This is a genomic window from Actinosynnema sp. NPDC053489, assembly GCF_044544865.1.
Classification (GTDB): domain Bacteria; phylum Actinomycetota; class Actinomycetes; order Mycobacteriales; family Pseudonocardiaceae; genus Actinosynnema.
Genome location: NZ_JBITXT010000002.1, coordinates 576,435 through 691,070, shown reverse-complemented (window position 1 = coordinate 691,070; position 114,636 = coordinate 576,435). Strand labels below are relative to the sequence as shown.

Sequence of the window (114,636 nt, the reverse complement as noted above, 5' to 3'; positions counted from 1 at the left end):
ACCTCCCAGTCGAACGAGCACAGCGTCGAACCGAACACCCGGGGTAATGCTCCCACCACCCGACGTGTTTGCCACGTCAAGAGCCGGACATCACCGGGTTGTGCTATCGGTGACCGGTCCCGCCGGGGCGGCCCGGACGCGCCGCGTGACCCCGCGCTGCCGTTAGGGTGAACGCAAAAATGCGGTTTCCCTTGCGGCTCAATGATTTCCACGCGGCGTGGACAGCCCGGGTCAAGCGGCCGAACGCGTGGCGTTGATCAGCGGCCGGTTACGCAGAGGTGCTTTGCGTTGCTCCGCTTGGCCCAACTCCGCTAGCCCGTGATCAGCCACAGTGGACAGAACGGCTGACCATTGTGGACAGCGGGCGGTGAGCGTGGCACCGTTGGTGGTGTGTCGGACCTGAATGCGACGGCGGCGGCCCTGCTCGGGCTGCTGCACGACGGACCCAAGACCGGTGGCCAGCTCGTGGCGGAGGCCGGGGAGCGCTTCGGAGCGTTCTTCAGCGTCACCCGCAGCCAGGTCTACCGCGAGTTGCCCGCGCTGGCTGACGCCGGCCTGCTGCGCCTCGGCAAGCAGGGCCCCCGGTCGAGCCAGCAGTACGTGCTGACCGCCGCGGGCAAGAAGGCGTTCAAGAACTGGCTGCTCTCCGAGCCGGGGCCGGACCACCTGCGCAGCCCGCTGATCCTGCGGCTGGTGCACGCGGGCTCCCTGACCGCCAAGCAGCGGCAGGGGCTCGTGGACTCCGCCCGCGCGAGCTACGGCGCCGAGCAGGAGGCCGCCAAGACGGCGGTCAAGACCGCGGAGGACGCCTACGCCAAGGCGGTCGCCGAGTTCGGCCTGGCCCACGCCAAGGCCGTGCTCAAGCTGCTCGACGCCATCCCCCTCGGCTGACGCGCGCCCACCGGTCGCACTCGGCGGCCGGTGCCGGCGTAATCTTGGGCCGTGAATCCGGACGTCGAAGCAGACATCAAGGACCTCTCCGCCACGCTCGCGAGCATCGAGGCGGTCATGGACCTCGACGCGCTGCGCGCCCGGGTCGCCGAGCTGGAGCAGGCGGCGGCCCGGCCCGACCTCTGGGACGACCAGGAGAAGGCGCAGCAGGTCACCAGCCAGCTCTCCCACAAGCAGGGCGAGCTGCGCCGGGTCACGAACCTGCGCGACCGGCTGGACGACCTGTCGGTGCTCTACGAGCTGGCCGAGGACGAGGGCGACGCGGGCAGCCTCGCCGAGGCCGACGCCGAGCGCGCGAAGCTGCGCGAGGAGATCTCCTCGCTGGAGGTCCGCACCCTGCTCTCGGGCGAGTACGACGAGCGCAACGCCCTGGTCACGATCCGTGCCGAGGCGGGCGGCGTGGACGCGGCCGACTTCGCCGAGATGCTCCTGCGGATGTACTCGCGGTGGGCCGAGCGGCACGGCTACGGCGTCGACGTGTTCGACACCTCCTACGCGGAGGAGGCGGGCATCAAGTCGGCGACGTTCCGCGTCACCGCCCCCTACGCCTACGGCACGCTCAGCGTCGAGCAGGGCACGCACCGCCTCGTGCGCATCTCGCCGTTCGACAACCAGGGCCGCAGGCAGACGTCGTTCGCGGGCGTCGAGGTGGTGCCCGTGGTCGAGCAGTCCGACCACGTGGACATCGACGAGAAGGACCTGCGGGTCGACGTCTACCGCTCCTCCGGCCCCGGCGGCCAGGGCGTGAACACCACGGACTCGGCCGTGCGCATCACGCACCTCCCGACCGGCATCGTCGTCTCCTGCCAGAACGAGCGCTCGCAGCTGCAGAACAAGGCCACCGCGATGGCCGTGCTCCAGGCCAAGCTGCTCGAGCGGCAGCGGCAGGAGGAGCAGGCGAAGATGGACGCGCTGAAGGACTCCGGGTCGAGCTGGGGCAACCAGATGCGCTCCTACGTGCTGCACCCCTACCAGATGGTCAAGGACCTGCGCACCGAGCACGAGGTCGGCAACCCGTCCGCGGTGCTCGACGGCGAGATCGACGACTTCCTGGAAGCCGGCATCCGCTGGCGCAAGCAGCAGCAGTCCTGATCGGTCAAGCCCCCATCCGGCGGGCGACACGAGGGCTTCACCCCCGCCACGAGTAGACTCGCGCCTCGTGATTCGCCTCGAACACGTGTCCAAGGTCTACAAGAGCTCCGCCCGTCCCGCGCTCGACAACGTCTCCGTCGAGATGGACAAGGGCGAGTTCGTGTTCCTCATCGGGCCTTCCGGTTCCGGGAAGTCCACGTTCCTGCGGCTGCTGCTGCGGGAGGAAGTGCCCAGCAAGGGCCGCGTGTACGTGTCGAACTTCGACGTGGCCAAGATGTCGCGGCGCAGGGTCCCCCGCCTGCGCCAGTCCATCGGCTGCGTGTTCCAGGACTTCCGCCTGCTGACCAACAAGACCGTGGCCGAGAACGTCGCGTTCGCGTTGGAGGTGATCGGCAAGCCCCGCAACACCATCGTGAAGGTGGTGCCCGAGGTGCTCCAGCTGGTCGGCCTCGACGGCAAGGCCGACCGGATGCCGCACGAGCTGTCCGGTGGCGAGCAGCAGCGGGTGGCCATCGCCCGCGCGTTCGTCAACCGGCCCCTGGTGCTGCTCGCCGACGAGCCGACCGGCAACCTGGACCCCGACACGAGCCAGGACATCATGCTGCTGCTGGAGCGGATCAACCGCACCGGCACGACCGTGCTGATGGCCACCCACGACCACAACATCGTCGACTCCATGCGCCGTCGCGTGGTCGAGCTGGACCACGGCCGGATCATCCGCGACGACGCGCGGGGTGTTTACGGCGTGGGCCGCTGAGCCCCAGGCCGCCGGACCCCCTCAACCCCCGACCCCGAGGAACCCTCCCCCCGATGCGTACCAGCTTCGTGTTCAGCGAGGTCGTCACCGGCCTTCGCCGGAACGTCACGATGACCATCGCGATGGTCCTCACGACCGCGATCTCGCTCTTCCTGCTCGGTGTCGGCCTCCTGGTCGTCAACATGGTGGGCAAGATGCAGGACGACTACCTCGGCAAGCTCGAGGTGGCGGTCATGCTGACCAACGACATCAGCGTGAACGACAAGGACTGCACCCAGCAGCCGTGCTCGAGCCTGCGCAGCGCGCTGGAGACCACGTCCGGGGTCGAGACCGTCGTCTACGAGAACCGCGACAAGGGCTACGAGCGGTTCAAGAAGGTCTTCGAGTCGCAGCCCGAGTTGGCCAAGCTGGCCCGCCCCGAGGCCATCCCCGCCATGTTCCGGGTCAAGCTGGAGGACGCGGAGCGGTCCGACGTGATCGTCCAGGCGTTCACCGGCAAGGCGGGCGTGAAGAAGGTCGACGACCAGCGCGAGGACCTCGACCGGCTGTTCGGCTTCCTCAACGGCGTCCGCGACGCGGCCCTGGCGCTGGCCCTGCTCCAGGCGTTCGCGGCCCTGATGCTGATCTCCAACACGATCCAGGTGTCGGCGTTCACCCGGCGCACGGAGGTCGGCATCATGCGCCTGGTCGGCGCGACCCGCTGGTACACCCAGCTGCCGTTCCTCATCGAGGCGGTGGTCGCGGGCGTCATCGGCGCGGTCGCCTCGATCGGGTTGCTCGTGGTGACGAAGCTCTTCCTGCTCAACCGGGTGCTAGGCGAGCTGTTCTCGGCCAACATCATCCCCGAGGTGAGCATGGTGGAGATCCTCTTCCTGTCCCCGATCCTGGTCGGGGTGGCGGTGCTGATCTCCGCGCTGACCGGTTACGTCACGCTGCGGCTGTACGTGCGCCTGTAGGTTCCGCCCGCCGATAACGGCTGGCGCGCTCGCGTAAGGTTCCGGTCATGGTCAAGGAACGCGGTCAGAAGGTGATCGCGTCGAACCGCAAGGCTCGGCACGACTACACCATCCTCGACACCTACGAAGCCGGTGTCGTGCTCGTCGGCACCGAGGTGAAGAGCCTGCGCATGGGCAGGGCGTCCCTTGTGGACGCCTTCGCGCAGGTCGACGACGGCGAGATCTGGCTGCACGCGCTGCACATCCCCGAGTACGTCGCGGGCACCTGGACCAACCACGAGGTGCGCCGCAAGCGGAAGCTGCTGCTGCACCGCGGCGAGATCGAGCGGCTCATCGGCAAGACCAAGGAGAGCGGTCTGTCGCTGATCCCGCTGTCGATGTACTTCAAGGACGGCTACGTCAAGGTCGAGCTGGCGCTGGCGCGCGGCAAGAAGTCCTACGACAAGCGACAGGACCTGGCCAAGCGGGACGCGCAGCGGGAGATCCAGAAGGCGCACGGCCGCGCGTTGAAGGGCCGGTACTGACCCCTCGCCGGGGTGCCGGGCCTGGTCGACGTGCACGTGCACCCCATGCCGCGGCGGGTGCTCGACGAGGTGTGGGCGTACTTCGACCCCGCGCCCCGGCACCACGGCTTCGACCGGCCGATCCGGTACCGGCCGCCCGGGGCGGGCGGCCGGCCGAGCTGCACGACAGCGGGGCCAGGCCGCTCGGCATCAGCCCAGGTTGAGGTAGGCGAGCACGGCGCGCACGCGGCGGTGCTCGTTCGTGCTGGGCTCCAGGCCGAGCTTGGCGAAGATGTTGCCGACGTGCTTCTCCACCGCGCCGTCGGACACCACCAGCGAGGCGGCGATGGCCGCGTTCGACAGGCCCTGCGCCATCAGCCCGAGCACCTCGCGTTCACGCTGGGTGAGCGAGTCGACGGGGTTGCGCTTGGCCCGGACCATGAGCTGCGTGATGACCTCGTGGTCGATGCTCGTGCCGCCCTCGGCGACCCGGCGCACCGCGGCCACGAACTCCGACACGTCGGCCACGCGCTCCTTGAGCAGGTAGCCGACGCCGCTCGCGCCGCCGGCCAGCAGCTCCACGGCGTAGCGCTCCTCCACGTACTGCGAGAGGACCAGCACGGGCAGGTTCGGGACGCGCTTGCGCGCCTCGATGGCCGCCCGCAGGCCCTCGTCGGTGAACGTCGGCGGCATCCGCACGTCCACCAGGGCCAGGTCGGGGCGGTGCTCCTCGATCGCGGTCAGCAGCGCCTCGCCGTCGTCCACCGCCGCCACCGTCTCGATGCCCTCGTCGGCCAGCAGGCGTTGCACACCCACCCGCAGGAGGACCGAGTCCTCCGCGATCACCACGCGCACGGCAGCTCCGTCCGGATCACGGTCGGCCCGCCGATCGGGCTCACCACGACGACCACGCCGTCAATCGTCGCAGCCCGGTCCGCGAGCCCCGCGAGGCCACCACCCGGGCGCACCTCCGCGCCGCCGCGGCCGTTGTCGGTGACCTCCACGACCACGGCGTTCTCGGTGCGTGACACGGTCACCCGGGCGTGGGTCGCCCCGGAGTGCTTCGCGATGTTGGTCAGCGACTCGGCGACGGTGAAGTACGCGGTGCTCTCCACGGCCGTCGGCGGGCGCGGCTCGACGTCCACCTCGACGTCGACGGGGATCGGGGAGCGCGCGGCCAGCGACGACAGGGCCGCGTCGAGGCCGCGGTCGCCCAGCACCGACGGGTAGATGCCGCGGGCCAGGTCACGCAGCTCGGAGATGGCGAGCTTGGCGTCGGCGTGCGCCTCGGCGATCAGCTCCCGGGCTGCGTCCGGGTCGGTCTCCAGCTTGCTGCGCGCCCGGCCCAGGCCCATCGCCACGGCGACCAGGCGTTGCTGCGCGCCGTCGTGCAGGTCGCGCTCGATGCGCCGGCGCTCCGCCTCGGCCGCCTCCACGCCGCGGGCCCGGCTGGCCGACAACTGCTCCGCCTTGGCCGACAGCACGCCGTACCGGGACGGGCCCAGCAGCGACTTCGCCAGCAGCGCGTGCCCCCGACCCAGGGCCTTGAGCAGCCGGTGGCCGACCACGGCGAGCAGCAGGCCCAGCACCGTCACCGGCAGCGCCCTGGCGAAGGAGTTGATCAGCCACACCGTGCCGTCGGGCAGCGTGACCTCCCACGTCGCCGGCAGCCAGTGCAGGTAGAACGGCAGGAACACGGTGCCGAGCACCGCCGACCACACCGCCACCGTCAGGGCGAACTCGAAGACGCCCAGCGGCAGCATCAGCAGCCAGTAGGCCAGGTCGCGCCACGTCGCCGGGTCCTTGGCGATCGCCTTCGCGCGCGCGGTCGCGGTGTCGGGCAGCGGCCGGTAGGGGCGGGGGATGTCGACGCCCAGCACCACGCCCAGCCAGGCCCGCTCGGCGCTCGCCGCGCCGCGGGCCAGCACCATGGTCAGCACGCCCAGCGGCAGTCCCACCCAGATGACGGCGGTGCCGAGGCTCACCGCGCCCAGCGTCACCAGCAGGACGAACCAGAAGATCCCGGTCACCAGGTTCAGCAGGAAGTACCCGCTGATCCGGCCGATGCCCGGGTTGACCCGCGTCGCCATGTTCCCCACCTTCACGCCCGATGTACCCGACCAGCATCGCCCCGTCGGGTGACGTGGACCATCAGGTCCCCCGGTCGGCGAGGGGTGGGGACAGCCCTACCGACCCAATGGGAATGAACGACGGGCCGCGGGGCGTTATGCTGTGCGGAGCAGTCCCACGACACGGGGGTGAACGGTTTCGACTTTGTGCGTTGATTCAAGGGAAGCGTGCCGGTGCAGGCGAGAGACCACCGCAAGCGTCATCGCAAACCAATAAGCGCCGAGTCCAAGGACCAGCGCATGTTCGCCCTCGCCGCCTGAGGCTAGGAGCGACATTGTCGGCCCGGAGGAGCCTCCGATCCGGTCGCCGGCATCAGCTAGGAGGCTCACCGCCGTTCCCGGCCACGGGGAACGGTTGGGACACCCACAGTGGCTGGGCTCATCACGGTGACTTGTCCGCGTGATCATCGGGGCCGAGTAGAGGTGTAGCGGACTGCGCACGGAGAAGCCTTGATGAGGCGGCAGAGGACCCGGGTTCGATTCCCGGCACCTCCACTTCCACCGAGGGCGGGGTGACCGACGGAGAGCGTCGGTCACCCCGCCCTTCTTCGTGCTCAGCGGCGGGCCGGTGGGGCGGTCAGGGGGTCTTCCGGCCACCGGTGCTTCGGGTAGCGACCCCTCAGCTCGGCCCGCACCCGCGGGTAGCCCGTGCGCCAGAACGAGGCCAGGTCGGACGTCACGGCGGTCGGGCGGCCGGCGGGGGAGAGCAGGTGCAGGACGAGCGGCACGCGGCCGTCGGCCAGGCGGGGTGTCGCGGTCCAGCCGAAGACCTCCTGGACCTTGACCGGCAGGACCGGCTCCGGGCCCGAGTAGTCCACCCGGACGCGGGAACCCGAAGGCACCTCCAGGCGGTCCGGGGCCAGCTCGTCGAAGCGGGTCGCGGCGGGCCACGGCAGCAGTCGGCGCACGACGTGCTCGCCGCTGATGCGGGCCAGGTCGGCCCGGCGGCGCGCGGTGCCCAGGTCGACCACCGCGATCAGCGCCTCGTCGTCCACCGCGGGCCACGGGTCGCCGAGCACCCGGTGCAGGAAGGCCATCCGCTCACGCGTGCGCAGGCCGTCCGCGTCCCACCGCAGCAGCCCCACGCCCTCCGCGCGGAGGCCGGCCAGCAGCGCCCGGTGGATCGCCCCGCGGTCGTGCAGCGGCTTGCTCGACAACGTGATCGCACCCAGCTTGCGCAGCCGGTTCGCCACCACGTCCCCGTCCCACCGCACGTCGTCCTCGACCGCCAGCAGGGACGACGCGGCGGTCACGGCCAGCTCCTCGTCCGCCCGCGCGGCCAGCCGGACGCGACCGTGCGCGCGGCCGGCCTCGCGGTCGGCGACGGCCACGGCGAGCCACTCCGCGTCGGCCAACCCGCTGCCCGGCGGCAGCTCCACCGCCGTGCCGCCCGCCATCAGGTACACCGGCGAGCCCGCGGCACGCCTGCGCGCCAGCCGCTCCGGGTGCGCCAGGGCGACCACCAGCGCCGGATCGCCCCGCCCGTCGCCCCCACCGCCGCCCTCGACCAGCGCGGCCAGCCGGCGGACCTCGCGCGGGTCGGCGTCCCGGGTCGACAGCTCCACCCCCGGGTTCGCCCGGTCGTCGTCCAGCAGCGCCACCACCTCGGCGGCCGTGCGCGCGCCGACGGCCGCCGCGCCGTCCAGCAACGCCCGCGCCAGCCGGGGGTGCAGGCCCAGGTCGGCCATCCGGCGGCCCCGGTCCGTGGCACCCCGGTCGTCCAGCGCGCCCAGCGCCCGCAGCACCGAGCGACCGGCCTCCAGCGCGCCCGGCGGCGGCGCGTCCCACCAGCCCAGCCCTTCGCCGTCGGGCACGCCCCAGCAGGCCAGCTCCAACGCCAACCGGGTCAGGTCGGCGGTCCGGATCTCCGGCTCCGGGTAGCGCGGCAGGGTGCTGTGCTCGTGCGCCGGCCAGCACCGGTAGACCCGGCCCGCCGCCTCGCGGCCCGCCCGGCCCGCGCGCTGGTCGGCCACCGCGGCGCTGACCCGGACCGTGGCCAGGCCCGACAGCCCGCGCCGGTGGTCGACCCGCGGCACGCGCGCCAGGCCCGAGTCCACCACCGCCCGCACCCCCGGCACGGTCAGGCTCGACTCGGCGATCGCCGTGGCCAGCACGACCCGCCGCCGGGTGCCGGGCCGCAGGGCGTCGTCCTGGGCGGCGGCGGGCAGCCGGCCGTGCAGCGGGAGCACGTCCACGTCGCCGCCGACCAGCGCGGCGCACCGCCGGATCTCCGCCACGCCCGGCAGGAACGCCAGCACGTCGCCGTCCACTTCGGACAGGGCCTGCCGGATCGCGCGGGCGACGGCGGCCTCCACGCGCTCGCCGCGCGCCGGCGGGGTGTGGACGACCTCCACCGGGAACGTCCTCGCCTGCGCCCGGACCACCGGCGCGTCACCCAGCAGCCGCGCCAGCCGGTCGGCCGCCACCGTCGCGGACGTGGCCAGCAGCCGGAGGTCCGGGCGCAGGCCCGCGCGGGCGTCGAGCAGCAGCGCCAGCAGCAGGTCCGCGTCCAGGTGCCGCTCGTGGCACTCGTCCAGCAGCACCGTGCCGACGCCCGCCAGCTCCGGGTCGTGCTGCAACCGCCGCACCAGCAACCCCGAGGTCACCACCTCGATGCGGGTGTCCTTCGACGTCCTGCGGTCGCCGCGCACCGAGTAGCCCACGGTCCGGCCCACCGGTTCGCCGAGCAGGCTCGCCATCCGCGCGGCCGCGGCGCGGGCGGCCAGCCGGCGCGGTTCGGCCACGACCACGCGGCCCTCCAGCGCCAGCGGCACCAACGTCGTCTTGCCCGTGCCGGGTGGGGCGACCAGCACCGCCGAGCCGTGCGCGGTCAGCGTGGCCGCGATCGTGCCCAGCAGCGGGCGGATCGGCAGGTTCGGCAGCTCCACGGCGTCCAGTGTTGTGCCACTGTGGACCCATGGGGAAATGGGGTGTCCTCACCGCGTCCGTGGCCGTCGCCCGCGCGGTCGTGGCGATCAAGACCTGGCGGGAGGTCCGGGCGCTGCCCGCGGCGCGGGTCGACGCCGGTTCCGTGACCGCGGTCGTGCCCGCGCGCGACGAGGAGCGCACCATCGACCAGTGCCTCGCCGGGCTGCGCGCGCAGGACCACGCCGACCTGCGGATCGTCGTCGTGGACGACGCGTCCACCGACCGCACCGCCGAGGTCGTGCGGCGGCACGCGGCCGAGGATTCGCGGGTGCGGCTGGTGAGCAGTCCCGGGCCGCCGTCGGGCTGGGCCGGCAAGGTGCACGCGCTGCACGTGGGCACGGCCGACGCCGACACCGACTGGCTGCTGTTCGTGGACGCCGACACCGAAGCCGCGCCCGACCTCGTCGGCAGGCTGCTCGCCGGTGCCCGCGAGGGCGACCTCGACCTGGTGTCCACGTCCGGTCGCGGCACGAAGCCGAGCGCCGGCTGGTGGCTGCTGCTGCCGCCGGTCAACCAGCTGCTGTTCGAGACCACGACCGTGGACGGGCGGCGCGGCATGGCGCTGGCGGTCGGGCACTGCATCCTCGTCCGCCGGGCGGTGCTCGAACGGGCGGGCGGCTGGGCCGCGATCGCCGGGTCGCGCGCGGACGACGTCGACTTCGCCACCCTGATCCGCGACACCGGCGGCCGCACGCGGTACGTGGACGGCGCGGACTCGCTGACCACGTCCGGCCTCGACGCGTTCGGCGACACGTGGGCGTCGATGCGCAAGAGCATGGTCGCGGGCACGTCCCTGTACGCGAAGGGCCCGGCGAGCGCGTTCCTGTCGCTCGGGTCGACGGGCCTGGCGCACCTCGCGTACGGCGTCGTGCCCGCGGTGACGGCGGTGCGCGGGTCGCGGCTCGGCGCGCTGACCTGGCTCGCGCAGTCGGCCGCCGCGTGGGCGTTCCTGCGGCGGGCCCGGCAGCCGCGGTCGGCGGCCGTGCTGGCGCCGCTGTCCTACGCCGCGTTCGGCGCGCTGTCGCTGGAGGCCGCGTGGCACGCGCTGCGCGGCACCGCGAAGTGGAAGGACCGGGACGTGCGAGGCTGACGTCGTGGTTGACCCGCTGCGCGACCCCGACGACCCCGAACTGCTCGACCCGTACCGGGCCCGCGACCTGGCCGGGCTGGTGGAAGCCGCCCGGCTGGCCTCCGGCGCCGTCCGGTACGGCAAGGTCGGCCGCGTCGGCGTGGCGCAGGTCGTGGTGAACCGCGACAACCCGCTGCCCGGCGGCAACCACGCGTGCGCCGTGTACGGGTCGTCGGCCGAGGTCGCGGGCACGTTGATGCGGTTGGAGCGGACGTTCGCCGACGTGGGCCGGGCCGAGGCGGTGCTGTACGCGTCGCCGACCACCGTGGCCGAGATCGAGGGCATCGCCGACGACACGGGCTGGCACGCGGTGGAGGAGTCGCTGGCCGTCGTGCACCGCGGTGAGCCGACGCGCTCACCGCTCGTGCGGCCGGCGCGTGACGCGGACCTCCCCGGCATCGCCGAACTGCTGGCCGACGACCTCGGCGTGGACGGGCCCCGGCTGCTGCGGCACCTCGGGCAGCGGTTGGACGACCCCCGGTGCGTGTTCGTCGTCGTGGACGACGGGGACCGGGTCGGCGGGTTCGCGTCCGGGTTCGGGGAGCGCCGGGTGGGGCTGGTCGAGCACGCGGTCGTGCGGCCGGCACGTCGTCGTCGCGGCCTGGGCACGGCGTTGGTGCTCGGCGTCGTGGCGGCGTTGCGGGAGGCGGGTGCGCTGCTCGTGGCCTCGCACGTCGCCGAGGGAGGCGCGGGGGAGCGGTTCGTGGAGGCGTGCGGGTTTGACGTCTGCTACCCCGTCACCGCCTACGCGCGCAGGGTCGACGAACTGCTCGATTGAGTATTTGCTTGCCGCTCCGCATATCCTTAGCACAGCTAACGGAGATCGGAAGGGGCGCACAGTGCTGGGGAGCGGGTCCGACGTGAAGGCCGAGCCCCGGCTACCCGGCGAGGTGTGGGTGCTCGTCGTGGCGAGCTTCATCATCGCCCTCGGGTTCGGCATCGTGGCGCCCGTCCTGCCCGCCTACGCCAAGAGCTTCGACGTCGGCACGTTCGCCGTCTCGGCCGTGGTCAGCTCGTTCGCGCTGGTCAGGCTGCTGTTCGCGCCGGTGAGCGGCCGCCTGGTCAACCGGTTCGGCGAGACGTGGGTCTACATCGTCGGCATCCTCATCGTCGCGGCAGGCACGGGCGCGTGCGGCTTCGCCACCGCCTACTGGCAGCTCATCGTGTTCCGGTCGTTCGCCGGCGTCGGGTCGACCATGTTCACCGTCGCCGCGGTCGGCCTGCTGATCCGGATCACGCCGCCGCCGATGCGCGGCCGCGCGTCCGGCCTCTGGGCCACCGGGTTCCTGCTCGGCAACATCGGCGGGCCCATCGTTGGCGCGGCGCTCGTGGAGATCTCCATCCAGGTGCCGTTCGTCACCTACGCGGCGGCCCTCGTCCTGGCCGCCGCCGTCGTGTGGTGGTTCCTGCGCCGGTCCACGCTCGCCGCCGCGCTGGACAAGTCGACCGAGCAGGAGGCCATGCCGGTGCGCGCGGCCGTGCGGCTGTCGGCGTACCGGGCGGCGCTGGCGTCGGGCTTCGCCAACGGCTGGGCCGTGTTCGGCGTGCGGATCTCGCTGGTGCCGCTGTTCGTCGTGGAGGCGCTGCACAGCACGCCCGCCATCGCCGGCATCTCGCTGTCGGTGTTCGCCGCGGGCAACGCCGCCGTGCTGATGATCTCCGGCAAGCTGGCCGACAGCATCGGCCGCAAGCCGGTCGGCATCGCGGGCCTCGCGGTGTCCGCGATCGGCACGGTGTGGCTCGGGTTCAGCGTCGGCGTGCCGATGTTCATGGTGGCCTCGCTCGTCGCCGGCATCGGCGCGGGCCTGCTCAACCCGCCGCAGAACGCCGTCGTGGCCGACGTGATCGGGACGAAGGCCAAGGGCGGACCGGTGCTGGCGGCGTTCCAGATGGTCGCCGACTGCGGCGCCATCGTCGGGCCGTTGCTCGCGGGCGTCCTGGTCGACCACTTCTCCTACCAGGCCGCCTTCACCCTGACGGGTGCCATGGCCGCCGTGGCGCTGGTGTTCTGGCTGTTCGCGCCCGAGACCCTGCCGAAGGTCGAGGAGACGCACGTCGCGTCGGACGTGGCCGGCGAGTCGGGGCGGCTCGACGAGGGGCCCGAGGTGCCCGCCGGCGAGCGCGTGGCGGGGCGGCCACGTCAGCCGGACGCGTGAGCGCTCAGGTTTTGCTCAGCATCTCTCGGTAGCCTGCGGGCCGGGTTGTGACCGGGAGGGCAGTGCGGTGGGTGGCGCGGAGCGCAACGCTCGGAAGAAGAAGCAGCAGGAACGGGCGGGCAAGGCGGTCGTCGCCGCGCGCGGCGCGTCCAACGACCGGACCAAGGTCGTGATCGGCGTCGTGGTCGTCGTCGTGCTCGCGCTGGCCGTGATCGGCGGGGTCGTCTGGACGTCCAAGTCGGGTTCGGACAGCTCGCTGGCGAACCCGCCGGAGGTCACCGGCATCTCCGCGCCGATCTCCCGCGACGGCGGCGCCGTGACCGTCGGCAAGGACGACGCGAAGGTCACCCTGGACCTGTACGAGGACTTCCTGTGCCCCGCGTGCGGCGCGTTCAAGAAGGCGTACGGCGGCCAGATCAAGCAGGAGATCGAGGCGGGCACCCTCCGCGTCCGCTACCACGCCCTGCCGTTCCTCGTGCGGCTGTCCGACCCCGAGGGCTACTCGCGTGACGCGGCGAACGCGGCGCTGTGCGCGGCCGACGAGGACAAGTTCTGGGAGTACCACGAGACGTTGTTCGCGCGGCAGCCGAAGGAGGGCGGGCCGGGGCACACCAAGGAGGAGTTGGTGAAGCTCGGCACCGACCTCGGGATCACCGGTGACGCGTTCAAGCGGTGCGTGGACGGCGACGCGCACGTGGCGGACGCCCAGGCGCAGCTGGACGCCGTGAAGGCGACGGGCAAGTTCGAGGGCACCCCGACCGTCATGAAGGACGGCGAGGTGGTCGAGTGGAACGACCGCGACTGGCTGACCAACCTGCTGAAGTAGCCGGGTGGCACCCCCGCCGAACAGGCCGGATGCCGGAAGGTACCCCCCGATTTCGTGGGGGAGGGGGCGGTGTTGTACGGTATTGCCACACGAGAACGGCGGCCCCAACCGCCGGGGAACGTGCAGGCAAGGGGCTGTGGCGCAGCTGGTAGCGCATCACACTGGCAGTGTGAGGGTCAGGGGTTCGAGTCCCCTCAGCTCCACAAGTTAATAGCTTGACTGATTCGCCCGCCACCTGCGGTAATGCAGGTGGCGGGCGATCTTGCTTTTTAGTCCACTGTGGACTGGGCCTGCCGAGCTGGAGCAAATCTTGAGCAGGCGATCGCTCCGCACCAAATGTTGTCAGCTGTGTGCTCCAGCTCTCACTAACCTGGCCGGGTGGATCCGTCTGACGACTTTTCGGTGCCGCTTCGTCATTTCGAGGGTGGCGGTTGATGCCTGCTGCTACATTGCGGAACGGGATGGTTGCAGGGGGTGACGAAGTGGGGACTCCGGGTAAGAGCTATGCGCTGGACCCAGCTGAGTTTGAGCAGTTGAAGGCCAGTCTCAGAGCGGCTGGAGAGGCGTTGGGGTTACAGGACTTCCGCGCCAAGGCCAGTCTTGAGGGCAGCATGACGGTGCAGTCCGTGAGCCCGCACGAGAACATCGAGGAGACCGTTGACGAGGTGATCCTGGCGTTGACGAAGTTCGTCGACCAGGACTACGCCCGCACCAGCCAAGCCGTGCAGGACTTCATCAACCGGGTCCACACCACGATCGAGACGGCGATCGACGGCGTCCATCGGACGCAGCAGGAGTACGTGGGAGCCGAGAAGCTCATCGGTGAAGGCTTGCGCCAAGTCTACCCGGAATGACCAGGGGGAGGAGCACGTGGGCTTTCTTCAGACCGTGATCACGGACTCATTGCTGACGGATGCGGGGGAGATCGACGGGTTCGCCGCCCGGTACGCTCCCGGTCTGCCGTCCATCCAGGCCACCTTGAGGGTGATCAGGGACATCGACCCGGAGTCGTTCCGCCGGATCGGGCGAGACGTGTGGGGCACCGGGCAGTCCGACGGCGCGGATCAACTCGGCAAGGCGATCGACGGCTGCGTCAAGGGTTTGGAGACGGCGGCCAACCAGGCTTCGGCCTGGACCGGTGAGGCGAGCAACGCTTACACCGAGCGCATCAACCGGATGAAGCAGGCGCTGGGTGAGATGCGCAAGCCCGCCCACGACGTCGGTCAGGCACTGGTCGACATCGCCGACGGCTTCGAGTTCAAGGCGTCGGACATGTGGAACAACATCTGGAGTGCCATCGGGTTCGTGCTCGGGATCATCGGTGTCATCGCGGGCATCATCATCGGTCTGACCGGGATCGGTGCCGTCGTGGGACTGATCCTGGGCATCATCGGCGTTCTGGTGGGCTTGGCCGCGTGGTGGCACTCGCAGAAGTTCAAGGCCGACGAGCAGATCGCCAAGTGCGCCGAGGCGTCCGCTGATGCCGCCAAGGCGATGGAGTCACTGGGCAAGCTCCAGCCCTAGGAGGGGACGTGGACCCGCAGGAGATGGTCGCGCAGGCGCAGGAACGTTTCGCCAAGATCAGGCGCGAACCGGAGAAGGCGCTGTTCAGCCAGTACAAGGGTGTGTCGCCCAGCGGTGCGGTCACGGTGTGGGTGGACATGATGGGCAAGCTCGTCCGCGTGCACATCGCACCGAACACGCTCTACGAAGGCGGCGAGCCCTGGTTGGCCGAGGAGGTCATGGCGGCGCACGAGGCGGCCAAGCGGGCCGCCGAGGTGCTCGACTTCAGCATGGCCGACCTGGCGCGTGAACTCGACGACGCGCTGGCGTTGAAGCAGCACGTCACCGCTGCTCCCGAAACGCTGCCGGTTGACCGGCGCCCCACCGCACTTCGCCCTGACGACGACGAGTGGTTCGAGAACCGGAGTCACCTGCGCTGACATGACACGACCACTCATGAACGACCGCGGCCTCGCCGTATCGTGCGCACTGGTCTTCTCGATCCTCCTGGGGGTCGCGGCACTCGGCTTCGCGCAGATCGCGTCGACCTACCAGTGGTGCGGCCGCGATGCGGCGGGGCAACTGACGTCGGTTGAGGCGGTCGCCGAGCTGCGTCTCGACGCAACGCCGGCCGTTGTCTGTCGAAGCGGCGAGGTGACCGTGGAGTTGCCGATCGCGCCCGCTGTCGCCGGAGTGGTGTTAGCCGTGGTCGGCATGGCGCTCAGCCTCGTCACGGTCGTCATCACCGCGAAGCGTGTCCGTGCCGCCAAACGACGTTGACAGCAGGAACGGCCGACATCCACCACATGTTCCGCATGCATGGTGCGAGAAGCAGGCACGCTGGCCGATCTCCCGCGGGACGACGGAGTGATCTCGGCATCATGAGTGGCTGTCAATCCGCCCCAGGGAGTTCGCTGTGATCGTGTCCTCGGTGATGACCGACCATCTCTCATGGCTGTCGGCAGGCGAAACCGCCTATCGCGCCGTCCGTTCCGGAAGCTCCACCTGGGTGTTGACCTGTACACCCACGGGGACCGGTGCCAACCAGACGGAGGCACACCCGGTGCACGGCGAAGAGGGCGCTCCCGTGCTCGATGTCGTCGACCCGGACGGGCTGACCGGCACCGATGACGTGGCGGACGTGCTGCGCGCTGCCGGCACGGTGGGACGCTGGCGCAACCCGGACCTGTGGGACGCCCTGGCGACGTCGATCATCCGGCAGGTGATCCGAGCAGGTCAGGCGCGCAAGCTCTACCGGGCGTTCTGTGAGGCGCACGGCGAGGAAGTCCTCACGCCCTACGGGCCGGCGTGGTTGTTCCCAACACCGGGAGCCGTCCTCGAACTCCCGGACGACGAGTTCACCGCCTTGGGTATGGCCTTCAAGCGCCGTCCGCTGAAAGCCGCCGCCGAGGCGGTGCTGGAGTTCGGCGCGAAGTGGGCCGAACTCGACCCGGCCGTCCTGCGGGACGAGGTGCAGGGCGTGTCCCGCATCGGCCCGTGGACCGCGGGTGCGACCGTCGCCGACCTTACCAATGACTACGCGCTGTACCCGTACGCCGATCTGGCGGTGCGCACCTGGGCGAGGCGCCTTTCGACCAGGCGGACCTGGCGAAACCGAACCGGAGTTCGCCCGCCTCTGGGCACGGTTGGCGGGCAAGGACCTGTCAGCTTGGACGCTGCTCACACTCGCATGGGGAGTACATCATGCCAATACCTCAGGAGCCGTCGCCGTCTGACGCATCCGCAGCACTGATCACCGTCGGACTCCTGCCCAATGACCAGAAGTCGCTCGCCCGGTTCTACCCACAGGAACCGGATTTCACCGGCCTGGTGTTGCGGTCGATCCGGTTCGAGCGCCGCGGCCCGGGCTGCACGCTGCGCGTCGACCTGCCGGTCGTCTCGGACGTGCCCGGCTACAGCCGCGTGCAGGCGCACCTGGGGTTCCTTGCGATCGACGACGTCCGGCTTTCCGGCGGCGCGGTGCTCCCGGCCACCGTGTCGATCAAGTTCACGCAACGGCCGACGGCGAGGCTGGCCCTGTCCGTGACGGGCGAGTCGCTGCGCCTGACGCTGACGTGCGCCGAGCAGTTCCGCTTCGGCAAGATCAGCGCCCACAACTCGCCCCCGGACGCGGTGGACGACGGGTCGCACGAGTTCACGAGCAGGCTGGACCAGCGGCTGTACACGGCAGTCCCCGGACCGGAGATCGACACCTACCATGAGCACATCTGACCTGTCGGCGTTCGAGCTCTACGCCCTGCACTGGGACGAACGCGACCAGGCGATCACCCTGTCCTTCGAAGGACCGCTGGAGGAGGCCGCCCGTCGGACGTGGGAGGCGCCGCCCGAGCACGACTGGGTCCGGTTCCACCTCAGGTTCGCCGCGGTCGACGACGTGCAGGTGCGCGGCTGGAGCTACCGACTGCCGGGCAGGTTGGAGCAGGTGCCGGTGGGGGACCGGGTGTCGGTCACGGTGATGGGGGAGGGCACCGACGTCCGGTTCACCTCTGCTCCCGCCGTGCGAGCGGGGAGCCGAACGTCCAAGGCCGGGTCGCTCTGACCAGCACGTGCAACGGCACCAAGAGCCGACGCGCGTCGCTTCACAATCGTGAGCTCGGCGTGGAACTATGCCGGTCGTTGCCCTAGAAGATGTCGGTCTGCTGCCAGTCGACGCATGCTGGGCGTTTGCCGGTTCGCATGAACTCGTGCAGCAGTTCGCGGAGCAGGTTCAGCGGCAGAGTGGCTTCTTTGGGAAACGCGGTGCGCGTGTTCCTGTCGATGTAGAGCGTCACGTCTCTGGGGACCCGGGCGTCTGCCTGACGAGGCAGGGCGATCCATGCCGTGGTTTCGTCCGCACCACTAGCCACCTCGGCTGATAGGAAACTTCTCGGCCCGAACAAATGGACGGCGGCGACATGATGCTGGATGTCGAGGTCGAATTTGATTTGGTGGTCGGGCAATTCGGCCGAGCCGACCGTCGGTCGATTCCGGATGTACACCACGGTCGGGTGCGGCTGCGGGGTGGCCAGGATGTCGGTCAGGGCGTCGTCGAGGGCGGTTTCGGAATTGACGGTGACCGGCTCGTCGGCGCGGTTGTCGCCGCTGAAGTAGTAGATGAGAAGACCATGCATCGGGCTATGCCATCCTGCGCCAGGTGCTGTCACCGACGTCGATGACGGCCTTGTCCCAGCGGTCTTGGAGGGGGTCTGTCAAACGAGCGGCTCTGACCCGTAGTCGGTGGTGACGCTGGGTGTCTGTCAGGGTAGGAGGATGCGGTGGCGGAGGAGGTCGAATCCGGCGCGTCCGTGCATCTGTCTCATAATCCTTTTGGTGCGGGTGTTGACGCCTTCAGTGCGGCCGTTGTGGTAGGGCAAGGTCACGGCGGCGTCCACGGCGGACCGGTCGATCTTCAGACCGTTGGTGAAACTGCGTAGATGCGGCAGATTCGCGGCGCGGGCCGCTGTGATCCACTCGGTGAGTTTCGCGTCGTTGCCCGCGGCAGGTGTCAGCAGGGCGGCGAAGCCGCGTACCAGGCTTGCGAGTGCGGTCATCTCCGGGCAGGCCGCGATGATCTTCTCCGACAACTCCGTGTCCTTCGGGCGCAAGTTGTCGGGTCTGGTCAGCAGAAGGCTGCTTGCGTGGCGGGAGGTCGTGACGGGGTGCTCGCCCTCGACACGACCCTGGTTGAGGTAGCGGACCAACAGGTTGGCGCTGCCGGTATAGCCCAGCTCCCGGATCTCGGCAAGCAGGCGGGTGACCGGGACCGCGGGGTCGGCCGCGCGGCGCGCGCGGAGATGGTCGCGGTAGGGGTCGACCAGCGTCGGGCGGTAGGTGGGGGCGATACGCGTGGTGTGGGGTTCGGGCATGCGGGCGTAGCGTTTGACGGTGTTGAGGGCCACGCCGAGGCGACGGGAGCAGTCGAGCAGGCCGACACCTTGATCGAGCAGTTCGTGGACCTTGTTCCAGCGCACGCGGACGGTCTGCTCGTGCACCCCGCCGGGGCGTGACGGGTTGACCGTGGCCCAACATCCGGCATGCGCGCGGACTTCGAGCAGCACCTTGTCGCAGAGATTTCGCCACAAATGCCATCGATCGCTGACCTGCACCGCGTCGGGCAGGGCTCGGCGGACGGCCTCGGCGTAGGTGGCCGAGCCGTCCCGGCACACGACCTCGACACCGGGATTCTCGCGCAGCCACGATTCCATGGTGGACGCGTCGCGGCCGGGCAGCACCGCGACACGTCGGCCGGTTTCGGCGTCGATGATGACGGTGGCGTAGCGGTGGCGGCGGCGCAGGGCGAAGTCGTCCACGCCGATCACCCGCGGAACCGTCAACTCGGGCAGCGGCAGGCGCCATAGGTGGCGCACCGCCGTGCTGCGGGAGGCGGGCATGGTGAGAAGGTCGGTCAGGCGCGCGGCCGCCCTACCGCACAACTCCCGCGCCACCTGGGATATCTGCCGCACGAGCCGCACCGTGCGACGCTGGTGGCGCTCCACCAGGTCGGGAACCTGTTCCCGGAAGGTCTGCCGTCGACAGCCCGGGGCCGAGCAGACCAGCCGCCGGGCGCGCAGGTGCACGACGACCTGACGGCCGTCGACCGGCACGTCCTTGAGCGTCCGACGGTGGTAGCCGTGCACCTTCACCGTCGGGGTCCCGCACACCGGACACGGCACGGCCGCATCCCGGGTACGGGCCGTGACCACCACCATGCCGCCACCGTCCGCCACGTCCTGGATCACCAACGCCGACAGCCCGGAAAACACCGTCCCCACAAGGGAACCGACATCCATCACAAGATCACGATCGTGGATGGTTACTGCACGTCACCACCGACTACGGGTCAGAGCCGCTCGTTTTACAGGCCCATCGGTGGTGACACCCAGGTCCTCGACTACGACGCCGAGGGCCGCGTTTCGCGGGTGGCCAATGCCGATGGCACCAACGAGTCGACCTATCTCTACGACGCGGACGGCAACCGCCTGATCAGCCGTGAGCCGTCGGCCACGACGTTGTACGCGTTCGGTCAGGAGATCCGCCTGGAGAACGGAACCTCCACGCCGTCGTGGACCCGTTAGTACTCCCACGGCGGTCAGACGGTGGCGGTGCGCAACAGCGTCTCCGGCCTGAAGTGGCTGATCCCGGACCACCAGGGCACCAACCAGCTCTCCGTCGCCAACGACAACGCCCAAACCGTCACCCAACGCCGTCAAGCGCCCTTCGGCGCGACCCGCGGCACCGTCCCACCGGAATGGCCGGACCGGCTGGGCTTCGTCGGTGGCCGCAACGACGAGTCAGGGCTGACCCAGGTCGGCGCACGGCTGTACGACCAGTCGTCGGGCCGATTCCTGTCCGCGGACCCGGTCGTCGACAACAACGATCCGCAACAGCTCAACGGCTACGCCTACGCCAACAACAGCCCGGTGACGTTCAGCGACCCGACCGGTCTGCTGCGCGACTGCGGCCCCGACGGTGTCCTGTGCGGCTACAACTCCGCTCTTCATCAGAACAGGGAGAGCTACGAGCGGGAGCGGCAGGTCTTCTACGACCGCGAGCGCGCGTGGCAGCAGGCGAACAGTGGCAGCGGTGACGCGCTGAAGAAGAGCCTGGCCGCCGAGGGCGTCAGCTGGGAGGACTACCAGAACGCGCTGGCCCAGGCCCACAAGACCAAGTGGGACGTGATCAAGGAAGTCGCCTGGGAGGTCCTGAAGGACATCTCGGGGTGGAACGACATCGTCGACTGCTTCACCAAGGGAGACATCTGGGCCTGCGGTGGCCTCGTCGCCGGCCTGGTCCCCTGGGGCAAGGTCGGCAAGATCCTGGAAGCCGGCTACAACGCCGTCAAGGCCGTCAGCCGTCTGGCCTCGATCGTCGACAAGGCCAAGGGCGTGCTGCGCCGTGTCCAGTCCATCGCCGACGACGTCTCCCGCGCCGCCACCGAGCGGTTCCAGAAGTTGATGTCCGGTGGTGGCGGGAGCTGCGTCAAGCACAGCTTCGTCGCCGCGACCCTGGTCCTGATGGCCGACGGCTCCACCAAACCGATCGCCGAGGTCCAGATCGGTGACAAGGTGAAAGCCACCGACCCACCACCGGCGAAACCACCGACCGCTCCGTCGTTGCCACCCTCGTCCACACCGACGAAGACGACATGACCCGCCTCACCATCACCGCGGTCGACGGCACCACAGGCACCATCGACGCCACATCCTGGCACCCAGTCTGGGTGGAAGCCGAAGGCCGCTTCGTCAACATCGGCGACCTCAACCCCGGCCAACAACTCACGTCGATCGGCAGCACCTCTCCGCCGGTCACCGACGTCAAGCGGTACACCCGGTTTGAACCGGTCCACGACCTGACAGTCGAGAGTGTCCACACCTACTATGTGGTCGCATCAGCAGTACCCGTTCTTGTTCACAACTGTGAACGGGAGAAGAAGGTCGTCGACTTGACGTTGGAGCCGGGTCCGTATGCGGTGGAGGGTGTGTCGGTTGCTCGTGGTGACCGGATCGACCCGGTCACCGAACAGCCCATCATCAATGAAATTGGCGACGCGTATGGTTGTCATACCTGTCCGGCGAAAAATCCAGGAACTAAAACTGGCAATTGGGTCGGTGACCATTTGCCGGCGAACAAGTTGGCACCCGGAGGGTCATTCACCGCCTACCCTCAATGTAAGCAATGTGCCCGCACTCAAGGAGGCGTTGTGAACGGAATCAACCGGGAGTGGTATGACTTCTCCGTCGAGCAGTGAACGGCATGAGCGTGTTCTGGGATCGTTCACCATGAGTTTTTCTCACGGTCTTTTGATCATCCGGGATGGGGGTAGTGTTTCAACTCATGATCACTGGGATCCGTCGACATCGGGAATCGATGTGGAGCGCGACTCGATCTACCTTGCTGTACTCAACGCCGTCGATGGCGTCGTAGAAGTGAAATTCTCAGACGGTGGCGGACCGGATGAAGCGTTGAGCTGCATCTATCAAGGAATTCTCGAGGTTCCATCCGGCCGAGTAGTTGCTCATGACCCAAACGGGGACATAACCGCAGTTTTCTACGTGAGAACCGGGTCAAACCGGTTGAGTGTCGAAGTTGACGAAGATGGCGACGCGAGTGTAGTCAGCGTCCGGTTCAACCCGACGGTACAGCAATGAAGGAGTCATTGTGCACTGGGTGCTTCCTGTGACGACCTGGTTGTCCGGAGCACCACCACCAGGACAGTCGACGTCGTCGAGTCGATGTCCGGATCAGACGTCGGGTTGTCCACAACAGGGGAGTCGGTGGTGACGCTCCGGCCGTTCTCCTCAGGCTCGGCGATCTCCACCTAGTAGGACTTTGTTAGGTTGAGTGGTAGGGCGTGTCGGCGGTGTGATCTTCTTGTCGGGTGAGGCCGGAGGAGATGGATCGGGTTCGCCCGGTGATCGAGGGGTTCGCCGCGGACATGTTCGGCGGGTTCGCCCGTCGTGACCAGCGGACGAAGGGCGAACTGTATCTGCGTGGGCTGTTGTCGGACGGCAAACGCAAGTCGATGCAGCCCATGGCCGAACGCCTCGGAATCGATCACCAGCAGCTCCAGCAGTTCGTCACGACCTCGACCTGGGACCATGTGGAGGTGCGGCGTCGGTTGGCGGTGTGGGCCGGCGGGTTCGTGGATCCGGACGCGTGGGTGGTGGACGACACCGCGTTTCCCAAGGACGGGTCCTCCTCGCCGGGGGTGGCGCGGATGTACTGCGGCGCGTTGGGCAAGACCGCGAACTGCCAGGTCGGGGTCAGTGTGCACGCGGTGACCGACTGGGCGTCGGCGGCGGTGGACTGGCGGTTGTTCCTGCCCGAGTCCTGGGACGACCGGCTGGCCGACGACCCCGCCGAGGCTGCGGAAGTCCGGGCCCGCCGCGACCGGTGCGTGATCCCGGACGCGGTGCGGCATCGGGAGAAGTGGCGTCTGGCGCTGGACATGCTCGACGAACTCGCCGGCTGGGGCCTGCCTTCCCGACCGGTCGTCGCGGACGCGGGCTACGGCGACACGACCGCCTTCCGGCTGGCGCTGACCGAGCGCGGCCTGACCTATGTGCTGGCCGTGCACTCCAACACCACCGCCCGTCCGGCCTCGGCGGTGCCCGTGACGGCCGGCTACGGCGGCATCGGCCGCCGGCCGGTACCGCGCTACCCCGAGCCTGCGGCGGATTTGAAGACCCTTGCCATGTCCGCGGGCCGATCGGCGGGACGATTCGTGGTCTGGCGCCACGGTTCCCACAAGACGGCCGCCAACCCCACCGGACGGATGCGATCCCGCTTCCTCGCGCTGCGGGTGCGTCCCGCCAACCGCCACATCCCGAAGAATCCCGACGGCAGCCTCCCCGAGTGCTGGCTGCTCGCGGAATGGCCCACCGGTGCCACCGAGCCGACCGACTACTGGCTCTCAACCCTCCCCGTCGACATTCGCCTGCGCGACCTTGTCAAGCTGGCCAAGATCCGGTGGCGCATCGAGCACGACTACCGCGAACTCAAGGACGGCCTGGGACTGGACCACTTCGAGGGCCGGTCGTGGCTCGGCTGGCACCGCCACGTCACCCTGACCTCCATCGCCCAGGCCATCTGCACGAAGCTCCGCCGCACCCCAAAAGCCCCTGCGCAGGACTGACCCTCTACGCCGTCCTGCGCCACCTCCAACGATTACTCACCACCTGGACCGGGACCTGCCATACCTGCCGACAACCGGTCCAGGCCACAACACCACCCATAAAACCGCAGGTCAACACCACCTAACAAAGCCCTACTAGACGAGTAATGCGTAAGTCGGTCAGTGGTCGTAGGCGGTCAGGGATCGGGTGACGGGTTGGCCGGTGGTGCGGTTGTGCCAGATGGCGGCGGTGAGGGCGAGGAGTCGTTGGGCGATGCGGACTCCGACGCCGTCGATGGTGCGTCCGCCGTGCTGTTCGAGGTTCAGCTGGCCTTTGAGGGTGTCGTTGACCGACTCGATGAGCTGGCGGACGGACTTGAGCAGCGGCTCGCCGGGGTGCGGGGTGCGGTTGCGGTAGGAGGGCCGGATCAGCCGGACGCCGCGCTCGGCCAGGAAGCGGTCGAGTTCGGCGGAGACGTAGCCCTTGTCGGCGATGATCAGCAGGCCGGGCCGGTCGGCGAGCAGGTGGGGTTCGTGGTCGCAGATCGCCATGAGCACCTGCCGTTCGTCGATCTTCGGGTCGGCCAGCGCCCAGGTGATCGGCAGTCCGGCGGGGGTGCAGACCAGGTGCAGGCGCAGGCCCCAGAACCAACGGGAGTGCGAGCGGCAGTAGCCGTACTTGGCTCCACCCGGCCAGTTCCGAACGTTTGACGGTCGGTCGGGAGCGGCCGCATTCGATCGGGGTGGAGTCGACGATCCAGGTGGTGTCGGTCCACAGGTCGGTGTCGGCGGCCAGCCAGCGTGTGACCTGCTTGACCAGCGGTAACGCTGCCCGGAGGTGGCGGTTGTAGCCGGACTGGCCGGGCAGGTGCGGGAACGCGCCGGGCATCCGGGTGGGCAGGAACCGCAGCCAGCGGGCCTCGGAGGTGAACCCGAGCAGGGCCTGGGCCACGGCGAGGGTGACCAGCTCGGCGTCGGTGAGCTTCGGCGGTCTGCCCATCCGGCGCCTACCCGCGAGGTGGTCGTCGATCTTGACGTAGAGTGCGGTCAGAAGGGTGTTCAGGTCTGTCGTCACAAACGGATCTTGAACACCCTTCGCCCGTCTCCGGTCACCACCCCGGACTTACGCATTACTCGTCTAGTGGAACTGACGATCGACACTGACGGCGAGGCGGACGACGCCATCGTCAAGGTGACCGCGACCGCAGGACATCCGTCTGGGCACCAGAGAGCCGTGAGTGGGTCAAGGCGCAAGCCCTGCGTGGAGGCATGTACCTCGAGATAGCGACAGGGGGACTGGTCCGGGTCATATCAATCTCGAACTGGACCGAAAGCCGTCGCGTGCATAACCTTACGGTTGAAGGCTTGCACACCCTACTATGTCGTTGTAGGCGATCGGGAGGTCCTCAACCACAATTAGACCTGCCCGGTGGACAAGACGACCACGTTGCTACCAGGTGACCATGCGAGGGAGGGGATCGCTCTCGTCGACGGGAACATCGACGATGACTTCGTTCGAGACTATATCAATGAGTTCGGTGATACGCACGGGTGTCATACTTGTCTCGCGAAGACTTCCGGACGTCCTGGTGGAAACCGGATTCCGGACCATCAGCCCTCGGCCAAATTGCTTCCACCAGGTTCGTGCCAGACGGTGTACCCGCACTGCTGGAGTTGTGCGAGGAAGCAGGGTGGTCAGGTCAACGGTCTCAACCGACGTGCGGAGAAGGACTGATAATATTGGCTGAACTGATGCGCAGCTTCAGCGCTCCGATCGAACACGGGTGTCTCATCCTCAGAGATGGGAACGCATCGTCGGAACATGGAGACTGGGAGCCTGAGGATTCTTCATATCAAGCGAAACGGGACTCGATTATTTTTTCCACCATCCCTTCTGTCGAAGGGATGGTGGAGGTTGAGATTTGGAAGGGGGTTCCAGAGGGTAATGATGGCGAGCCTTATCTGGCGGTGGATCTTCACTCGGATCGAGGGCGGGTGATAATTCACGATCCGAACGAGGATGTTCTAATGGTGTTCCGTGTGAAAAAGGGGTTGAACTTCATAGTTGTCAAGGCTGATTCGGTCCAATTTCCTCGACACCTTCGAGTCTGGTACAGCTAGGTTCTTGGCTGATGTGTTCCGGACTAGGGGGTGGCGATTCGGCATCTGGCGGACCCGCGTTTACGTTGATCGAGAACATTGCTGCCGCCTGTGCGGGGTCGCTGCCGTTTCGATACGGCTCCGCAGTGGAATGCACCGGTGTAGTGAGCCTTTTTCATCGTGGTTGGCGGCGGGTCTCGATGTGGTGCAGGACGAGGATGGCCGTGATGACCGCGGTGGCTCGACGCGGACAGCGGCGCAGCTTCGCCAGGACTTTCCAACCCTTGAGCAGCGAGACGGCGCGTTCGCCGAGGGCGCGGATGCGGGCGTGGGCACGGTTGACCGCCTTCTGATCGCGTGACAGCCGCGGTCTGGCGGCGTGACGCTTGAACGGGGTGCGCACCGTGCCGCCCGCACCCTGGTAGGCCTTGTCGGCGAACGTGGTCACCTCATGATCGTCAGTACATCGATCAGGCCGTGGGTTCGGGCCGCGGTCAGGTCGTGCACGGCGCCGGGCGGGGCCGGCGAGGCCCGCACCAGTCGACCCGCCGGGTCGGCGAGAACCTGGACGTTGATGCCGTGGCGGTGGTGTTTGCCCGGGTGGTACGGCTTCTGGTCGGCGACGCGGTCGATCGGGACCAGGGTGCCGTCGAGGATCGCGTAGGCCAGGCGGGCGGCGCGTTCGCCGGCGGTGTGGAGGTCGTCGGCCAGGGCGGCGAGCAGGTCCACCGCTTCACGGACATAGCGCCAGGCGGTGGTGCAGGAGATGTCGAAACCGGCGGCGAGGTGGGTGTGGGTGTCACCGTTGCGCAGGTGCGCGGGCACCAGCAGCGCCTGACGACCGGGATCGAGTCGCCGCCACCGCGTTCGGAGCCGCGTCCGCTCGGCGCGGATGAGATCGGCCAAGCGGACGAGGGTGTGGTTGGACAGCGGGATCGCGGCAGGGTAAGACAGCACGGCGAGGCTCCCGGTCGGGGCATCGGATCTTGGTCGACTGCTGTCTTACCGGGAGCCTCGTCCACCTCGCTCCCAACACTCAGCCTGCGCTGTGACCTGCAACGTCACGATGAAAAAGGCTCACTGTGTCATGATCTTGGTTCGTGGTTGATCGGTTGTCGTTGCGGTTGGTGCCCGATGAGTTGTGGGCGTTGGCGGAGCCGTTGATCCCGAGGTTCAGGCAGCGTCCGCAGGGCGGTGGTACGGCGCCGGTGGACGACCGGGCCGTGTTCACCGCGATCGTCTACGTCTTGACCAGCGGGTGCGGGTGGCCGGAGTTGCTTACCGTGCCGACCGCGCACCGCCGGTTCACGCGGTGGACGAAGGCCGCGCTGTGGCGGCGGCTGCACCAGGCCGTGCTGGACGAGCTCGGTTCCCGAGGGGAGGTCGACTGGTCGCGGGCGATCCTGGACGCCGCGACGGTCCGGGCGAAAAAGGGGCGACCTGACCGGTCCGAACCCGGTCGACCGCGGCAAGCCCGGCTCGAAGATCCACATCGTGTCCGACAGGCGCGGACTTCCACTCGCGATCGGGGTGTCGGCCGCGAACCTGCACGACAGCCAGGCGCTCAAGCCCATGCTGATGGCCATCCCGCACATCCGCTCACGACGCTTCCGCCCCGCGAAGCTGCACGCCGACAGGGCCTACGACATCGACCACCTCCGCCGATGGTTACGCCACCGCGGCATCATCCCGCGCATCGCACGCAATGGCATTGATTCATCCGAACGCCTCGGCCGACACCGCTGGGTCGTGGAACGCACGATCTCGTGGCTGACCGGCTACCGGCGCCTGACCATCCGCTACGAACGCCACGCCGACAACTACTGCGGCCTCCTCACTCTCGCCGCAACGCTGACCTGCTTCAAACAGCTCACCAAATTAGCCACGTGAGACGTGGTCTATGTACGTGGACGATGACTGGACGGAGGACTGAAGGTGTTGCTGACGGAGCTTGAATCGCTCATGGAGAGGCTCGTTGCACTGGCTCGTCCGGTCGCCTCGTGGCTCGCGCCTGGAGTCGACGTTGGAGTGGTCGAGCGAGCGCTCGGTGAGGTGCCGCCTGGGGAAGTGATCACGTGGTTCGGTTGGTGCAACGGTGTCGAATTGCACCCAGGACAGCTTCAAGACGACATCAACATTATTCCCGGCTATGCTCCGCTGTCTTTGGAAGAGGCTGTCAAGTTCATTCAATTTCATTCTGGGGATCCCGTTTTAGGTGATCACTGGGTGCCTGTACTCGGTGGCGCGAGTGGAGACATTTACGCTGCGGTGTGGGAGCCGGGTAATAATGCTCGTGTGGCCGGAATACTTCTGGGTGAGCAGACGGAGATCGAGTTCAGCAGTCTTGAGCAAATGATCTCACTGTTCAATGAGTGTTATCGTCGCGGTGCCTACTTCGTCGACGGTCAAGGGCGCCTGGCGATGAACCCAGACCTGTACGACGAGGTGTACGGCGCGGCGGTCGATTAGGTATTTGGTCGCTTGCGTGGCGGCACAGCGGACGTGCAGGGCCCAGGCGTAGCTGCACGACGTTGTGCGGCCGGCGTTGGCAGCGGCGCAGTAATGGTCGGATCTCGAGCGCGAGGCGTGTGTTCGAGGTTGACGCGGCACCTATTGTCGCCGTTCACACTGCGGTGTGTGGAGCTAATCTGGGGTAGACGGAGGAGTCGAACGACGTGCGACGGCTTCGAACGGCGGTGAACGGAACCGGCTGACGTGCGGTTCTCTGTTTGCGCTGGTCAGATCTTCGGAAGGATCGCGCTGGCAGAGTGCGGTTCAAGTTCGTTGGCTGCACTTCGCCGCAGTTGGCATGCATTAGCGAGTGTTGGGCGCGGTTGTTGAGTTGGTGCGGTTCGCGCGGCTGTGGGCGCGCGAATTGCCTGGCTGGCGCTGATCTGGTGAATGGTTTGGACAAGTTCATCGCACGCGACAAGACCTGCACCGAAGCCCTTCGGCTCTTGAGGCGACGACTCTCCGATGATCAGGGACGGGCAACGAAACAACTGGTCTCGATCCGTGTGGTACCGGAGTGGGAGTGCTTCCCGTTCTGAGTCCGCACTGCGGAAGAGGCGATCGTCGACAAGTGCACTGCCGGCGGCTCGTGGTCGAGCTCGGTGCATCGTCCGACCTGGCGGCAGCGATCGATTCGTGGGACGAGGAGTTCCAGGCCATCTATGACCGGAGCGACTTGCCGAGTTCGAGCTTTCCCGGCGAGGCGACGACGGCGGCGTGGCGCGAGCGGGGCGAGCGATCGACCGGCAGGTTGGCGTCGACACTGCGGGTGCGGACCGAGTTCCGCACCCGCCCGTGGGGAACGCGTGTCGACGGTTGAACTCGGCCTCTGACGCCATTCACGCTGCGGTGTGTGGAGCAGATCTGGAGCAGGCGGCGGAGTCGAACGACGTGCGACGGCGGCGAACGGCACCGGCCGACGTGCTGATTCGCTGTTTGCGCTGGTCAGAGCAGTTGTGGAACAGCACTGGCAGAGTGAGGCTCAGGTCGGTTGGCTGCGCTTCGCCGTAGTTGACACGCATTGACGGTCGTTGGGCGTGGTTCGTTGATGCGGTGCGACCAGTGTGTCTCAAGTGTCACTGTGGTGTGCAGATCGTCTGGCAGGAGCAGGTTGACGACTTTCTGCAGGCGAGCGCTGATCGCGAGGTGGTGGTCAGGTAGTGGCTTCGGATTTGGGTGGTTCCGTGGAGCTGGTGTCGGCGCTTTCGCCCGCTTCGACGGCGATGTAGTGGCGGCGTCGAAGGTCGTCGCGTTCGGCGTCCGGGATGGTCATCGACTCGGCGAGCACGGCGGCGAGGGCGTTTACCCGGGTGTTGTCGACGTCGGGGTGGAAGAGCCACCGGATGTTCTCGTCGCGCGTGATGAGGTCGATCGCCGAGCGTGAGTCCTGGTCCTGGGTGGTGAGCACTCGGACGTAGCGCACCTGGTCGATCGGGATGTTCTGGCGGACCTCGGCTTGCTCGAGGAACGCGGTCGTCTTGGCTGTGACGATGCGGCGATCCGTGACGGCGACCAGTGTCGTGGCCCTGTCCCTCGTTGCCGTCAACATGTCCATCGCTCCGCCGACGATCGCGGAGAGGGGACCGGAGGTTTCGGGTTGGTCGGGGAAGCCGAGGACGCGGAGTTCCTCGCCGTCCTCGAAGTGCCACCGCAGGATGCGGAGGTACGGCTCCAGGTCCAGTGATTCGGGGGCACAGACGACGGCCGGAGCTTGGAGCGGCGGGATCGGCGGGTGGAGGGCGTCGGCAAGGGGTCCGATCGCCTCCAGGAGCCGGGCGGAGACTTCGCGGGCCGCCTTCACGTCCTTCCGCTTCCCCGGCAGGGGCCACGAGTCAGGGCTGCGGAGTTCGATGGTGATCCGCAGTTCCCGCGTCAGCGCGTCGATGAGGCTCGTCGCCTCGGCGAGGGTGGAGTCGAACTCCGCTTGGGTGTCGCGTGCGATGACTTCGGCGTAGTGCGCCTCGGCGGCGTCTTCGCGGCTGGCGGCCCTGGCCCTCGCGGCGCGAAGCGCGTGGTACCCGGTCCACGCCTTGAGGGAGGACAGGAGGGCGTGGACGTCGAAGGCGATGACCTCGGCGTTCGCCTGCAGGTACCCGCGGTGGCCGCGGGCGTCGGTCTGGCTGATCTGCCTGACGTGTTCGCCGACGTTCCCCTGGTAGAGCTCGAGCTGCTTCCGCAGCAGCGCTCCGCTGCCCGCGACGTCCTCCCACAGGGACGTCGGGACCGACTCGATCTCCTGCGCCTGGCCGACCGCGCGATCGATGGCGGTGACGAGCCCCGTCAGTTCGGCCCACTGGTCCTTGCGGAGGGTGGTGAGGACCTGGTTCGTCACGGCGAGGTTCTTCTTGACGAGGCCGGAGAGCTCGCTCAGCATCATCTGGAGGCCGACCATGGCCAGCGCCGGTCCGATCGAGGCCGCCATTCGTGCCACGCTCGGCGCGTGCACGGGGTAGAAGCGGGCCTGGTGGACGACGCGGCCGGATTTCATCACCGCGCCGAGGTTCCCGCCGTCTTTGACGGCGAGCGTCGCGCCGCTGTTCAGCAGGGCCCGTGTCGTGGCATCGACCCGGTAGAGGCCTTGCACGCCGGCGAACGCGTTCCCGAGGTTGTCGACCGCGGTGGCCGCGTTCCCGATCGAGGCGAGGATCGCCGAGATCTGCTTGCGGTCGGCGGCGGGCACGATCCCGAAGTCGATCAGGCGGGGCTTCAACTCCGGCGGGACCTCACCGGCGACGACGGCCACCCCCGGGAGCACCTCCACCAGGACCGTCGACGTCGCCGGATCGAGGCTCGAGTCGGACGTCGGACTGTCGACGACGGGTAACCCGGTGGTGTCGCTCCGGCCGTCCTGCTCAGGCTCGGTGATCTCCACCGAGTCCGAAGGGTCCTGCATGCGATCTCCTCCCGCAGGCGCGCAACGGCCGGGCCGCGTCGGCGTTGAGCGCCGAAGTCTACGGCCCAGTGCGTTGCGGGTGGAGTGATAGCGGAATGGGTCGACTGGTGTGTTTGGTCCATCCAGGTGAAGTGTTGGGTTGGCGGGCGGCTTTGGCACGGTCGGTGACTGGGCTTTCACTCTTTTGGCCTCAAAATCCGGCATTCGAGGATTGCTCTCATTACGTTCTGCTGCAACGTTCCCGATGTGCCCGGCGATGTGAGACCCGAGTGGCGGTCACCGCCGGGGTGATCACGTCGTGGAGGCGCTGATGGGGCAGGTCCTGGGGTCCGATCTCGATCAGCTCGACGGCTTGGGGCGAGCGTTCGCGGACGCGGCGGAGCGGCTTGAAGCGCTGCGCGCGGAGGTCGGGTGTGCCGTGGCGTTCGGGCCGTGGCAGGGCGTCGACGCGGACGACTCCCGGTCGCGGTGGGACGGTCACCTGGCGTCGGCGGCCTCGGCGTTGCGGGAGCGGGGCGGTTGGTTGCTCGTGCGGGCGCAGCAGCAGCGGACTGCCGGTGGGGCGGCGGCCTTCGACGTTCGCCCGTGGTCCGGCGGTGAGTGGCTCGCCGGTGGCGGCAGGGCGTTGTTGGGCCTGGTGGCGGCGGGCGAGTACCCGTTCGACGTCTTCGACGCCGTGCGGAGCGGCCACCTGGGCGACCGGTTGCACGACACCGCCAAGGCGGTCACCCGGTTCGCCGAAGAGGTGGTGACCACTGCGGTCGGGACCGGGGACTTCCCGCACGGCTTGGTGACCGACCCGGCCTCCCTCGAGACGTTCGACGACGGTGTGGGCGCGGCCCCCGCCATCGCGGGCACGACGCTCGGGGTGACCGGGCTCGTCGTGGCCGGGACGGCGGGGGCGCCGGTCGTCGTCGGTGCCGGGCTCGTGGTCGGTGGGGTCTGCCTGGTGTGGGAGCACCCCATCCCCCGGGAGTGGGAGCAGGACTCGCACGACGACCTCACGGCGGCGGTGGGCGGTCGCGTCACCCGGATGCTCGAGTGGGACGGTGGACGTCCGGTGCACGTCGTGACCGGTCTAACGCTCCACATAGGACTGTTGCCGGTCGGGTCGGGCCGGTTCCCGGTGAGCCCGTCGGACCGCGGCACGCCGCTCGGGGACCAGGCGGCGAGGTTCCTCGACCGGCACCTCGTGCGGGGGTTGGCCGTGCAGGTGCGCACGGCGACCGCGGACCGGACGGCCTCGCTCGCGGTGGCGGTGGACGGGGACGGCGCGTGGTTCCTGTCGGACTCGGTCACCGGGGAAGCCCGGGGCGAACCGTCGTCGCGGGACCTCGCGGTCGCGCGGCTCGTGGAACCGGTCGGCCGGTGACCGGGGTGCTCGACGCCGGGTGGGCCACGTCCACGGGCCTGGTGCGCGCCTCCAACGAGGACAGCGCCCTGGTCGGCACGCGGCTGTTCGCCGTCGCCGACGGCATGGGGGGCACGCGGCCGGTGAGGTCGCCAGCGCCATGGCGGTGGCGCACCTGCGCGAGCTCGACGGGCACGCGGACCTGGGGCCGGACGGCATCCGCCGCGCGCTGGCCGCCGCGAGCGCCGCCATCCGGACCACCGCCGCCGAACACCCCGAGCAGGAGGGCATGGGCACCACGGTCACGGGCCTGGCGCTGGTCGCGCTGGCCGGTTCGCCGCACTGGGTGGTGTTCAACATCGGCGACTCGCGCGTCTACCGGTTCGCGGCGGGCGCGTTGACCCTCCTGACCGAGGACCACTCCGAGACCGCCGAGCTGGTCGCGTCCGGGGTGCTCACGCCGGAGGAGGCGCGCACCTCGCCGCTGCGCCACGTGATCACGCGCACGCTGGGCTCGGCGTGGCCGCCGGAACCGGACCAGTGGGTGTTCCCGGCGGTCGGCGGCACGCGGTTCCTGCTGTGCTCCGACGGGCTCACCGGGGAGCTGGAGGACGGCGAGATCGCCGAGGTGCTGCGCGACGCGCCCGACGCGCAGCGGGCGGCCGACGAACTGGTGCGCACCGCGGTCGCGGCCGGTGGTCGGGACAACGTGACCGCGGTCGTCGTGGACCACCGCACCGACCCGGCCGCGTCCGAGGACACCGCGCCGCGGGGTGCCCGGTGATCACGTACCGGCCGGGCGGGGTGGTGGCGGTGGTCGGCGGGGGCACGTGGCTGCTGCTCGACGCGGACCCCGCCGCGGAGCTGGTCGGGCGGTGCTGGGAGCTGGTGTCGGCCGGCGCGGGGTTGGACGAGGTGCTGAGCGCGATCGTGCACGAGGGCTTCCGGGCGGTGGGGAACTTCGCGCTCGCGCGGTGGGCCGGGCAGGAGCGGCGGGTGGTCCTGCGCGGCGCCGCCCGGGTGGAGGTCGGTGGGCCGGACGGCGCGGTGCGCGAGCTGGTGGCCGAGGGCGTGGCGACCTGGCTGGACCGCGGTCTGGAGGCCGACCGCACGTGGCTGAGGCTGGCCTCCGGTGGTGGCGCGGGCCGGCCGGAGCTGCCCGTGGAACGCGGTGTCGTGCTGGCGGAGGAGGTGGTGGTGCGGCTGGCGGCGGATGCGACCGCGAGCACCACGACCGCCGACGCCCCGGTGGTCCCGGACCGGGAGGCCGCCCTGGGCGAACCCGCGCCGCAACCGGTTGCCCCGCGGTCGTCCGCCGAGCCGGTCGACCTCGCGGACTTCAAGCACGACCACGTCTTCAGCCCGTCCGGCGGCCAGCGGCCCGTCCAACCGCCGGAGGCCGCGCGCGTCGAACCCGAACCGGAACCCGAGCCCCGGCCGGAGGCCGAGCCGCCACCCGCGCCCGTCCCGGTGCGGCTCGACTCGGACGGCGTGATCGAGTCCTTCGGCTGGGTGCGTCCCCCGGTCGAGGAGACGATGCTCCGCCACCGCGGCACCCCGGACCAGACCCACCACGTCAGCACGCTCGGCGCGCCCAGGGTCCGCGCGGTCGCCTGCCCGAACCAGCACCTGAACTCCGAGTACGCCGTGTCGTGCCGGGTCTGCGCGCACGACATCGCACCGCAGGAGGCGTTCGTGGTGCCGCGCCCGCCGCTGGGCGTGCTGCGCCTGTCCACCGGCGGCCTGGTCACGCTCGACCGGGGCGTCGTGCTCGGTCGCGACCCGCAGGCCGGCCCGCGCGGGTCGCACGCGATCCGGTTGGCCGTGCGCGGCAACGACATCTCCCGCAACCACGTCGAGGTCCGCCTCGACGGCTGGGACGTGCACGTGGTCGACCTCGGCTCCAAGAACGGCACGTCGGTCATCACCCCCGGGTGGCCCGCGCAGGAGCTGGCCGCGCTCATCCCGCACCCCCTGCCGCCCGGCTCGCGGGTGGTGCTGGGGGAGAACACCTTCTTCACCTACGAGGTGACCGCATGACGCCCCCCGACATCCCCGGCTTCTCCCACCGCCGCGAGCTGGGCCGCGGCGGCTTCGCCACCGTGCACGCCTACTTCCAGCACAGCACCGAGCGCGAGGTCGCGGTCAAGGTGCTCAACGACGCCGGCCTGCCCGAGCAGGTCCGGGAGATGTTCATCGACGAGGCCAAGGCGATGGCCAAGGTCGGCAGCCACGACAACATCGTGACCGTCTACTTCGCCGGCCAGGCCGCGGACGGCCGGCTGTACCTCGTGATGGAGTACTACTCCGGCTCGGACCTCAAGGAGGCGTCGGCGCGGCAGCCGCTGACCGTGCCGCGCGTGCTGGACGTGGGCGTCAAGATCGCCGGCGCGGTGGAGACCGCGCACCGGGCGCGCATCCTGCACCGCGACATCAAGCCGGCCAACATCCTGGTCAACTCCTACCAGAAGCCCGCGCTGACGGACTTCGGCATCGCCGAGAAGCTGGTCGGACCGGTCAAGAGCGACCACGTGATGCTGTCGGTGCCGTGGTCGCCGCCGGAGGTGGTGCGGCCGACCGGGACGGAGCCGGGCGTGCCCGCCGAGGTGTACTCGCTCGGCGCGACGCTGTGGCACCTGCTGACCGGGCACGCGCCGTTCTCCGTCCCCGGCGGGGACGACTCGCTGGCGGCGGTGGAGGCCCGCATCCTGCGCGGCGGCCCGCCGCCGACCGGGAGGGCGCCGCGGTCGCTGGAGGCGCTGCTGCACCGGGCCATGTCGGTCGACCCCGCCGCCCGCCCCGGCAGCGCCGTCGAGCTGGCGCGGCAGCTCCAGGCCGTCCAGTCGGAACTCGGCCTGCCCGTCACGGAGCTGGCGTTGGAGTCCGAACCGGTGCGCCTGCTGGAGACGCCGCGCGAGGCACCGCCCGAGTCGCCCGTCGACCTCACCGCGACCCGGCACCGGGGCGTGCGCCACGACGGTGCCCCCCGCCGTGCCGGACCGATCTTCGAGGTGGTGCCGTACCGGCCGGTCGTCCACACCGGACCGGCCGTGCCCCGGCCCGCGCCACCGCCGGTCACCGTCCTCAGGGCGGGTCCTCCCGCACCGCCGCCCGCGCCGCGCGCCGCCAAGTGGCCCGTCGTCGCGGTGCTCGGCGGGGTGGTGGTGCTCGCGGTGGCCGGCGGGCTGGTGCTGACGACCTACGGCGACCGGGGCGCGGCGCCGACCCCCACCCGGGTCACCGACGTCGGAGGGGACGTCGACGCGGCCGGCGACAACACCCCGCCCGGCAAGCCGACCGTCACCGCGACCCGGGTCGACCCCGCGACGCTGAGGTTCGCCTGGACGTACTCGGCGGCGCAGGACAGCGACACCTACGCCTGGCGCACGCCCGACGGGGCGCTGTCGGGCACCGCCCGGGAACCGACCGCGGACGTGCCCTCGACCGGTCCGCTGTGCCTCCAGGTCAAGGTCGTGCGCGCGGACGGGAGCAATGCCGCGGTCGACTGGTCGCCACCCGGGTGCGGGCCCTGAGGAATATCGACGACAAATACACGGCAAAACCGTGCAACGAATTCCGGCGCACCTCCGATAGTTCGAATCGATAGCCGATCCCGCTCCCGAACCGGGGGATTCTCTTGGTATTCCTGCGTCGCCACCGCCTGGCCGTCGCATCCGGCGCCGTGCTTTCCCTGGCCGCCGGTCTGCTGGTCGCGTACGCGGTCACCTCGCCGGGCGCCCCGATCCGCCAGGTCGACCTGAACGACGGCGGTGTCTGGGTCACCAGCGACCGGGACGGCCTTTTCGGCAGGCTGAACAAACCGGTCGGCTCGCTCGACGCCGCCTTCGGCCCGCCCGGCGGCGCGCGGGACTCCTACCAGCTCGACATCGCCCAAGACGCCGGTGCGGTGGTCGCGTGGGACCGGGCGAACAGCGTGCTGCACCCGGTCGACACCGCCCGTGCGGTCACGCTCGGTGACCAGGGCGTGGCCGTCCCCGGCACGGCGCAGGTGCGGCTGGCGGGCGGCACGCTGGCCGTCCTCGACCCGGCCGCGGGCAAGGCGTGGGCGATCCGGGTCGACACCCGCGCCGGCGTCACGGCGCTCAACGGCCTGGACCCCTCGGCGCCGCCGGTGGCGGAGGTCGGTGGAGGGGCGGCCATGGCCGTCGGCGTCGACGGCGCGCTGCACGTGGTGGGCGCGGACGGGAAGACGGCCCTCGCGCGCCCGGACGGCCCGGGGTTCGCCCCGACCGAGTACGGGGACCTCCGGCGGCCCGTCCGCGCCCCGAAGGCCACCGCGGTCGGCGACCGGCTGGTGGTGCTGGACCCCGGGACCGGGACGCTGCTGCTGCCCGACGGCGCGACGGCCCAGGTCGGCCGGGACGCGGTGCCGCAGCAGGCCGGTCCCGAGGCCGGGACGGTCGTCGTCGCCACCGGCACCGCCCTCAAGGCCGTCGCCCTGGACGGCGGCGCGGTCACCGACCTGTACGAGACCGCGGGCGCGCCCGCCGAGCCCGTCCGGTCCGGGGACTGCGTCCACGCGGCCTGGTCCGGGGCCCGGGGCGGCTACGCCCGCTCGTGCGGCGGCGCGCCCGCGGCACCCGGCAACCTCAAGGACGCCAAGGCCCTGGTCGAGCCGGTGTTCCGGGTGAACCGGTCGGCGGTCGTGCTCAACGACCTGGCCACCGGCGCCCTGTGGGACCTCGGCACGCAGCGCAAGGTCGACGACTGGTCCTCGGTCAAGCCGCCACCCGAGCAGCGGCAGAGCGACAAGGACAAGAACGACAAGACCACCGACGCGGCCCGCGACAAGCCGCCCAAGGCCGTGGACGACACGCTGGGCGCGCGACCCGGCCGCACGACGGTGCTGCACGTGCTCGACAACGACTCGGACCCGGCGGGCAACGTCCTGTCGATCTCCGGGATCACCGCGCCCGACGTCGCCGGCGCCGCCCTCGCCATCGCGCCCGACGGCCAGACCGTCGAGGCCACCCTGCCCGAGCAGGGCGGGGACGTGCACTTCAGGTACACCGTGGACGACGGCAAGGGGCTCAACGCCACGGCCGCGGTCACCGTCGAGGCGCGTGCCGCCACCGAGAACCGGCCCCCCGCCGTGCGCGAGGGCGCCGAGCCGCGCGAGTGGACCGTCGCCTCCGGCGGCCGGATCTCGCTGCCGGTGCTGGCCGACTGGCGCGACTACGACGGCGACCCGACCGTGCTGGTGGCCGCGACCGCGCCGGCCGGCGCGGCGACGGCCGCGTCCACCGGGTTCGTCGAGTACGCCGCGCCCGTGGCGGGCGGCCCGGTGCAGGTCGACTACCGGGTCACCGACGGCGTCGGCGACCCGGTCGGGCGCTCGGAGCGGGTGGTGGTGCAGGACGCGGCGGAGGCCACCCCGGTCGCGCCGGTCGCCCAGCCGGACGTCGCCCGGGGCCAGGTCGGCAGCCCGGTGAGCATCCGCCCGCTCGACAACGACCTGCCCGGCTCGGACCCCACCGACCCCACCGCCGCGCTTCGGCTCGCCGCCGAACCGGCCGTCCCCGCGGGCACGACGGTCACGACCGACCTCAAGACCGGCACGGTCGTGCTCACCGGCACCAAGCCGGACACGCTCGTGCTGGAGTACACCGCCGCGTTCGGCAACGCGCCGTTCGCCAAGGCCGTCGTGCGGGTCGACCTGGTGGCCGCGCCGGGTTCCCCCGCGCCGCCGGTCGCCATGCCGGACACCGCCGTGCTGCACGGCCAGCAGCCGGTGCTGGTCGACGTGCTGGCCAACGACTTCAGCCCGGCCGGTGGCCTGCTCGCCGTGCAGCAGGCCACCGCGCCCGGCGACCAGCCGCAGGTCGAGGTGGCCGTGGTGAAGGGCCGCTGGCTCCGGCTCAACGCGCTGGACCCGCAGCTGCGACCCAACCCGCAGCTCGTCCGCTACACGGTGACCGACGGCGTGACCGGGCCGGTCACCGGCGAGGTGGCCGTCACCCAGCTGCCGCCGCCCGCCGACGACGCGCCGGTGCCGAAGGACGACCACGCCACCGTGCGCGCGGGCGACTCCGTCGCGATCCCCGTCCTGGACAACGACACCTCACCGGGCGGCGACGTGCTCACCCTCCAGGCCAACGTCCCGGGCGCGCCGGAGCGCGGCCGGCTCGCCGCGGTCACCCGTGACGGCCGCACCGACGTGGGCGCCGCGTACGTCGCCGGCGCGGTCGTGCGGTTCGTCGCGCCCCCGGCGGTGGAGACGCCGACGACGGTGACCGTGGACTACGTCGCGCAGAACCCGGCGGGTGACCAGGCCGTCGGCCGCGCGCACGTCACCGTCACCTCCGCGCCCACGCCGACCACCCCCGACCAGCCACCGGCGCCCCGCCCGGTGGAGGTGCGCGTCGTCGCGGGCGACACGGTCACCATCCCGGTGCCCACCAGCGGCGTCGACCCCGACGGCGACACCGTGGCGGTGACCGGCATCGGTTCGGCCACGTCCCTGGGCCGCGTGCTCGAACTGGGCGCGACCTCCCTGACCTACCAGGCGTTCCCGACCGCCGGCGGCACCGAGCGGTTCGACTACCTCGTCACCGACCCGTTCGGCAAGAGCGGCTCCTCGACCGTCCGGGTCGCGGTGGTGCCGCCGGGCGACCCCCAGCCCCCGGTCGCGGTGCCCGACGTGGTCACCGCGGCGCCCGGCGCGCGGCTGGTGGTCGACGTGCTGGCCAACGACGTGCACGACGACACCACCGAGGTCGAGCCCCTCGCCGACCGCAACCCCGGCGCCCGGCTCGCCGGCGAGGACGGGTTCGTCGAGCTGACCGCCCCCGCGGCCGACGGCAGGCCGACCGTGGTCGCCTACGGCATCACCAACGGCATCGGCCGCGCGTCCGTGGCGACGCTGACCGTGCGCGGGCAGGAGGACTACAACGCCCCGCCCAGCGCCGGGGACCTGTTCCCACGCCCCGAGCGCGACGCGAAGACCGTCGAGGTGGCGCCGCTGGAGGTCGCCGGCGACCAGGACGGCTCCGAGCTGAGGGTGACCAGGGTGTTCGGCGACGGGGCGTCGGTCTCCGGCGACCGGGTCACCGTGCCGGTGGGCGAGCACCCGCGGGCCTTCGCCTACGAGATCGCCGACGGCGGCGGCGCGACGGCGGTCGGGGTCGTGCACGTGCCCGCCCCGGGCTCCGGCGCCCCGTACGCCCAACCGGGCCGCACCGTCGACGTGCCCGTCGACGGGACCACAGCGGTGCGCATCGCGGACTACCTCGTCGTGCCGTCGGGCCGCCGCCCCCGGCTGACGCTCACCGACCGGGTGTGGGCCGCGCCCGCGGGTCTCCGGGTCGCCAACCGGGGTGATGAGGAGCTGGTGCTCACCGCCCGCGACGGCTACGCGGGACCGGCGGCCGTGACGTTCGAGGTCACCGACGGCGAGGGCCTCACCGACGGCCTGACCGCCGTGGTCACCGTGCCCGTGCAGGTCGGCCCGGACACGCCCGTGCTGCGCTGCCCGGACGGCGCGCTGCCGGTGGTCGAGGGCGGGCCGCCGGTCCGGGTGGACGTCACCTCGGTCTGCCACGTGTGGGTCGCCGACCGGGCCGCGGCGGGCGGGCTGGGGTACACCGCCTCCTGGCGCGAGCAACCCGCGAACGTCTCCGTGGACGGCTCGGGCGGGCGCACCCTGTCCATCACCGCGGCCGGCGGGGCCGCCCCGGGCTCGACCGGGTCGCTCGCCATCGGCGTGGCCGGCTTCGACGCGATCGAGGCGGTGCTCGCGGTCCGGGTGACCGCCGCGCCGCCGCCCGCCGTGGCACCGGTGGTGGTGGACGGCGTGAAGGCGGGCGACACCGCGACCGTCGACCTGCGGCCGCACGTGCGCTCGGCGCTGCGCGACCCCGAGGTCTCCGTGGTCGAGGTCCGGCAGGTCTCCGGCGGCCCGGCCGCGGTGGCGCCCGACGGCTCGTCGGTGCGGATCTCGCCCGACGCGGGCACCAACGGCGTGCTCGCCTTCGACGTGGTGGTCACCGACGTGGCCGACACCGGGCGAACCGACCGCCGGGCCACCGGGCGGATCACGCTGAACGTGCTGGGCGTGCCGGACGCGCCCGGCGTGCCGGCGCCCGGCCGCGCGGTGCTCAGCAAGGTCGTCGAGCTGTCGTGGAGCACCCCGGCCAACAACGGCGCGCCGGTGGACTCCTACGAGGTCGACTACGGCAGCGGCAAGCAGACGTGCGCCGCGTCCCCGTGCTCGATCACCGGGCTGACCAACGGCGAGCGGTACTCCTTCACCGTCCGCGCCCACAACCTCGTGGGCTGGGGCAAGCCGAGTGGCCGGTCCGAGTCCGCGCAGCCCAACACCGTGCCCGGCGCGGTGACCGGCCTGGCGACCTCCGACCCGCAGGACGGCACCCTGCGGCTGAGCTGGACGGCCGCGCAGAACGACGGGACGCCCGTGCTGCGGCACGAGATCTCCTGGGCGGGCGGCGGGCGGATGACCGCCACCGGCACCGGCGCCACGGTCTCCGGCCTGGACAACGACGCCAAGTACGCCTTCACCGTCATCGCGGTGAACTCCCAGGGCCCCGGCCCGGCGGCCACGGTGGAGGGCCAGTCGGCGGGCGCTCCCGCCGCACCGGCCGCGCCGACGTTCACCGCCGCGACCTCGGCCGACTCGTCCTCGCGCGCGGTGACCGTGTCGTGGGCGCCGGTGGGGGCCAACGGCCCGGCGCCGACGACCTACACGCTGACCCGCAGCGGGTCCGGCGACAAGGTGGTGTGCGCCGACGTGCAGGCCACCACGTGCGCCGACGACGGCCTGGCCAACGACGGCACGGTCTACAGCTACACCGTGACCGCCGCCAACGGCGCCGCCGCCGCGCAACCGGCCGGCCACACCTCGCCGCCGTCGGCGCCGGCGCGGATGGAGGCGACCGCGACCCCGGACCCGATCACCGGGTTCACCGCCACCCCGACCGGTGTCGACGGCCAGGTCGCCCTGTCGTTCGACGCGCCCGCCTCGCACGGCCGGAGCAACACCGTGACCTGCACGTGGAGCGGCGGGTCGTGCGGCACCTGGACCTACCCCACCGGTGGGCAGGCGGGCGCGACGCAGACGGTCAACGGCCTGCCCAACGGGCAGGACGTGGCGCTGACGCTCCAGGCGTGCAACGGCAGCGGGGGCGGCGCGTACGCGGGCAACCCGTGCGACAGCCCGGTGTCCGCCTCCGCGACCCCCTACGGGCCGATCCGGGGCCTGGACATCGCCACCTCGGCCAGCGGCGAGGTCGTGAACTTCACCGTGTCCGTGAACCCCAACGGCAAGCCCGCCACCGTGCAGGTGCGGACGAGCCGGCAGAGCCAGACGTTCACCACCGGCGTCGGCGCGTGGAGCTGGAGCGGCAGCGACCAGGTCGGCTACAACGCCTCGGACACCATCACCGTGACGGTCTCGGACGGCGTGCGCTCCCCGCTGAGCCAGTCCAAGACCCAGAACACCCCACCACCACCTCCGCCGCCACCCAGCGTGACGGTGTCCAAGGGCGCGCCCTGCCCGGCCGGCGGGTGCAACGGCACCGGGGTGTGCACGAGCAGCGCGTGCGCGTACATCGTCGTGCGGACGGCCAATTTCGGCGGGCCGGTCACGTGCACCTTCACCAGCGACCACGGTCCGGTCGGATTCGTCAACGAGAACTTCGGGCCGAACGAGCAGCGCCAGACCCGCAATTACTACGGATATCCACGCGAACGCGTTTACGTGACCTGCGGTGGCGTCCAGGGCTCGATGGTCTGGTAATGAAGCACGAGAGAAGAGGAATTCCCATGCCCGCCACGCCGGACCAGGTGCGCACCTTCGCGCACGCCTTCGACCAGATGACGCTGAACATCTCGCGCGCCATCGTCGGCAAGGAGGACGTGGTGCGCCTGGCGCTCACCTGCCTGCTGTCGGAGGGCCACCTGCTGCTGGAGGACTACCCCGGCACCGGCAAGACCTCCCTGGCGAAGGCGCTGGCGGGCACGGTGCGCGGCACCAACGCGCGCATCCAGTTCACGCCCGACCTGCTGCCCTCCGACGTGACCGGCGTGCAGGTGTACGACCAGCGCACCCAGCAGTTCGAGTTCCGGCCCGGGCCGATCTTCCACTCGATCGTGCTCGCCGACGAGATCAACCGGGCCTCGCCCAAGACCCAGTCGGCGCTGCTGGAGGTGATGGAGGAGGGCCAGGTCACGGTGGACGGCACGACGCGCCCCGTCGGCTCCCCGTTCATGGTCATCGCCACGCAGAACCCGGTCGAGCAGGCGGGCACCTACCGGCTGCCGGAGGCGCAGCTCGACCGGTTCCTGATGAAGACCAGCGTCGGCTACCCCGACCACAACGCCACCGTCGCCCTGCTGGCCGACGCGGCCACCCGCGACCGCGCCGCGGGGCTGCGCCCGGTGATCTCCGCCTCGGCCGTGTCGGAGATGGCCGCGGTCGCCGACCAGGTGCACGTCGACCCGGCGGTGCTCGGCTACATCAGCAGGCTGGCCGAGGCGTCGCGGACGCACCCGCACGTGCGGCTGGGCGTGTCCGTCCGGGGGTGCCTGGCCTACGTGCGCTGCGCCAAGACGTGGGCGATCGCGCAGGGCCGCGACTTCGTCGGCCCGGACGACGTCAAGCAGCTCGCGGTGCCGGTGCTCGGCCACCGCATCCTGCTGCGGTCCGAGGCGCAGTTCGACGGGATCACGGTCGAGCAGGTGATCGCCCAGCTCCTGGTGGACGTCGCCGCCCCGATGGAGCGCGTCGCATGAGGGCCGGTGGGGTGGCGGCGGTCGCGGGACGGGCGCTGGGCGCGGTCACCCCGCTCGGCCGGCTCGTCGTGGCCGCCTCGGTCGCCGCCTGGTGGGCGGGCGGCGGGCTGGGCTGGTCGGAGCTGGAGCTGCTGGGCGCGACCGGCGCGGTGGCGTTCGCCCTGGCGTGCCTGCTGACGATCGGCCGCGCGACCCTGCGGGTGCGGGTGGACCTGGACCGGCGGCGGGTGGTCGTCGGCGGGGTGGCGCGGTGCCGGGTCGACGTCGAGCCGGCCGCCGCCGGGCGCGTGCCGCCGTCGGCGCTGGAGCTGCCCGTCGGCGACCGGGTGGAGGTGTTCGACGTGCCCGGCGGGAGCGGGCGGCACACCGAGCACCTCGACATCCCCACCGACCGCCGGGGCGTGGTCGTGGTCGGCCCGGCCACCACCGTGCGCGGCGACCCCCTCGGCCTGCTGCGCCGCACGGTCGCCTGGACCGAGCCGGTGGAGCTGTTCGCGCACCCGGTGACCGTGCCGCTGGAGCCGTTGGCGGCCGGGCTGCTGCGGGACGTGGAGGGGCGCACCACGGCCGACCTGTCGACGAGCGACCTGGCCTTCCACGCGCTGCGCGAGTACGTGCCGGGCGACGACCAGCGGCACATCCACTGGCGGTCCTCGGCGAAGCTGGCCACGCCCGGCACGTTCCTGGTGCGGCAGTACCTGGACACGCGGCGCGCCCACTTGGCCGTCGTGCTCGACGGCGACGCCGCCGCCTACCCCGACGGGGACCACTTCGAGACCGCCGTGTCGGTCGGCGCGTCGATCGCGGTGCGGGCCCTCGCCGACGAGGTGGAGACGAGCGTGCTGGCCGCCGGGCAGGTGGCGCACCGGACGGCCGCGCGCCCCGCGCTGGACGCGTTCACCCGGGCCGCGCCCGGGTCCGCGCCGCTGGTGGAGACGGCCGCGCGGGCCGTGCGGGTGGTGCCCGACCTGACCACCGCGGTCCTCGTCACCGGCCCGGGTCCCTCGGCCGCGGCGCTGCGCGCGACGCTGGCCGCGTTCGCGCCGGAGGTGCGCACGGTCGTGCTGCGGGTGGACCACTCCGCGCGCACCGCGCCGTCCGGCGACGTGCTGACCCTGCGGGACCTGGCCGACCTGCCCGCCGTGCTCTCCGGCGGTGACCTGTGGTGAGGCGGGCGGGCTTCGTGGACGCGGCGTTCCTGCTCGTGCTGTTCACCCTGGCGCTGCTGGGGTTCCGCACCACCTTCACGGGGTGGGCGTTCCTCGGCGCTGGGGTGCTCGGGCTCGCGCTGGGCGCGGGGGCGGAACGCGCCGCGACCGCGCTGCGCCGGCCCGTGCTGGCCGCGCCGCTCGTCGTGGTGGCGTTCTTCCTGGCCGGTGGCGCGGTCGCGGCCCGGGACCAGGTGGTGGCGGGCGTCCTGCCCACGCCGGGCGGCGCGGTGGCGCTGGCGGCGTTGGCGGGCGACGCGTGGATGCGGCTGCTGACCACGCTCCCGCCGGTCGACGGTACGGGCCCGCTGCTGGTGATCCCGTTCGTCCTCGGCCTGCTGTGCGGTGCGGGCGGCACCGCCCTGGCCCGGCGCTCCGGTCGGGGCGCCGCCGCGGTGGCCGTCCCGCTCGCGGTGCTGGTCGCGGTGGCCCTGCTCGGCACCGGCCTGGAGTCCTCGGGCGTCCCCGGTGTCGCGTTCGCCGCGGTGGCGTTGGCCTGGACCGGGGTGCGCGGCCGGCGTCCCGGGCCGGGGAGCCGCCCGCGCCGCTCGTCCGGCGGGCTCCGGCGCGCGGTCGCCGCCTGCGCGCTGCTCGGGACCGCCGGCGGCGCCGTGGCGCTGGTCGGCGGTGCGCTGCCCGCTCCGGCGCACCCCGTCGTGCTGCGCGACCACGTGCGGCCACCGGTGGAGGTCGGCGTCCACGCCAGCCCGCTGGTCGGGTTCCGCCGCTACACCAAGGACGCCAACCAGCTCTGGGACCAGACGCTGTTCACCGTCGAGGGGCTGCCCGCCGGCCGACGGGTGCGCATCGCCGCGCTCGACGCCTACGACGGTTCCGTGTGGACGGCCACGAACGACCTGACCGGGACGAATGCGTTGCAGCGCAACGGCTTCCAGCGGGTCGGCGCGCGCATCCCGGTGACCGGCGGCGGTGAGGAGGTCGAGGTGTCGGTGACCGTGGGAGCGGCGTTCGCCTCCGCCGAGGAGGTCAGCGCGTGGCTGCCGACGGTGGGCAGGCCGACGCGGGTGTCCTTCGCCGGTGACCGCGCGGCGGCGCACACCGAGCACTTCCGCTACAACCTCGCCACGACGTCCGCCGTCGTCGGCGACCGGCTGCGCGGCGACGACCGCTACACCGTGCACGCGGTGCTGCCGTCCGAGGAGATGCCCGCGGACGTGCAGCCCTACGGCCGGCCCGCGGTCGACCCCGCCGCCCTGGCGTTCGTGCGGGGCAAGGTGGCGCAGTGGGTCGGCGGCGCGGCCACCACGGGAGACAAGCTGCGCGCCGTCGCGGCGCACCTGCGGGACAACGGGGCGTACACCGACGGCGGTCCGGGGGAGGGCGAGTACCTGCCCGGGCACGGCCTGGCCCGGTTGTCCGCGTTCTTCAACGCGGACAAGCCCGCGGGCGACGACGAGCAGTACGCGGCGGCGTACGCGCTGGCCGCCAACCAACTCGGCATGCCCGCCAGGGTCGTGCTCGGCGCCACGCCCGGCGCGGACGGCGTGGTGCGCGGCGAGCACGTGCACGCGTGGGTGGAGGTCCACGTGGCGGACGGCCGGTGGCTGCCGGTCACCGACTTCCTGCCGGACCGCTCCAAGCGGCCGGACCACCAACCGCCCCAGCAGGTGGAGAACACCGACGCCTCCGTCGTGCCGCCGCCGAACGCCGTGCGGATGCCCGACTCGCTGACCGACGCCGACCAGGTCGACGCCAACTCCGGCCGCCGCACCCCCGAGGGCGCCGGGTTCCGGCTCCCGGAGTGGCTGCTGGTGGCCGCGGCGTGGGGTGGTCCCCCGGTGCTGTCGGTGGCCGCGGTGGTCGGCCTGATCACGGGGCTCAAGGCGCGGCGGCGGACCCGCAGGCGCACCACCGGGTCGACGGCCCGGCGCCTCGCCCGGGGCTGGCGCGAGCTGGTCGACCACGCGCGGGACCTCGGCGCGCGGGTGCCGACCGGCGTCACCAGGCTGGAGGAGGCCGAGCACGTGGCGGCCGGCTGGACCGCGCACCCCGCCGCACCGCTCGGACAGCAGCTCCGCGACCTCGCCCGGGCCGCCGACGCGTTCGTGTTCGGCCCCGGCGACCCCGCCGAGGCCGCCGTCGCGGAGTACTGGGCGCGCGTGGACCAGGCGCGGCGGGGGATGGGCCGCGCCGTCGGCCGGTGGCGGCGCTGGCGCGGCGCGGTGAGCCCGCGGTCGTTGCGCGGCGGTCTCCGATGAAGATCGAGTCCACGCTGCGCGGGTCCGGGCACCCGGGCGTGGACCTGGTCGCCGCGGGTACCGGCTCGGGCGTGGTGCGGGCACCATCGTCGAATACCGCGCTGCCCTCCGCGCTCGCCTCGGCGATGCGGAAGCGGGTGGACGGTGCGGCCGTGCTCGATCGACCCGACCGTGTTCAGCTGCAGTCGGTTGACCTCTGTCGCCGTTGTCGCGTTGCCGGAAGCTGCCCCGGGACAAAGTCGCTCGGTCGTGGATCGCGCAATGGCCGGTCGATCGAATGCCGATCCATTTGCCCCGCACGATTGCGGTCTATGAACTTGTGACCGAATGCGCCACCACGCCTTACTCGACGCGTCTAATCTGTGCTCATGTCGATGCTTGCCGGAGAGCGGCTGCCTTAGAGTGCCGGCACGCGGCTTGTCCGCTCCTCATCGCGTGGCGAGCCGGTGAAGTCCGCATTTCGGAGTGTCGAGGTCCCACCGCCCACCCCATCGGGTGGGCAAACGTCGACTTCGGTGGTAACACTTTGTCTGGAAGTGGCATATGAGTGGATCTGCATCCGCGCCTCGGCGGTCGCACTTACGTGCTTTGACGGCACTCTTGGTGGTGTCCTTCGTTCCGCTGGTGTTCCTGGATTTGGAGGTCGCGAGCCAAGTGGCCAGCGCCCTCGCGCTGCCCCTGGCCGTGCTCTTGGCCATCTTGGCGGAAGTGTCACCCCCCGACCGGGCGAGCGCTCCGTTTCCGTGGCACAAGGTGTTGGTCGTTTCGGCGATCGTCACCGCATGTGCGGGTCTTCTTGCCATCGGCTACGCCGTGCGGGAGAACGTCAAGGACCTCGACACCGAACTCCGCGGCCACACCAGGACCGATGGTAAGCCGTGGACGCATGGTGGGACTGCGACGCTGGAACTGCCGGAGTCGTACCGGCCTCCACCGCGTGACAACCTGACCCTCGTGGTGACCCTCGACAACACCGAGGAGTCCGGCGACTGCGAGAAGACGGCGGCCCTCGAGTTCGTCCCGGTCCTCGACGGCAAGAAGGGCCGGTCCACCACGGTCGCACCGGGAACCGCGGTAACCATCCGGCTCGGTGAGGTGCGCAGTACCGCACATGTCGAAGTCACCATCCGGTACGAAGCGGCGAACATCGAGTGCAAGGTTCTCATGCAAATTGACAAGGCGGTTCTTCATGACTGACCGGCGATTCGCTTCCAGTGGCTACCTGGCCGCGGTTTCGATTCTTCTGCTCTCCGCTTGCACGTCCGCTGAAGAGGCGCCGTTCCCCGCTCGTGTCAACGTGGGCTCCGCGCCCAGCTCGCCCGGGTGGGGGTTCAGGGACCCAACCGGGGCGAGGAGCGGCTTCGACCACGACCTGACCGAGTGGTTGGGCAGCGAGCTCAAGTTCGACCCGATCGAGGTCGACGTGGTGACCGAGAACCGCGAGAGGGATCTGAAGAACAACACGGTGGGGTTGGTCATCGCCAACTACTCCATCTCCGACCACCGGCTCGAGCAGGTCGAGATCGTCGGACCGTACATGGTCGGCCAGCAGGGGTTCATGATGCTCAACGAGAACGCGAGCTTTTACGACTCCATCGGCAAGTTGGCCGGGAAGACGGTGTGCGCCACAAGCGGGTCGACCTCGGTGGACCAGTTGAAGCACAGCCTCGGGGTCCAGGTGACCATCGTGGAGAAGAAGGTGTACGAAGAATGTCGCCTGGCCCTGCACGCCGGTGACGTCGATGTTGTGTCAACGGACCAGCTCATACTGTACGGGATGGCGAAGGCGGACTTCGGCGTAACAATCCCCACCGGACTCGTCTTCGGCAAGCAGGAACGGTACGGGGTCGGGCTCCCCCTGGGGGACAAGGCGAAGTGCGAGCTGATCAAGGCCAAGCTGAAAGAATTCCTGGTCGGTGACTTGTGGGACAAGTTCTTCGCGAAGAACCTCGGAGAAGTCGTGAAGAGGTACGATGCGGACGCGCAATTCGAGGTCCACAAGCCGAGGCCGGACAGCTTGAGCGAGTGCCGCTCCGCGCCCTCGACGGGCAAGTAGGCCGGTTCCTCGACAGGCGAGGCTTCGCTCCGCTCTGGCTGTGCAGCGCGAAGGGCACCGCGGCCGGGTGGTCGCGGTGCCCTTCGGTCGCTAGCGGTCAGCCGGTGGGCATCATGACCTTGTCGATGACGAACACCGTGGCGTTGGCGGTCGGGACGTTGCCGCACAGGACCTTCGCGTCGTTGACCATGACGTTGTCGCCGGAGCCCGAGACCTTCAGCGTGCCGCCCTGGACGGTGGTCAGGGTGGCGGCCGAGAGGATGCCGTCCTTGTCCATGCGCTTCGGGACGACGTGGTAGGTCAGGATCGAGGTCAGCTTCGCCTTGTCGGCCAGCACGGCGTTGAGCGTGTCGGCGCCCAGGGCGTCGAAGGCCGGGTCGTAAGGCGCGAACACGGTGTAACCGGCGTCGGTCTTGTTCAGCGTGTCGACCAGGCCGGCGGCCTTCACGGCGGCGACCAGCTTGGTGAGCAGCGGGTTGTTGCTCGCGGCCGTGGCGACCGGGTCGTCCACCATGCCGTCCAGCGACCCCTCGTTGGTGGACTCGGCGGGCAGGCTCGCGCAGCCCGCGCCGAACACGTCGTCGGTCTTGGTGACGCCGTCGGACATCGCCTTGGTGGTGGTCGTCGTGGCGGCCGCGGAACTGGTGCTCATCGTCGTGCTGTCACCGGAACCGGTGGAGGACTGTCCGCTGCCGCCGCAGGCCGCCAGCGAGAGGGCCAGGGCGGCGAAGGCGCCGACGGCGGCCAGTCGCGGGGTCTTGCGCATGGGAATCACTCCTTTGTGGATGGCCCGGTGCGGTGCTCCCGGGTTCGTCATGAGTGGTTCGTGCCCGCGCCCGCCGCGGATTGCGGCCGGTTGGTCACGAACAGGTCACGACCTTGATCAGGGGCGGGCGGTGAAGACGATGGAGTGGTGGCCGGTGGCGCCGTCGGGCACGGGCTCGGCGCGCTCGGCGGTCTGCGCGTAGCCGGAGCGGTCGGTCGCGCGGCACTCGACGGTGTGGCTGCCGGCCGGGAGGTCCAGCTCCAGCCGCCACATCCGCCACGTGTCGACGTTGACCTCGGTGCTCAGCTCGGCCCGCTGCCACGGGCCCCCGTCGAGGCGGACCTCCACCTTGTCGACGCCGGTGTGCTGCGCCCACGCGGTGCCAGCGGCCACGAACCTGCCCGCGGGCACCTCCTCGAAGCCCTTGGGGCGGTCGATGCGGGACATGGTCTTGATCGGGGCCCGCCGGGCCCAGCCGCGTTGCACCCAGTACGGGTCGAACGCGTCGAAGGTGGTCAGCTCCGCGTCGACCAGCCACTTGGTGGCCGACACGAACCCGTACAGGCCGGGCACGACCATGCGGACGGGGAACCCGTGCTCGGCGGGCAGCGGCTCGCCGTTCATCCCCACGGCCAGCAGCGCGTCGCTGTCGGGCCGCATGACCGCCTCGACCGGCGTGCCGCAGGTCCAGCCGTCGACGCTGCGGGTGGCGAGCTGGTCCGAGCCGGGACGCACGCCGGCCTCCAGCAGCAGGTCGCGCAGGGACACACCGATGAAGTTCGCGGTGGAGAGGTACGGGCCGCCGACCTCGTTCGAGACGCAGCACAGCGTGATGGTCTTCTCCACGAGGGGACGGCCGATCAGGTCGTCGTACGTGAGCACGAGTTCGCGGTCGACCATGCCGTGGACGCGCAGCCGCCAATCCTGCGCGCGCAGCCGCGGCACGGACAGGGCGGTGTCCACCCGGTAGAAGTCGGCGTTGGGCGTGGTGAACGGAGGGGTGCCCGCCTCGGCGAAGTCCGCGCCGGCGGGGATCGGCGGCGCCTTGACGCCGGGGGTGAGCTGGATGGAGCGGCGTGACGCCTCCACGTCCACCCGGCCCGCGAACAGCTGACCGGTCGTCGCGGCGACCCCGGCCCCGACCGCGACGGCGGCCGACGTCACCAGGAACCGCCGCCGCCCGAGCCCCGGCACGTCCCAGTCCAGGAACCGGCTGCCCGGGGGCTCGCCCTGGTCGACCGGCCGGGGGGCGCGTCGGGCGAGCGAGTGCAGCCACCGGAACACGGCCACTCCCACCACCAGGCTCGCGACCGGTGGCAGCAGGCCCGTCGTGCCGGTAGTCGGCCGGGCCAGCACGGCGGCGACGGCGACCACGCCGAGCACGGCCGCGAGCACCGTGCCCGGCCAGGCGCTCCGCCGGGACAGCAGACCCGCCGCCACGGCCACCAGCGCGACGACCGCGGCCATCCCGCCGAGCAGGACGAGCTTGTCGTCCTCGCCGAACGTCCGGACGGCGAAGTCCTTCACCGGGTGCGGCGTGAGGTCGATCGCCGTGTTGCCGATCGCGAGGAACGGCGAGGCGAGCGGGTCGACGAGGCCGGCCACCAGGTGCCCGGCCGCCACCGCCGCCGCGACCGACAGCAGCCCCACCGCGGCGGCGACCGGAGTGGACAACCGCGGGCGGGCAGCGGCCTGGGGTTGATCAGGAGAGGCTTCGTTCACACCTGCTATTCGGTGCCGCGCGCCCCGCGGATCGGTCGAACGCCGTGCCGCTCGCGCCGTGCGTTCACGCCAGGGCGAGGACGACGACGGTGCCCGTGGTGGGCTTGGGGGACCCTCCGCGCGGTTCCACCGTCAGCCCGAACCGGTCCGCCCCGGACACGCCCTCCGCCAGCAGCGGTTGCGGGTTCGTCGCCGAGTCGAGCACGCCGGCCGGGCGGGGACCGTCGCGGCCGATCACCCACAGCTGGTAGCTGCGGTCCTCGGGCAGCGCGGTCAGGCCCTCGGCCAGGAACAGTGCCGCGCCCCGGCTGTGCGAGACGACCGCCGTGCCGGTGCCGCCGCCGTTGACGGGCCCTCGGACCAGCTTGGCGTCCGGGGCGGCCAGCAGGTCGGCGAACCGGCCGTACTCGGCCGTCGTCTGCCGCAGCGCGTCGACCTCCCGTTCGAGCTGCCGCCCGTGCCGCACGGCCTGGACGCCCAGCCCCACGGCGACGAGCACGCCGGCCGCCGCGGTCAGCGCGGTGGCCCGGCGCAGCCAACGCCCGCCCCTGCGCGTCGGCACGTGCCGGGGGACCTCGGGTGGCAGTTGCCGGGTTCGCGCGGCGGCGCTCAGCACGCGTTCGCGCAACTGCGGCGGGGGCTGCACCTGTGCCGCCGCACCGAGCCGTGCCGCTGTCTCGGCCAGCTCGGCGACCTCCTGCGCGCAGCTCGCGCACTGCGCCAGGTGGGCCTCGAAGGCGCGCCTCTCCGGCTCCGAGAGCGCGTTCAGCGCGTACGCGCCGGTCATCGTGTGCAGGCCGGCGTCGGTCGGGTCGCTGGTCACCGGGACACCCCCAGGCAGTCGCGGAGTCTGATCAGGCCGTCGCGCATCCTGGTCTTGACCGTGCCCAGCGGGACGGTCAGCAAGGCCGCGACCTCGGGATAGGTGTAGCCCTGGTAGTAGGCCAGCAGCACCGACTCGCGCTGCACCTGGGTGAGGGTGCCCAGGCAGCGGCGCACCTGCCGGCGTTCCAGCCGCCCGGCGACCTGCTCGCTGACCTCGTCGAACGGGGTGGTCACGTCCAGGTCGGCGGCCCGCTGGTCGCGCTGCGCCGCGGCCTGCGCCGAGCGCACCCGGTCGACCGCGCGGCGGTGCGCCATCGTCAGCACCCAGGCCGACGCGCTGCCGCGCCGCGGGTCGAACCTGCTCGCCGTGCGCCAGACCTCGACCAGCACTTCCTGGGTGACCTCCTCGGACTGGGCGTGGTCGCGCACGACCCGCCGCACCAACCCGAAGACCGTCCCGGCCAGGCGGTCGTAGAGCTGCTCGAACGCCTCCTCGTCACCCCGAGCCACCCGCCCGAGCAACTCCTCGGCTGGCACGAGCGGGTCGTCCCCACCGTCCGCGCCCGACGACACGCCTCGCAGCGACCGCTCCCGCTCCGGCATGGCACCCCTTCCCTCCTCGGCACTGACCGGTGTTCGGAGCGGGGGTCCGATCGGATTGGTCACCCGGCCGACCGGGAACCGGCTGGTCACCGGTGGCATGGGCGAGCATGTCACCGGTGCCGGGCACGTGCTCGGCGAGCGTCGCGGTCGTTCTGGAGCCGGACCAGTGAAATCAGGAGTAGACGACTGCCCGTTCCCTGAGGAGGTCCCACGTGGTGACGTCCAGCTCGGCGAAGACGAGCAGTTCGTCCACCGATTGGAAGGGGACGGGGTGTTGTTGGCGAGCCTGTTCGATTTGCGCCGCGGCGCGGTCGTCGAGCCCGCAGCACCGCGCGATCACCGACGGCGGTGCGGTGTTGATGTCGACCAGACCTCCGTCGTCGTACTGCCTCGGCAGGTCCGGTCGACCGATCCGGAGGTCGCGTGCGAGTGCCGGGTCCCGTGCGACGAGCGCCCGAGCTTCCTCCCTCCTGGTCCGCAGGGCCAGGGCGGCGGCGACGGTGGGATCGGCGGCCCAGGGTTGCGGTGGCTGCAGGGGTGGCCGGACAGGTTGGGGAAGTCCGTAGACGTCGCGCCGGATGCCGTTGAGCTGGATGCAGGCCGCGATCATGATCGCGATGGCGCCTAGGCCACCGATCGTGCTGCGCACGTCGGTGGTGGACGCCGCGGCCTGGCCCGTCGAGGACGGCATGATGATCATCAGCACGATGGTGGCCGCGGCGTAGAAGGCCGTCCACCGCCAGAGCGACGGCTTCCGCAGGCGGTGAGCGGCGTGGGCGAAGGGCACGGCGGCGAAGACTCCGGCGCTCGCGATCACCACGACGAAGTACCACGTGCCACTGGCGCGTCGAAGGAAATTCATGGTGGCGGACCTTTCGTGGAGGTGAGGTCCCTACCAACGGCATATCGCCGTAGCGCTTGAAAGGGTTTCATCCCGTCGACCGGACTTTCGCTATTACATTCCGTCATCTATTGGAGACCGTCCGTGCGCAACAATGGTCCGGCTCGATAACCTGTCGCGTCGCCGACACCGTCGAGGAGTTCCAGCATCGTCACGCCCGCCGATCACCCCCGCGCAGTCCGCCGTCCGTCGAGTCGCCCGGGTCGTGACGGAAGTCCTCGCGCCGTAGGTGCTTGACCTGCCCGTGGCGATCGGGTGGCACGCCACCGGAACCGCGGGCAGCGCGCAGCTGTGGGGGCTCGTCGTAGGGTCACCGGGTCGGTGATCCCGATGGTCGTCATCGTCCGGAGCGCGGTCGCGCAGGTCGTCGCCGGCGGACCCGGTGAAGGGAGGCTGCAAGTGCCGACCAGGCCCGTTGCCGCCGTGCTGTCGCTCGTCCTGGTGGGCGCGGCGTCGGTGGCGTGCGTGCCGCAGGTGCCGTTCGCCCCGATCGCCGTCCGGCTCGACGACTCCGGAGGCGTGGAGATCCTCGACACGGAGTGCGAGCCGCGGCCCGTGGCCAGGGTGGAGGTGATCGCGCCGGACCGCGACACCGTGGTGGACGACAGCGACCCGCGGCTGTGGCGGGTGGACTTCGCGCCGGCGTCGACGGCGCGGACGTACGTCGTCGGCGAGGCTCCGGCCGGTGGCGAGGAAGTGGTGGGGTGGCGCGCGCCGCGGCCCGACCAGCGCTTGTTCGCCCAGGTCGTCGCGGAGGGCGGGATGACGTTCGGGACGGGGTTCTCGCTCGGCGAGCTGGCCGGTGGGAAGGTCCGGTTCCGGTTGGAGTACCTGACGCACGAGGAGTTCCTCGAAGAATCGAAGTGCTGACGGCGGCCGCGTGATCGGACGGCCCTCACCCCAGCTGGGTGGGGGCCGTCCGCCGTCCGCCGTCCACCGGCCGCGCCGGACCGCGCCCGTGGTCGGATTTTGTCCACTTTTTGGCCCGTACCGGGCTGATTGCCCACTTTTTTGTCTTTTTTCAACGCCGGCCTGCTGCATAGTATTCGCCGCGTGTCCGGCTACAAGTTCGATTTCTTCATAAGCTACGCCCGTCGCGGCAGCGTCCAGAAATGGCTGCTGAACCACTTCTACGAAAAGCTCAAGGAATGCTTGGCGGACCAGTTGGCGCCTACGCCGAAGGTCTACGTCGACAGGAGCATGGCCCGTGCCGTCCACTGGCCGTCGAGCCTCCAACACGCCCTGCGGCACAGCAAGGTGATGATCCAGCTGCTCACGCCCCACTACTTCGAGTCGAGGTGGTGCATGGCCGAGTGGTCCAGCATGCTGGCGCGCGAAAAGATGCTGGGGCTGGGTAATCCCGACCAGCCGATGGGGTTGGTGTACCCCATCCTCTACTCGGACTCGGAGAACTTCCCGCCCGAGGGTCGGGTGCGTTCCTGGCGCAACTTCAAGGAATACGCCAACCCCGATCCGCCCTACCAGGAGACCCGGGAGTACGTCCAGTTCCACCGCGAGGTCACCAGGGTCGCCGCCGATCTCGTGGAGCTGCTGCACCAGGTGCCTCCCTGGCAGCCCGACTGGCCGGACGTGGACCCACCCAACCCCGTGCTCCCCCCTCACGTCCCGCTGCCGAGGTTCTGATGACCAGCGGAACGGTCATCACCTTCTACTCCTACAAGGGCGGGGTCGGGCGGAGCTTCACGCTGGCCAACGTCGCCGTGCTGCTCGCCCGCTGGGGCTACCGCGTGCTCGCCGTCGACTGGGACCTCGAAGCCCCGGGTCTGCACCACTACTTCAGGACGGTGACGCCCGAGGAGCCGGAAGGCGGCGTGATCGACCTCGCCTACGACTTCCTCGCCGGGGCGACGGAACCGCGACCGCACGCCGTGCGGCTCGACGTCGAGGGCAACACCCTGTCCCTGCTGGCCGCCGGGCGGGCCGACGACTCGTACACGGACCGGATGCAGCGGATCGACTGGGCGGACCTCTACCAGCGCGGCTTCGCCTACTTCCTGGAGCGCTGCCGGGAGCGGTGGGTCGAGGACTACGACTTCGTGCTGATCGACAGCCGGACCGGGATCTCGGACACCGCCGGCATCTGCACGGCCCACCTGCCCGACCGGCTGGCCGTCGTGTTCACGGCCAACGAGCAGAACCTCAAAGACGTCGTGGACGTCGTGCAACGGGCCGACGAGGCGCGCGACCGCATGCCGTACGACCGGCCCCGGCACCTCGTGCTACCCATCCTGTCCCGGCTCGACAACCGGGTGGAGTACCAACGGGCCGAGAGCTGGCAGCGCAGGTGCGCCGAAGTGGTCACGCCGCTGTTCCGCAACTGGCTGGTCAAGAGCGTGCCCGAGGACCTGATGATGCGGCACCTCACGATCCCCTACGTCTCCTACTGGAGCTTCGGCGAGCAGTTGTCGGTGCTGGAGGAGGTCGTCCCGTCGGCGGACCAGGTGTCGTTCGCGCTGGAGACGGTGGCGTCCGTGCTGGCCCAGCAGTTCGACCGCACGGACCTGCTGGCCGACAACCGGGACGCCTACGTGGCGTCCGCGCGGGACCGCCGTCGGGACTTCGACCTGGACCTGCTGGTGTCCAGCCCGCGTTCCGCGCTGCGCGTCGCGGACCAACTGGTGGAGGAACTGCGCGGGCTCGGGGTGCGGGTCGAGCGGTCGTCGTCGGGTGACCTCGAGATCCTGGAGCGGACCAGCGAGCTGGCCGAGCACCTGTGCCTCGTGGTGGACCGCGGGTTGAGCCGGTGGCAGGTGACCGAGGTCGAGCGCTTCCTCCGGCACACCATCGGACCGGACGGCGGGCAGCGGCGGCTGTTCTGCGTGCTGACCGACGGCACCGACCCCGAGAACCTGCCCGGTTTCCTGCGCAACATGCGCTACCTCGGGTTGGCACCGGGCGTGCGGCCCACCACCGTGGCGCGGGACCTGCACGACCTGATCACCGGCACGCCCGCCGACACAGCCGACCCGGACCACGAGGCCCTGCGGAACGCGGTGTCCGCGCTGCGCGCCGTCCCCGACCGGATGCCGACCGCCGCACGGGTGGCACTGGTCGAGCAGACCGTCGTCGCCATGACCACCGCCCTGGACAACGGCGACCTCGACGCGTTGCCGGACCTCTCGGTGGACCTCACCGCGCTGTCCCGGCCGCACGCGGAAGACGGCCGGTTCCCCACGCCCCACTACCTGCTGACCCACATCCAGACCCTCGTCGACCGGATCGACCGTCGCATCGACGCGTCCACCGACTGAAAGGCGGCACCATGCCCGAGAAGTTCGGGATTCACGAGCAAGCTGCGCTCTTCGCGCTGATGAGGGAAGACCGCGAGGTGCCGAACACGGAGCTGACCAAGAGCGGCATCAAGCTCAGCCCGGCGGGTCGCGCCAAGCTGAACAAGGCAGGCTTGGTCCACTCGAACGTGGAGACCAGGCCGTACGTGCACCGGATCACCGACGAGGGCATCCGCTGGTGCGAGGGCGCGCTGGCGGCGGTCGAACCGCCGTCGGGCACCGGGCCGCTGGTGCGGGAGATGTTCGCGGTGTTGCGGAGCCTGGTCCCGCTGCTGCACAAGCAGGGCATCCGGCTGGCCGACATCCTCCGCCCCGGTGTGGACCTGGAGTCGGCGATCCGCGCCGCCTACCTGGAGTTGTCGGTCAAGCCGCAGGACTGGGTGCGGCTGGCGAAGTTGCGGCCCAAGCTCAACGGCGCCGACCGGGACCAGGTCGACGCGGTGCTGGTCGACATGGTGAAGACCGGCTCGGTCCACCTGGCCCCGGACTCGAACCGCAAGGTGCTGACCGAGGCCGACCACGCGGCGGCGATCCGGATCGCCGGCGAGGACAACCACCTGGTGGCGATCGAGGAATCATGACCGACCAACTGCGCAAGGCACTGGCCACGCTCCGCTTCAACTCCGCCGAGACGCCGGACGACGTCTGGCAGACGTCGCCGTCCCACGTCGACGGTCTGCACACCGCGGCCGAGGACCGGATCCGGGCCGGGATCGCGGACGCCAGGAGCAGCAACGGTCCCAGTCCCATCGGCCTGGTGCTCCAGGGCCGCAAGGGCGTCGGCAAGACCCACCTGCTGGGCACGGTGCGCCGCATGGTGCAGCGCGAGGGCGGCTACTTCTTCCTGGTCGAGCTGACCACGGGCCAGGAGTTCTGGAACGACGTCGCCGAGGCGATGCGCAGCGAGCTGCGCCGGACCACGGACGAGGGCGACCTCCAGCTCACCGTCCTGCTGCGGCAGCTGTGCGAGTTGGCCGGTGTTCCACCCACGGTGGCCGCCGCGGTCACGGGCGTGGCGTCGTTGACCCCCCACGACCTCGACGTGTTCCTCAACCACCTGCGCGAGGTGGACGGTCGGGTCGCGTACGAGTGCGGCGACACCATCCGGGCGCTGGTGCTCTACGCCTCGGAGCACGCGGACATCGGCATGTCGCACCTGTTGGGGTTGGCTGAGGGAAGCCGGGAATGGGGGCTCCTGCCGAGGGCGAAGCAGCCACAGGTCCTGGTGCGGGACATCTCCCGCGTCCTGGCCATGACCGGCCCCTGCGTGATCGCCGTCGACCAGTTGGACACCCTCGTCAACCTCGACCAGGAGGAGATCGACGCGCAGGTGACGAACGCGGAGCTGAAGGGCGAGCTGGCGCTCATCGCCGACGGGCTCATGAAGCTCCGCGAGCGGACCAGGCGGACGCTGTCGATCGTCGCCTGCCTGCCGAACACGTGGCTGAAACTGCGCGAGATCGCGAGCGACACCGTCTTCGACCGGTTCGCCACGACCCCGATCCTGGGCGCGATCACCGACCCCGGAGTCGGTCGTGCCCTGGTCGAGCGGTGGCTCGCCGACGTGTACCGCCGCAACGACATCACGCCGCCTCACCCGAGCTGGCCCGTGGCGGCGAGCGCGTTCGAGGATTGGAACTTCCGGACGCCGCGCCAACTGCTCAGGCGCATCCACGCGCACGCCGAGTCCTGCCTGCACGGCGAGGTCCGCGAGTTGACGTCGTTCGACGAGGAGGTCGTCGAAACCCCGCCGCCGCCCGTGGCCGACGGGCCGGAACCCGATTACCTGCAGGAGTTCGACGCCCGGTTCGAGCGGTTGCGGGAGAAGGCGGAGGTTTCGGCGGCCGGGTTGCAGCGGCACAACGAGGACGAGGTGATGCCCGGGCTGCTGTTGGCCGGGTTGAAGTCGTGGATCAACGAGGTCGGCAACGACGACATGGCGTGGCAGGCCGAGCAGCTCCAGGGCGGCACCGACGTGCACGCCCGGCTGCTCCGCACGGTGAACGAGGACCTCGACACCGACGAGCGGTGGGGGTTCCGGCTCATCGCCAGCGCCCACGGCACGTCCGTGCTGAACCGCATGCGCAAGGTCCGGGACGGGGCGCGGTTCGGGGCGCAGAACCGGCACCTCGTGCTGCTCGGCAACAGCAGCGGGGGGTGGACCGGCAAGGTCACCAAGGCGGAGGTGGCCGAGTTGGAGCAGGCCGGTGGGCGGCGGGTCGAGATCTCCGACGACGACCTGCGGACGTTGAGCGCGCTGCGGGAGATGTTGTCGTCGCAGACGCACCAGTTGTTGACGTGGTTGGTGGCGCGCAAGCCCGCCAGCCGGGGGACGTTCCTGCGCGAAGTCCTGCCGCAGCCGGGCCGGCCCGCGGCCGGTCACCAGGAGACGCGGCCCCCGCCGGAGCCGGTCGCCTCGAACCCGGTCACCTCGAACCCGGCCGCCTCGATCACGGACCCCGGCCCGGCCACGCCTGCATCACCCGCGGAGATCGTGCTCGGCGTGAACGGCGAGATCCGCATCGAGCTCGAATCACTGCGCAAGCACGCCATCGTGTTCGCGGGTTCCGGCAGCGGCAAGACGGTGCTGCTCCGGCGGATCGTCGAGGAGTGCGCCCTGCGGGGGGTGTCGGCGATCGTGCTGGACCCGAACAACGACCTGGCACGGCTCGGTGACGCCTGGCCGGAGCCGCCGGCCGACTGGCTGCCCGGCGACGCGGCCACGGCGGCCGAGTACCTGGCCACCACCGAGGTGGTCGTCTGGACGCCCGGTCGCACGAGCGGCCGGCCGCTCAGCTTCCACCCGCTGCCCGACTTCGCCGAGGTGCTCGGTGACGTCGACGAGTTCACCGCCTCCGTCGAGGCGGCGGTGGCCCGGCTCATCCCGCACGCCCGGCTGGACGGCGGTTCGAAGACCGCCGTCCGGGGCCAGGCGGTGCTGCGGGAGGCGTTGACGCACTACGCGCGCACGGGCGGTCGGCGGTTGTCGGAGTTCGTCGACGTGCTGGACGACCTGCCCGACGGGGTGAGCAAGCTCAGCACGGCCCGGGCCACGGGCGCGGACCTGGCGGAGACCCTGCGCGCGGCGATGGTGAACGACCCGCTGCTCGGCGGCGCGGGCGAGCCGACGGACCCGGCGGTGCTGCTCACGCCGTCGGCGGGCAAGCGGGCGCGGATCTCGGTGATCAGCTTCGTCGGGTTGCCCTCGGAGGAGCAGAAGCAGGGGTTCGTCAGCCAGCTCCAGCTGGAGGTGTTCGCCTGGGTCAAGCGCAACCCCGCCGTGGACCGGCCGCTCGGCGGGCTGGTCGTGATGGACGAGGCGCAGACCATCGCGCCGTCGGGCGGGTGGACGGCCAGCACGCAGAGCACGATCCTGCTGGCGTCGCAGGCCCGCAAGTACGGGCTGGGCCTGCTGCTGGCCACCCAGGCGCCGAAGGGCGTGCACAACCAGGTCGTCGGCAACGCGACCACGCAGTTCTTCGGCCGGTTGAACAGCCCGGCGCAGATCGCCGCGGCCACCGAGATGGCCCGGGCCAAGGGCAGTTCGGTGGGTGACATCTCCCGGTTGGAGCGCGGCCGGTTCTACGTGACGGGCGAGACCTTCGGGTTCCGCCTGATGCGCACGCCGCTGTGCCTGAGCCACCACCCGCCCAGCCCGCTGCGGCTGGAGGAGGTGCTGGACCGGGCGCGCGACAACGACCGGTGACCACCACGACGAGGAGCGCTCCCCGCCCGCACCGGGTGGGGAGCGCTCCCCGTCGTCACCCCGTCAGCCGACGGTCGAGGCGAGCACCGCCTCGATCCGCCCCCACAGCGCGGTGAACAGCTCCTCCCGGCGGTACGCGCGCGGCGTGCCACCGCCGCCCAGCACCGAGAAGTCGTGCACCTCCAGCACGGCCGCGCCGACGCCGGTGTCGTAGACCGGGCGGGCCCAGCCGTTGGTGAGGGCCGCGCCGTCCGGCTTGCCGACCACGAAGTTCACCGTCTCGTCGCCGCCGATCCCGCCGCGCTGGACGTCGAGGGCGTACACGGTGTCGCCCGCCCGCTCGACCCGCACGGCGATCCGCGTCCCGCCGACGTGCGCGGTGCCGACGAACCCGCGTGCCGCGAGCCCGGGCAGCGCGGCGGCGAACTGCTCGCCGAGGTAGCGCAGCGTCGCGTCCTGCTCGGCGTAGCGGCTGAACGTGGCCGGCACGACCGGCTCGGGCGCCTCCTCCACCGGGTCGGCGCCCTTGACCCCGGTCACCACGTCCGCGATCGGCGCGAGCTGCCACCCGGCCGCCTCGGCGGTCTCGATCCGGCCGGCCAGCGACTCGGTGAGCTGGTCGGGACGCTGCACGGAGCCGCGCACGTAGCTCACGTGCGGGTGCAGCAGGCCGGGCGGCACGGCCACGTCGCCGAGCAGCACCGGCAGCACGTGCTCGTCACCGGCCTTGACCGCGCGCAACGCGGCGGTGGTGAAGTCGTCGACCTCGGACACGAAGGGGACGAAGAACCGCACCCGCGCGTCCGGCAGGTCGCCGCCCTCCTTGTGCGCCCACCACTCGTGGGTCTGCTCGGGCCCGTGCAGCACGGTGAGCCCGCGCTGCCGGAACGCCTCGACCACCTCCTCCACCGCCGAGCGCTGCTCCTCGGCGAACGACACGGCGACGTCGTACTCGCTCACGACCGAACCTCCTGTCCGCGCCGGCGCGGTGGCCGGCTGCCCTGGTGTGCGGGCACAGCATCGGGACGGCGTGTCGACCGGAAGTGGACGAGGAGTGGATGCCGGGCGTTGCCCGTGCGCCGCGGGGGCGGGAAACGGGCAACACCTGGTCCCGCCGAACGGGCCGGTGAACCATTGTCGGTGAGGGCGGGAAGGAATTCGTAAAACGCCCCGACATCAATTCACCGATTTGTCGTGGAGGACAGCCGTGTCCATTTTCGAGTCCCGTTTCGTGGCCAAGGCCGGTGTGTCGCTGGCCGTGCTCGGCGCGGTCGTGACGGTGTTCGCGTCGGGTGGCGGCGCGTCGGCCGCGCCGTTCGAGGAGTGCCCGCCGCCCGTCACCACCACGCTCACCGTCGGTCCCGACGGCAACCCGTGGTACGGGTGACCCGGTGAATCCGCCCGGCCGGCCGCGGGTATTCCGCGGGCGGCCGGGCGATTGCGCCGGACATGCGGCGGTGGTGTACTCGGACCGGTCGGACCAGGAGGCTCAGGTGACCGAATCGTTTGGTGAATTACTCCGCGAGTGCCGCGTCGCCGCGGGTTTGTCGATAGGGCAGTTGGCCAAGCGCGTGCACTACAGCAAGGGCCACCTCAGCAAGATCGAGAACGACCTGAAGCCGCCGCACGAGACCATGGCGCGGCTGTGCGACGGCGTGCTGGACGCGGGCGGCAGCCTCATCGAGGCGGCCCGCGCGGCACGCGACCGGGCCGCGGAGCGCGTCGCCGAGGCCGGGCTCACGCTCGACCGCCGCCAGGTGCTCGTCGCCGGCACGGTCCTCGGCATGGCGCTCGCGGGAGGGCCGCGCCCGGCGCCCGACGAGCGGGTGGTGGAGGGGATGCGGGTCTCGTTCGAGCACCTGCGCTCCCTGGGGATGCAGACGAGCCCGGTGGTCGTCCTCGAACCGCTCGTGGCCCTCCTGCGGACCGTGCACGCGCTCGCGCACGAGAACCCGGAGCCGATCCGCGGCCGGCTGCTGCTGCTCGCCGCGCGCATCGCCGAGTACACGGGCTGGATGAACCAGGAGGTCGGCGACGAGCAGCGGGCGTTGTCCTGGACCAGGCACGCCTCGGAGCTGGCGCTGGCCGGCGGCGACCGGGAGATCGTGGGCTACGCGTTCGTCCGGGAGGCCGGGCTCGCGCTGTACCGGCAGGACGCGCTCGGGACGATCGAGCTGGCGCGGCAGGCGCAGCGCGTCGACCGGGCGGGCCCGCGGACCAGGGGCCTGGCGTCCCGCCGCGAGGCGCAGGGGCACGCCCTGGCCGGCGACCGCGAGGCGTTCGACCGGGCGATGGACCGGGCCGCCGACCTCCTCGACGGCGCCGCCGCGGACACCCGCGCCTACCCGGTGCTCGGCTCGACCGCGCCGGACCCGGCGGAACTGGCCAGGGGCTGGTCCCTGTGCGACCTCGGCCGGACCACCGAGTCGGCGGCCGTCCTGGACCGGGAGCTGGCCCGGCTGCCCGCCGCGTCGCGCCGGTCGCGGGCCCGGTTCGGCACCCGGCGCTCGCTCGCCCTGGCCCTCGCGGGCGAGGTCGACCAGAGCTGCGCGACGCTGGCCGGCACGCTCGACGACGTGGCGCACGTCGACTCGGCCACCGTGCGGGCGGACCTGCGGGAGCTGTCGAGGACCCTGGGCCGCTGGCACAACCACGGCGCGGTCCGCGAGGTCTACCCCGAGCTGCGGCGCGTGCTGCGGCAGCGCTACTGACCGGCGCGCCCGGCGGGACGGCGGCACCCGCCGGGCGCGGTCGGCCGGGTCAGCGGCACGCGCACGTCAGGCTCGCGTGCTCGGCCCGGACCTCGTCGGCCTCCGGTTGGCCCAGCGCCGCGAACTCCGCCTCGGCCGCGTCCCAGTGCCCGGCGGCGGCCGTGTGCCGCCCCAGCGCGTGCAGCACCCGGGCGACACCCAGGTGGGCGCGGGCGCCGTGGCCGCGGTTGCCCGCGCCGGTCGCCAGGTCCAGCGCCGACCGGTAGGCGTCCAGCGCGCCCGACCGGTCGCCGCCCGCCTGCGCGGTCGCGGCGCGGTCCAGGAACAGGCGGGTGCGCAGGTCGATGTTGGACACGTCGGCCGCGACCGCCTTCGCGCGCTCGTGGTGGTGCACGGCCTCGCGCAGCCTGCCCTGCGACCGGTGCACGTTGCCGATGTAGTTCAACGCGTACGCGGCCAGGGAGTCGTCGCCCAGCTCCACGGCCAGGTCGTGCGCCTCCAGGTGCGCGGCCAGGGCTTCGTCGGCCAGCCCGAGCCGCTGCTGCACCGTGCCGAGGTTGTTCAGCGCGTGCGCCAGCCCCTGCCGGTGGTCGACCTCGCGCAGCACCGGCACGGCCGCCAGGTGCCGGCGCAGCGCCAGGTCCAGGTCGCCGCGCTCCTCGTGCAGCACGCCGAGCATGCTCAACGCGTGCGCCTGGCCGCGCGGGTCGCCACCGCCTCGCTCGTACGCCTCCAACGCGGCCTCGAACCGCCCGATCGCCTCGGCGTGCCGGCCCAGCTGCGTCAGCGAGATGGCCAGCATGCTCGACGTGGCCGCCTGGCCGAGGGCGTCGCCCAACCCCTCCCACACCGGCAGCGCGCGACCGGCCGCATCCAGCGCGTCCTCCAACCGCCCGAGCCGGTCGTAGGCGGTGGCCAGGCGCAGCAGCACGTGGGCGCGGCCCTGCTCCTCGGCGGGCGCGGAGCGCACGACCTCCCAGGCCAGCTCCACGGTCTCGACCCAGTCCTCGAACCGGCTGGTGGTGTGGAAGTGCCGCCAGATCAGCACGGCCAGCCGCCACACGTGACCGGGCAGGTCGCGTTCGGCGGCGCAGCGGATCGCGGCCACCAGGTTGTCCCGTTCGGCGGCGATCCACGCGGTCGCACCGGGCCGGTCCGCGAACGCGGGCACCACCCGGCTGGTGCGGTGCACCGGGGGCAGCGTGGCCCGGTCGAACGGGTACGCCGTGCCCACCGCCTCGGCCAGGCCCACCAGGTAGAAGTCGAGCAGGCGCAGCAGGGCGTCGGCGCGCTCGGTCGGGGTGGTCGGCGGCGGCTCGGCCGCGGCGAACTCCTTGAGCGGGTCGAGCATCCGGTACCGCTCCGGCGCGACCTCCTCGACCAGGCACACCTCGTGCAGCTCGTCGAGCACCGCGCGGACCCCGGCGACGTCCCGGTCGGCCAGCGCCGCCGCGCCGACCACGTCCAGGTCCGGGCCGGGCAGGTGGCCGAACAGGCGGAACAGCTCCTGGTGCGGGGGGTCGAGCTGCTGGTACGACACCCGCACGGCGGCGGCCCCGTCCACGTCGGCGGTGTCGGCGTGCCACGGCCCGCTCTCCTCCAGCAGCCGGATCAGGTGCGCCAGCGGCCACCGGTCGTGCCGGCGGAACACCGCCGCGGCCACCCGGATCGGCATCGGCAGGTACCCGCACCGCTTGGCCACCGCGGCCACCTCCGCCGCCCGGCCGCGCAGCCGCAACGGGCCGGCGAGCGTGCGGAACAGCGCGAACGCGTCGTCGGGCGGCAGCTCGGGCAGCCGGAGGTGCTCGCCGGTGTCCGGGTCGCCGACCCGCCTGCTGGTCACGATCGCCAGGCAGCCCGACGCCTCCGGCAGCAGCGACCGCACCTGCTCGGGCGAGTGCGCGTTGTCCAGCACCACCAGCGTCCGCGTGCCGTACAGCTCGGCCTGGTACAGCGTGAACTTCCGGTTCACCGAGGCCGGGATCTGCTCCGGCGGCACGCCCAGCTCCGCCAGCAGGTGCGTGAGCGCGTCCGACACGGTCACCGGCGGCAGGTTCGGCGTGTACCCGTCCAGCCGCACCAGCAGCTGCCCGTCCGGGAACCGGTGCCGCAACCGGTGCGCCGCCTCGACGGCCAGCCCGGTCTTGCCCACGCCCGGCGCGCCGCTCACCCACACCGCGCGCCGCTCGCCGGGCGCCGCGGCGACGGCCTCGATCACCGCCAGCTCCGCCTCGCGGCCGGTGAACCCACCCGGCCGCGACGGCAGCGAACTGGCCGGCTCACCGCGTTCCGCGCGGGCGGCGAGCTTGCGCAGCTGCGGGCCCGGCTCCCAACCCTGCTCGGCCAGCGCGGCCTCGGTGGCGTGGAAGACCCGCACCGCCCCGATCCGGTCGCCGCCCGCGATCAACGCCCGCATCAGCAGCTCCGCGAGCTTCTGCCGGGCCGGGTCGGTGCGCACCACCGGCCGCAACCGGTCCCGCGCCGAGCGGTGGTCGCCCGCGTCCAGCTCCAGCTCCGCCAGGTCGCCCACGGCGTCGAAGTAGCTCTCGTCGGGCGACACCACCTCCGGGCCGCCGACCCGGTCGTGGTCGATGTCCTCCAGGAACCGCCCGCGCCACAGGTCGACGGCCGCGCGTAACAGCGTGATCGCCCGGCGTGGGTCCTCGGACCGCGCCTCCTCCGCCTCCGCGCGCAGCCGGTCGAACCGCACGGTGTCCAGCCGCTCCTCGTCCACGTGCAGCACGTAGCCGGTCGGCGTCGTCTCGATCCGCACCTCGCCGGCGTGCTGCCGGAACGCGATGCGCAGCTTGTTGATGTAACCGCGCACCAGGCCCCGGCGCTCCGGGTTGCCACCCCACACGACGTCGGTCAACTTGTCGGTGGACACCGGCTTGTTCGCGTGCAGCAGCAGCACGACGAGGACGAAGCGCTGCTGCTGGTCGCCCAAGGGCAACCGAGCGCTCCCGTGCCATGCCTCCAGCGGACCCAGCATCCGAAATTCCACGCCGCCTCCCGGTTCGCGAGCTTGATGTCTACGGCGGATGTCGCACAAGCGGCCGTCTGTGTGTCGGAATCCGCGTCGGGTCCACCGCCGGTAGACAAACACCCGCCAGGCTCCGGGTTGTCCGCAAAAGGTGTGCGAAGGAGGAGCCGATGGCGCCCGAGGTGCTGCCCTGCTACGTGGTCTGCGACGTGTCGCTCTCGATGTCCGACCACCTCGACGAGGTCAACGCCGGGTTGCGGGAGTTCCGCGGCGCGGTGCACGCCGACCCGTCGGCCACCGCGTCGGTCCGGGTGGGCGTGGTGGGGTTCGCGGCGGTGGCGACCGTGCTGCAGCCGTTGCGGCCGGCGGCGGAACTGGCCGAGTTGAGCGCGTCCAGACCCCGCACGGGGTCGAACTTCGGCCCCGCGTTCGCGCTGCTGCGCACAACCATCGCCGACGACGTGCGCGCGCTGGAAGACCACCGGCTGCGCGTCCGCCGCCCCGTGGTGTTCTTCGCCTCCGACGGGCGGCCGACCGACCCCGCGACCTGGCCCGACGCGTTCGCCGCGCTGGCGGACCCCGCGTGGCCCGTGCGCCCGACGGTGGTCGCGTACGGCCTCGGTGCGGTCGACCGCGGCACGCTCGACCGCATCGGCACGTTCCGGGTGTTCCTCGGCCAGGACGGCATCCGCCTGGGCACGGCGCTGGCGGTGTCGCTGGCGGCGCGGCGGGCCGACCGCGGGTAGGTCGTCCACGGCGCGGGCAGGTCATCCACGATGCGTCCACGTCCGGTCCACCGCCCCGGCGCACCCTGCCGGGAGAACACGGCGAGATCGACGGGGGTGGGCCGATGAACGCCTACGCGGACCTGGTCCGGGAGCTGAAGTCGCTCCGCAAGGGTCGCGGCGTGCTGGCGGGCCGGATCGGGGACCGGGTGGGCCCGGTGCTGCGGGCGACGTGCGGGGTGACCGAGGGCGACGCGCCGGGCGCCATCCGCCGCAAGGTGTCCGCCCGGCTCGCGGAGCTGGCCGGGCGGCTGCCGGAGGACCTGCGCCTGGCGACGCTCGCCGCGTTCGCGATCGAGCCCGGGGCCCGGCAGCCCCTCTACCAGGAACGGGTCTACTGGGCCGCGGTCCGGCTCGACCGCGACCCGCGCACGGTCCGCCGGCGCGTGGACGAGGCCATCGACCACCTCGCCGAGCTGGCCGCGGACGCGCCGGGCGACCGGCCGGGCGACCGGTCGGCCGACTGGCGCACCGCGGAGCTGCACGCCGTGCTGACCCTGGACCGGCCGCACCCCGAGGTGATCGAGCGGCACCGCGTCGTCGCCGACCGCGACGACCTGCGCGAGCTGCCCCTGACCCCGCCGCTGCCGCTGGACCGGGCCGGGGTGGAGGTGGGCGTGCTGTACGGCGGCACGCTGCTGGACCGGCCCACCCCCACCCTGGCCCTGCCGACCCCGGTGGCCGGCGGCCACGCGCACGACTTCGCCGTCCGCTTCCACCCGCCGACCGCCGACGCGACCCGCCCGTACCTCGTCCACGTCCCGCAGCGGCCGTGCGACCTGCTGGACCTGAGGGTCCGCTTCGGCCCGACCGCCGCACCGCCGGAGGTGTGGGCGCTGCACGGCACGGATTCGCACGAGACGACCGGGGGTCACCGGCAGCACGTCGACCCGGCCGGCGAGGTCCACGTGAGGTTCCGCCACCTCATCCCGGGACTGGCGTACGGCGTGCGGTGGGAACCGGCGGGGGAGTGACGTTCGATTCGAATCGACTCGAACGGGCCCGGCGCGGGAATGGCGCGGTGCCAACGGATCGCGGCCCGGTTTCCGTCCAGGGTGGACGGTTCGTTGGGCGAACCGGCCGACCGCGCCTAGGCCGGTCGTACGAGGTTGCGCAAGGGGTTCGGGGTGGCGATTGACAAGGGTCCGGGTGCGGCCCACAGTCTTGGGAGCGCTCCCAGATCATCACCGTCGATGGGGAAACTCCATGAGACCGCGTCTCGTCGTCCTGCCGGCACTCGCCGCGCTCGTGACCGCCCAAGTCGTGCTGACCGCAGGCTCCCCGGCCCAAGCCGCCGACGCCGCCGTCACCGTCACGGTCAACACCAGGGCCGGGTTGGAGGTGGTGCACGAGGCGGCCACCGGCGTCAACCACGCCATCTGGGACACCCACCTGGGCAGCGACGCCGTCGCCGACCTGCTCAAGGACGCCGGCGTCAAGGCGATGCGCTACCCGGGCGGCTCCTACTCGGACATCTACCACTGGGCCGACCACACCGCACCCGGCGGCTACGTGGCGCCCAACACCGACTTCGACACGTTCATGGGCGGCGTGCGGCGGGCCGGCGGGCAGGCGATCGTCACGGCCAACTACGGCACCGGCACGCCCGCCGAGGCGGCGGCGTGGGTGCGGTACGCCAACGTCGAGAAGCGCTACGGCGTGAAGTACTGGGAGATCGGCAACGAGAACTACGGCAACGGGCACTACGGCTCGGGCTGGGAAGCCGACGACCACCCCGACAAGAGCCCGACCTACTACGCCACCCTGGTCCGCGACTACGCCACCGCCATGAAGGCCGTCGACCCGACCATCAAGGTCGGCGCGGTGCTGACCACGCCCGGCGAGTGGCCCGACGGCATCACGGCCTCGGGCGACAGCGGGTCGTGGAACGACGCCGTGCTGTCGATCGCCGGTCCCGTGGTCGACTTCGGCATCATCCACTGGTATCCCAGCGGTGACACGGCGGCGGAGGTGCTGGCCAAGACCGACCGGGTCAAGGACCAGATCGCGCTGGTGCGCGAGCAGTCCCGCCGCCTGGCGGGCAAGGACCTGGGCATCGCGCTGACCGAGGTGAACACCTCGTACGGCCGCAACACCCAGCCGGGCGCGCTGTTCGCCGCCGACGCGTACGCGACGATGATCGGCCAGGGCGTGTTCAACGTGGACTGGTGGAACGTCCACAACGGCATCGGGCAGGTCCGCGAGATCGCCGGCCACACCGACTACGACGACTTCGGCCTGCTCTCCAGCGGCAACTGCACCACCGACGGCACGGTGTGCCAGCCCGCGCTCAACACGCCGTTCGCGCCCTACTTCGGGATCTCCATGGCGTCCCGCTTCGCGCGCCCCGGCGACCAGCTCGTCACCGCCGCCTCCACCGACCCGCTGGTGCGCAGCCACGCGGCGCGGCGGGCGGACGGCAGCCTGGCCGTGATGCTGGTCAACGAGGACCCGGCCGCCGCCAAGACCGTCGCCCTGCGGCTCTCGGGCTACGCGGCGACCGCCACCGCGACCGTGCTCACCTACGGCAACGGCGACTCCGCCATCACGACGACGACCGGCCCGTCGTCCTCGGCGACCCTGCCGCCGTACTCCATCACCACCCTCGTGCTCAAGCCGAGCGGCCCGGTCGGCGGCCCGGCCGCGCCCGCCCGCCCGGTCGCCACCGACGTCACCGACCGCACGGCCACGCTGTCCTGGCCCGCGCCGCCCGCCGGCGTGAAGTACGAGGTGCACCGGGTCAACGGCGCGGGCACCGACCAGTGGGGCGAGACGATCGGCACCACCTTCACCGTCGCCAACCTCGCGCCCGGCACGCAGTACACGGTCAACCTGGTGGCCCGGGACAACGCCGGCAGGGTCTCGTGGTCCTCGCCGCCGCTGACCTTCACCACCCGCACCCCGGCCGCGGCGCCGTGCTCGGTGACCTACCGGGAGAGCACCAACTGGGGCAACGGGTTCGTCGCGGACCTGGAGATCACCAACACCGGCACGACCCCGGCCGCCGGCTGGACGCTCACCTACACCTGGCCGACGACCTGGCAGCAGGTCTCCAGCGGCTGGAACGCCACGTGGTCGCAGACCGGTCAGCAGGTGACGGTCTCCAACACGGCGACGCTCGCGCCGGGCGCGTCGACCACGGCCGGGTTCGTGGGCGCCTACCAGGGCCCGAACGCGCACCCGCTGAAGTACTTCCTCAACGGCAAGCTCTGCACCACGAAGTGACGCCGGGGCCGCCCCCGCCCACGCGGCGGGGGCGGCTCGCCGCGCGGTCACTCGCCGCGGCCGCGGTCGTCCAGGACCAGCGGCTCGCGGCCCCGGACGGCGTAGCGGACGTGGGTGACGTCCGGGGTGTGCAGGACGCGGAGCGGGGTCAGCTCCAGCCCTTCCTTCGAGCCGAAGCCGAGGCGCTCGTCCAGCAGTCGTTGGCCGTTGCCCAGGACCACCGGCACGATGTGCAGCTCCAGCTCGTCGAGCAGGCCGGCGGCCAGCACCTGGCGCATCAGGGTGCCGCCGCCGGCCACGGCGACGTCCTTGCCGCCGGCCGCCGCCTTGGCCTGCGCGACGGCGCTCGCCACGCCGTCGGTGACGTAGGTGAAGCTGGTACCGCCCTTGCGCTCCAGCCGCGGCCGCGGCCGGTGGGTCACCACGAAGACCGGCGCGCGGAACGGCGGCTCCTCGCCCCACGGCACCTCGCCGCCGTCGGCCATGTTCCGGCCCATCACGTAGGCGCCGGCGGCGTCGAAGTGCTCCTGGACGACGTCGGAGTTGACGTCCCGCTCACCGCCGGCGAACCCCTGCCGCTCCCGCCACGACCCGGCGTTGACCACCCAGCGCGTGACGCGGAAGAACCCCGCGGCCTCCGCCGATCCCAGCCAGTCGCCCGGGGCACCGTCGTGGTGCGGTCCGGCGTAGCAGCCGTCGAGGGACACCGACAGCTGCGCGGTCACCTTGGTCATGGGCGTTCCTTCCTCCCGGCGACGCCCGGCGGGCTCGCTCGGGAGGGGATCGGAGCCGGCGGCGCGATTTCTACGTCGTCGCGGAAAAATCTTCGGCGGCGGCGCAGCGGGCCGCGCGCAGGAGCAGGAACCGCTGCTCGGCGACGTTCCCGGCCAGTCGCGCGGCCCGCCGGAACGCCTCGCCCGCGGCGGTGCGGTCACCGGCCCGTTCGAGGAGGTGGGCCCGCACGGCGAACAGCCGGTGGTGGCCCGCCAGCGGTCCGCGCTCCAGTTCGGCGAGCACGTCCAGCGCCGCCCGCGGCCCGCGCACCTCGCCCAGCGCCACGGCCCGGTTCAACGCGGTGACCGCGCTGGGCGCGAGGCGTTCCAACAGGTCGTAGAGGGCGAGGACCTGCGGCCAGTCGGTGTCCCGCGCCGTCGCCGCCTCGCTGTGCACGGCCGCGATCGCCGCCTGCACCTGGTACGGGCCGACCGGGTGCGTGGACAGGGTGCGGGTGATCAGGTCGGTGCCCTCGGCGATCGCCGCCCGGTCCCACCGCGACCGGTCCTGCTCGGCCAGCGGCACCAGTTCGCCGTCCGGGCCGGTGCGGGCCGCGCCGCGGGCCTCGGTGAGCAGCATCAGCGCGAGCAGGCCCGCCGCCTCGCCGGAGTCGGGCAGCCGGGCGTGCAGCTCGCGGGTGAGCCGGACGGCCTGCGCGGTCAGGTCGGGACGGCGCAGCCGGGGACCGGCGCTGGCGCTGTAGCCCTCGTTGAACAGCAGGTACAGCACGTGCAGCACGACGGCGAGCGCGCGGTCGGGGTCGGCGGGCGGCGCGAACCGCGCGCCCGCCTCGACCAGCCGCTGCTTGGCGCGGGAGATCCGCTGGCCCATCGTCTTGTCCGGCACCAGGAACGCGGCGGCGATCTCGGCCGTGGTCAGCCCGGCCACGGCCCGCAGCGTGAGCGCCATCTGCGCCGGTGCGGTCAGCGCCGGGTGGCAGCACAGGAACAGCAGCTCCAGCAGGTCGTCCCGGGCCGGCTCGGCGTCGGGCGGCGGCGCGAGCAGGGCGTCGCGCGGCACCGCCTCGAACACCGCTCGCTCCCGGCGTTCCCGGGCGGCGTCGGAGCGCACCAGGTCCGCGTACCGGCGGGTGGCGACCGTGGTGAGCCAGCCCAAGGGGTGTTCCGGGACGCCGTCGCGCGTCCACGCCGTCGCGGCGTCGATCAGGGCCTCCTGCACGGCGTCCTCGCACCGGGCGAAGTCGCCGTACCGGCGCACGAGGGTGCCGAGGACCCGGGGCGTCGACGTGCGCAGGAGGTGCTCGACGTCGGTCAAGAGCCGTCGCCGCCCGGTTCCATCAGCGGCCACACCTCCAGGCCGCCGCCCAGGCCGCGGCTGTAGCGCAGGGCGGGGTAGGACCGGGCGATCTCGACGGCGCGCTCCTCGCTGTCGACGTCGACCACGAAGTACGAGCCGACGTGCTCCTTGGCCTCCAGGTACGGCCCGTCGGTGACCACGGGCGCGCCCTCGACCACCCGCACCGCGCGCGGCCGGCTCTCCAGGCCGCGCACGTCGACCAGTTCCCCGGACCGGCGCAGGCCCTCGTTGAACGCGTCGACCTCGGTGACCAGCTCGCCGAACTCGTGAGCGTCCACGCTGTTCCACACCTGCTCGTTGCCGTAGATCAGCATCAAGTACTTCACCGCGCGCCTCCCACCGTCCGGATGCCCGGATTCTGCCTCCCGGCCCAGGTGGCGGCCGTGCGGGGCTCGGAGTTGCGCAAAATCTCCGAAATATTTGCCGGTAAATCAACGTCCTGCCCGTCGACATCTTTACTTCGGTGATGAATCGTTGCAGTTCACCGTGGCGATTGAGTTTCGCCGGATTGTCGATAGTGTCGGAGCGTGAGCCTGCTGAGGATGCGTGCCTGCCCCGCGAGCCGGGTTCGGCGGCCGGAGCTGGTGGAGCTGGTCTTCCCCGCCCTGAACAGCGCGTGGGCCATGGAGGTCATGCGCGGGGTGGTCGACTCGGGGCTGGACGTCGTGCTGTCCTCCGCCACCGGTCGCGGCACGCGGTGGGCGGACGACGTGGTGCGGGCGGGGCGCGCCGGCGTGCTGCTGGTGACGTGCCCGATCACCGCGGCCGAGGAACGGGTGCTGGCGCGGGCCGGGCTGCCGCTGGTGCACATCGACCCGGTCGGCCCGGACCCGCTCAGCGTCGGCGCGACGAACCGGGCGGGCGCGGTGACGGCGGTCAAGCACCTGCTGGCGCTGGGGCACCGGCGGATCGCGGTGGTGGGCGGCCCGCGGGACGTGGGGTGCAGCCGCGCCCGCGTGGCCGGTTACCGCTTCGCCCTCGGACGGGCGGGCCTCCCGGTCGAACCGGCGCTGGTGCGGCACGCCGACTTCACCCGCGAGGGCGGGCGACGCGAGGCGGAGGGCCTGCTGCGCCTGCCCGACCGGCCCACGGCGATCTTCGCGGCCAACGACGAGCAGGCGGTGGGCGTGGTCGAGGCGGCCCGCGCGGCGGGCCTGTCGGTGCCCGACGACCTGAGCGTCGTGGGCTTCGACGACCTCCCGGCCGCCACCCGCACCACCCCACCGCTGACGACCGTGCGCCAACCGCTGGCCGCCATGGGCACCCGCGCGGGCCGGATGCTGGCCGACCTGATCGCCGGCCACCGACCCGCACCGAACCGCGTCGAACTCCCGACCACCCTGGTCGTCCGCTCCTCCACCGCCCCGCCGAACCGCTGGTGAGGCGGGTCAGCCGGTCGTCGTGGCGGTCGTCGGCGGGACGCTCGGCCCGGTGGTGGTCGACTCCGGGGTGGTCGTCGGCACGGGGGACTGGGTCACGGTCGACGGGGTGGTGGTGGGCACGGTCGGCATCACGACGGTGAACGGGACGCCCGGCTCCTCGTGGCAGCCCCGCTCGTCGTGGACGACGCGGGGGCGGGGGTAGCGGTTGTCGTGGCGGTCCTCGCCGGCGCAGCCGTACCACGAGGAGTCGAGCGGGCGGCCGTCCTCGTCGTACAGGTGGACGTCGGTGAGCGGCTTGCCGTCCTTGTCGAAGGCGTAGATGTTGCCCGGGGCCTGCGGCGCCGGGTTGTACGACACCGGGGCGCTGTGGGGGTACCCGTCGAACCGCGTCACCAGCGTGCCGAGCGAGAGCAGCAGGATGCCCAGCGCGAACCCGGTCGCGGGCAGGCTGATCCACAGCCACCGGCGGTCCGTCCTGGCCTTCGCGCCCGCCACCAGCGACAGGGCCGCCAACCCCAGTCCCAGCGCGAGCCCCAAGGTCGGCCAGTGCACCAGCACGCCACCGGCGACGATCAGCAGCGCCCGCACCACCCACCACACGGGCTGGAAGGCCCGCAGGGAGGAGAACGCGCGGTGCAGGTCGGAGCGCCGCAGCCGGGCCAGCGCGTCGCCGAGGGCGGTGGTCTCCGGCAGCTTCGCGACCTCGCCGAGCAGGCCCTGCTGCCGGAACACCAGCAGCGCCGCCGCCGCTCCGCAGAGGCCGACCAGCACCGTCAGCTCCTCCAGGTCGCCGCGCGAGGCGGCGAAGCCGAACGCCACCACCACCGCGGCGACGAGGCTCCAGAACGCGAACCGGGCCACCAGCGCCGCCTGGCCGCCGCCCGTGCCGCCCGGCGGTGCCGCCGTCGGCGACGGGTAGCCCGCCGCCACCCGCAGCTCCTCGGCGTAGGCGCGGGGCGTGCCGAGCCGGTCCACCAGGGCGGCCAGGGAGAAGCCCTCGCCCATCTCCTCGGCGACCTCGACCACGTGCGCGCCCGCGTCGTCCATGATCTCGGCGACCTCGGCGGCGGGCAGGTCCGCCAGCGCCTCCCGCATGCCGTCCAGGTAGTGCTGGACCTCGGTGTTCGCCTTCGTGTTCATGCGCCCTCCCCCAACAGGTCGTCCAGCGCCCGCGCGAACGACTTCCACGTCTGGCCCGATTCGAGCAGCCGCTCGCGGCCCGGCTCGTTGAGGCTGTAGTACTTGCGGTGCGGTCCCTCTTCGCTCGGCACGACGTACGACGTGAGCAGGCCGGCGTTGTAGAGCCGGCGCAGGGTGCCGTAGACCGACGCGTCGCCGACGCCCTCCAGGCCCCCTTGGCGGAGCCTGCGCAGCACGTCGTAGCCGTACCCGTCCTCCTTGCGGAGCACCGCGAGGACGGCGAGGTCCAGCACCCCCTTGAGCAGCTGGCTGGTGTCCATGCGCTTCTCCCCGGTGGTGTGCGGTCGAGGGTACTACGTAATGCGCAGTACCGTGCAGACGGATGTAGTGCGCGCGGCTCGGGGCGGCCCGCCCGAGCCGCGCCGTCCTCACCGCACCGTCGGGAACTCCGCCTCCCCGGGCGCGTCGACCTGCGGCAGGTCGTGGCCGAGCCGGTCGCGCTTCGCGGTCAGGTAGCCGATGTTGTGCGCGTTCGGGCGGACCAGGTGGGGCACCCGGGCCGTCACCTCGACCCCGTGCTCCTCCAGCGCCCGCACCTTGTCCGGGTTGTTCGACATCAACCGCACCGACGCGACCCCCAGGTGCCGCAGGACGCGCGCCGCCGGCGAGTAGTCCCGCACGTCCACCGGCAGCCCCAGCGTGGTCGCCGAGTCGAGCGTGTCCAACCCCTGCTCGTCCTGCAGCACGTGCGTGCGCACCTTGGCCACCAGGCCGATCCCGCGCCCCTCGTGACCCCGCAGGTACACCAGGATGCCGCCGCCCTCGGCGACGATCCGGTCCAGCGCCGCGTCCAGCTGGTCGCCGCACTCGCAGCGCATGGCGCCGAAGATGTCCCCGGTCATGCACTCCGAGTGCACGCGCACCAGCACGCCCTCGCACCCCCGCACGGGTCCGTGCACGAGGGCCATGTGCTCGTGCCCGTGCGCCCGGAACGCCACCGCGCGGAACGTGCCGCGACGCGTCACCAGGTTCGACTCGGCGATGTCGTCGTCGTTGAAGCTCTCGTCGCGCATCCGGCTCCCTCGTCACCCCGACACCGGCCGGATCTTCACTACGCTCGGCCGGCAACTGCACCGTAACTCGCGCACTCGGCGGAGGTCACCCTGTTCAGCATCACCGTTCGCGACCACGTGATGGTCGCCCACAGCTTCCGCGGCGAGGTCTTCGGCCCGGCGCAACGCCTGCACGGCGCGACGTTCGTCGTGGACGCGAGGTTCAAGCGGGCCGAACTGGACGCCGACAACATCGTGGTCGACATCGGACTGGCGACCGAGCGGCTGCGCGCCACCCTCGCCGAGCTGAACTACCGCAACCTGGACGAGGTGCCGGAGTTCGCCGGCGTCAACACCTCGACCGAGTTCCTGGCCAAGCACGTCGCCGACCGCCTCGCCGACGCCGTCCACGCGGGATCGCTCGGCGAGGGCGCGCGGGGGTTGAGCGGCATCGAGGTCACGCTGCACGAGTCGCACGTCGCCTGGGCGAGCTACGAACGCGCGCTGTGACGGTCCACTTCGTCCTGCCCGGCGGGGTGGCCGACCCGACCTCGCCCAGCGGCGGCAACGCCTACGACCGGCGGGTGGTCCGGGAGCTGGGCGGGGTGCGCGAGGTCGTCGTGCCGGGGCCGTGGCCGCGACCGGACGCGGCGGCCCGCTCGGCGCTGGCCGCGGCGCTGGCCGCCGTCGAGGACGGTTCGGCGGTGCTCCTCGACGGCCTGGTCGCGTGCGGGGTGCCGGAGGTCGTCGTGCCGCACGCGCGCCGGCTGCGGATCGCGGTCCTGGTGCACCTGCCGCTGGCCGACGAGACGGGCCTGCCGGCCGACGTGGCGGCCCGGCTGGACGCCGCCGAGCGGGAGTGCCTGCGCGCCGCGGCCGCCGTGATCGCCACCAGCCCCGCCGCCGCCCGGCGGCTGGCCGCGCACCACGGCCTGGACCGGGTGCACGTCGTCCCGCCCGGCACCGACCCCGCGCCGCCCGCCCCCGGCACGGACGGCGCGTCCCGGCTGCTCTGCGTCGCCTCCCTCACGCCCCGCAAGGGCCACGACGTGCTGGTCCGCGCGCTGGCCGAGGTGGTCGACCTGCCGTGGACGTGCGCGTTCGTCGGTCCGCCGCCGCGGTCGCGGCGGTGGTCGGTGCGCGACCTGGTCGACCGGCACGGGCTGGGCCCGCGGGTCGAGCTGACCGGACCGCTGACCGGCGCGGCGCTGGACCGCGCGTACGCGGCGGCCGACCTGTTCGTGCTGGCGTCGCGGGCGGAGACCTACGGGATGGTGGTGACCGAGGCGCTGGCGCGGGGCGTGCCGGTGGTGGCCAGTTCCGTGCCCGACGCGCTCGGCGACGGCGGGGTGCTGCTGCCCGCGGGTGACGTCGGGGCGTTCGCCGACGCGTTGCGCCGCTGGCTGACCGACCCGGGCTGGCGGCACGACCTGCGGGAACGCGCGGCGCGCCGCCGCCGTGAACTGTCCACATGGGACGAAACGGCGGCCGGCCTGGCCGCCGTGCTGGCTACTCTGCGGCCATGAGCACCTTCGCACCGGAATGGCTGTCCCTGCGCGAGAAGGCCGACGCCGGGGCCCGCGCGCTCGACCTGGTGGACCGGCTCCGGGAGATCGATCTGAACCGGGACCCCCTCGTGGTGCGTGATCTCGGGTGTGGCACGGGATCGTTGGGGCGGTGGCTCGCCGCACGGCTGGGCGGTCGGCAGCACTGGGTGCTGCACGACCGGGACCCGCGGTTGCTCAGCATCGCGGCGGCGACGGTGAGCGGGGTGACGATCGAGGCGCACGAGGGCGACGTCACCGCGCTGACCGGCGCGGACCTCGCCGGGACGTCCCTGGTGGCGGCGTCGGCGCTGCTGGACCTGCTGACCGCCGAGGAGGTGGACCGGCTGGCGGCGGCGTGCGTCGAGGCGGGCTGCCCGGCGCTGTTCACGCTGTCGGTGGTGGGCCGGGTGGAGTTCGACCCGGCGGAGCCGCTGGACGAGCGGTTCCAGGCGGCGTTCAACGACCACCAGCGGCGGGTGGTCGACGGGCGTCGGCTGCTCGGCCCGGACGCCGTGGAGGTCGCCGCGGCGGCGTTCGCGCGGCGGGGCGCGCGGGTGACGACGAGCCCGAGCCCGTGGCGGTTGGGCCCGGACCAGGTGGCGCTGGCGGGGGAGTGGCTGCGCGGGTGGGTGGACGCGGCGGTGGCGCAGGAACCGCGCCTGGCCGCCGACGTGCCGGGGTACCTGTGGCGCAAGCTCGACCGCGGCCCTCGGGTCGTCGTGCACCACGCGGACCTCCTGGCGGTGCCGGGGTGAGGGTCTGGCCGTGGCTGCGGCTGTGCGCGGCGGTCGCGATCCTCGTCGCCCTCGGGGTGCGGTGGGGCACGGGTGCGTTCGTCGACGGGCTCCGCGCGGTCGACGGGTGGGCCGTCCTCGCCGCGACGGCCCTCGGCCTGGCGACCACGGTCGCCTGCGCGTGGCGGTGGCGGCTCGTCGCCCGGAGCCTCGGCCTCCCGCTCACCCTGCGCGCCGCCGTGTCGGACTACTACCGCGGCCTGCTGCTGAACGCCGTGCTGCCCGCCGGCGTCCTCGGCGACGTGCACCGCGCCGTGAGCCACGGCCGGCAGTCCGGCGACGTCGCCCGCGGTGTCCGGGCGGTGGTGTTCGAGCGCGCCGCCGGGCAGCTCGTGCTCGTGGCGCTCGGCGTCACCGCGGTGCTCACCGGGTCCGCGCCCGTCGGACCGCCCGGCGCGAGCGCGGCCGTCCTGCTGCTCGTGCCGCTGGTCCTGCTGTCGGCGCGGGTCCGCCGGGCCCTGCGGACGACGTGGGCGGACGCGCGGACCGGCCTGCTGAACCGCGCGGTGCTGCCCGGCGCCGTCCTGCTGTCGGCGGTGGCCTCGGCCGGGCACGTGGCGCTGTTCCTGGTCGCGGCCAGGGCGGCCGGCGTGGACGCCCCGACCGCCCGGCTGCTCCCGCTCGCGGTCCTGGCCCTGCTCGTCATGGCCGTCCCGCTGAACGTCGGCGGCTTCGGGCCGCGCGAGGCGTTCCTGGCGGCGGCGTTCGGCGCGGCGGGGTCGGGTGCGGCGGGATCAGGCGCGGTCGGGTCGGGCGCGGCCCAGGGGGTCACGACCGGCGTCGTCTACGGCGTGCTGGCGCTGATCGGCAGCCTGCCCGGGGTGCTGGTGCTGTTCCGGCGCGGACCGGAGCGCCGCCAGGTGCGGCCCGAACGCCTCGACCAGCGCGGCGAGCACGTCCCGGCCCTTGTCCGCTGACGCGAGCGAGGGCCGCCCGACCACGCCGGACGCGGTGTAGGGCGCGAGGCCCAGCGTCAGCAGGTGCGGCCGGTCGTCGGCCAGGTGGTCGGCGGTCTCGTAGCCGGGTCTCACCAGCTCCGGGTGGGCGTGCAGGAGGATCGACGTCTCCAGCTCGCCCGCGTGCATGTCGCCGCGCGAGGTCGTCGCGAGCCCCGCCGCCGCCCGTGCCGCGGTCCAGTCGGCGCTGCTCGGGAACAACGCCATCCCGTCGGACTCCTGCACCACGTTGGCCAGCACGTAGTTCCCGCCGTGCCCGCTGACCAGCACCAGGTTCGGCACGCCGGACCGGCGCAGCGAGTCCGCCACGTCGCGCACCACCGAGTACAGCGTCCGCGCCGAGATGCTCACCGTGCCGGGCCAGGCCGCGTGCTCGTGCGAGCAGGAGATCGCGATCGGCGGCAGCAGCTGCACCGGGTGCGCGTCGGCGACGGCCCGGGCGACCGCGCAGGCGACGACCGTGTCCGTGGCCAGCGGCAGGTACGGGCCGTGCTGCTCGTGGCTGCCGACGGGCAGCAACGCCACCGCCGCCGCCCGCGCCCGCACGTCCTCGGTGGTGTCAGGCAGGTACATGCCCGGCACCGTAGTCAACGCGGTGGCACAGGGCCCGCAGGTCGCCGCGCGCCAGCTCCGGCAGCACGGACGGCAGGTCGTCGAACGGGCTCTCGCCGGTGATCAGCGCGTCGAACGCGGGGTCGGCGAGCAGGTCCAGCGCCAGCGCCATCCGCTCGGCGTGGCTGCGGTCCGGCCGCGCGACCACGCCCACCTGGCTGCTGCGCAACCGCAGCCGCCGCGAGTGGAAGAACTCGCCCAGCGGCACCGACACCGGCCGGTCGCCGTACCAGCTCAGCTCCACCACCTGCCCGTCCGGCGCGAGCAGCGCCAACGACCGGGCCAACCCCTCCTCGGACGCGCTCGCGTGCACGACCAGGTCGCACCCGCCCTCCGCCGCCTCCGGCAGGGCGAAGTCCACGCCCAGCGCGGCGGCCACCGACGCGCGGCCGGGGTCGGCGTCGACCAGTTGCAGCCGCACGCCCGGGAAGCGGGCCAGCACGGCGGCCACGGCGCAGCCCACCATCCCGCCGCCGACCACCGCGATCCGGTCGCCGATCAGCGGCTTGGCGTCCCACAGCGCGTTCACGGCCGTCTCGACCGTCCCGGCCAGCACGGCGCGGGCGGCGGGGACCCGGTCGGGCACGGGCGTCACCGCGTCGGCGGGCACCACGTAGTGCGTCTGGTGCGGGTAGAGGCAGAACACCGTGCGGCCGAGCAGCGGACCCCGTTCCACCACGCCCACGTTCAGGTAGCCGTACTTCACCGGCCACGGGAACCCGCCGTCCTGGAACGGCGCGCGCATCACGTCGTGCTGGCTCTCGGGCACGCCGCCGCGCAGCACCAGGCTCTCCGTGCCCCGGCTGATCCCCGAGTACAGCGTCCGGACCAGCACGTCGTCCGGTCCGGGCTCGGGCACGGCCACGGTCCGGATCTCGCAGTTCCCGGCCGAGGTGAACCACAGGGCCCTCGCGGTGCGTGTCACCTGTTACAACCTCCGGACGACGAGGGGCACGATGACGACACTCCACCACAGCGCGGCCCCGGCGGTTCGCGAGCCCGCCGCCTGGGCCGGTCTCCAGGTCATCCTGCTCGGCGTGCTGGGGCACACCGCCGGCCTCGGGCCGCTCGGGTGGCTCGCGGGCACGGCGTTCGCGGTGGGCACGTCCGCGCTGCTCGGCGGCGCGGTGCAGCGGTCCGCCCGCCGCGCGCTCGGGCCCGCCGACCGCGTGACCCTGGCCAGGGCGCTGCTGGTCGGCGGCGTCACGGCGCTGGTCGCCGACGGCGGGCGGGAGACGGCCCTGATCGTCGTGCTCGCCGCCGTGGCCCTGGCGCTGGACTTCGTGGACGGCCAGGTGGCCCGGCGCACGGGCACGGCGTCGGAGCTGGGCGCGCGGTTCGACATGGAGGTCGACGCGTTCCTGATCCTGGTGCTGAGCGCGCACGTCGCCGCGACCCTCGGACCGTGGGTGCCGGTGATCGGCGCGCTGCGGTACGCGTTCGTGGTGGCGTCCTGGTGCCTGGTCCGGCTGCGCGGCGCGTTGCCGCCGAGCCGGGCGCGCAAGGTGGTGGCGGCGGCGCAGGGCGTCGCGCTGGTCGTCGCCGCGTCCGGCCTGCTCCCGCACCCGGCCGCGTTCGTGGGGCTCGCGCTGGCCGCGCTCGTCTGGTCGTTCGGCCGGGACGTCGTCCACCTGTGGCGCGGAGCCGAGCGGGTCCACCGCGCCTGACGCGCGCGGGTGCCGGCCGGCGGTCAGCTCTTGGGGAAGTAGCGCAGCACCGCGACGTCGCCCAGCTTGGCCACGTCGGCCAGGTGGAAGCGGCGCGCCGGACCGCCCGGGAACTCGGCCGGGTTGACGAAGCGCGGCGCGGCGGCCTGCCCGATCAGCATCGGCGCGACCGCCATGCGGATCTCGTCGGCCAACCCGGCGGCCAGGAACGCGGTGTGGATCGTGCCGCCGCCCTCCACCATCAGCCGGTCGACCCCGCGTGCGCCGAGGTCGTCCAGCAACGCCCCGAAGTCGACGGCGCCGCCCAGCGGCACCACCTCCGCCAGGTCGCCGACCGCCGCGGTGGCCCGCGCCCGGCCGGAGTCGGTGGTGTAGACGAGCTTGTCGCCGCCGCGGTGCCAGAAGTCGTGCCGCCGGTCGAGGTCGCCGGACGCGGTCACGGTGACCTTCACCGGGTGCTCGGGGCGGCCCCGGGCCACCCGGTCGGCCCGGCGGCGCGGGTGGCGGACCAGCAGGCGCGGGTTGTCGCGGCGGATCGTGGTCGCGCCGACGAGGATCGCGCCGGACTCCGCCCGCGCCTGGTCGACGTGGTCGAAGTCCTCCGCGTTGGACAGCGGGAACCGTTGCGCGCCGCGGTCGTCGATGTAGCCGTCCACGCTGACGGCCACGCTGAGCAGGACGTACGGACGGGTCACGGCCACCACCGTACCGACGGCTGAACCGCGCGGGGTGCGCGTGCGTTCTACCCCGGTGGGACGACCGGAGGGGACCGCATGACCGAGACCCGGGTGGACCGCCGCGGCCGGCGGGTGGTCGTCACCGCCCTGGCCGCGCTGCTGGTGCTGGCCGCGCTGCTGCTGCCCGACGACGTCGCCTCGTTGACGCCCGCCGCGTTCCTGCGCCTGCCGGTGGAGGCGCTGCCGGCCGCGGCGCTGGTGCTGGTGCTGCCCGAACGCGCGCGTCGCGTGGTCGTGCCCGTCGGTGGCGCGCTGCTGGGCCTGCTGCTGGTGCTGAAGGCGCTGGACCTCGGGTTCGACGCGGTGCTCTACCGGCCGTTCGACCCGGTGCTGGACTGGCCGCTGCTCGCACCCGCGGTCGACTACGTGGACGTGACGGCGGGTCGGTTCGCGGCGGTGGCGGTCGTGGTGGCGGCCGTGCTGCTCGCGGTCGCGGTGGTGGTCCTCATGGCGCGGTCCGCGGCACGGCTGGGCGAGGTCGTCGGACGCCATCGCCGCGTCGTGGCGCGGGTGCTCGCCGTGCTCGCGGTCGGGTGGCTGACCCTGGCCGGCGTCCACGCCACGTCGATCGGGCCGATCACCTCCCGCAGCACGGCGGCGTTCGCCTACGACCAGGTTCACCGGGTGCGGGCCGGGCTGCGCGACCGGGAGGAGTTCGCGGCGCGGTCGGCGGTCGACCCGTTCGCCGGCGCGGCGGGCGCGGACCTGCTGACCGGGTTGCGCGGCAAGGACGTGCTGCTGGTGTTCGTGGAGAGCTACGGGCGCGCGGCGGTGGCGCACCCGGACATCGCGCCGCGCGTCGGCCCGGCGCTCGACGCGGGCACCGCGCGACTGGCCGCCGCCGGGTACCACGCGCGCAGCGCGTTCCTCACCTCGCCGACGGCGGGCGGCGGGAGCTGGCTCGCCCAGGCCACCCTGCTGTCCGGGCTGTGGGTCGACAACCAGCAGCGCTACCGCACGCTGGTGGCGAGCGACCGGTTGCCGCTGGGCGGCGCGTTCCGCCGCGCGGGGTGGCGCTCGGTGGGCGTGCTCCCCGGCATCACGAGGGCGTGGCCGGAGGGCGGGTTCTTCGACTACGACCGGATCTACGCCTTCGACGACCTCGACTACCGCGGCCCGCGCTTCGGCTACGCGACCACCCCCGACGAGTTCACCCTGGCCAGGTTCCAGCGGTTCGAGCGCACCGGGGAGCACGCGCCGGTGATGGCGGCGATCGCCCTGCTGTCGAGCCACGCGCCGTGGTCGCCCGCGCCGACGGCGGTCGGCTGGGACCACCTCGGCGACGGTTCGGTGTTCGCGTCGATGGCCTCGGGCGAGGCGCCGGCGGAGGCCGTGTTCGGCCGCGACCCGGCGCTGGTGCGCGCCGACTACGCCAAGACCGTCGAGTACTCGGTGGGCTCCCTCGTGTCCTACGTGGAGACCTACGGCGACGACGACCTAGTGCTGGTGTTCCTCGGCGACCACCAGCCGGCGCCGTTCGTCACCGGTCCGGACGCGGGCCGCGACGTGCCGATCAGCATCGTCGCGCGCGACCGGGCGGTGCTGGACCGGACCTCGTCCTGGGGCTGGACCGACGGGCTGCGCCCGGACCCGCGAGCACCCGTGCGCCCCATGGACGGCTTCCGCGACCAGTTCCTCGCCACGTTCCGGTGATCGGTTCCACCCCACGGAGGGCGTCGGGTGGACTACCGTCGGCGACGCAGACGGACCACTTCCGGGGGGAACCATGGCGTCCATCCGACGCAGGCTGCTCACAGCCACCGCGCTCACGGCGACAGCGGCGCTGGCCGGCGCGATGACAACGGTGTCGACCGCGCAAGCGGTCGGCGAGGACGTGAGCGCCCGGCTCGCCGAGTCGCTGCGGCAGGCCGTCGTCGCGCAGGACTTCCGCGACGTGCTCGACCTGACGCCGCCGGAGCTGGTGGCCGCGTCGCGCGCCGGGGCGCCGGAGAAGTACGACGCGGTGCCCGCGGGGGAGGTCGCCACCCGCCTCGCCCCGGCCGAGGCCCGGCCGCTGCACCAGACGCCGAACCTGGACCTCGCCGTGATCGAGCTGGACCGCTTCGGCCGGCCGAGCGCGATGGCCGACGTGCTGCTCAGCCCGCAGTACCCCGACGGGGTCGTGGTGCCGCTGGACCTGCACGAGCTGTCCACCGAGCAGGTGCGCTACCGGTGGTGGGACGACGACGAGTGGGACCTCAACGGCGGTCGCGGCACGCGGGACGTGCTCGCGGGCCGGGAGGGCGCGCCCCTCGACTTCTCCTCGCCGTACCCGGCGTCGGTGCTCAAGCTGATGGTGGGCTTCGGCGTGCTGCGGCTCGCCGACCAGGGCCGGGTGGACCTCGACGCGGTGTACGACTACCGGCCCGTGACGCAGAGCCCGGCGTGCGGCGGGCCGTCCAGCCGGGTGATCCGCGCGCACTTCGACGATATGATCACCAAGTCGCAGAACGAGTCCACCTGCGCGTTGATCAAGATGATCCACGACCTCGGCGCGTGGGACGAGGTCAACCGCACCTTCGCGGAGCTGGGCCTGCCGACGCTGATGGTCACCGGCACCAACCCGGAGAACGGCGGCCGGTGGATCGGGTCGAACATGAGCGGCATCGACACCGCGAAGCTGCTCCTGCTGGTCAACGGCGGTTCGGGCACGCTGTGGACGACCGACGCGGGCCGACCGGTGACGCGTGACGTGCTCAGCACGGCGTCCCGCGTGCAGTTCGTCAAGTCGCTGGCCAGGCAGGGCCACAACGAGATGCTGTCGACCACCAACCACTGCGGGCGCGACTACCCGGTGCAGGGCATCCGGCAGCAGACGCCGTCGCGCTGGATCCAGCCCGACGGCACGGTCACCGTCGGCTCCGCCGTGTACGACAGCGACGTGCGGCCGTGCGACGCGGTGGCCGAGGTGACGTTCGCGCACAAGACGGGCTGGGTCGACACGACCGGCAGCGACGCGGGCATCGTCAACTCGCTGCCCGGCGCGGCTCGGCGCAGCTACGTCGTGGTGGCGTTCGGCAACCTGGGCACGGACTACGTCGACACCTACCGGCCCGCCGACCGCCCCGGCGTCTTCCCGGTGCTGTACACCGAGAAGTACGCCAAGCTGGGCGCGGCCGTGGACCGGATCATGGTGGAGCTGGCCTCGACCCCGCACATCACCGCCCGGCGCGGCTAGGTCGCGGGTGGGCGGTCACGTCGGCGGCACCCCGCCGCGCGACCGCCCCCACCCCGCCCGGCGTCAGGTGCGCGCCTCGCGCGTCCGCCACAGCACCAGCACGAAGTACGGCGTGCCGATCAACGCGATCACCAGCCCGGCGGGCACCTGCGCCGGCGCGATCACCGTGCGCCCCGCGGTGTCCGCGGCGCTCACGAGCACCGCCCCGACCGCCGCCGCGACCGGCAGCACGCGCGCGTGCCTGCCGCCGACCAGCGACCGGGCCAGGTGCGGCGCGACCAGGCCGACGAACGCCACCACGCCGATCGCCGACACGGCCGTGGCCGCCAGCACGCCCGCCGCCAGCAGGATCACCAGCCGTGACGGCTCGACCCGCATCCCGAGCACCCGGGGCGTGTCCTCGTCCAGGTTGTGCAGGTCCAGCTCGCGGTGCCGGGCCCACAGCAGCGGGGTGAGCAGGGCCAGCGCCAGCGCCGGCGGCACGACCTGGTCCAGCGCGCGGCCGTAGGTGGAGCCGGACATCCACGTCAACGCCTTCGCCGTGTTCCACGGGTCCGACGTCACGATCAGCAGCGTGATCAGCGCCATCCCGGCCGACCACGTGGCGATGCCGATCACGACCAACCGGTCCGAGTCCAGGCCCGACCGCCACGCCAGCCCGTAGACCAGCGCGAACGCGGCCAGCGCGCCCGCACCGGCGGCACCGGCGACGTGCCAGGCCCCGGCCAGCGGCACGGCCGTGATCAACGTGATCGCGCCCAGCCCCGCGCCCGCCGTGATGCCCAGCAACCCCGGTTCGGCCAGCGGGTTGCGGCTCACCGACTGGATGCCGCAGCCCGCCACGGCCAGCGCCGCGCCCGCCACGAGCGCCGCCAGCACGCGCGGCAGCCGCTGGTCGACCACGAACGTCAGCGCTGTCCCCGTGCGGCCGGCGAGCCAGTTCGCCAGGTCGCCCAGCAGCACCACCCGGTCGCCGAGCATCAGCCCGGCGGTCGGCGCGGCGACCAGCAGCACGCCCAGCGCCACCGACGTCACCACGAGCCGGCGCGTCGAGGTGGCCACGCCGACCCGCCCGGCGGGCGACTGCCTCGGCGTGCCGCCCGACCGACCGCGCCGCGCCAACCAGATCAGCACGACCGCGCCCAGCACCGTCGTCATGACCCCGGTCGGCACGCGCACCGCCGCCGCCGACCCCATGACCGCCCGCAGCAGCACGTCCGCGCCGAGCACGACCACCACGCCGACGAGCCCGGACACCGGCAGCAGCAGCCGGTGCCGGCCCAGCCCGGGCACGAGCGGCGCGAGCAGCCGGGTGATCACCGGGGCGCTGAGCCCGACGAACCCGATGGGCCCGGCGACGGTCACGGCCGCCGCCGTCAGCGCCACGGTCAGCAGCACCGCGCCCACCCGCGTGCGCCGCACCTTCAGCCCGAGCACGGTCGCGTTGTCGTCGCCGAGGGCGAGGATGTCGAGCGACCGTCCCATGAGGACCAGGGCCGCGGTCGCGACCAGCACGACCGGCGCCATCCGGGCGGTCGCGTCGAGGTCGCTCACCGTCAGCGAGCCGGAGCCCCAGGCGAACAGCCCGGTCGTCTCCTGCTCGAACATCAGCAGCAGCAACATGGTCGCCGACTGCAGCGTCAGCATCACCGCCGAGCCGACGAGCACCAGCCGCGGGCTGGTCGAACCGCCGCCGGACAACCCGAGCACCACGGCGGACGCCGCGAGCCCGCCGACGAACGCCGCCGCGCCCGCGGGCAGCACGGGCAGGCTCACCCCGAACGCCGCGATGGCGACCACGGCCAGGTGCGCGCCCGCGTTCACGGCGAGCGTGTCCGGCGAGGCCAGCGGGTTGCGGGCCACCGACTGCATGCCCGCGCCGGCCACGCCGAGGGCGACGCCGAGCAGCAGCGCGGCCAGCAGGCGCGGCACGCGGGAGCCCTCCAGCACGGCGAGGGTCTGCGCGTCCCCGTCGCCCACCAGGGCCGCGAGGACGTCGAGCACCCCGGTCGACGCGGTGCCCTGGGTGAGGTGGACGGCGGAGAGCACGGCGATGAGCGCCACGATCCCCGCCGTCACGGCGGCGGCGCGCATCAGGCGGTGGCAGCCTTCACGAACTGCTCGGCGACGTGGACGACCGACTTCGGCCCGCCGAACGTCCACGTGCCCGGCTCCAGCTTCACTACCTTCCCGTTCGCCACGAACGGCAGCCGCTGCCACACCGGGTTCTGCGCCAGGCCGGTGGTGAACACGTCGTCCTCTGAGGCGCTGTAGAACAGCATGGTCCTCGGGTCGGTCAGCGCGGTCAGGCCCTCGACGTCGGTGGCGCCCAAGCCCCACTGCGGGTCGACGTCGCCGGTCCAGGCGTTCGTGAAGCCGACGGCCTCGGCGGCGTCGGAGACCAGCGAGCCCTTGCCGAACGGGCGGATGCTGACCGTGCTGCCCTGCGACCAGCCGTCGGCCATGACGAACGGCGTGCCGCCCGCGCCCTTGGCCTCGACGGCCTCGCGCCCCTCGGCGAGCGCGGTGTCCATGTCGGACAGCAGCCTGTCGCCCTCGGCGGACTTGCCGACCGCCCGGGCGATCATCCTCACGTCCGAGCGCAGCCGGTCGAAGTTCCCGGCCGCGTCGCTGGACTTCGTGACGACGACCGGCACGTACTGCTCGAGCCGGCCCACCAGCGCGGTGTCGCGGCCCTCGGCCACGATCACGAGGTCGGGGTCGAGGGCGACGATCGAGTCGACGCTGGGCTCGTTGCGCTTGCCGACGTCCTTCACGTCGGCCGGCAGCGGCACGACCGAGTTCCACGTCTTGTAACCGGCGACGTCCGCGACGCCCACCGGAGTGACACCCAGCGAGGTGACGATCTCGGTTTCGCCCCACTCCAGCACGACGACCTTCGCGGCCGGCGCGTCGAGCGCGACCTCCTTGCCGCGGGAGTCGGTGACGGTGACCGGGCCGCCGGCGGCCGAGGCGGGTGCGGTGGACGTCGGCGTCTCGGTCGTGCCGCACGCCGACAGCAGCACGGCGGTCGTCACGAGGGCAGGGGCGAGCAAGCGCATCGCTGGTACCTCTCAGGGGTGAAGGGGTGAAGGGGGGTCAGGCCGGTCGCGGGGTGTGCCTGCCCAGGGGGCGGCAGTGGATCGCGCCGGTGACCGGGTCGTCGGTCACGTGCACCGTGACGCCGTAGGCGCGGGTGAGGTGCTCGCCGGTGAGGACGTCGCGGACCGGGCCGGCCGCGACCACCCGGCCCTCGCTCAGCAGCACCACCTCGTCGGCCACGACGGCCGCGTGGTCGAGGTCGTGCAGCACCACGCCGACCGCCACGTCGTGGTCGTCGGCCAGGTCGCGCACCACGTCGAGGACCTCGACCTGGTAGCGCAGGTCGAGGTGGTTGGTGGGCTCGTCCAGCAGCAGCACGGAGGTCTCCTGCGCCAGGCAGGACGCGAGCCACACGCGTTGCAGCTCGCCGCCGGACAGCTCGTCCACGCCCCGGTCGGCCATCGGGGTGACACCCGTCAGGTCCATGGCGCGGCGGACGGCCGCGCCGCCCTCCGGGTCGACCCCGCGCCAGCCGGTGCGGTACGGGTAGCGGCCGTAGGAGACGACGTCGCGCACCGAGACCCCCGACGGCGTCGGCCGCTGCTGGGTGAGCAGCGTGACGTTGCGGGCGAACTCCTTGCCGGACAGCGGCGAGTGCCCCCACACCGACCGCTCGCCGACCCGCACCCGCCCCTCGCGCGGCCGGTGCAGGCGTGCCAGGGACCGCAGGACGGTCGACTTGCCGGACCCGTTGGGCCCGACGAGCGCCGTCACGCGCCCCGCGCGGAGCCCGAGCGAGACACCGTGCACGACCGCCCGGTCGTGGTGCGCGAGCACCAGTTCCTCACCGGTGAGCAGTGCGTCTCCTTTGGGCATGAGGGCAGCCTAACCTAAGGAGACGAATCACCCATATGGGCGTGATCTACTGCACTTCTCGGCCTATTCGGTAACGTTCGGCAGTGGGCTCAGGCGCTGAAGTGCCGCCGCGTGTCGGCCACCAGGGAGTCGAACACCAGGGTGTTCAACCGCCCGCCCACCTTCACCGCCGGCTCGTAGGCGAACGTCCACGTCAGCCTGCTGCCCCCGCCCGACCGCTCCACCAGGTAGTCCTCGCCGAACCGCCGGTACAGCGGCAGGTTCGCCCGGTCCACCGCGAACGACTGCCGCCGCCCCTCGTCCCACCGGATGAAGACCTCGCGCAACCGCAGCACGCCCAGCACCGCCGCGGTCCGCGTCGTGCCCACCCCGAACGGGCGAGGGGAGGAGTACTCCACCGACGACAGCAGGCGGCACCACCACAGCGGGTTGGAGGCGGCGAGGCCCCGCCACACGCGTTCGGGTGACACCGGCAGGTCCAGCACGTAGCTGTGACGCTGCGGCGCCGAATCGAAGAAGTCCAGGTCGAAAGGCTCCAAGCGGGGCACGTCCTCAGTGTGACGCCTGCGTGCCGGTTTCACCGCTCGGTCACGACGTCGGGGGCCGCACTTCGGCGGCGACCACCCAAAGCATCACCCGTTGAGCCGGTCGGGGGGACCCGGTGCCCGAACGTGTGGATCAGTGCCACCGCCCCTTGGCCCTGGGACCCCTGCCCTGGTTGCGTACACCCGATAGGCGACGACGAGAGGTGCGAGCCGATGGCGCAGCCGTTCCAGCTGCCGGATTTCTACATGCCCTACCCGGCACGGCTGAACCCCAGCCTGGAACGCGCGCGGGCGCACACCAAGGCGTGGGCCCACGAGATGGACATGATCGACGTGCCGCAGCACGGCACCGTCATCTGGACCGAGCACGACCTCGACTCGCACGACTACGCCCTGCTCTGCGCCTACACCCACCCCGACGCCTCGCCGGAGGACCTCGACCTCGTCACCGACTGGTACGTGTGGGTCTTCTACTTCGACGACCACTTCGTGGAGTTGTACAAGCGCAACCCGGACGTGGCGGGCGCGAAGGCGTACCTCGACCGGTTGCCGCTGTTCATGCCGGTCGACGGAGCGATCACGGCCGAGCCGGTGAACCCGGTCGAGAAGGGCCTCGCCGACCTGTGGACGCGCACGGTCGGCAGCCACTCGGAGGACTGGCGCCGCCGGTTCGCCGACAACACCAAGCACCTGCTGGACGAGTCCATGTGGGAGCTGCTGAACATCTCCGAGGGCAGGCTCTCCAACCCGATCGAGTACATCGAGATGCGCCGCAAGGTGGGCGGCGCCCCGTGGTCGGCGAACCTGGTCGAGCACGTCACCGGCATGGAGGTGCCCGCCTCGATCGCCCTCACCCGCCCGATGGGCGTCCTGCGCGACACGTTCGCCGACGCCGTGCACCTGCGCAACGACCTGTTCTCCTACGAGCGCGAGGTGCTGGACGAGGGCGAGCTGAGCAACGGCGTCCTGGTGCTGGAGAAGTTCCTCGACCTGCCGACGCAGGAGGCCGCCGAGGCGGTCAACGACCTGCTCACCTCCCGCCTGCACCAGTTCGAGCACACCGCCGTGACGGAGGTGCCGCTGCTGCTGGAGGAGCACGGCATCGACCCGGTGGGCCGGCTCGCCGTGCTGGCCTACGTCAAGGGCCTGCAGGACTGGCAGTCCGGCGGCCACGAGTGGCACGCGCGGTCCAGCCGCTACATGAACGAGGGCGCGGTCACCGCGAACCCGGTGCTCGGCGGCCCGACCGGCATCGGCACGAGCGCGGCCCGCTCGCTCATCGCCACCGCGCCGCAACGCCTGCGCAGCTACGGCCACGTGCCGTTCGAGGAGGTGCCGCCGCTGCCCGAGCCCGCGCTGCGCATGCCGTTCGAGGTGTCGGTCAACCCGCACTGGGCCGACGCGCGGGAGAAGAGCATCGCGTGGGCCCGTGAGATCGGCATCTTCGACGACGTGCCCCGCGTGTGGACGGAGGACAAGCTGCGCGACTACGACCTCGCGCTGTGCTCGGCGGGCATCGACCCGGACGCCACCGCGGAGGAGCTGGAGATCAACGCCCTGTGGTTGACCTGGGGCACGTACGGCGACGACTACTACCCGGTCGCGTTCGGCCGCACGCCGGACCTCGCCCTCGCCAAGGCAGTCACCGACCGGCTCAAGCAGATGATGCCGCTGGAGGGCGCGCCGCCGGCGCCGGTGACCCCGCTGGAGCGCGGCCTCGCCGACGCCTGGCGGCGCACCACCGCGCCGATGCCGCCGGAGAACCGCAGGCAGTTCCGCGTCGCGCTGGAGCTGATGCTCGACAGCTGGCTGTGGGAGCTGAAGAACCACCACGAGAACCGCGTGCCCGACCCCGTCGACTACGTCGAGATGCGCCGCCACACGTTCGGCTCGGAGCTGACGATGAGCCTGGCCCGGCTCGGCCACGGCAGGCTGGTGCCCGACGAGATCTACCGGACGCGCACCATCCGCAACATCGAGAACTCGGCGATGGACTACGCCATCATCCTCAACGACCTCTACTCGTACCGGAAGGAGATCCAGTTCGAGGGCGAGGTGCACAACGTGGTGCTCGTCGTGCGCAACTTCCTCGACGTGGACCTCGACCGGGCGATCCAGGTCGCCACGGATCTGGCCAACGCGCGGCTGGAGCAGTTCCAGCACTCGGTGGCCGTGGAGCTGCCGGCGCTGTTCGAGGAGTTCCGGCTCGACCGGGAGGCGCGCGAGGCGCTGAACGCCTACGTCGGCGAGCTGCGGGACTGGCTGGCGGGCATCCTCAACTGGCACCGGTCCGTCGTCCGCTACCACGACGCCGACCTGGCCAAGCACTTCGGCGGGCGGGAGGTGGCGTTCACGCCGCAGTCCCTGCGCGGGCCGACGGGGCTGGGCACGGCCTCCACGCGCCTCCTGGCGCACCACCGGTGACGCGGGCCCGGGAGGGCGGTGCCGCCCTCCCGGAGCCGTCACCCTCGGAGCCATCCCCCGGAGCCGTCCTCCCCGGAGCCGTCCTCCCGCATTGCCGAATGGTCTAGACCCATTGACAGCACCTCCCGGGCATGAGCACGCTTGGCGGCAGCCGCCTTGCCCCGAGGAGGTCCACGGTGAAACCCCCAGCGAGGACGGCCCGAGCGCTCGCCGTCCTGGTCATGGTGCTCGGCGCGACCGCCTGGTGGCACGTCGCCGCCGACACGCCCGCGGCCTCGGCCGCCGAACCCCTCCAGAGCATCGTCCCCGCCCCGGTCTCGGTGCAGCCCGCCGCCGGCGTCACGCACGCGATCACGGCCGGCACCAGGCTCTACACCACGGCCGCCGCGCACGGCGTGGGCGACCAGCTGGCCGCCGTGCTGCGCCCGTCGACCGGCTACGCCCTCCCGGTCGTGGACACCACCGGCACGCCCGCCGACGGCATCGCGCTGCTCGTCGGCGGCGCGCCCGCGTCCGTCGGCGACGAGGGCTACCAGCTCACCGTCACGTCGGCGTCCGTGCTGCTGCGCGCCAACACCCCGGCGGGCCTGTTCGCGGGCGTGCAGACGTTGCGCCAGCTCCTGCCCGCGCGGGTGGAGAGCCGCACGGTGCAGCCGGGACCGTGGACCGTGCCCGGTGCGACGATCACCGACTACCCCCGGTTCGCCCACCGGGGCGCGATGCTGGACGTGGCCCGGCACTTCCACCCCGTCGCGACGGTGAAGCGGTACCTCGACCAGCTCGCCCTCTACAAGGTCAACTACTTCCACCTGCACCTGACCGACGACCAGGGGTGGCGGATCGCGATCGACAGCTGGCCGCGGCTCGCGACGCACGGCGGCAGCACGCAGGTCGGCGGCGGGGCCGGCGGGTACTACACCAAGGCGCAGTACCAGGAGATCGTGGCGTACGCGGCGGAGCGGCACATCACCGTCGTGCCCGAGGTCGACCTGCCCGGCCACACCAACGCGGCGCTGGCCTCGTACGCCGAGCTGAACTGCAACGGCGTCGCGCCCGCGCTGCGCACGGACATCGCGGTCGGGTACTCGTCGCTGTGCGTGTCCAAGGACGTCACCTACACCTTCGTCGAGGACGTGATCCGGGAGATCGCCGCGCTGACGCCCGGGCCGTACCTCCACATCGGCGGCGACGAGGCGAGCGCGACGACCGACCAGGAGTACCAGACGTTCATGAGCCGGGTGCTGCCGCTGGTCGGCAAGTACGGCAAGAAGGCGATGGGCTGGCACGAGTACGTCAAGACCACGACCGACACCGGTGCGGTGGCCCAGTACTGGGGCACGACCACGTCCAACGCGGTGGTCCAGAACGCCGCCGCGCGGGGCCAGAAGGTCGTGATGTCGCCGGCGAACAAGGCGTACCTCGACATGAAGTACCACTCCGGCACGGCGCTCGGGCTGAGCTGGGCGGGGTACGTGGAGGTGCGGGACGCGTACGACTGGAACCCCGGCGCGCACGTGAGCGGCGTGCCCGAGTCGGCCGTGCGCGGGGTGGAGGCTCCACTGTGGAGCGAGACGATCGTGACACCGGCGCACATCGACTACATGGCGTTCCCCCGCCTGGCGGCGATCGCCGAGCTGGGCTGGTCGCCGTGGTCGACGCACGGGTGGGACGCGTTCCGGGTCCGCCTGGGCGCGCAGGCACCGCGCTGGACCGCGATGGGCATCGACTTCTACCGGTCGACGCAGGTCCCGTGGGACAACGGCGGCACCACGACCACTACCACCACAACAACAACCACCACCACCACGACCACGCAACCGTCCGGCACCTGGGCTCCCGACCGCGCGTACACGCCGGGCACGCAGGTCACCTACAACGGCGTCACCTACCAGTGCCGCCAGGCCCACACGTCCCAGGTGGGCTGGGAACCGCCGAACGTCCCCGCCCTCTGGCAGCGCCTCTGACCCGGGCGTCGAACTCACCGGTCCCGAGCGTTCGACACACGAGCCCTGAACGTAGGACTCTCGCGAGAGTCCTACGTTCAGGACGCGAGAGTCGTACGTTCGGGACCGGTGAGTTCAACGCTCAGGACGTGACGCGGGCGGCCGAGACCGGGCGGTCTGACGTCGCGTACGTGCCGGTGGACGAGGTGTTCACGCTCCACCGGTACCGGCTGAACTCGCCGGTCTCGTTCGAGGCGTAGAACATCATGTGCCCGTAACCGGCGCCGTCGGTCGCCGCGGTGGCGTTGAAGATGCGGTTGTCCGGGTACCGGAAGTAGTTGCCCACCCCGTAGACGCCGTGCGGTTCGGACGTGCAGTCCACGACCTCCACCGCGTACTGCGTCTCCCCGGTGAAGTTCAACGTCCGCGTCGGCGCGCGGTACACGCCCTTCACCGAGCGCACCATCACCACGTGCCCGGTGTTGGTGTCCTGGTCGTTGCGGTAGTCGATCGCGATCAGGTCACCCGGGCGGAGGTCCACCACCCTGGTGACGCGCTCGAAGTGCGGGATCGCCCGGTCCGCGAACGCCGCCCGGTAGTCCCGCGCGAACGGGCTGGCCAGCCCGAAGTGGGTGCTGAAGAACCGCGGGGTCGCCCACCGGTACGTGCGCTTCAGCACGGCGGTCAGGAACGACGCGCACTGGCTCTGGTTGACCCACCCGGACGCGTCGCCGGGCGAGCCCCACCGGACCACGTTCGGCTGGTCCGGCTCCTTGTAGGTGTTGTTCGCCAGCGGGCACGTGGGCAACGACAGGTAGCCGACGAGCTGCTCGGCCTCCAGCAGGTGCGGTGTGGACGGCTGGTGCGGACGCGGCGTCCGGGCCGACGCGGCGGTCGTCCCGTGGGTCCCGGTCGCCGGTGCGGCGAGGGCGGTTCCCCCGGAGAACGATCTGCGCGACAGGTCCATCGTGCGACTCCCCCTTCGGTGCGGGCCCGCATACCGTAGACGAAGGGGGTGGGCCGCACGTGGGAGATCAGCGCGCGTAGACCAGGAGAACGGTGGTCAGCACGCTGCAGACGGCCAGCGCCGCGGCGATCCCGGTCATCGCCGCACCGGTCGAGAGCAGGACCCGGGTGAGCACGCCGAGCACCCGGCGCAGGAGCTTGGCCAGACCCAGGACCAGCGCCATCGCGCCGATCATGAGCACGACCACGAGTGGTGTCCACCCGGTGGTGCCGGAGGACTGGGCTAACGCGGTGAGCAGGTTCATGGCGACCCCCGGATGGCTTCCTGGGTGGACTTCACCTTGTCTCACTGAAGTTGACTAAACCTCAGTGAGCTGAGGGTAAGACGAGCTGTACCGGACTGACAAGGCCCTTTCGGGCGTATCGGCTCGTCAACTTTCCCCGCGATCGTGTATGTTGCACGCTTCAGTCGGAGAGCTGAAATTCGCTGAAGGGCACACGGGTGTGATCGTCGCGGACCAGTCCCACACGCTCGCGCACCGCCTCCGGGCGTTGCGCGAAGAGCTGTGGCCCGACGTCACGATCACCCAGGGCGACCTCGCCCGCGCCCTCGGCGCCGAGAAGCCGGCCAGCGTGCCGCTGCTGTCGTCGTGGGAGAGCCGCACCAAGCCCAAGACGCCCCCGCTGCACCGCCTCGCCGCCTACGCCACGTTCTTCGCCACTCGGCGCTCCGTCGCGTCCCGCCCCTACCGGCTGCTGCCGGTGGACGAGCTGACCCCCGAGGAGCTGCGCCGGCGCGAGGAGCTGCTGCGCGAGCTGGCCGAGCTGCGCGCCGCCGCCGAGCGGCGCGACGGCGGCCCGGTCGACGCCACCGACCACGCCGACCGCGGCTTCTGGTACTTCGACGACCGGCACGTGATCACCATCGTGGTCGCCCAGCTCCCGGCCGGAATGCGGGCGAGGATGCCCTACTCGGACCCGACGCAACCCGACTACGTCGAGCTGTACACCTACGCCGACCTCGACGCCCTGATCGAGCTGCACGGCCACATCCGCGCGCTCAACCCGCGCAGCCAGGTCAACTTCCGCATCGCCTCCGACCTCGCTCCCGACGACTACACCACCCACCTGGTGCTGCTCGGCGGCGTCGACTGGAACCTCGTCACGCGCGAGCTGCTCGACCGCGTGGAACTGCCGATCACGCAGGTCGCCCGCCACGACGAGGCCGAGGCCGGCGGGTTCGTCGTCCGCGCGCCCGACGGCGGGGAACGCCTCTACGCGCCCCGCCTCGGCCGCGACGGCGTCCTGCTGGAGGACGTCGGCCACTTCTACCGCGGCACCAACCCGTTCAACCACAAGCGCACGGTGACGATCTGCAACGGCCAGTACGGCCGGGGGACCCTCGGCGTCGTGCGGGCCCTGACCGACGGCAGGTTCCGCGACCGCAACGCGGAGTACCTGGACCAGCGATTCCCCGGGCTGGCCTCCTACAGCATCCTGACCAGGGTGGCGGTCGTGAACGGCCAGGTGGTCACCCCCGACTGGAACCTGCCGGACGCCCGGCTCTACGAATGGCCGGAGGGCCGCAGTTGAACGCCGCACCCGCGCTCGCCGCACCCACCCCGGGCGGGCGCTCCCCGTCGGCGAACCACCACGGTTCCCACCGCCACCTGCTGACCCGCGACGCGCGGGCCGTCCCGGCCGGGGTGGACGCGATCATCGTGCCGACCGCCCGGCCCACCGCCTACCTGGAGCACGTGGTCGGGCTCGCCGCGCACCACCGCTGCACCCTGGTCCTGCTGTGCAGCCGCCGGTCGAGCGCGGCCGCCGCCACCGCGCTCGCCGAATGCGCCGGCGTCGAGGTCGTCGCCGTCGACACCGCCGACGCGCCGCAGGCCCTGCTGCCCCCGTTCCGCACGACGGCGATGCTGCGCGGCGGCCGGTTCGACCGCCGCACCGACACCAGCCCCAAGCGCAACCTCGGCCTCCTGCTGGCCGCCGCCGCGGGCTGGGAGCGGGTCGTCTACGTGGACGACGACGTGGAGATCCCGCGGCCGGACGACCTGGGCGTCGCCGCGGGCCTGCTCGACGCGTTCACCGGCGTCGGCCTGTCCGTCGGCGGCTACCCGGACAACTCGGTGGTCTGCCACGCCTACCGCGAGGCGGGCGGCGACCAGGACACGTTCATCGGCACGGGAGCGCTCGCGATCGGCCGCGAGTCGTTCACCTCGTTCTTCCCCAACATCTACAACGAGGACTGGTTCTTCCTCCTCGGCGACGCGGGCCTCGCGCCGTCCGCGGTCACGGGCCTGGCCCTGCAGAAGCCGTACGACCCGTACCGCGACACCATGCGCGCCCGCACCGAGGAACTCGGCGACTGCCTCGCCGAGGGGTTGTTCGGCCTGCTCGACACCGGCCGCGGGCTGACCGAGGCCACGGCCGGCTACTGGCGGTGGTTCCTCGGGCAGCGCCGGCGGTTCATCGAGGAGGTCGTCGGCATGGTCTGCGACACCGTGCCGGAGGGCGCCGCCAAGCAGCGGATGATCGCCGCGCTCAAGGCCGCCGGCGGCCGCAACCGCCTCATCGAGCCGCAGCTCTGCGTGGACTACCTCACGGCCTGGCGCGCCGACCGCGAGGCGTGGCGCGCGCACGTCGAGACCGTCCGCGCCCGCCACCAGGGCCGCACCCTGCCGCGACTGCTCACCGACCTGCGCCTGCCGCACCGCTACCGCCCGCGCGCCTGACGGCTCCCATGTGGCGGAACGCTCAACCCGCGCCGCACCGGGGCGGATAGGCTCGCCTGTCGGGACGCGGACGAGCGGGAGGCAGGGCATGACGAGCACCGATGGTCGGCGGAAGTGGCTGACCGTCGCCGGGGAACTGGCCGCGGCGTTGCGGGTGGACGCGGCGGAACGCGACCGGCGCGGTGCGGAGCCGGTGGCCGAGGTCGAGGCGCTGCGGCGGTCCGGCCTGCTGTCGGTGCGCGACTGGGCCACGCAGCAGGCCGTGGGCCGGGTCGTCGGCGCGGCGGACGCCAACGTCGGCCACCTGCTCGGCTACCACTACCTCCAGGTGTGGCGCAGCGGGCTGTTCGACAACCCGGACTTCGAACCGGGCGAGGACCTGTTCTGGGCCGGCGTCAGCAACCCCCTCGACGCCGCGCTGGAGCTGCGCCCGGTCGACGGCGGGTTCGAGGTCACCGGCCGCAAGACGTTCGCCACGGGCGCGTCGGTCGCCGACCGGCTGGTCGTCAGCGCCACCCGCGCCGACACGGGCGGGAAGGTCACCTTCACCCTCGACGCCAAGGCCGACGGCATCACCTACGCCGGCGACTGGGACAACATCGGCCAGCGCCTCACCGCCAGCGGCGGCGTGGTGTTCGACCACGTCCACGTGCCCGCCCGGCAGGTGCTGGGCGAGCACGACGAGAACAGCCCGCGCCTGTCGCTGGCCGCCCTGGGCTTCCAGCTCGTGCTGGCCCAGCTGTACGTGGCGATGGCCGAGGGCGCGCTGGCCGAGGCCGCCCACTACATCCGCTCGACCACGCGGCCGTGGTTCCTCAGCGGCGTCGACTCGGCGACTTCCGACCCCTACGTCCTCGGCACGTACGGCGAGCTGGTCGCCGAGGCGCAGGCCGCCGGCCTCCTGGCCGACCACGCCTCCGAGCGGCTGGACCGGGCGTCCCGCCGCGGCGCGGAGCTGACCCGCGACGAGCGCGCCGAGACCGCCGCCGCCATCTCGTCGGCCAAGGTCGTCGCCACCAGGGTCGCCAACCAGACCACCAGCCGGGTGTTCGAGCTGTGCGGCGCGCGCGCCACGGCGGCCGGCTACGCCTTCGACCGGTTCTGGCGCAACGCCCGCACCCTCACCCTGCACGACCCGGTGTCGTACAAGGCCCGCGAGGTCGGCGCGTACTTCCTGACCGGCGAGCAGGCCCCGTTCACCGGGTACAGCTGATGGAGCCGCTGCTGGCGCGCAGCGTGCGCCTGGAGGACGACGGGGTGCACATCCTGGACCGGCGGGACTTCCCGTTCCGCAAGACGTGGGTCCGCTGCGGCACGGTCGCCGAGGTCGCCAAGGCCATCGAGGACATGGTCACCCAGTCCTCCGGCCCGTACTTCGCCGCGCTGTGGGGCATGGTGCTGGCCGCCCGCGAGGTCCGCGACCTGCCCCGCGCCGAGGCCCGCGCCCGGCTGGAGGAGGCCGGTCGGCTCCTGGTCGAGACCCGTCGCACCAACAACCACCTGCGCAAGGCGGTGGCCGCGGTGCTCGCGGGCGTGGACGCCTCCGACGACGTCGTGGCCGGCGCGCTGGCCGGCGCGGAGGCGGGCGACGAGCGCTACCGCGGCCGCAGCCGCAGCCTCGGCCGGCACACCGCCGAACTGCTGCCCGACGACGGCGCGGTGCTCACGCACTGCTGGGCCGACCTGTACCTGACCGAGACCGTCACCGCCGCCCAGGAGATGGGCAAGCGCTTGCGGTTCGTCTGCACGGAGACCCGCCCGTACCTCCAGGGCGCCCGCCTGACCGCGGAGACGCTGGGGGAGATGGGCGTGGACACGACCCTGATCACCGACGGCATGGGCGCGGCCGTCATGTCGACCGGCGACGTCGACGTGCTGCTGACCGCCGCCGACCGGGTCACCATGGACGGCCACGTGGTCAACAAGGTCGGCACGCTCGGCCTCGCCGTGGCCGCGCACGCGTTCGACGTGCCGTTCCTGGCGATGGTGCAGGCGCCGGACCGCCTCGCCCCGACCGCCGCCGACGTGCCGATCGAGTACCGGCCGGGCGACGAGGTGCGGCACACCCTGGGCCGCCGCACGGCCACCGACCGCGCGCGGGGCCTGTACCCGGCGTTCGACGTGACCCCGCCGCGGTTCGTGACCTCGGTGGTGACCGACCGCGGTGCGTACGCTCCGGACGGGTTGGCCGATTACTACGTTGGGGACGTTCATGACTGAATGGGTCGTGCTGGACATCGAGGGCACGCTCAGCGCCACCGACCAGGTCCTGGTCACGCTGTACGACTACGCCCGGCCTCGGCTGGGGCCGTGGATCGACGAGCACGGCGACGACCCGGCCGTGGCGGAGGCGGTCGCGCAGATCCGCGAGCTGTCCGGCGCGACCGGCGGCACCGACGAGCTGGTGCGCGTGCTGCACGGCTGGATGGACGCCGACCGGAAGGTCACGCCGCTCAAGACGTTGCAGGGCCTGATCTGGCAGCGCGGTTACGCCGAGGGCGACCTGGTGGCCGAGTTCTTCCCGGACGTGGTGCCCGCGCTGCGCCGGTGGCACGCCGACGGCGTCAAGCTGGCCGTGTTCTCCTCCGGCTCGGTGGCAGGTCAGGTGGCCTTCTTCGGGCACACGACCGACGGCGACCTCACCCCGCTGTTCGAGCACCACTTCGACACCGTGAACGCGGGCCCGAAGCGCGAGGCCGGGTCGTACCTGAAGATCGCCTCCGTGCTCGGCTCGGACGACATCACGTTCTACTCCGACGTGCCCGCCGAGCTGCACGCCGCCGCCGAGGCCGGGTGGCGCACGGTCGGCGTCGCGCGCCCAGGCGAGCCCTACGGCGACGCGGACTTCGGTCCACACCGGACGGTGACGGCCCTGTGAGCCCCGGCGAGGCCCTGGCCGCCGAGTGCGCCCGGTACACCGCGATGGGCTGGATGCGCGGCACGTCCGGCAACCTCTCCGTGGTCGTGGACCGCGACCCGCTGCGGCTCGCGGTCACCGTCAGCGGCAAGGACAAGGGCGAGCTGACCCCCGACGACGTCGTCCTCGTCGACGCCGAGGGCCGCACGGACGACCCGGTGCGCGTGCCGTCCGCCGAGGCCGCGCTGCACGGGCGGATCGCGGCGGTGTCCGGCGCGGGCGCGGTGGTCCACGTGCACGCGCTCGCCCCCGTCGTGGCGGCCGAGCGCCGGCCGGACGGCGTCGAGCTGCGCGACCTGGAGATGCTCAAGGGCTTCGGCCGGCGCGCGCACGACGACGTGGTCGTCATCCCCGTGGTGCCCAACAGCCAGGACATGCGGGTGCTCGGCGACGCCTTCGAAGCCGGGTTCCGGGAGGACGTGCCGGCCTTGATAGTCGCCCGGCACGGGGTGTACGTGTGGGGTGACGACCTCTACCAGGCGCGGCACCGGCTGGAGTGCCTGGAGTGGCTGCTGCGGTTCCAAGCCGAAACCCACAGGAGGTAGGCGCGATGACGTTGCTGACCGTGTGGTCGGACACCGACCCCGAGAACGCCCTGGTGCGCACCGCCGACCCCGCCGAGATCGAGGTCGAGCTGAAGCAACTGGGCGTCCGCTACGAGCAGTGGCCGGTCGTCCCCGGGGTGACCAGGGAGAACGCCCTGGAGGTCTACGCCGACCAGGTGGCGCGCGTGACCGAGACCGAGGGCTACATCCTGGTCGACGCGATGGAGATGACGCCGTCCGACGACCCCGAGTGGCTGGAGTCGGCCGGGCAGGCGCGGCTCAAGTTCCTGGCCGAGCACACCCACGACGACGACGAGGACCGCTTCTTCGCGCGGGGCGCGGGCGTGTTCTACCTGCACGTCAAGGAACGCGTGTACGCGGTGCTGTGCGAGGCGGGCGACCTGCTGAGCGTGCCGGAGAACACCACCCACTGGTTCGACATGGGCACCCGGCCGGACTACGTGTCGATCCGGTTCTTCCACGACGACGACGGCTGGGTCGGCAACTTCACCGGCAGCGAGATCGCCCGGTCGTTCCCGACGTTCGACCAGCTCATGGCGGGTCACCGAGCGAGCTGAGCTCCGCGGCGAGGTTGGCCCTGGCCCGCTCCTCCCACCGCGCGCGGGCGTGCGGGCCGGCGTAGAGCGGGTCGCGGCCGGCCAACGAGCGCAGGACGCGGGCGCGACCGGTCCGCCACGCGTCGTCGGGCACGTGCGCGTACTCGGCGCGGACGGCCCGGCGGTAGCGCTCGTAGCCGGCCGGGTCGGAGCCGAGGATCGCCAGGTCGGCGTCGAGGAGCAGGCACGTCAACGGGTCGTCCGAGGCGTGGTCGGCGGTGGCCAGCACGAGGTCGGCCACCGCGTCGGCCTCGGGCAGCCCGGCCAGTCGCGCGCGGGCCCAGTCGGCGCTGCGGCGCTCGTCCTCGCCCGGCACGCCGTCGTAGACGACGTCGTGGGCGAGGGCGGCCAACGCCAGCACCGCGCGCTCGCGTGCCGTGCGGTGGTCGGCGAGGGCCAGCACGTCGACGTCACGTGCGACGGCCAGCACGTGGTCGGCGTTGTGGTAGCGGCGGTGGGGTTCGGCGTACCGGGCGACGAGGTCGCCGGGACCGTGCGCGCCACCCAGCGCCCGGACCGCCTCCCGCCACCGCTCGACCAGGTCATCCACGGGGCAGCTCCACGGTGAAGGCCGCGCCGCCCTCGGGCGCGGGACCGGCTCCGATCGTGCCACCCAGCCGGGTGACCAGGCCGTGCACCAGGGCGAGGCCGACGCCCGTGCCGACCGGTCGGGAGCGCTCGTACTTCGCGTGCAGCGCGCCCTTGCGGAACGCGACGCGGTAGTCGTCCTCGGACAGCCCCGGACCGCCGTCGCGCACCTGGAGCACCTCGCCCAGCGCCAGCACCACCGGCCGCCCGGCCGGGGTGAGCCGCAGGGCGTTCTCCAGCAGCCCGTCCAGCACCTGCCGCAGCCGGCGCGCGTCGGTCGTCCGCACGACCGGCCCCGCGGGCAGCTCCAGCCGGAACTCGACGCCCTTGGCCGCGCACCGCGCCCGCCACACCTCGGCCGCCGCCGCGACCAGGGCCGCCAGGTCGACCGGGGCGAGGTCGACCCGGAAGTCGTCCGCGCCCAGCCGTGCCAGGTCCAGCAGGTCGCTGACCAGGCGGTCCAGCCGCCCCGCCTCCTCCGAGATCGTCCGGCCCACCGCGGGCACCTCCGGTCCCGACACCACCCCGTCGGCCAACGACTCGGCGAACCCGCTCACCGCCGTCAACGGCGTGCGCAGCTCGTGCGACACCGACAGCAGGAACTCCCGCTGCCTGGCCTCGCTGCGGGCCAGCGCGTCGACCAGGGCGTTCACCGCACCGCCGACCTCGGCCACCTCCGCGGGCCCGTGCTCGGGTGCCCGCAGGTCCCGCCGGCCGCCGCTCATCGTGCGGGCCACGGCCGCCGTCCGCCGCAGCGGACGCGCCACCAGCTTGCCCAGCAGCAACCCGGCCACCGCCGCCACCAGCAGCCCGATCCCGAGCGCGACCGCGATGTCGCGCGCCAACCTGCGGCCCAACCCGTTGGCGACGGCGGTCTCCTGCACGAGCGCCACCCCGGGCCGCACCTCGACCAGCCGCGTGCCGACCCGGCCGGACGACCCGCCGACGGCGCGCACCGCCCGCACCGCCCGCGGGTCGCCGGTCAGCCCGCCGTCCGGGCCGATGAGCACCAGGTCGATGCCCTGCCCGCGCAGCACCTCGACCACCCGCAGCCGCCCGGGCCTGCCGACGTCGAGCTGCCCCGCCACCACGTCCGCCTGGTCGGCCAGCGCCTCCCGGCTCACCTCCCGCGACGCCGCGAGCACCGACCGCGCCGACACCAGCCCCGCCACCACGACCGCCACCCCGGCCACCGCCAGGCACAACGCCGTGACCCGGAACGCCAGGCTCGTCCTCGCCGTCACGGCGCCTCGACCGAGTAGCCGACCCCGCGCACGGTCCGGATCGGGCTCAGCCCGCCGAGCTTGGCCCGCAGCTGCGCCACGTGCACGTCCACCGTCCGCGTGCCCGCCGCCGCCGCGTAACCCCACACCGCGCTCAACAGCTGCTCCCGCGCGAACACCCGCCCGGGGTGCCGCATCAGGTGCGCCAGCAGGTCGAACTCCGCCGAGGTCAGCGCCACCTCGGCGGCACCGGCCCACACCCGCCGCCGGTCCCCGTCCAACCGCACCTCGCCGACGACGTGCACCGGGTTGACCGGCGGCGTGCCGCGGCGCAGCACCGTGCGCACCCGCGCCACCAGCTCCCGGGGGCTGAACGGCTTGGTCACGTAGTCGTCCGCGCCCAGCTCCAGCCCGAGCACCCGGTCCACCTCGTCGTCCCGCGCGGTCACGAACAGCACCGGCGTCCAGTCACCGGCCGCGCGCAGCGCCCGGCACACCTCGACCCCGTCCAGCCCGGGCAGGCCGACGTCCAGGAGCACCGCCACGGGCCGCAACCGGCGCACCGCGGCCAGTGCCGCCCGCCCGTCGGCCTCCACGTGCACGCCGAACCCGTCGCGCCGCAGGTAGAGGCCGACGAGGTCGGCGATGGCCCGTTCGTCCTCCACGACCAGCACCAGTCCCGGCACGCGCGCATCGTGGCACGACGCCGGCGGCGATCGCGGTCCGCCGGTGTTCGGGTTCGGTAAAGGTCGCGCGGGCCGTCCCCTCCACGGGTGAAACGGGGTCATTCCACGCGAAGAGCGCATAACGAATCGGTACCGGTCCTCGTCATTCGAACGGCGCAAGGCGATAGTCCTGACGGACCAGCCACCACCCGCGAGCCCCCCGTGGAGCGCCCATGCGCACGACCCTGTTCGGAGCAGTCCCACTGCTGGCCGTGCTCGCCGCCGGCGTCCTCGCGACCGGCGCGTCCGCCCAGCCGAAGCAGGACCCGCCGCAGTCCGGCGACCCCCGCGCGACCGCCGTCGTCGGCAACGTCGACATCGGCCAGCCCGGCAACGCGTGCGAAGAGGTGGGCCTGCCGGGCACCGAGGCGACGATGCCGCCGGGCACGTTCACCTCGGACGGCACCTACATCGACATCACCGCGAACCCGCCGGGCGCCACGGTCACCGGCGTCGTCGTGAAGGGCGGCCCGGCCTACAACCTCTACCCGGTCGCCAACCTGGGCCCGCTGCCGTGGCCGGACCTGCACCCACCGCTGAACTCGAGCGGCCACCCGGCCGCCATCAGCCACTGGTTCGTCTGCCTGACGATCACCCCGACCACCCAGCCGGGCCGGCCGACCACCACCACGACCACCCCTGCCACCACCACTACGACCACCACCACCAACGCGACCACCACCACCAGCCCCGGCACGACGATCCCGACCACGATCCCGGTCACCACGACCACGGCCGCGGCCGTCCCGGTCCGACCGGACACCCCCTCGGCCGACACCGACCTGGCCAACACGGGCTTCGACGCCTGGTGGCTCCTCGCCGCCGCCCTGTCCCTCCTCGCCGCAGGCACGGCGGTCCTGGCCACCCCGACCCTGCGCAACCACTTCCGCCGCTGACCCCCGCGAGGTCGCGTCGATCGTTCGCGACGTCATTCCCGGCGACCACGCTTCTCGGTCGCCGGGAATCAGGGCGCGAACGATCGACTTCCCGACGACCTCGCCCGCGACGCCGGAGGCGGCGCGATCCGGCACTGTGACCTGTGCTACCTCACTTGATCCAGGGGCAGCCCAGCCGCACCACCCGGGACATCGCCGTCTACGATCCGATGAGCCGGCGGCGCCACCCGTCGGCGAAGCCAGAACCAGACAGTGCAGGAGGCACCGTGACGGCCGTAGCCCCGCAGCCGATCGCAACGCGGCCCTTCGGGACTCGCAAGGCGGTCAAGGGTTCGTTCCTGCTGCGGATGTTCCGCACCACGGACCACAAGCAGATCGGGATCATGTACCTGGTCACGTCGTTCGCCTTCTTCATGGTGGGCGGCGCGATGGCCATGCTGATGCGGACCGAGCTGGCGCGACCGGGCATGCAGTTCCTGTCCAGCGAGCAGTACAACCAGCTCTTCACCATGCACGGCACCGTGATGCTGCTGCTGTACGCGACGCCGATCGTGTTCGGGTTCGCCAACTTCATCATGCCGCTGCAGATCGGCTCGCCGGACGTGGCGTTCCCGCGCCTGAACGCGTTCTCGTACTGGCTGTACCTGTTCGGCGGCCTGATCGTGATGGCGGGCTTCATCACGCCGGGCGGCGCGGCCGACTTCGGCTGGTTCGCCTACACCCCGCTGTCGAACGCCATCCACTCGCCCGGCGCGGGCGCCGACCTGTGGATCTCGGGCCTGGTCGTCGGTGGTCTGGGCACCATCCTCGGCGCGGTCAACATGATCACCACCGTGGTGTGCCTGCGCGCGCCCGGCATGACCATGTTCCGCATGCCGATCTTCACCTGGAACATCCTGGTGACCTCGGTGCTCGTGCTGCTGGCGTTCCCGATCCTGACCGCCGCGCTGCTGGGCCTGCTGGCCGACCGGCACCTCGGGGCGCACGTGTTCGACCCGGCCAACGGCGGCGTGATCCTGTGGCAGCACCTGTTCTGGTTCTTCGGCCACCCGGAGGTCTACATCGTCGCGCTGCCGTTCTTCGGCATCGTGTCGGAGATCTTCCCGGTGTTCAGCCGCAAGCCGATCTTCGGCTACAACGGCCTGGTCTACGCGACGCTGGGCATCGCGGCGCTGTCCGTGGCGGTGTGGGCGCACCACATGTACGCCACCGGCGCGGTGCTGCTCCCGTTCTTCGCGTTCATGACGTTCCTGATCGCGGTGCCGACCGGCATCAAGTTCTTCAACTGGATCGGCACGATGTGGAAGGGGCAGCTGACGTTCGAGACCCCGATGCTGTTCAGCATCGGCTTCATCGTCACGTTCCTCTTCGGCGGCCTGTCGGGCATCCTGCTGGCCGCGCCGGCGATCGACTTCCACGTGTCGGACACGTACTTCGTCGTCGCGCACTTCCACTACGTGCTGTACGGCACGATCGTGTTCGCCACCTTCGCGGGCATCTACTTCTGGTTCCCGAAGATCACCGGCCGGATGCTGGACGAGCCGCTGGGCAAGCTCCACTTCTGGACCACGTTCCTCGGCTTCCACGCCACGTTCCTGGTGCAGCACTGGCTGGGCAACGAGGGCATGCCGCGCCGGTACGCGGACTACCTGGCCAGCGACGGCTTCACCACGCTGAACATGATCTCCACGATCGGTGCGTACATCCTGGGCGCGTCCACGCTGCCGTTCATCTGGAACATCTTCCGCAGCTACCGCTACGGCGAGACGGTGCACGTGGACGACCCGTGGGGCTTCGGCAACTCGCTGGAGTGGGCCACCTCGTGCCCGCCGCCGCGGCACAACTTCACCGAGCTGCCGCGCATCCGCTCGGCCCGCCCGGCGTTCGAGCTGCACTACCCGCACATGATCGAGCGGCTGCACGACGAGGCCCACGTGACGTTCACCGGCAAGGCGATCTCCCACGAGGACGCGAAGCCCGCGCCCTCCGAGCTGGCCGCCTCGGCTGTGCAATCCGGCACAGCGTCGGAGGACACCGAGGGCGACCACAAGTGACGCTTGTAACCTGAGCGCAGGTTCAACGGCGAGCCCCGGCGACCGGCGTCCGAGTTCCCTCGGGCGGGTCTCCGGGGCTCGCCGCTGTCTGGCATAGGAGCCATCAGTGACCAAGCCCAGCGCCACGCCCGTCCTGATCACGGTCACCGGACCGGACAAGCCGGGTGTCTCCTCCGTCCTCTTCGCGGTGCTGACCAGGCACGGGGTGGAGATCCTCGACGTCGAGCAGGTGGTGATCCGCGGCCGGTTGGTGCTCGGCGTGCTCGTCTCCGCCGCGCACGACCCGGAAGGGCTGCAGGAGGCCGTGGAGCAGGCCATGGCCACGGTGTCGATGCAGGTCGAGGTGGAGATCGGCGCCGACTCCCGGCGCACCGCGCGGCTGGAGTCGAGCCACGTGCTGATCCTGCTGGGCCGCCCGGTCACCGCGCGCGCGTTCACCGAGGTGGCGCGGCGGCTGGCGTCGCTCGGCGTGAACATCGACGCGATCCGCGGTGTGGCCGACTACCCCGTGACGGGGCTGGAGCTGCGGGTGTCGGTGGCCGACGACACGCCGGAGAGCGACGCCCAGTTGCGGTCGGCGCTGGCCGAGGTGGCGGTGCGCGGCGGGCTGGACGTGGCGGTGGAGCGGGCCGGGCTGACCCGGCGGGCCAAGCGGCTGGTGGTGTTCGACGTCGACTCCACGCTCATCCAGGGCGAGGTGATCGAGATGCTGGCCGCGCACGTCGGCGTGGAGCCCCAGGTCGCCGAGATCACCGACGCGGCGATGCGCGGTGAGCTGGACTTCACCGAGTCGCTGCGGCGGCGCGTGGCGCTGCTGGAGGGCCTGGACGAGTCGGTGCTGGACGAGGTCGCCGCGTCGCTGGAGCTGACGGCCGGCGCGCGGACGACGGTGCGGACGCTGAAGCGGCTCGGGTTCCGCTGCGGTGTGGTGTCCGGCGGGTTCACGCGGGTGATCCAGCGGCTGGTCGACGAGCTGGGGCTGGACTTCTGCGCGGCCAACGAGCTGGAGATCGTGGACGGCAAGCTGACCGGCCGCGTGGTCGGCGAAGTGGTCGACCGGGCGGGCAAGGCGGTGGCGCTGCGGCGGTTCGCCGACCAGCAGGGCGTGACGCTCGCGCAGACCGTGGCCGTGGGCGACGGCGCGAACGACATCGACATGCTCGGCGCGGCCGGGCTGGGCATCGCGTTCAACGCCAAGCCCGCGCTGCGGGAGGTCGCGGACACGGCGCTGTCGCACCCGTTCCTGGACGCGGTGCTGTTCGTGCTCGGCGTGACGCGCGCGGAGGTGGAGGCCGCGGACGCGGCGGACGGTCTGGAGCTGAACCGGCTGTGAACCCGATCCTGCGGATGCTGGTGGACCGGCACTACGCGACCGACGTCGAGGACCCGGAGCAGGTGCGGGCGATGCCCGTGGTGCTGCGGATCGAGCGGTCAGCGCCGCCGTCGCGGACCGACGTGCTGGAGGCCGCGGCGGCGGCCGCCGTCGCGGTGTGCCTGGACGACCGGGCGCTGCCCGGCGGCGAGTGGCACGACGAGCTGGTGGCGTGGGTGCGCGGGCGCATCCGCAAGGTCTCGCGGCGGGCGCGCGGCGCGCACTGGGAGGCCGTGCAGTCGTTGCCGGGGGTCACGGTGACGGTCGGCAGCGCGTCGGTGCGGGCGTTCGTGCCGGGGCGGGTGGTGGACCTGCCCAAGGAGCTGAGCCGGTTGCAGATCTCGGGCAGCGAGCTGCCGCCGGACACGCCCGGCCCGGTGCCCGCCGGCGCGTACGAGCTGTGGCTCAACCCGCGCGTCGAGATGACGGCGGGCAAGGCGGCCGCGCAGGTCGGGCACGCCTCGATGCTGCTCGCACCGCACCTGTCCGACGCCGAGCTGCAGGAGTGGGCGGCGCTGGGGTACCGGTGCGCCGTGCGGACGCCGACCGCCGAGCGGTGGGACGCCCTGGTGGCGCGGCCGGACGTCGTGCTGGTGCGGGACGCCGGGTACACGGAGGTCGCGCCCGGCACCGCCACGGTGGCCGTGAACGTTTGATTTGCCCCTTTTGCGGTAACCATGCCGGGCGTGGGCCTGCTGGACGTGGTGGACGCCAAGCTCGGCGACGGGTTGGAGAGCGTCCTGTGCGCGCACCACGCGCGCCGCTTGCGCAAGCTGGGGTGGGGCGACACCTTCGGCGACGGTACCGGTTGGTGGACCCCCCACCGCCCGGTGCGCACGGGCAACAAGGTCGACGTCCTGGTGGACGGGCACGAGGTGCTGCCGGCCATCGCCGAGGCGATCTCGTCGGCGCGCAAGTCCGTGCACCTGGCGGGGTGGTGCGTCAGCCCGGACTTCCGGTTGACCCGCGAGCCGGGTTCGCCGACGTTGCGGGAACTGCTGGCGTCGGCCGCGTCCCGGGTGCCGGTCCGCGTGCTGCTGTGGGCGGGACCGCCGGTGCCGATGTTCGAGCCCACCCGCAAGCGGGTGCTGGCGAGCCGGCGGGAGTTCACCCGGGACAGCGCCGTGCGGTGCGAGATCGACGCGCGGGAGCGGACGCTGCACTGCCACCACGAGAAGATCGTCGTGGTGGACGACGAGGTGGCGTTCGTCGGCGGCATGGACCTGACCGCCGTCGAGGGCGACCGGCACGACAAGCCGTCGCACCCGCCCCGCCAACCGCTGGGGTGGCACGACATCGGCACCCGCCTGCGCGGCCCGATCGTCGCGGACGTGGCCGAGCACTTCCGGCAGCGCTGGCAGGAGGTCGCGGGGGAGCGGCTGCCCCCGGTGACGCCGCCGGCGCCCGCCGGCACGTCGTCGACGCAGTTGGTGCGGACGATCCCGGAGCGCACCTACGACTTCATCCCGCGCGGTGAGTTCAGCCTGCTCGACTCCTACCTGCGCGCGCTGCGCTCGGCGAAGAGCCTGGTGTACCTGGAGAACCAGTTCCTGTGGTCGCCGGAGGTGACGGAGATCCTGCTCGACAAGCTCCGCAACCCGCCGACCCCGGAGTTCCGGGTGGTCCTGGTGCTGCCGCGCAAGCCGAGCAACGGTGCCGACACCACCCGCGGCCAGCTCGGCAGGCTGCTGGACGCGGACGACGGCGACCACCGCCTGGTCGCGGCCACGCTCACCTCGCACGACGGCGAGACCTCGTCGTCGGTCTACGTGCACGCCAAGCTGGCGATCGTGGACGACCGCTGGCTGAGCGTCGGGTCGGCCAACCTGAACGAGCACTCGCTGTTCAACGACACCGAGGTCAACGTGGTCACCGACGACCCGGAGGTGGCCCGCGACGCGCGTCTGCGGCTGTGGTCGGAGCACCTGCAACGACCGGTGTCCGAAGTGGACGGACCGGCGCACGAGGTAGTGGACCGCCTCTGGCGGCCGACCGTGACGTCGGACGGCGAGCACCGGCTGACCGCCCTTCCGGGCGTCTCCCGCCGGGCCGGCCGCCTCCAGGGCCCGCTGCGCGGCCTCCTGGTCGACGGCTGACCCCACCCGGGTCGCGTGTGTCGTACACCCAGAGCCCGAGAGTCCTACGTTCAGGACCCGAGAGTCCTACGTTCAGGACCCCCGAGTTCAACGCTCGGAACACGCGACCCGGGCGGACGCGGTGAGCCGACGCGGTCAGTTGTTGGCCGCGTCCAGGCGCTTGAGCGCCGCCCGCACGACCTCCGGGTCGTACGTCGTCCAGAACGGCGGCAGGGAGGCGCGCAGGAAGCCGCCGTACCGGGCCGTCGCCAGCCGCGGGTCGAGGACGGCGACCACGCCCTTGTCGTTCATCGAACGCAGCAGCCGCCCCGCGCCCTGCGCCAGCAGCAGGGCCGCGTGCGTCGCCGCCACGGTCAGGAACCCGTTCCCGCCGCGCGACTCCACGGCCTTCTGCCGCGCCGACGCCAACGGGTCGTCCGGCCGCGGGAACGGGATGCGGTCCATCACCACCAGCGACAGCGCCGGCCCCGGCACGTCCACGCCCTGCCACAGCGACAGCGTCCCGAACAGGCACGTCCGCGCGTCCTCGGCGAACCGCTTCACGAGCTGCCCCGTCGCGTCGTCTCCCTGGCACAGCACGGGGTGGTCCAGCTTGCCGCGCAACGCCTCCGCCGCCGCCTTCGCCGCGCGCATCGACGAGAACAGCCCGAGCGTCCGCCCGCCGGCCGCGTTGACCAGCCCTTCGATCTCGTCCACGTACGCCGGCGGCAGCCCGTCGCGACCGGGCGGCGGCAGGTGCCGCGCCACGTACAGGATGCCGCTGCTGCCGTGCTCGAACGGCGAGCCGACGTCCAGCCCGCTCCACCGCGGCGCGCCGGCGTCCGACGGCGGCTCCTTGTCCGTCGCCGTGCCCTCGGCCTTGCGCGCGGTCGACGCCGCCGGCAGCCCCCACTGCCGCGCCAACGTGTCGAACGTGCCGCCCAGCGTCAACGTCGCCGACGTCAGGATCGTGGTCCGCTTCCCGAACAGCCGCTCCCGCAGCAACCCGCCGACGCCCAGCGGCGCGACCCGCAGCGACGGCGGCCGGTCGCGGTCGGCGAAGTCGCCGGACACCCACACCACGTCGTGGTCCTCGTCGAACGCCGCGAGGATCCGGGCGGCGCAGTCGTGCACGTCGTCCAGCAGCGACAGCGCCAGCTTGCGGGACGTCGCACCGTCGACGTCCTCCTTGCGCTCCGGCCCCAGCGACGTGATGCACGCGTGCGCCGCGTCCTTGGTGGCGCGCAACGCGCCGGCCAGCGCCTGCGGCAGGCTGTCGAGCCGGCCGGGCGGCAGCTCCTCCAGGATCATCGCCAGGCCGTCGCTCGCCTCGGCCATCCGGTCGGCCACGCCCTGGTCGATGAGCCGCCCGCACCGCCGCGCGGCCGTGGCGACCAGCGACGCGCTCAGCTCCTCCGTCGCCACCGACGTCACCCGGTCGACCAGGTCGTGCGCCTCGTCGATCACCACCACGTCGTGGTCGGGCAGGACCTGGTAGCCCTCCAGCGCGTCCACGGCGAGCATCGCGTGGTTGGTCACCACGACGTCGGCCCTGCCTGCCTCGGCCCGCGCCTTCTCGGCGAAGCAGTCGACCCCGACGGGGCACTTGTTCACGCCCAGGCACTCCCGGGCGGTGACGGACACCTGCCGCCACGCCTGGTCGGTGACGCCGGGCACCAGCTCGTCGCGGTCACCGGTCTCCGTGTCGGAGGACCACTCGTGCAGGCGCTTGACCTCGCGGCCCATCTTGGACACCGCGAACGGGTCGAACAGGCCCGCTTCCTCCGGCTCGTCGGGCGCGCCGGTGTGCAGGCGGTGCAGGCACAGGTAGTTGCGGCGGCCCTTGAGGATGGCGAACCGGGGCTCGCGGCCCAGCTCCTTGCGCAACGCCTTGGCCAGCCGGGGCAGGTCCCGGTCCACGAGCTGGCGCTGCAGCGCGATCGTGGCGGTGGAGATCACCACCGTGGACTCCTCGGCCACCGCGTGCCGCAGCGCGGGCACGAGGTAGGCCAGCGACTTGCCCGTGCCGGTGCCCGCCTGCACGGCCAGGTGCTCGCCGGTCCGGATCGCCCGCTCCACGGCCTCGGCCATGGCGACCTGGCCCTCGCGCTCGGCTCCGCCCACCGCTGCCACGGCGACGGCGAGCAACGTCCTGGTGTCGGGGATCGCGGTGGTGGCGGGCACGGCGAAGACCGTACCCGCCCGCACCGTCACCCCGGGCCGGGACTCACTTGCGGTTGACCAACGCCCACGCGGCGGGCAGCAGGCCGGCGGCCAGGGCGACCTTGATCGCGTCACCCACGAGGAACGGCGTCACGCCGAGCTGGAGCGCCTTGCCGAACCCGACGCCGGCGGCGGCCATCAGCCACGGCACGCCGCACGCGTAGATCGCCAGGTTGCCGAGCACCATCGTGCCCGCGGTCCGCAGCGGCGTCCGGTCGCCGCCCCGGGCGGCCAGGTGGCCGACCAGCACGCCGGCGAGCACGAACCCGACGACGTAGCCGAGCGACGCGGGCGTGCCGGACGAACCGCCCTGGAACCACGGCACGCCGGCCACCCCGGCGATCAGGTAGAGCACCATCGACGCGCCACCGCGCTGCCAGCCGAGCGCCGCGCCGACGAGCAGGGCGGCGAACGTCTGGCCGGTGATCGGGACGGGGCTGCCCGGCACCGGCAGCGCCACCTGGGCGGCCAGGCCGGTGAGCCCGGCGCCCGCGACGACCAGGGCGATGTCGCGGGCGAGGGCGCCCGGGACCAGGTCGGCGAGCACCGCGCGGCGGCCCGGAACGGCGAGGACGGACACTTGGGACCTCCCAGAGGATCGACTTCACCGGGAGGTTAACCGGCGATCACTGGTTCGGTCTTTGTCGAAGCTCTACAAAGTTGGGCATCTCACGCGGGACGGATCAGCAGTCGAGCGCCACGTCACCGGTCAGCCGCTCGGTGTTGCGGCGCGTCTTGGCCCACCCGTTGCGGCCGCGGGCCAGCCTGACGACGGCGCGCCACGACGTCACGTAGAACGTGTAGATGTAGATCGCGTACAGCAGGCCGTAGCCGAGCGCCCTGGTCATGCCGATCGTCGGCGTGCAGCGCGCCTTGTAGACCGGGCCCCACAGCACGAACGGCAGCAGGCCGAACAGCCCGTACACGGTGAACAGCACCCACGCGCCCCCCGTGAACCACGCCCACACCTCGGCCGGCGCGGTCGCCGCGCGCTGCGCCAGCAGCACCAGGGGGATGGGGTAGACCAGCGTGCCCAGCAGCTGCAACCACGGCTGGGCCAGGTAGTACAGCATCTCCGCCGCACCCAGCGTGGACAGGTGCGGGGACGCCCAGATCCACCGCACGTACCGCAGGCACTGCATCGTCCCCTGCCCCCACCGCGTGCGCTGCGCCAGGAACCGCCGCAGGCTGTAGAGCCCTTCCTGCTGCACGTGCGTGTCCAGCGTGAACCCGGTCCGCCACCCCGCCGTCAGCAGGTGCACGCCCAGCTCGAAGTCCTCCAGCAGCGACCCCCGCCACGGCCGCCCGGCCGGCCCGGCGACGGAGTCCAGCGCCGAGAGCCGGGTGAACTGCCCGTTGCCGCCCATGGAGATCGTCCCGGTCACGCCCCGCGAGAGCTGGATCGCCGCGATCGCCGTCCGGAACTCCAGGTCCTGCATCCGCACCAGCAGGTCGCCCCACCACCCGCGCCACCGCGGCACGCCCGCCTGCCGCACCCCGGCGTTCAGCATCCGC

At 72.3% G+C, this 114,636-nt stretch carries 98 protein-coding genes, 1 tRNA gene, 1 other RNA gene and 5 pseudogenes (2 of these 105 running past the window's edge); 68 read left to right on the top strand and 37 right to left on the bottom strand.

The genetic code is table 11. From position 1 onward, the window contains the following. A protein-coding gene (locus ACIGNX_RS06320) for a hypothetical protein (protein ID WP_396536897.1) crosses the window boundary here: on the bottom strand, positions 1-38 show its beginning. 202 nt of this gene lie to the left of the window's left edge; only the first 38 of its 240 coding nucleotides appear in the window; the start codon lies at positions 36-38; its stop codon lies off the left edge, out of view. A 352-nt stretch (positions 39-390) separates the two neighbouring features. Here ACIGNX_RS06320 and ACIGNX_RS06315 point away from each other — a divergent pair, with 352 nt between their 5' ends. From ACIGNX_RS06315 to smpB, 5 genes are all read left to right on the top strand, one after another. Beyond that, the gene (locus tag ACIGNX_RS06315; protein WP_396536895.1) at positions 391-891 is read left to right on the top strand and encodes a PadR family transcriptional regulator; all 501 of its coding nucleotides are present in this window, start codon (positions 391-393) and stop codon (positions 889-891) included. 51 nt (positions 892-942) lie between these two features. Then, positions 943-2,043: a peptide chain release factor 2 gene (gene prfB, locus ACIGNX_RS06310; protein WP_396536893.1), complete on the top strand. Its 1,101-nt coding sequence runs from the start codon at positions 943-945 to the stop codon at positions 2,041-2,043. A gap of 67 nt (positions 2,044-2,110) precedes the next feature. Next, complete coding sequence (ftsE, locus tag ACIGNX_RS06305; RefSeq protein WP_396536891.1) at positions 2,111-2,800, top strand: cell division ATP-binding protein FtsE; 690 nt, start codon at positions 2,111-2,113, stop codon at positions 2,798-2,800. A gap of 53 nt (positions 2,801-2,853) precedes the next feature. Next, entirely contained in the window at positions 2,854-3,756 is a 903-nt protein-coding gene (ftsX, locus tag ACIGNX_RS06300) for a permease-like cell division protein FtsX (RefSeq protein WP_396536889.1), read from the top strand. A 47-nt stretch (positions 3,757-3,803) separates the two neighbouring features. Beyond that, positions 3,804-4,280, top strand: coding sequence for an SsrA-binding protein SmpB (gene smpB, locus ACIGNX_RS06295; RefSeq protein WP_396536887.1), 477 nt, complete (start codon positions 3,804-3,806; stop codon positions 4,278-4,280). 189 nt (positions 4,281-4,469) lie between these two features. Here smpB and ACIGNX_RS06290 read toward each other — a convergent pair whose 3' ends face one another. Together ACIGNX_RS06290 and ACIGNX_RS06285 are read right to left on the bottom strand one after the other, a co-directional pair. Continuing rightward, positions 4,470-5,114, bottom strand: coding sequence for a response regulator (locus tag ACIGNX_RS06290; protein ID WP_396536885.1), 645 nt, complete (start codon positions 5,112-5,114; stop codon positions 4,470-4,472). Next, a complete protein-coding gene (locus tag ACIGNX_RS06285) occupies positions 5,102-6,349 on the bottom strand; it encodes a sensor histidine kinase (protein ID WP_396536883.1) in 1,248 nt (415 codons plus the stop codon). The genes ACIGNX_RS06290 and ACIGNX_RS06285 overlap by 13 nt, the downstream gene beginning before the upstream one ends. Positions 6,350-6,513: 164 nt before the next feature. On the opposite strand from ACIGNX_RS06285, the gene ssrA reads away from it, so the two are divergent. Next, positions 6,514-6,886, top strand: a transfer-messenger RNA (tmRNA) gene (gene ssrA, locus ACIGNX_RS06280). Between the two features lie 56 nt (positions 6,887-6,942). Here ssrA and hrpB read toward each other — a convergent pair. Continuing rightward, positions 6,943-9,276, bottom strand: coding sequence for an ATP-dependent helicase HrpB (hrpB, locus tag ACIGNX_RS06275; protein ID WP_396536881.1), 2,334 nt, complete (start codon positions 9,274-9,276; stop codon positions 6,943-6,945). Between the two features lie 29 nt (positions 9,277-9,305). On the opposite strand from hrpB, the gene ACIGNX_RS06270 reads away from it, so the two are divergent. The 12 genes from ACIGNX_RS06270 (at position 9,306) to ACIGNX_RS06215 (ending at position 17,490) form a co-directional block, all read left to right on the top strand. Then, a complete protein-coding gene (locus ACIGNX_RS06270; protein ID WP_396536879.1) occupies positions 9,306-10,406 on the top strand; it encodes a glycosyltransferase in 1,101 nt (366 codons plus the stop codon). 4 nt (positions 10,407-10,410) lie between these two features. Beyond that, positions 10,411-11,223 carry a GNAT family N-acetyltransferase gene (locus tag ACIGNX_RS06265; RefSeq protein WP_396536877.1) on the top strand — a complete coding sequence of 271 codons (813 nt, stop codon included), beginning with the start codon at positions 10,411-10,413 and terminating at the stop codon, positions 11,221-11,223. An 82-nt stretch (positions 11,224-11,305) separates the two neighbouring features. Next, on the top strand, positions 11,306-12,601 hold the full coding sequence (locus ACIGNX_RS06260; protein WP_396536875.1) for an MFS transporter: 1,296 nt from the start codon (positions 11,306-11,308) through the stop codon (positions 12,599-12,601). A gap of 67 nt (positions 12,602-12,668) precedes the next feature. Beyond that, complete coding sequence (locus tag ACIGNX_RS06255; protein ID WP_396536873.1) at positions 12,669-13,427, top strand: DsbA family protein; 759 nt, start codon at positions 12,669-12,671, stop codon at positions 13,425-13,427. Positions 13,428-13,557: 130 nt separating this feature from the next. Beyond that, a tRNA-Ala gene (locus ACIGNX_RS06250) sits at positions 13,558-13,630 on the top strand. Positions 13,631-13,909: 279 nt separating this feature from the next. Further along, positions 13,910-14,281 (top strand): hypothetical protein, encoded by a 372-nt coding sequence (locus tag ACIGNX_RS06245; RefSeq protein WP_396536871.1) that lies wholly within the window; start codon positions 13,910-13,912, stop codon positions 14,279-14,281. Positions 14,282-14,297: 16 nt separating this feature from the next. Next, entirely contained in the window at positions 14,298-14,951 is a 654-nt protein-coding gene (locus ACIGNX_RS06240; RefSeq protein WP_396536869.1) for a WXG100 family type VII secretion target, read from the top strand. A gap of 8 nt (positions 14,952-14,959) precedes the next feature. Beyond that, positions 14,960-15,370 carry a YbaB/EbfC family nucleoid-associated protein gene (locus ACIGNX_RS06235; protein ID WP_396536867.1) on the top strand — a complete coding sequence of 137 codons (411 nt, stop codon included), beginning with the start codon at positions 14,960-14,962 and terminating at the stop codon, positions 15,368-15,370. Between the two features lie 16 nt (positions 15,371-15,386). Further along, on the top strand, positions 15,387-15,710 hold the full coding sequence (locus tag ACIGNX_RS06230) for a hypothetical protein (RefSeq protein WP_396536865.1): 324 nt from the start codon (positions 15,387-15,389) through the stop codon (positions 15,708-15,710). Positions 15,711-15,846: 136 nt separating this feature from the next. Next, positions 15,847-16,683 carry a hypothetical protein gene (locus tag ACIGNX_RS06225; protein WP_396536863.1) on the top strand — a complete coding sequence of 279 codons (837 nt, stop codon included), beginning with the start codon at positions 15,847-15,849 and terminating at the stop codon, positions 16,681-16,683. A gap of 77 nt (positions 16,684-16,760) precedes the next feature. Beyond that, entirely contained in the window at positions 16,761-17,162 is a 402-nt protein-coding gene (locus ACIGNX_RS06220; protein ID WP_396536861.1) for a hypothetical protein, read from the top strand. Continuing rightward, positions 17,149-17,490, top strand: coding sequence for a hypothetical protein (locus ACIGNX_RS06215; RefSeq protein WP_396536859.1), 342 nt, complete (start codon positions 17,149-17,151; stop codon positions 17,488-17,490). The genes ACIGNX_RS06220 and ACIGNX_RS06215 overlap by 14 nt, the downstream gene beginning before the upstream one ends. An 82-nt stretch (positions 17,491-17,572) precedes the next feature. Here ACIGNX_RS06215 and ACIGNX_RS06210 read toward each other — a convergent pair whose 3' ends face one another. Together ACIGNX_RS06210 and ACIGNX_RS06205 are read right to left on the bottom strand one after the other, a co-directional pair. Beyond that, positions 17,573-18,061, bottom strand: a complete 489-nt coding sequence (locus ACIGNX_RS06210) for an Imm1 family immunity protein (RefSeq protein WP_396536857.1) — start codon at positions 18,059-18,061, stop codon at positions 17,573-17,575. Between the two features lie 126 nt (positions 18,062-18,187). Further along, positions 18,188-19,693, bottom strand: a complete 1,506-nt coding sequence (locus tag ACIGNX_RS06205) for an ISL3 family transposase (RefSeq protein ID WP_396537006.1) — start codon at positions 19,691-19,693, stop codon at positions 18,188-18,190. A 42-nt stretch (positions 19,694-19,735) separates the two neighbouring features. On the opposite strand from ACIGNX_RS06205, the gene ACIGNX_RS06200 reads away from it, so the two are divergent. The 5 genes and pseudogenes from ACIGNX_RS06200 to ACIGNX_RS06180 all read left to right on the top strand — a co-directional run. Then, complete coding sequence (locus ACIGNX_RS06200) at positions 19,736-20,005, top strand: hypothetical protein (protein WP_396536855.1); 270 nt, start codon at positions 19,736-19,738, stop codon at positions 20,003-20,005. Between the two features lie 21 nt (positions 20,006-20,026). After that, complete coding sequence (locus tag ACIGNX_RS06195) at positions 20,027-21,079, top strand: RHS repeat-associated core domain-containing protein (protein WP_396536853.1); 1,053 nt, start codon at positions 20,027-20,029, stop codon at positions 21,077-21,079. Beyond that, a pseudogene (locus tag ACIGNX_RS06190) lies at positions 21,073-21,678 on the top strand (polymorphic toxin-type HINT domain-containing protein); the annotation flags it as partial. The gene ACIGNX_RS06195 and the pseudogene ACIGNX_RS06190, both read left to right, overlap by 7 nt. Then, complete coding sequence (locus tag ACIGNX_RS06185) at positions 21,656-22,078, top strand: hypothetical protein (RefSeq protein WP_396536851.1); 423 nt, start codon at positions 21,656-21,658, stop codon at positions 22,076-22,078. The pseudogene ACIGNX_RS06190 and the gene ACIGNX_RS06185, both read left to right, overlap by 23 nt. Before the next feature lie 230 nt (positions 22,079-22,308). Beyond that, positions 22,309-23,602 (top strand): annotated as a pseudogene (locus ACIGNX_RS06180) (IS701 family transposase); the annotation flags it as partial. A gap of 122 nt (positions 23,603-23,724) precedes the next feature. Here ACIGNX_RS06180 and ACIGNX_RS06175 read toward each other — a convergent pair. Continuing rightward, positions 23,725-24,619: pseudogene (locus tag ACIGNX_RS06175) on the bottom strand (IS982 family transposase). Positions 24,620-25,819: 1,200 nt separating this feature from the next. Further along, positions 25,820-26,601: pseudogene (locus ACIGNX_RS06170) on the bottom strand (transposase family protein). 155 nt (positions 26,602-26,756) lie between these two features. Here ACIGNX_RS06170 and ACIGNX_RS06165 point away from each other — a divergent pair. The 3 genes from ACIGNX_RS06165 to ACIGNX_RS06155 all read left to right on the top strand — a co-directional run bounded on the left by ACIGNX_RS06165 (position 26,757) and on the right by ACIGNX_RS06155 (position 28,975). Next, positions 26,757-27,534 (top strand): IS5 family transposase gene (locus tag ACIGNX_RS06165; protein ID WP_396537004.1). Its coding sequence is split into 2 segments (ribosomal slippage): positions 26,757-27,088 and positions 27,087-27,534, totalling 780 coding nucleotides; the frame shifts between segments, so codons are not numbered across the junction. A gap of 45 nt (positions 27,535-27,579) precedes the next feature. Next, positions 27,580-28,113 carry a hypothetical protein gene (locus ACIGNX_RS06160; RefSeq protein WP_396536849.1) on the top strand — a complete coding sequence of 178 codons (534 nt, stop codon included), beginning with the start codon at positions 27,580-27,582 and terminating at the stop codon, positions 28,111-28,113. Between the two features lie 613 nt (positions 28,114-28,726). Further along, the gene (locus tag ACIGNX_RS06155; RefSeq protein ID WP_396536847.1) at positions 28,727-28,975 is read left to right on the top strand and encodes a hypothetical protein; all 249 of its coding nucleotides are present in this window, start codon (positions 28,727-28,729) and stop codon (positions 28,973-28,975) included. 333 nt (positions 28,976-29,308) lie between these two features. On the opposite strand, the gene ACIGNX_RS06150 is transcribed toward ACIGNX_RS06155, so the two are convergent. Beyond that, positions 29,309-31,048 (bottom strand): hypothetical protein, encoded by a 1,740-nt coding sequence (locus tag ACIGNX_RS06150; protein WP_396536845.1) that lies wholly within the window; start codon positions 31,046-31,048, stop codon positions 29,309-29,311. Positions 31,049-31,358: 310 nt separating this feature from the next. Between ACIGNX_RS06150 and ACIGNX_RS06145 the strand changes: the two genes are divergently transcribed. The 10 genes from ACIGNX_RS06145 (at position 31,359) to ACIGNX_RS06100 (ending at position 48,652) form a co-directional block, all read left to right on the top strand. Beyond that, a complete protein-coding gene (locus tag ACIGNX_RS06145; RefSeq protein WP_396536843.1) occupies positions 31,359-32,420 on the top strand; it encodes a hypothetical protein in 1,062 nt (353 codons plus the stop codon). 139 nt (positions 32,421-32,559) lie between these two features. Then, complete coding sequence (locus ACIGNX_RS06140) at positions 32,560-33,183, top strand: PP2C family protein-serine/threonine phosphatase (protein WP_396536841.1); 624 nt, start codon at positions 32,560-32,562, stop codon at positions 33,181-33,183. After that, positions 33,180-34,439 (top strand): FHA domain-containing protein, encoded by a 1,260-nt coding sequence (locus tag ACIGNX_RS06135; RefSeq protein WP_396536839.1) that lies wholly within the window; start codon positions 33,180-33,182, stop codon positions 34,437-34,439. The genes ACIGNX_RS06140 and ACIGNX_RS06135 overlap by 4 nt, the downstream gene beginning before the upstream one ends. Continuing rightward, a complete protein-coding gene (locus tag ACIGNX_RS06130) occupies positions 34,436-35,932 on the top strand; it encodes a serine/threonine-protein kinase (RefSeq protein WP_396536837.1) in 1,497 nt (498 codons plus the stop codon). The genes ACIGNX_RS06135 and ACIGNX_RS06130 overlap by 4 nt, the downstream gene beginning before the upstream one ends. A gap of 149 nt (positions 35,933-36,081) precedes the next feature. After that, complete coding sequence (locus ACIGNX_RS06125) at positions 36,082-42,174, top strand: Ig-like domain-containing protein (RefSeq protein WP_396536835.1); 6,093 nt, start codon at positions 36,082-36,084, stop codon at positions 42,172-42,174. 26 nt (positions 42,175-42,200) lie between these two features. Continuing rightward, positions 42,201-43,169, top strand: coding sequence for an AAA family ATPase (locus ACIGNX_RS06120; RefSeq protein ID WP_396536833.1), 969 nt, complete (start codon positions 42,201-42,203; stop codon positions 43,167-43,169). Continuing rightward, positions 43,166-44,338, top strand: coding sequence for a DUF58 domain-containing protein (locus ACIGNX_RS06115; RefSeq protein WP_396536831.1), 1,173 nt, complete (start codon positions 43,166-43,168; stop codon positions 44,336-44,338). The genes ACIGNX_RS06120 and ACIGNX_RS06115 overlap by 4 nt, the downstream gene beginning before the upstream one ends. Beyond that, positions 44,335-46,596 carry a DUF3488 and transglutaminase-like domain-containing protein gene (locus tag ACIGNX_RS06110; RefSeq protein WP_396536829.1) on the top strand — a complete coding sequence of 754 codons (2,262 nt, stop codon included), beginning with the start codon at positions 44,335-44,337 and terminating at the stop codon, positions 46,594-46,596. The genes ACIGNX_RS06115 and ACIGNX_RS06110 overlap by 4 nt, the downstream gene beginning before the upstream one ends. A gap of 624 nt (positions 46,597-47,220) precedes the next feature. Further along, positions 47,221-47,793 carry a hypothetical protein gene (locus ACIGNX_RS06105; RefSeq protein ID WP_396536827.1) on the top strand — a complete coding sequence of 191 codons (573 nt, stop codon included), beginning with the start codon at positions 47,221-47,223 and terminating at the stop codon, positions 47,791-47,793. Beyond that, positions 47,786-48,652 (top strand): transporter substrate-binding domain-containing protein, encoded by an 867-nt coding sequence (locus ACIGNX_RS06100; protein WP_396536825.1) that lies wholly within the window; start codon positions 47,786-47,788, stop codon positions 48,650-48,652. Before ACIGNX_RS06105 ends, ACIGNX_RS06100 begins: the two co-directional genes overlap by 8 nt. A gap of 97 nt (positions 48,653-48,749) precedes the next feature. Here ACIGNX_RS06100 and ACIGNX_RS06095 read toward each other — a convergent pair whose 3' ends face one another. The 5 genes from ACIGNX_RS06095 to ACIGNX_RS06075 form a co-directional block, all read right to left on the bottom strand. After that, the gene (locus ACIGNX_RS06095; RefSeq protein WP_396536823.1) at positions 48,750-49,418 is read right to left on the bottom strand and encodes a fasciclin domain-containing protein; all 669 of its coding nucleotides are present in this window, start codon (positions 49,416-49,418) and stop codon (positions 48,750-48,752) included. 117 nt (positions 49,419-49,535) lie between these two features. Further along, complete coding sequence (locus tag ACIGNX_RS06090) at positions 49,536-51,092, bottom strand: molybdopterin-dependent oxidoreductase (RefSeq protein WP_396536821.1); 1,557 nt, start codon at positions 51,090-51,092, stop codon at positions 49,536-49,538. Positions 51,093-51,204: 112 nt separating this feature from the next. Further along, a complete protein-coding gene (locus ACIGNX_RS06085; protein ID WP_396536819.1) occupies positions 51,205-51,963 on the bottom strand; it encodes an anti-sigma factor domain-containing protein in 759 nt (252 codons plus the stop codon). Continuing rightward, entirely contained in the window at positions 51,960-52,568 is a 609-nt protein-coding gene (sigK, locus tag ACIGNX_RS06080) for an ECF RNA polymerase sigma factor SigK (protein WP_396536817.1), read from the bottom strand. Before sigK ends, ACIGNX_RS06085 begins: the two co-directional genes overlap by 4 nt. Before the next feature lie 172 nt (positions 52,569-52,740). Then, positions 52,741-53,430, bottom strand: a complete 690-nt coding sequence (locus tag ACIGNX_RS06075; protein WP_396536815.1) for a helix-hairpin-helix domain-containing protein — start codon at positions 53,428-53,430, stop codon at positions 52,741-52,743. Positions 53,431-53,799: 369 nt separating this feature from the next. Between ACIGNX_RS06075 and ACIGNX_RS06070 the strand changes: the two genes are divergently transcribed. The 5 genes from ACIGNX_RS06070 (at position 53,800) to ACIGNX_RS06050 (ending at position 60,486) form a co-directional block, all read left to right on the top strand. After that, entirely contained in the window at positions 53,800-54,339 is a 540-nt protein-coding gene (locus ACIGNX_RS06070) for a hypothetical protein (protein ID WP_396536813.1), read from the top strand. 183 nt (positions 54,340-54,522) lie between these two features. Continuing rightward, positions 54,523-55,113, top strand: a complete 591-nt coding sequence (locus tag ACIGNX_RS06065) for a TIR domain-containing protein (protein WP_396536811.1) — start codon at positions 54,523-54,525, stop codon at positions 55,111-55,113. Further along, on the top strand, positions 55,113-56,741 hold the full coding sequence (locus ACIGNX_RS06060) for a KGGVGR-motif variant AAA ATPase (protein ID WP_396536809.1): 1,629 nt from the start codon (positions 55,113-55,115) through the stop codon (positions 56,739-56,741). The genes ACIGNX_RS06065 and ACIGNX_RS06060 overlap by 1 nt, the downstream gene beginning before the upstream one ends. Positions 56,742-56,752: 11 nt before the next feature. Further along, entirely contained in the window at positions 56,753-57,361 is a 609-nt protein-coding gene (locus ACIGNX_RS06055) for a hypothetical protein (protein WP_396536807.1), read from the top strand. Continuing rightward, positions 57,358-60,486, top strand: coding sequence for an ATP-binding protein (locus tag ACIGNX_RS06050; RefSeq protein ID WP_396536805.1), 3,129 nt, complete (start codon positions 57,358-57,360; stop codon positions 60,484-60,486). Before ACIGNX_RS06055 ends, ACIGNX_RS06050 begins: the two co-directional genes overlap by 4 nt. Before the next feature lie 63 nt (positions 60,487-60,549). On the opposite strand, the gene ACIGNX_RS06045 is transcribed toward ACIGNX_RS06050, so the two are convergent. Then, positions 60,550-61,446 (bottom strand): hypothetical protein, encoded by an 897-nt coding sequence (locus tag ACIGNX_RS06045; RefSeq protein ID WP_396536803.1) that lies wholly within the window; start codon positions 61,444-61,446, stop codon positions 60,550-60,552. A 247-nt stretch (positions 61,447-61,693) separates the two neighbouring features. Between ACIGNX_RS06045 and ACIGNX_RS06040 the strand changes: the two genes are divergently transcribed. Then, on the top strand, positions 61,694-61,873 hold the full coding sequence (locus tag ACIGNX_RS06040) for a hypothetical protein (protein WP_396536801.1): 180 nt from the start codon (positions 61,694-61,696) through the stop codon (positions 61,871-61,873). Between the two features lie 106 nt (positions 61,874-61,979). Beyond that, the gene (locus tag ACIGNX_RS06035; RefSeq protein ID WP_396536799.1) at positions 61,980-63,197 is read left to right on the top strand and encodes a helix-turn-helix transcriptional regulator; all 1,218 of its coding nucleotides are present in this window, start codon (positions 61,980-61,982) and stop codon (positions 63,195-63,197) included. A gap of 49 nt (positions 63,198-63,246) precedes the next feature. Here the strand turns inward: ACIGNX_RS06035 and ACIGNX_RS06030 are convergent, their stop codons facing one another. After that, a complete protein-coding gene (locus ACIGNX_RS06030) occupies positions 63,247-66,189 on the bottom strand; it encodes a tetratricopeptide repeat protein (protein ID WP_396536797.1) in 2,943 nt (980 codons plus the stop codon). A gap of 161 nt (positions 66,190-66,350) precedes the next feature. Here ACIGNX_RS06030 and ACIGNX_RS06025 point away from each other — a divergent pair, with 161 nt between their 5' ends. The 3 genes from ACIGNX_RS06025 (at position 66,351) to ACIGNX_RS06015 (ending at position 70,190) form a co-directional block, all read left to right on the top strand. After that, positions 66,351-66,926: a VWA domain-containing protein gene (locus tag ACIGNX_RS06025; RefSeq protein WP_396536795.1), complete on the top strand. Its 576-nt coding sequence runs from the start codon at positions 66,351-66,353 to the stop codon at positions 66,924-66,926. Positions 66,927-67,030: 104 nt separating this feature from the next. Further along, positions 67,031-67,939, top strand: coding sequence for a hypothetical protein (locus tag ACIGNX_RS06020; RefSeq protein WP_396536793.1), 909 nt, complete (start codon positions 67,031-67,033; stop codon positions 67,937-67,939). Between the two features lie 232 nt (positions 67,940-68,171). After that, on the top strand, positions 68,172-70,190 hold the full coding sequence (locus ACIGNX_RS06015; RefSeq protein WP_396536791.1) for a cellulose binding domain-containing protein: 2,019 nt from the start codon (positions 68,172-68,174) through the stop codon (positions 70,188-70,190). A 47-nt stretch (positions 70,191-70,237) separates the two neighbouring features. Here the strand turns inward: ACIGNX_RS06015 and ACIGNX_RS06010 are convergent, their stop codons facing one another. From ACIGNX_RS06010 to ACIGNX_RS06000, 3 genes are all read right to left on the bottom strand, one after another. Beyond that, positions 70,238-70,924, bottom strand: coding sequence for a dihydrofolate reductase family protein (locus ACIGNX_RS06010; RefSeq protein ID WP_396536789.1), 687 nt, complete (start codon positions 70,922-70,924; stop codon positions 70,238-70,240). Between the two features lie 70 nt (positions 70,925-70,994). Further along, a complete protein-coding gene (locus ACIGNX_RS06005) occupies positions 70,995-72,239 on the bottom strand; it encodes an RNA polymerase sigma factor (protein WP_396536787.1) in 1,245 nt (414 codons plus the stop codon). Continuing rightward, positions 72,236-72,607: a YciI family protein gene (locus ACIGNX_RS06000; protein WP_396536785.1), complete on the bottom strand. Its 372-nt coding sequence runs from the start codon at positions 72,605-72,607 to the stop codon at positions 72,236-72,238. Before ACIGNX_RS06000 ends, ACIGNX_RS06005 begins: the two co-directional genes overlap by 4 nt. 201 nt (positions 72,608-72,808) lie before the next feature. On the opposite strand from ACIGNX_RS06000, the gene ACIGNX_RS05995 reads away from it, so the two are divergent. Continuing rightward, positions 72,809-73,663 carry a substrate-binding domain-containing protein gene (locus tag ACIGNX_RS05995; RefSeq protein WP_396536783.1) on the top strand — a complete coding sequence of 285 codons (855 nt, stop codon included), beginning with the start codon at positions 72,809-72,811 and terminating at the stop codon, positions 73,661-73,663. Positions 73,664-73,669: 6 nt separating this feature from the next. Here the strand turns inward: ACIGNX_RS05995 and ACIGNX_RS05990 are convergent, their stop codons facing one another. The 3 genes from ACIGNX_RS05990 to ACIGNX_RS05980 all read right to left on the bottom strand — a co-directional run bounded on the left by ACIGNX_RS05990 (position 73,670) and on the right by ACIGNX_RS05980 (position 75,876). Further along, positions 73,670-74,803, bottom strand: a complete 1,134-nt coding sequence (locus tag ACIGNX_RS05990) for an HAAS signaling domain-containing protein (protein ID WP_396536781.1) — start codon at positions 74,801-74,803, stop codon at positions 73,670-73,672. Next, complete coding sequence (locus ACIGNX_RS05985; RefSeq protein WP_396536779.1) at positions 74,800-75,123, bottom strand: PadR family transcriptional regulator; 324 nt, start codon at positions 75,121-75,123, stop codon at positions 74,800-74,802. The genes ACIGNX_RS05990 and ACIGNX_RS05985 overlap by 4 nt, the downstream gene beginning before the upstream one ends. A 108-nt stretch (positions 75,124-75,231) precedes the next feature. Beyond that, positions 75,232-75,876: a GTP cyclohydrolase II gene (locus tag ACIGNX_RS05980; protein WP_396536777.1), complete on the bottom strand. Its 645-nt coding sequence runs from the start codon at positions 75,874-75,876 to the stop codon at positions 75,232-75,234. Positions 75,877-75,966: 90 nt separating this feature from the next. Here ACIGNX_RS05980 and ACIGNX_RS05975 point away from each other — a divergent pair, with 90 nt between their 5' ends. The 4 genes and pseudogenes from ACIGNX_RS05975 to ACIGNX_RS05960 form a co-directional block, all read left to right on the top strand. Then, positions 75,967-76,365, top strand: a complete 399-nt coding sequence (locus tag ACIGNX_RS05975) for a 6-pyruvoyl trahydropterin synthase family protein (RefSeq protein ID WP_396537002.1) — start codon at positions 75,967-75,969, stop codon at positions 76,363-76,365. Beyond that, complete coding sequence (locus ACIGNX_RS05970; protein ID WP_396536775.1) at positions 76,362-77,381, top strand: glycosyltransferase family 4 protein; 1,020 nt, start codon at positions 76,362-76,364, stop codon at positions 77,379-77,381. The genes ACIGNX_RS05975 and ACIGNX_RS05970 overlap by 4 nt, the downstream gene beginning before the upstream one ends. Beyond that, a complete protein-coding gene (locus ACIGNX_RS05965; protein ID WP_396536773.1) occupies positions 77,378-78,157 on the top strand; it encodes a class I SAM-dependent methyltransferase in 780 nt (259 codons plus the stop codon). Before ACIGNX_RS05970 ends, ACIGNX_RS05965 begins: the two co-directional genes overlap by 4 nt. Further along, positions 78,088-78,882: pseudogene (locus tag ACIGNX_RS05960) on the top strand (lysylphosphatidylglycerol synthase transmembrane domain-containing protein); the annotation flags it as partial. The gene ACIGNX_RS05965 and the pseudogene ACIGNX_RS05960, both read left to right, overlap by 70 nt. Before the next feature lie 48 nt (positions 78,883-78,930). On the opposite strand, the gene ACIGNX_RS05955 reads toward ACIGNX_RS05960, so the two are convergent. Next, positions 78,931-79,725 (bottom strand): creatininase family protein, encoded by a 795-nt coding sequence (locus ACIGNX_RS05955; protein ID WP_396536771.1) that lies wholly within the window; start codon positions 79,723-79,725, stop codon positions 78,931-78,933. Further along, complete coding sequence (locus tag ACIGNX_RS05950; protein ID WP_396536769.1) at positions 79,712-80,689, bottom strand: zinc-binding alcohol dehydrogenase; 978 nt, start codon at positions 80,687-80,689, stop codon at positions 79,712-79,714. Before ACIGNX_RS05950 ends, ACIGNX_RS05955 begins: the two co-directional genes overlap by 14 nt. Positions 80,690-80,720: 31 nt before the next feature. On the opposite strand from ACIGNX_RS05950, the gene ACIGNX_RS05945 reads away from it, so the two are divergent. Further along, positions 80,721-81,431: a CDP-alcohol phosphatidyltransferase family protein gene (locus tag ACIGNX_RS05945; RefSeq protein ID WP_396536767.1), complete on the top strand. Its 711-nt coding sequence runs from the start codon at positions 80,721-80,723 to the stop codon at positions 81,429-81,431. Between the two features lie 23 nt (positions 81,432-81,454). On the opposite strand, the gene ACIGNX_RS05940 is transcribed toward ACIGNX_RS05945, so the two are convergent. Continuing rightward, entirely contained in the window at positions 81,455-82,126 is a 672-nt protein-coding gene (locus ACIGNX_RS05940) for a RibD family protein (RefSeq protein WP_396536765.1), read from the bottom strand. Between the two features lie 78 nt (positions 82,127-82,204). Between ACIGNX_RS05940 and ACIGNX_RS05935 the strand changes: the two genes are divergently transcribed. Both ACIGNX_RS05935 and ACIGNX_RS05930 read left to right on the top strand, forming a co-directional pair. Continuing rightward, positions 82,205-83,821 (top strand): sulfatase-like hydrolase/transferase, encoded by a 1,617-nt coding sequence (locus ACIGNX_RS05935; RefSeq protein ID WP_396536764.1) that lies wholly within the window; start codon positions 82,205-82,207, stop codon positions 83,819-83,821. A gap of 73 nt (positions 83,822-83,894) precedes the next feature. Continuing rightward, positions 83,895-85,346 carry a serine hydrolase gene (locus tag ACIGNX_RS05930; RefSeq protein ID WP_396536762.1) on the top strand — a complete coding sequence of 484 codons (1,452 nt, stop codon included), beginning with the start codon at positions 83,895-83,897 and terminating at the stop codon, positions 85,344-85,346. 63 nt (positions 85,347-85,409) lie between these two features. Here the strand turns inward: ACIGNX_RS05930 and ACIGNX_RS05925 are convergent, their stop codons facing one another. From ACIGNX_RS05925 to ACIGNX_RS05910, 4 genes are all read right to left on the bottom strand, one after another. Beyond that, complete coding sequence (locus ACIGNX_RS05925; RefSeq protein WP_396536760.1) at positions 85,410-87,440, bottom strand: iron ABC transporter permease; 2,031 nt, start codon at positions 87,438-87,440, stop codon at positions 85,410-85,412. Continuing rightward, the gene (locus ACIGNX_RS05920) at positions 87,440-88,408 is read right to left on the bottom strand and encodes an ABC transporter substrate-binding protein (protein ID WP_396536758.1); all 969 of its coding nucleotides are present in this window, start codon (positions 88,406-88,408) and stop codon (positions 87,440-87,442) included. The genes ACIGNX_RS05925 and ACIGNX_RS05920 overlap by 1 nt, the downstream gene beginning before the upstream one ends. A gap of 37 nt (positions 88,409-88,445) precedes the next feature. Then, a complete protein-coding gene (locus ACIGNX_RS05915) occupies positions 88,446-89,264 on the bottom strand; it encodes an ABC transporter ATP-binding protein (protein ID WP_396536756.1) in 819 nt (272 codons plus the stop codon). An 89-nt stretch (positions 89,265-89,353) separates the two neighbouring features. Beyond that, complete coding sequence (locus ACIGNX_RS05910) at positions 89,354-89,812, bottom strand: SRPBCC family protein (RefSeq protein WP_396536754.1); 459 nt, start codon at positions 89,810-89,812, stop codon at positions 89,354-89,356. 210 nt (positions 89,813-90,022) lie between these two features. Here ACIGNX_RS05910 and ACIGNX_RS05905 point away from each other — a divergent pair, with 210 nt between their 5' ends. Both ACIGNX_RS05905 and ACIGNX_RS05900 read left to right on the top strand, forming a co-directional pair. Further along, entirely contained in the window at positions 90,023-92,233 is a 2,211-nt protein-coding gene (locus ACIGNX_RS05905) for a germacradienol/geosmin synthase (RefSeq protein ID WP_396536753.1), read from the top strand. A 131-nt stretch (positions 92,234-92,364) separates the two neighbouring features. After that, the gene (locus ACIGNX_RS05900) at positions 92,365-94,197 is read left to right on the top strand and encodes a family 20 glycosylhydrolase (RefSeq protein ID WP_396536751.1); all 1,833 of its coding nucleotides are present in this window, start codon (positions 92,365-92,367) and stop codon (positions 94,195-94,197) included. A gap of 121 nt (positions 94,198-94,318) precedes the next feature. Here ACIGNX_RS05900 and ACIGNX_RS05895 read toward each other — a convergent pair whose 3' ends face one another. After that, a complete protein-coding gene (locus ACIGNX_RS05895; protein WP_396536749.1) occupies positions 94,319-95,143 on the bottom strand; it encodes a hypothetical protein in 825 nt (274 codons plus the stop codon). Positions 95,144-95,210: 67 nt separating this feature from the next. Continuing rightward, positions 95,211-95,447 (bottom strand): hypothetical protein, encoded by a 237-nt coding sequence (locus ACIGNX_RS05890; protein WP_396536747.1) that lies wholly within the window; start codon positions 95,445-95,447, stop codon positions 95,211-95,213. A gap of 199 nt (positions 95,448-95,646) precedes the next feature. Between ACIGNX_RS05890 and ACIGNX_RS05885 the strand changes: the two genes are divergently transcribed. The 7 genes from ACIGNX_RS05885 (at position 95,647) to ACIGNX_RS05855 (ending at position 101,926) form a co-directional block, all read left to right on the top strand. Further along, entirely contained in the window at positions 95,647-96,735 is a 1,089-nt protein-coding gene (locus ACIGNX_RS05885; protein WP_396536745.1) for a helix-turn-helix domain-containing protein, read from the top strand. Continuing rightward, positions 96,732-97,886 carry a hypothetical protein gene (locus ACIGNX_RS05880; protein ID WP_396536743.1) on the top strand — a complete coding sequence of 385 codons (1,155 nt, stop codon included), beginning with the start codon at positions 96,732-96,734 and terminating at the stop codon, positions 97,884-97,886. The genes ACIGNX_RS05885 and ACIGNX_RS05880 overlap by 4 nt, the downstream gene beginning before the upstream one ends. Positions 97,887-97,974: 88 nt before the next feature. After that, complete coding sequence (locus tag ACIGNX_RS05875; protein WP_396536741.1) at positions 97,975-99,099, top strand: acyl-CoA dehydrogenase family protein; 1,125 nt, start codon at positions 97,975-97,977, stop codon at positions 99,097-99,099. Next, the gene (locus tag ACIGNX_RS05870) at positions 99,099-100,106 is read left to right on the top strand and encodes a s-methyl-5-thioribose-1-phosphate isomerase (protein ID WP_396536739.1); all 1,008 of its coding nucleotides are present in this window, start codon (positions 99,099-99,101) and stop codon (positions 100,104-100,106) included. Before ACIGNX_RS05875 ends, ACIGNX_RS05870 begins: the two co-directional genes overlap by 1 nt. Next, positions 100,099-100,764: an acireductone synthase gene (mtnC, locus tag ACIGNX_RS05865; RefSeq protein ID WP_396536737.1), complete on the top strand. Its 666-nt coding sequence runs from the start codon at positions 100,099-100,101 to the stop codon at positions 100,762-100,764. The genes ACIGNX_RS05870 and mtnC overlap by 8 nt, the downstream gene beginning before the upstream one ends. Beyond that, on the top strand, positions 100,761-101,348 hold the full coding sequence (gene mtnB / locus ACIGNX_RS05860; protein ID WP_396536736.1) for a methylthioribulose 1-phosphate dehydratase: 588 nt from the start codon (positions 100,761-100,763) through the stop codon (positions 101,346-101,348). Before mtnC ends, mtnB begins: the two co-directional genes overlap by 4 nt. 5 nt (positions 101,349-101,353) lie before the next feature. After that, positions 101,354-101,926, top strand: a complete 573-nt coding sequence (locus ACIGNX_RS05855) for a 1,2-dihydroxy-3-keto-5-methylthiopentene dioxygenase (RefSeq protein ID WP_396536734.1) — start codon at positions 101,354-101,356, stop codon at positions 101,924-101,926. Here ACIGNX_RS05855 and ACIGNX_RS05850 read toward each other — a convergent pair. Genes ACIGNX_RS05850 through ACIGNX_RS05840 form a run of 3 tightly spaced genes read right to left on the bottom strand, consistent with a single transcriptional unit; the run spans position 101,901 to position 104,462 of the window. Continuing rightward, a complete protein-coding gene (locus ACIGNX_RS05850; RefSeq protein ID WP_396536732.1) occupies positions 101,901-102,515 on the bottom strand; it encodes a hypothetical protein in 615 nt (204 codons plus the stop codon). The genes ACIGNX_RS05855 and ACIGNX_RS05850 overlap by 26 nt on opposite strands. Beyond that, positions 102,508-103,797 carry a histidine kinase dimerization/phospho-acceptor domain-containing protein gene (locus ACIGNX_RS05845; protein WP_396536730.1) on the bottom strand — a complete coding sequence of 430 codons (1,290 nt, stop codon included), beginning with the start codon at positions 103,795-103,797 and terminating at the stop codon, positions 102,508-102,510. The genes ACIGNX_RS05850 and ACIGNX_RS05845 overlap by 8 nt, the downstream gene beginning before the upstream one ends. Further along, a complete protein-coding gene (locus tag ACIGNX_RS05840; RefSeq protein ID WP_396536728.1) occupies positions 103,794-104,462 on the bottom strand; it encodes a response regulator in 669 nt (222 codons plus the stop codon). The genes ACIGNX_RS05845 and ACIGNX_RS05840 overlap by 4 nt, the downstream gene beginning before the upstream one ends. A gap of 212 nt (positions 104,463-104,674) precedes the next feature. On the opposite strand from ACIGNX_RS05840, the gene ACIGNX_RS05835 reads away from it, so the two are divergent. The 5 genes from ACIGNX_RS05835 to ACIGNX_RS05815 all read left to right on the top strand — a co-directional run bounded on the left by ACIGNX_RS05835 (position 104,675) and on the right by ACIGNX_RS05815 (position 110,919). Next, a complete protein-coding gene (locus tag ACIGNX_RS05835; protein ID WP_396536726.1) occupies positions 104,675-105,397 on the top strand; it encodes a hypothetical protein in 723 nt (240 codons plus the stop codon). A gap of 266 nt (positions 105,398-105,663) precedes the next feature. Beyond that, positions 105,664-107,451, top strand: coding sequence for a cytochrome c oxidase subunit I (gene ctaD, locus ACIGNX_RS05830; RefSeq protein ID WP_396536725.1), 1,788 nt, complete (start codon positions 105,664-105,666; stop codon positions 107,449-107,451). 106 nt (positions 107,452-107,557) lie between these two features. After that, positions 107,558-108,784, top strand: coding sequence for a phosphoserine phosphatase SerB (gene serB, locus ACIGNX_RS05825; RefSeq protein WP_396536723.1), 1,227 nt, complete (start codon positions 107,558-107,560; stop codon positions 108,782-108,784). A 14-nt stretch (positions 108,785-108,798) separates the two neighbouring features. Further along, the gene (locus ACIGNX_RS05820) at positions 108,799-109,479 is read left to right on the top strand and encodes a peptidyl-tRNA hydrolase (RefSeq protein ID WP_396537000.1); all 681 of its coding nucleotides are present in this window, start codon (positions 108,799-108,801) and stop codon (positions 109,477-109,479) included. A gap of 30 nt (positions 109,480-109,509) precedes the next feature. Next, positions 109,510-110,919, top strand: coding sequence for a phosphatidylserine/phosphatidylglycerophosphate/cardiolipin synthase family protein (locus tag ACIGNX_RS05815; RefSeq protein WP_396536721.1), 1,410 nt, complete (start codon positions 109,510-109,512; stop codon positions 110,917-110,919). 135 nt (positions 110,920-111,054) lie between these two features. On the opposite strand, the gene ACIGNX_RS05810 is transcribed toward ACIGNX_RS05815, so the two are convergent. The 3 genes from ACIGNX_RS05810 to ACIGNX_RS05800 all read right to left on the bottom strand — a co-directional run. After that, positions 111,055-112,989 carry an ATP-dependent DNA helicase gene (locus tag ACIGNX_RS05810; RefSeq protein ID WP_396536998.1) on the bottom strand — a complete coding sequence of 645 codons (1,935 nt, stop codon included), beginning with the start codon at positions 112,987-112,989 and terminating at the stop codon, positions 111,055-111,057. 136 nt (positions 112,990-113,125) lie between these two features. After that, a complete protein-coding gene (locus ACIGNX_RS05805) occupies positions 113,126-113,701 on the bottom strand; it encodes a biotin transporter BioY (protein ID WP_396536719.1) in 576 nt (191 codons plus the stop codon). 103 nt (positions 113,702-113,804) lie between these two features. Next, positions 113,805-114,636: the 3' portion of a glycosyltransferase family 2 protein gene (locus ACIGNX_RS05800; protein WP_396536996.1), read on the bottom strand. The gene runs 479 nt beyond the window's last position; only the last 832 of its 1,311 coding nucleotides appear in the window; its start codon lies beyond the right edge, outside the window; it ends in the stop codon at positions 113,805-113,807.

Coding starts and splice junctions, on each gene's coding strand:
- ACIGNX_RS05925 (WP_396536760.1), bottom strand. CDS start 87,440: ATGCGCGCCGCCGCCGTGACGGCGGGGATCGTGGCGCTCATCGCCGTG.
- ACIGNX_RS06120 (WP_396536833.1), top strand. CDS start 42,201: ATGCCCGCCACGCCGGACCAGGTGCGCACCTTCGCGCACGCCTTCGAC.
- ACIGNX_RS06030 (WP_396536797.1), bottom strand. CDS start 66,189: ATGCTGGGTCCGCTGGAGGCATGGCACGGGAGCGCTCGGTTGCCCTTG.
- ACIGNX_RS06140 (WP_396536841.1), top strand. CDS start 32,560: ATGGCGGTGGCGCACCTGCGCGAGCTCGACGGGCACGCGGACCTGGGG.
- sigK (WP_396536817.1), bottom strand. CDS start 52,568: ATGCCGGAGCGGGAGCGGTCGCTGCGAGGCGTGTCGTCGGGCGCGGAC.
- ACIGNX_RS06020 (WP_396536793.1), top strand. CDS start 67,031: ATGAACGCCTACGCGGACCTGGTCCGGGAGCTGAAGTCGCTCCGCAAG.
- ACIGNX_RS06055 (WP_396536807.1), top strand. CDS start 56,753: ATGCCCGAGAAGTTCGGGATTCACGAGCAAGCTGCGCTCTTCGCGCTG.
- ACIGNX_RS06150 (WP_396536845.1), bottom strand. CDS start 31,048: ATGCAGGACCCTTCGGACTCGGTGGAGATCACCGAGCCTGAGCAGGAC.
- ACIGNX_RS06210 (WP_396536857.1), bottom strand. CDS start 18,061: ATGCATGGTCTTCTCATCTACTACTTCAGCGGCGACAACCGCGCCGAC.
- ACIGNX_RS05890 (WP_396536747.1), bottom strand. CDS start 95,447: ATGAACCTGCTCACCGCGTTAGCCCAGTCCTCCGGCACCACCGGGTGG.
- ACIGNX_RS06015 (WP_396536791.1), top strand. CDS start 68,172: ATGAGACCGCGTCTCGTCGTCCTGCCGGCACTCGCCGCGCTCGTGACC.
- ACIGNX_RS05915 (WP_396536756.1), bottom strand. CDS start 89,264: ATGCCCAAAGGAGACGCACTGCTCACCGGTGAGGAACTGGTGCTCGCG.
- ACIGNX_RS05980 (WP_396536777.1), bottom strand. CDS start 75,876: ATGCGCGACGAGAGCTTCAACGACGACGACATCGCCGAGTCGAACCTG.
- ACIGNX_RS05870 (WP_396536739.1), top strand. CDS start 99,099: ATGGAGCCGCTGCTGGCGCGCAGCGTGCGCCTGGAGGACGACGGGGTG.
- ACIGNX_RS05905 (WP_396536753.1), top strand. CDS start 90,023: ATGGCGCAGCCGTTCCAGCTGCCGGATTTCTACATGCCCTACCCGGCA.
- ACIGNX_RS05920 (WP_396536758.1), bottom strand. CDS start 88,408: ATGCGCTTGCTCGCCCCTGCCCTCGTGACGACCGCCGTGCTGCTGTCG.
- ACIGNX_RS05990 (WP_396536781.1), bottom strand. CDS start 74,803: ATGAACACGAAGGCGAACACCGAGGTCCAGCACTACCTGGACGGCATG.
- mtnC (WP_396536737.1), top strand. CDS start 100,099: ATGACTGAATGGGTCGTGCTGGACATCGAGGGCACGCTCAGCGCCACC.
- ACIGNX_RS06095 (WP_396536823.1), bottom strand. CDS start 49,418: ATGCGCAAGACCCCGCGACTGGCCGCCGTCGGCGCCTTCGCCGCCCTG.
- ACIGNX_RS06130 (WP_396536837.1), top strand. CDS start 34,436: ATGACGCCCCCCGACATCCCCGGCTTCTCCCACCGCCGCGAGCTGGGC.
- ACIGNX_RS06185 (WP_396536851.1), top strand. CDS start 21,656: ATGACTTCTCCGTCGAGCAGTGAACGGCATGAGCGTGTTCTGGGATCG.
- smpB (WP_396536887.1), top strand. CDS start 3,804: ATGGTCAAGGAACGCGGTCAGAAGGTGATCGCGTCGAACCGCAAGGCT.
- ACIGNX_RS06050 (WP_396536805.1), top strand. CDS start 57,358: ATGACCGACCAACTGCGCAAGGCACTGGCCACGCTCCGCTTCAACTCC.
- ACIGNX_RS05930 (WP_396536762.1), top strand. CDS start 83,895: ATGGCGTCCATCCGACGCAGGCTGCTCACAGCCACCGCGCTCACGGCG.
- ACIGNX_RS05945 (WP_396536767.1), top strand. CDS start 80,721: ATGACGACACTCCACCACAGCGCGGCCCCGGCGGTTCGCGAGCCCGCC.
- ACIGNX_RS05875 (WP_396536741.1), top strand. CDS start 97,975: ATGACGAGCACCGATGGTCGGCGGAAGTGGCTGACCGTCGCCGGGGAA.
- ACIGNX_RS05900 (WP_396536751.1), top strand. CDS start 92,365: ATGAGCACGCTTGGCGGCAGCCGCCTTGCCCCGAGGAGGTCCACGGTG.
- ACIGNX_RS05935 (WP_396536764.1), top strand. CDS start 82,205: ATGACCGAGACCCGGGTGGACCGCCGCGGCCGGCGGGTGGTCGTCACC.
- ACIGNX_RS06075 (WP_396536815.1), bottom strand. CDS start 53,430: ATGAATTTCCTTCGACGCGCCAGTGGCACGTGGTACTTCGTCGTGGTG.
- ACIGNX_RS05855 (WP_396536734.1), top strand. CDS start 101,354: ATGACGTTGCTGACCGTGTGGTCGGACACCGACCCCGAGAACGCCCTG.
- ACIGNX_RS06100 (WP_396536825.1), top strand. CDS start 47,786: ATGACTGACCGGCGATTCGCTTCCAGTGGCTACCTGGCCGCGGTTTCG.
- ACIGNX_RS05985 (WP_396536779.1), bottom strand. CDS start 75,123: ATGGACACCAGCCAGCTGCTCAAGGGGGTGCTGGACCTCGCCGTCCTC.
- ACIGNX_RS06285 (WP_396536883.1), bottom strand. CDS start 6,349: ATGGCGACGCGGGTCAACCCGGGCATCGGCCGGATCAGCGGGTACTTC.
- ACIGNX_RS05965 (WP_396536773.1), top strand. CDS start 77,378: ATGAGCACCTTCGCACCGGAATGGCTGTCCCTGCGCGAGAAGGCCGAC.
- ACIGNX_RS06145 (WP_396536843.1), top strand. CDS start 31,359: ATGGGGCAGGTCCTGGGGTCCGATCTCGATCAGCTCGACGGCTTGGGG.
- ACIGNX_RS06215 (WP_396536859.1), top strand. CDS start 17,149: ATGAGCACATCTGACCTGTCGGCGTTCGAGCTCTACGCCCTGCACTGG.
- ACIGNX_RS05955 (WP_396536771.1), bottom strand. CDS start 79,725: ATGTACCTGCCTGACACCACCGAGGACGTGCGGGCGCGGGCGGCGGCG.
- ACIGNX_RS05810 (WP_396536998.1), bottom strand. CDS start 112,989: ATGGCCGAGGCCGTGGAGCGGGCGATCCGGACCGGCGAGCACCTGGCC.
- ACIGNX_RS06270 (WP_396536879.1), top strand. CDS start 9,306: ATGGGGAAATGGGGTGTCCTCACCGCGTCCGTGGCCGTCGCCCGCGCG.
- ftsX (WP_396536889.1), top strand. CDS start 2,854: ATGCGTACCAGCTTCGTGTTCAGCGAGGTCGTCACCGGCCTTCGCCGG.
- ACIGNX_RS05895 (WP_396536749.1), bottom strand. CDS start 95,143: ATGGACCTGTCGCGCAGATCGTTCTCCGGGGGAACCGCCCTCGCCGCA.
- ACIGNX_RS06010 (WP_396536789.1), bottom strand. CDS start 70,924: ATGACCAAGGTGACCGCGCAGCTGTCGGTGTCCCTCGACGGCTGCTAC.
- ACIGNX_RS06060 (WP_396536809.1), top strand. CDS start 55,113: ATGACCAGCGGAACGGTCATCACCTTCTACTCCTACAAGGGCGGGGTC.
- ACIGNX_RS06070 (WP_396536813.1), top strand. CDS start 53,800: ATGGTCGTCATCGTCCGGAGCGCGGTCGCGCAGGTCGTCGCCGGCGGA.
- ACIGNX_RS05835 (WP_396536726.1), top strand. CDS start 104,675: ATGCGCACGACCCTGTTCGGAGCAGTCCCACTGCTGGCCGTGCTCGCC.
- ACIGNX_RS06025 (WP_396536795.1), top strand. CDS start 66,351: ATGGCGCCCGAGGTGCTGCCCTGCTACGTGGTCTGCGACGTGTCGCTC.
- ACIGNX_RS06115 (WP_396536831.1), top strand. CDS start 43,166: ATGAGGGCCGGTGGGGTGGCGGCGGTCGCGGGACGGGCGCTGGGCGCG.
- ACIGNX_RS06230 (WP_396536865.1), top strand. CDS start 15,387: ATGAACGACCGCGGCCTCGCCGTATCGTGCGCACTGGTCTTCTCGATC.
- ACIGNX_RS05820 (WP_396537000.1), top strand. CDS start 108,799: ATGCTGGTGGACCGGCACTACGCGACCGACGTCGAGGACCCGGAGCAG.